The sequence below is a fragment of the Nocardioides sp. FY1077 genome, assembly GCF_058681775.1.
Map to the genome: position 1 here is coordinate 905,886 of NZ_JBZWDB010000001.1, position 112,885 is coordinate 1,018,770.

107 protein-coding genes and 1 tRNA gene (1 of these 108 running past the window's edge) are annotated in these 112,885 nt (G+C 74.6%); 67 read left to right on the forward strand and 41 right to left on the reverse strand.

All coding sequences use genetic code 11. From position 1 onward, the window contains the following. Positions 1–10: 10 nt before the first annotated feature. Positions 11–1,057 (reverse strand): HpcH/HpaI aldolase/citrate lyase family protein, encoded by a 1,047-nt coding sequence (locus tag AC4OR8_RS04220; RefSeq protein ID WP_492164319.1) that lies wholly within the window; start codon positions 1,055–1,057, stop codon positions 11–13. Further along, positions 1,057–1,848: an IclR family transcriptional regulator gene (locus AC4OR8_RS04225; RefSeq protein WP_492164320.1), complete on the reverse strand. Its 792-nt coding sequence runs from the start codon at positions 1,846–1,848 to the stop codon at positions 1,057–1,059. The genes AC4OR8_RS04220 and AC4OR8_RS04225 overlap by 1 nt, the downstream gene beginning before the upstream one ends. Positions 1,849–2,079: 231 nt before the next feature. On the opposite strand from AC4OR8_RS04225, the gene AC4OR8_RS04230 reads away from it, so the two are divergent. The 10 genes from AC4OR8_RS04230 (at position 2,080) to mmuM (ending at position 11,380) form a co-directional block, all read left to right on the forward strand. Further along, positions 2,080–3,297, forward strand: a complete 1,218-nt coding sequence (locus tag AC4OR8_RS04230; protein ID WP_492164321.1) for an ABC transporter substrate-binding protein — start codon at positions 2,080–2,082, stop codon at positions 3,295–3,297. A 29-nt stretch (positions 3,298–3,326) separates the two neighbouring features. Further along, positions 3,327–4,343: a branched-chain amino acid ABC transporter permease gene (locus tag AC4OR8_RS04235; protein WP_492164322.1), complete on the forward strand. Its 1,017-nt coding sequence runs from the start codon at positions 3,327–3,329 to the stop codon at positions 4,341–4,343. Next, on the forward strand, positions 4,340–5,395 hold the full coding sequence (locus AC4OR8_RS04240; protein WP_492164323.1) for a branched-chain amino acid ABC transporter permease: 1,056 nt from the start codon (positions 4,340–4,342) through the stop codon (positions 5,393–5,395). The genes AC4OR8_RS04235 and AC4OR8_RS04240 overlap by 4 nt, the downstream gene beginning before the upstream one ends. Further along, on the forward strand, positions 5,392–6,111 hold the full coding sequence (locus AC4OR8_RS04245) for an ABC transporter ATP-binding protein (RefSeq protein WP_492164324.1): 720 nt from the start codon (positions 5,392–5,394) through the stop codon (positions 6,109–6,111). Before AC4OR8_RS04240 ends, AC4OR8_RS04245 begins: the two co-directional genes overlap by 4 nt. Further along, the gene (locus AC4OR8_RS04250; RefSeq protein ID WP_492164325.1) at positions 6,108–6,866 is read left to right on the forward strand and encodes an ABC transporter ATP-binding protein; all 759 of its coding nucleotides are present in this window, start codon (positions 6,108–6,110) and stop codon (positions 6,864–6,866) included. Before AC4OR8_RS04245 ends, AC4OR8_RS04250 begins: the two co-directional genes overlap by 4 nt. A gap of 10 nt (positions 6,867–6,876) precedes the next feature. After that, on the forward strand, positions 6,877–7,194 hold the full coding sequence (locus tag AC4OR8_RS04255) for a muconolactone Delta-isomerase (RefSeq protein ID WP_492164326.1): 318 nt from the start codon (positions 6,877–6,879) through the stop codon (positions 7,192–7,194). A 4-nt stretch (positions 7,195–7,198) separates the two neighbouring features. Next, positions 7,199–7,867, forward strand: coding sequence for a hypothetical protein (locus AC4OR8_RS04260; protein WP_492164327.1), 669 nt, complete (start codon positions 7,199–7,201; stop codon positions 7,865–7,867). Next, on the forward strand, positions 7,864–9,243 hold the full coding sequence (locus AC4OR8_RS04265; protein WP_492164328.1) for an FAD-dependent oxidoreductase: 1,380 nt from the start codon (positions 7,864–7,866) through the stop codon (positions 9,241–9,243). Before AC4OR8_RS04260 ends, AC4OR8_RS04265 begins: the two co-directional genes overlap by 4 nt. Before the next feature lie 182 nt (positions 9,244–9,425). Then, positions 9,426–10,397: a YihY/virulence factor BrkB family protein gene (locus tag AC4OR8_RS04270; RefSeq protein WP_492164329.1), complete on the forward strand. Its 972-nt coding sequence runs from the start codon at positions 9,426–9,428 to the stop codon at positions 10,395–10,397. 77 nt (positions 10,398–10,474) lie between these two features. Beyond that, positions 10,475–11,380, forward strand: a complete 906-nt coding sequence (mmuM, locus tag AC4OR8_RS04275; protein WP_492164330.1) for a homocysteine S-methyltransferase — start codon at positions 10,475–10,477, stop codon at positions 11,378–11,380. Between the two features lie 239 nt (positions 11,381–11,619). On the opposite strand, the gene AC4OR8_RS04280 is transcribed toward mmuM, so the two are convergent. From AC4OR8_RS04280 to AC4OR8_RS04295, 4 genes are read right to left on the reverse strand one after another with little or no spacing between them, the layout of a single operon-like run. Further along, on the reverse strand, positions 11,620–12,336 hold the full coding sequence (locus AC4OR8_RS04280) for an ABC transporter permease (RefSeq protein WP_492164331.1): 717 nt from the start codon (positions 12,334–12,336) through the stop codon (positions 11,620–11,622). After that, on the reverse strand, positions 12,333–13,247 hold the full coding sequence (locus AC4OR8_RS04285) for an ABC transporter ATP-binding protein (protein WP_492164332.1): 915 nt from the start codon (positions 13,245–13,247) through the stop codon (positions 12,333–12,335). Before AC4OR8_RS04285 ends, AC4OR8_RS04280 begins: the two co-directional genes overlap by 4 nt. Continuing rightward, complete coding sequence (locus AC4OR8_RS04290; RefSeq protein ID WP_492164333.1) at positions 13,244–14,146, reverse strand: ABC transporter permease; 903 nt, start codon at positions 14,144–14,146, stop codon at positions 13,244–13,246. The genes AC4OR8_RS04285 and AC4OR8_RS04290 overlap by 4 nt, the downstream gene beginning before the upstream one ends. Then, positions 14,130–15,062: an ABC transporter ATP-binding protein gene (locus AC4OR8_RS04295; protein ID WP_492164334.1), complete on the reverse strand. Its 933-nt coding sequence runs from the start codon at positions 15,060–15,062 to the stop codon at positions 14,130–14,132. Before AC4OR8_RS04295 ends, AC4OR8_RS04290 begins: the two co-directional genes overlap by 17 nt. Positions 15,063–15,201: 139 nt before the next feature. Here AC4OR8_RS04295 and AC4OR8_RS04300 point away from each other — a divergent pair, with 139 nt between their 5' ends. The 4 genes from AC4OR8_RS04300 to AC4OR8_RS04315 all read left to right on the forward strand — a co-directional run bounded on the left by AC4OR8_RS04300 (position 15,202) and on the right by AC4OR8_RS04315 (position 18,655). Further along, positions 15,202–15,450, forward strand: coding sequence for a hypothetical protein (locus tag AC4OR8_RS04300; RefSeq protein ID WP_492164335.1), 249 nt, complete (start codon positions 15,202–15,204; stop codon positions 15,448–15,450). A gap of 132 nt (positions 15,451–15,582) precedes the next feature. Further along, on the forward strand, positions 15,583–16,890 hold the full coding sequence (locus AC4OR8_RS04305; RefSeq protein WP_492164336.1) for an extracellular solute-binding protein: 1,308 nt from the start codon (positions 15,583–15,585) through the stop codon (positions 16,888–16,890). Next, on the forward strand, positions 16,890–17,852 hold the full coding sequence (locus AC4OR8_RS04310; RefSeq protein WP_492164337.1) for a carbohydrate ABC transporter permease: 963 nt from the start codon (positions 16,890–16,892) through the stop codon (positions 17,850–17,852). The genes AC4OR8_RS04305 and AC4OR8_RS04310 overlap by 1 nt, the downstream gene beginning before the upstream one ends. Then, positions 17,849–18,655 carry a carbohydrate ABC transporter permease gene (locus tag AC4OR8_RS04315; RefSeq protein ID WP_492164338.1) on the forward strand — a complete coding sequence of 269 codons (807 nt, stop codon included), beginning with the start codon at positions 17,849–17,851 and terminating at the stop codon, positions 18,653–18,655. Before AC4OR8_RS04310 ends, AC4OR8_RS04315 begins: the two co-directional genes overlap by 4 nt. Before the next feature lie 131 nt (positions 18,656–18,786). Here AC4OR8_RS04315 and pgm read toward each other — a convergent pair whose 3' ends face one another. Continuing rightward, the gene (gene pgm / locus AC4OR8_RS04320) at positions 18,787–20,427 is read right to left on the reverse strand and encodes a phosphoglucomutase (alpha-D-glucose-1,6-bisphosphate-dependent) (RefSeq protein ID WP_492164339.1); all 1,641 of its coding nucleotides are present in this window, start codon (positions 20,425–20,427) and stop codon (positions 18,787–18,789) included. A 109-nt stretch (positions 20,428–20,536) separates the two neighbouring features. Here pgm and AC4OR8_RS04325 point away from each other — a divergent pair, with 109 nt between their 5' ends. Continuing rightward, positions 20,537–22,003 carry a hypothetical protein gene (locus AC4OR8_RS04325; RefSeq protein ID WP_492164340.1) on the forward strand — a complete coding sequence of 489 codons (1,467 nt, stop codon included), beginning with the start codon at positions 20,537–20,539 and terminating at the stop codon, positions 22,001–22,003. Positions 22,004–22,319: 316 nt separating this feature from the next. Here AC4OR8_RS04325 and AC4OR8_RS04330 read toward each other — a convergent pair whose 3' ends face one another. Beyond that, complete coding sequence (locus AC4OR8_RS04330; protein WP_492164341.1) at positions 22,320–23,258, reverse strand: oxidoreductase; 939 nt, start codon at positions 23,256–23,258, stop codon at positions 22,320–22,322. Positions 23,259–23,308: 50 nt separating this feature from the next. Beyond that, positions 23,309–25,114: a GAF domain-containing SpoIIE family protein phosphatase gene (locus AC4OR8_RS04335; protein ID WP_492164342.1), complete on the reverse strand. Its 1,806-nt coding sequence runs from the start codon at positions 25,112–25,114 to the stop codon at positions 23,309–23,311. A gap of 237 nt (positions 25,115–25,351) precedes the next feature. Here AC4OR8_RS04335 and AC4OR8_RS04340 point away from each other — a divergent pair, with 237 nt between their 5' ends. Continuing rightward, entirely contained in the window at positions 25,352–26,293 is a 942-nt protein-coding gene (locus AC4OR8_RS04340; protein WP_492164343.1) for an alpha/beta hydrolase family protein, read from the forward strand. 46 nt (positions 26,294–26,339) lie between these two features. On the opposite strand, the gene AC4OR8_RS04345 is transcribed toward AC4OR8_RS04340, so the two are convergent. Continuing rightward, positions 26,340–26,924: an AAA family ATPase gene (locus AC4OR8_RS04345; protein ID WP_492164344.1), complete on the reverse strand. Its 585-nt coding sequence runs from the start codon at positions 26,922–26,924 to the stop codon at positions 26,340–26,342. A gap of 394 nt (positions 26,925–27,318) precedes the next feature. On the opposite strand from AC4OR8_RS04345, the gene AC4OR8_RS04350 reads away from it, so the two are divergent. Beyond that, a complete protein-coding gene (locus AC4OR8_RS04350) occupies positions 27,319–28,188 on the forward strand; it encodes an MOSC domain-containing protein (protein ID WP_492164345.1) in 870 nt (289 codons plus the stop codon). A gap of 17 nt (positions 28,189–28,205) precedes the next feature. Here AC4OR8_RS04350 and AC4OR8_RS04355 read toward each other — a convergent pair whose 3' ends face one another. Next, entirely contained in the window at positions 28,206–28,811 is a 606-nt protein-coding gene (locus AC4OR8_RS04355; protein WP_492164346.1) for a LysE/ArgO family amino acid transporter, read from the reverse strand. A gap of 70 nt (positions 28,812–28,881) precedes the next feature. Between AC4OR8_RS04355 and AC4OR8_RS04360 the strand changes: the two genes are divergently transcribed. Beyond that, entirely contained in the window at positions 28,882–29,769 is an 888-nt protein-coding gene (locus AC4OR8_RS04360) for a LysR family transcriptional regulator ArgP (protein ID WP_492164347.1), read from the forward strand. A 106-nt stretch (positions 29,770–29,875) separates the two neighbouring features. Here AC4OR8_RS04360 and AC4OR8_RS04365 read toward each other — a convergent pair whose 3' ends face one another. Next, complete coding sequence (locus AC4OR8_RS04365; protein WP_492164348.1) at positions 29,876–31,750, reverse strand: acyl-CoA dehydrogenase; 1,875 nt, start codon at positions 31,748–31,750, stop codon at positions 29,876–29,878. Between the two features lie 198 nt (positions 31,751–31,948). On the opposite strand from AC4OR8_RS04365, the gene AC4OR8_RS04370 reads away from it, so the two are divergent. Further along, positions 31,949–32,407, forward strand: a complete 459-nt coding sequence (locus AC4OR8_RS04370) for an RrF2 family transcriptional regulator (RefSeq protein ID WP_492164349.1) — start codon at positions 31,949–31,951, stop codon at positions 32,405–32,407. A gap of 207 nt (positions 32,408–32,614) precedes the next feature. Here the strand turns inward: AC4OR8_RS04370 and AC4OR8_RS04375 are convergent, their stop codons facing one another. The 4 genes from AC4OR8_RS04375 to AC4OR8_RS04390 form a co-directional block, all read right to left on the reverse strand. After that, entirely contained in the window at positions 32,615–33,877 is a 1,263-nt protein-coding gene (locus AC4OR8_RS04375; protein ID WP_492164350.1) for a cell division protein ZapB, read from the reverse strand. A gap of 75 nt (positions 33,878–33,952) precedes the next feature. Then, positions 33,953–34,585: a DUF2461 domain-containing protein gene (locus AC4OR8_RS04380; protein ID WP_492164351.1), complete on the reverse strand. Its 633-nt coding sequence runs from the start codon at positions 34,583–34,585 to the stop codon at positions 33,953–33,955. Positions 34,586–34,632: 47 nt separating this feature from the next. Next, positions 34,633–34,708, reverse strand: a tRNA-Gly gene (locus AC4OR8_RS04385). 44 nt (positions 34,709–34,752) lie between these two features. Then, positions 34,753–35,544 carry an SGNH/GDSL hydrolase family protein gene (locus AC4OR8_RS04390; protein WP_492164352.1) on the reverse strand — a complete coding sequence of 264 codons (792 nt, stop codon included), beginning with the start codon at positions 35,542–35,544 and terminating at the stop codon, positions 34,753–34,755. 58 nt (positions 35,545–35,602) lie between these two features. Between AC4OR8_RS04390 and dcd the strand changes: the two genes are divergently transcribed. Together dcd and AC4OR8_RS04400 are read left to right on the forward strand one after the other, a co-directional pair. After that, on the forward strand, positions 35,603–36,178 hold the full coding sequence (gene dcd, locus AC4OR8_RS04395) for a dCTP deaminase (RefSeq protein WP_492164353.1): 576 nt from the start codon (positions 35,603–35,605) through the stop codon (positions 36,176–36,178). A 74-nt stretch (positions 36,179–36,252) separates the two neighbouring features. Next, a complete protein-coding gene (locus AC4OR8_RS04400) occupies positions 36,253–37,233 on the forward strand; it encodes a siderophore-interacting protein (protein ID WP_492164354.1) in 981 nt (326 codons plus the stop codon). 20 nt (positions 37,234–37,253) lie between these two features. Here AC4OR8_RS04400 and AC4OR8_RS04405 read toward each other — a convergent pair whose 3' ends face one another. From AC4OR8_RS04405 to AC4OR8_RS04415, 3 genes are all read right to left on the reverse strand, one after another. After that, positions 37,254–37,406, reverse strand: coding sequence for a hypothetical protein (locus AC4OR8_RS04405; RefSeq protein WP_492164355.1), 153 nt, complete (start codon positions 37,404–37,406; stop codon positions 37,254–37,256). A 57-nt stretch (positions 37,407–37,463) separates the two neighbouring features. Continuing rightward, entirely contained in the window at positions 37,464–38,282 is an 819-nt protein-coding gene (locus AC4OR8_RS04410; protein ID WP_492164356.1) for a DUF4097 family beta strand repeat-containing protein, read from the reverse strand. A gap of 121 nt (positions 38,283–38,403) precedes the next feature. Beyond that, a complete protein-coding gene (locus AC4OR8_RS04415) occupies positions 38,404–38,949 on the reverse strand; it encodes a toxin-antitoxin system HicB family antitoxin (protein WP_492164357.1) in 546 nt (181 codons plus the stop codon). Between the two features lie 178 nt (positions 38,950–39,127). Between AC4OR8_RS04415 and AC4OR8_RS04420 the strand changes: the two genes are divergently transcribed. Together AC4OR8_RS04420 and AC4OR8_RS04425 are read left to right on the forward strand one after the other, a co-directional pair. After that, positions 39,128–40,855: a sodium:solute symporter family protein gene (locus AC4OR8_RS04420; protein ID WP_492164473.1), complete on the forward strand. Its 1,728-nt coding sequence runs from the start codon at positions 39,128–39,130 to the stop codon at positions 40,853–40,855. Between the two features lie 27 nt (positions 40,856–40,882). Further along, positions 40,883–41,149 carry a hypothetical protein gene (locus AC4OR8_RS04425; RefSeq protein ID WP_492164358.1) on the forward strand — a complete coding sequence of 89 codons (267 nt, stop codon included), beginning with the start codon at positions 40,883–40,885 and terminating at the stop codon, positions 41,147–41,149. Between the two features lie 388 nt (positions 41,150–41,537). On the opposite strand, the gene AC4OR8_RS04430 is transcribed toward AC4OR8_RS04425, so the two are convergent. From AC4OR8_RS04430 to AC4OR8_RS04450, 5 genes are all read right to left on the reverse strand, one after another. Continuing rightward, positions 41,538–45,347: a heterodisulfide reductase-related iron-sulfur binding cluster gene (locus tag AC4OR8_RS04430; protein ID WP_492164359.1), complete on the reverse strand. Its 3,810-nt coding sequence runs from the start codon at positions 45,345–45,347 to the stop codon at positions 41,538–41,540. A gap of 150 nt (positions 45,348–45,497) precedes the next feature. Beyond that, entirely contained in the window at positions 45,498–46,427 is a 930-nt protein-coding gene (locus AC4OR8_RS04435) for an IclR family transcriptional regulator (protein ID WP_492164360.1), read from the reverse strand. Between the two features lie 36 nt (positions 46,428–46,463). Further along, positions 46,464–46,952 (reverse strand): hypothetical protein, encoded by a 489-nt coding sequence (locus AC4OR8_RS04440; protein WP_492164361.1) that lies wholly within the window; start codon positions 46,950–46,952, stop codon positions 46,464–46,466. Between the two features lie 68 nt (positions 46,953–47,020). After that, positions 47,021–48,238, reverse strand: a complete 1,218-nt coding sequence (locus AC4OR8_RS04445) for an MFS transporter (RefSeq protein WP_492164362.1) — start codon at positions 48,236–48,238, stop codon at positions 47,021–47,023. A 124-nt stretch (positions 48,239–48,362) separates the two neighbouring features. Beyond that, on the reverse strand, positions 48,363–49,658 hold the full coding sequence (locus AC4OR8_RS04450; RefSeq protein ID WP_492164363.1) for a choice-of-anchor P family protein: 1,296 nt from the start codon (positions 49,656–49,658) through the stop codon (positions 48,363–48,365). Positions 49,659–50,002: 344 nt separating this feature from the next. On the opposite strand from AC4OR8_RS04450, the gene hutH reads away from it, so the two are divergent. Both hutH and hutU read left to right on the forward strand, forming a co-directional pair. Beyond that, on the forward strand, positions 50,003–51,598 hold the full coding sequence (hutH, locus tag AC4OR8_RS04455; protein WP_492164364.1) for a histidine ammonia-lyase: 1,596 nt from the start codon (positions 50,003–50,005) through the stop codon (positions 51,596–51,598). After that, positions 51,595–53,283 (forward strand): urocanate hydratase, encoded by a 1,689-nt coding sequence (hutU, locus tag AC4OR8_RS04460; RefSeq protein WP_492164365.1) that lies wholly within the window; start codon positions 51,595–51,597, stop codon positions 53,281–53,283. Before hutH ends, hutU begins: the two co-directional genes overlap by 4 nt. A 64-nt stretch (positions 53,284–53,347) precedes the next feature. On the opposite strand, the gene dtd is transcribed toward hutU, so the two are convergent. Beyond that, the gene (gene dtd, locus AC4OR8_RS04465) at positions 53,348–53,788 is read right to left on the reverse strand and encodes a D-aminoacyl-tRNA deacylase (protein ID WP_492164366.1); all 441 of its coding nucleotides are present in this window, start codon (positions 53,786–53,788) and stop codon (positions 53,348–53,350) included. 34 nt (positions 53,789–53,822) lie between these two features. Between dtd and AC4OR8_RS04470 the strand changes: the two genes are divergently transcribed. From AC4OR8_RS04470 to AC4OR8_RS04480, 3 genes are read left to right on the forward strand one after another with little or no spacing between them, the layout of a single operon-like run. Then, positions 53,823–54,137: a hypothetical protein gene (locus AC4OR8_RS04470; RefSeq protein ID WP_492164367.1), complete on the forward strand. Its 315-nt coding sequence runs from the start codon at positions 53,823–53,825 to the stop codon at positions 54,135–54,137. A gap of 4 nt (positions 54,138–54,141) precedes the next feature. Next, on the forward strand, positions 54,142–54,597 hold the full coding sequence (locus AC4OR8_RS04475; RefSeq protein ID WP_492164368.1) for an MmcQ/YjbR family DNA-binding protein: 456 nt from the start codon (positions 54,142–54,144) through the stop codon (positions 54,595–54,597). A gap of 30 nt (positions 54,598–54,627) precedes the next feature. Then, positions 54,628–55,473 (forward strand): patatin-like phospholipase family protein, encoded by an 846-nt coding sequence (locus tag AC4OR8_RS04480; RefSeq protein WP_492164369.1) that lies wholly within the window; start codon positions 54,628–54,630, stop codon positions 55,471–55,473. A gap of 179 nt (positions 55,474–55,652) precedes the next feature. On the opposite strand, the gene AC4OR8_RS04485 is transcribed toward AC4OR8_RS04480, so the two are convergent. The 5 genes from AC4OR8_RS04485 to AC4OR8_RS04505 form a co-directional block, all read right to left on the reverse strand. After that, positions 55,653–55,796, reverse strand: a complete 144-nt coding sequence (locus AC4OR8_RS04485; RefSeq protein ID WP_492164370.1) for a hypothetical protein — start codon at positions 55,794–55,796, stop codon at positions 55,653–55,655. Positions 55,797–55,881: 85 nt separating this feature from the next. After that, a complete protein-coding gene (locus AC4OR8_RS04490) occupies positions 55,882–56,772 on the reverse strand; it encodes an HpcH/HpaI aldolase/citrate lyase family protein (protein WP_492164371.1) in 891 nt (296 codons plus the stop codon). Positions 56,773–56,776: 4 nt separating this feature from the next. Further along, entirely contained in the window at positions 56,777–57,871 is a 1,095-nt protein-coding gene (locus AC4OR8_RS04495; protein WP_492164372.1) for an HpcH/HpaI aldolase/citrate lyase family protein, read from the reverse strand. Between the two features lie 62 nt (positions 57,872–57,933). After that, positions 57,934–58,500, reverse strand: coding sequence for a DnaJ family domain-containing protein (locus AC4OR8_RS04500; RefSeq protein WP_492164373.1), 567 nt, complete (start codon positions 58,498–58,500; stop codon positions 57,934–57,936). A gap of 175 nt (positions 58,501–58,675) precedes the next feature. Continuing rightward, on the reverse strand, positions 58,676–59,287 hold the full coding sequence (locus AC4OR8_RS04505) for a nitroreductase family protein (RefSeq protein WP_492164374.1): 612 nt from the start codon (positions 59,285–59,287) through the stop codon (positions 58,676–58,678). 10 nt (positions 59,288–59,297) lie between these two features. Here AC4OR8_RS04505 and AC4OR8_RS04510 point away from each other — a divergent pair, with 10 nt between their 5' ends. From AC4OR8_RS04510 to AC4OR8_RS04525, 4 genes are all read left to right on the forward strand, one after another. Continuing rightward, the gene (locus AC4OR8_RS04510; RefSeq protein WP_492164375.1) at positions 59,298–60,545 is read left to right on the forward strand and encodes an allantoate amidohydrolase; all 1,248 of its coding nucleotides are present in this window, start codon (positions 59,298–59,300) and stop codon (positions 60,543–60,545) included. Next, positions 60,542–62,044 (forward strand): formimidoylglutamate deiminase, encoded by a 1,503-nt coding sequence (locus AC4OR8_RS04515; protein WP_492164376.1) that lies wholly within the window; start codon positions 60,542–60,544, stop codon positions 62,042–62,044. The genes AC4OR8_RS04510 and AC4OR8_RS04515 overlap by 4 nt, the downstream gene beginning before the upstream one ends. Then, a complete protein-coding gene (gene hutI, locus AC4OR8_RS04520) occupies positions 62,041–63,249 on the forward strand; it encodes an imidazolonepropionase (RefSeq protein ID WP_492164377.1) in 1,209 nt (402 codons plus the stop codon). Before AC4OR8_RS04515 ends, hutI begins: the two co-directional genes overlap by 4 nt. Positions 63,250–63,541: 292 nt before the next feature. After that, positions 63,542–64,600, forward strand: coding sequence for a sucrase ferredoxin (locus tag AC4OR8_RS04525; protein WP_492164378.1), 1,059 nt, complete (start codon positions 63,542–63,544; stop codon positions 64,598–64,600). On the opposite strand, the gene AC4OR8_RS04530 is transcribed toward AC4OR8_RS04525, so the two are convergent. Then, the gene (locus AC4OR8_RS04530; RefSeq protein WP_492164379.1) at positions 64,597–65,055 is read right to left on the reverse strand and encodes a GNAT family N-acetyltransferase; all 459 of its coding nucleotides are present in this window, start codon (positions 65,053–65,055) and stop codon (positions 64,597–64,599) included. The genes AC4OR8_RS04525 and AC4OR8_RS04530 overlap by 4 nt on opposite strands. After that, positions 65,052–65,951, reverse strand: coding sequence for an alpha/beta hydrolase (locus tag AC4OR8_RS04535; RefSeq protein WP_492164380.1), 900 nt, complete (start codon positions 65,949–65,951; stop codon positions 65,052–65,054). The genes AC4OR8_RS04530 and AC4OR8_RS04535 overlap by 4 nt, the downstream gene beginning before the upstream one ends. Before the next feature lie 277 nt (positions 65,952–66,228). On the opposite strand from AC4OR8_RS04535, the gene AC4OR8_RS04540 reads away from it, so the two are divergent. The 5 genes from AC4OR8_RS04540 to AC4OR8_RS04560 all read left to right on the forward strand — a co-directional run bounded on the left by AC4OR8_RS04540 (position 66,229) and on the right by AC4OR8_RS04560 (position 73,355). Next, a complete protein-coding gene (locus AC4OR8_RS04540) occupies positions 66,229–67,344 on the forward strand; it encodes a thiamine ABC transporter substrate-binding protein (protein ID WP_492164381.1) in 1,116 nt (371 codons plus the stop codon). Further along, the gene (locus AC4OR8_RS04545) at positions 67,320–68,999 is read left to right on the forward strand and encodes an ABC transporter permease (RefSeq protein WP_492164382.1); all 1,680 of its coding nucleotides are present in this window, start codon (positions 67,320–67,322) and stop codon (positions 68,997–68,999) included. Before AC4OR8_RS04540 ends, AC4OR8_RS04545 begins: the two co-directional genes overlap by 25 nt. Then, a complete protein-coding gene (locus AC4OR8_RS04550; RefSeq protein ID WP_492164383.1) occupies positions 68,999–70,045 on the forward strand; it encodes an ABC transporter ATP-binding protein in 1,047 nt (348 codons plus the stop codon). The genes AC4OR8_RS04545 and AC4OR8_RS04550 overlap by 1 nt, the downstream gene beginning before the upstream one ends. A 35-nt stretch (positions 70,046–70,080) precedes the next feature. Next, complete coding sequence (locus AC4OR8_RS04555; RefSeq protein WP_492164384.1) at positions 70,081–71,127, forward strand: phosphatase PAP2 family protein; 1,047 nt, start codon at positions 70,081–70,083, stop codon at positions 71,125–71,127. 92 nt (positions 71,128–71,219) lie between these two features. Further along, positions 71,220–73,355: an acyl-CoA dehydrogenase family protein gene (locus AC4OR8_RS04560; protein ID WP_492164385.1), complete on the forward strand. Its 2,136-nt coding sequence runs from the start codon at positions 71,220–71,222 to the stop codon at positions 73,353–73,355. A gap of 123 nt (positions 73,356–73,478) precedes the next feature. Here the strand turns inward: AC4OR8_RS04560 and AC4OR8_RS04565 are convergent, their stop codons facing one another. Beyond that, the gene (locus tag AC4OR8_RS04565; RefSeq protein WP_492164386.1) at positions 73,479–73,973 is read right to left on the reverse strand and encodes an inorganic diphosphatase; all 495 of its coding nucleotides are present in this window, start codon (positions 73,971–73,973) and stop codon (positions 73,479–73,481) included. 133 nt (positions 73,974–74,106) lie between these two features. Here AC4OR8_RS04565 and dacB point away from each other — a divergent pair, with 133 nt between their 5' ends. From dacB to AC4OR8_RS04630, 13 genes are all read left to right on the forward strand, one after another. Next, positions 74,107–75,606, forward strand: a complete 1,500-nt coding sequence (gene dacB / locus AC4OR8_RS04570) for a D-alanyl-D-alanine carboxypeptidase/D-alanyl-D-alanine endopeptidase (protein ID WP_492164387.1) — start codon at positions 74,107–74,109, stop codon at positions 75,604–75,606. A gap of 84 nt (positions 75,607–75,690) precedes the next feature. Beyond that, on the forward strand, positions 75,691–76,740 hold the full coding sequence (locus AC4OR8_RS04575; RefSeq protein WP_492164388.1) for a zinc-dependent metalloprotease: 1,050 nt from the start codon (positions 75,691–75,693) through the stop codon (positions 76,738–76,740). Positions 76,741–76,750: 10 nt separating this feature from the next. Further along, the gene (gene tilS, locus AC4OR8_RS04580; RefSeq protein WP_492164389.1) at positions 76,751–77,740 is read left to right on the forward strand and encodes a tRNA lysidine(34) synthetase TilS; all 990 of its coding nucleotides are present in this window, start codon (positions 76,751–76,753) and stop codon (positions 77,738–77,740) included. 122 nt (positions 77,741–77,862) lie between these two features. Further along, positions 77,863–78,582: an Ig-like domain repeat protein gene (locus AC4OR8_RS04585; protein WP_492164390.1), complete on the forward strand. Its 720-nt coding sequence runs from the start codon at positions 77,863–77,865 to the stop codon at positions 78,580–78,582. A 47-nt stretch (positions 78,583–78,629) separates the two neighbouring features. Further along, positions 78,630–79,181: a hypoxanthine phosphoribosyltransferase gene (hpt, locus tag AC4OR8_RS04590; protein ID WP_492164391.1), complete on the forward strand. Its 552-nt coding sequence runs from the start codon at positions 78,630–78,632 to the stop codon at positions 79,179–79,181. 122 nt (positions 79,182–79,303) lie between these two features. Further along, entirely contained in the window at positions 79,304–81,385 is a 2,082-nt protein-coding gene (ftsH, locus tag AC4OR8_RS04595; RefSeq protein WP_492164392.1) for an ATP-dependent zinc metalloprotease FtsH, read from the forward strand. Positions 81,386–81,409: 24 nt separating this feature from the next. Continuing rightward, entirely contained in the window at positions 81,410–82,012 is a 603-nt protein-coding gene (folE, locus tag AC4OR8_RS04600) for a GTP cyclohydrolase I FolE (protein WP_492164474.1), read from the forward strand. Position 82,013: 1 nt separating this feature from the next. After that, positions 82,014–82,937: a dihydropteroate synthase gene (gene folP, locus AC4OR8_RS04605; protein WP_492164393.1), complete on the forward strand. Its 924-nt coding sequence runs from the start codon at positions 82,014–82,016 to the stop codon at positions 82,935–82,937. Further along, positions 82,930–83,301: a dihydroneopterin aldolase gene (gene folB, locus AC4OR8_RS04610; RefSeq protein ID WP_492164394.1), complete on the forward strand. Its 372-nt coding sequence runs from the start codon at positions 82,930–82,932 to the stop codon at positions 83,299–83,301. The genes folP and folB overlap by 8 nt, the downstream gene beginning before the upstream one ends. Beyond that, complete coding sequence (gene folK, locus AC4OR8_RS04615; RefSeq protein ID WP_492164395.1) at positions 83,298–83,867, forward strand: 2-amino-4-hydroxy-6-hydroxymethyldihydropteridine diphosphokinase; 570 nt, start codon at positions 83,298–83,300, stop codon at positions 83,865–83,867. Before folB ends, folK begins: the two co-directional genes overlap by 4 nt. 3 nt (positions 83,868–83,870) lie before the next feature. Beyond that, positions 83,871–84,410, forward strand: a complete 540-nt coding sequence (locus AC4OR8_RS04620) for a DUF3180 family protein (protein ID WP_492164396.1) — start codon at positions 83,871–83,873, stop codon at positions 84,408–84,410. A 9-nt stretch (positions 84,411–84,419) separates the two neighbouring features. Further along, the gene (locus tag AC4OR8_RS04625; protein WP_492164397.1) at positions 84,420–85,145 is read left to right on the forward strand and encodes a hypothetical protein; all 726 of its coding nucleotides are present in this window, start codon (positions 84,420–84,422) and stop codon (positions 85,143–85,145) included. A gap of 49 nt (positions 85,146–85,194) precedes the next feature. Continuing rightward, entirely contained in the window at positions 85,195–86,334 is a 1,140-nt protein-coding gene (locus AC4OR8_RS04630) for a GNAT family N-acetyltransferase (RefSeq protein ID WP_492164398.1), read from the forward strand. Between the two features lie 226 nt (positions 86,335–86,560). Here AC4OR8_RS04630 and AC4OR8_RS04635 read toward each other — a convergent pair whose 3' ends face one another. Then, complete coding sequence (locus AC4OR8_RS04635; RefSeq protein ID WP_492164399.1) at positions 86,561–87,553, reverse strand: ABC transporter ATP-binding protein; 993 nt, start codon at positions 87,551–87,553, stop codon at positions 86,561–86,563. A 3-nt stretch (positions 87,554–87,556) separates the two neighbouring features. On the opposite strand from AC4OR8_RS04635, the gene AC4OR8_RS04640 reads away from it, so the two are divergent. The 3 genes from AC4OR8_RS04640 (at position 87,557) to AC4OR8_RS04650 (ending at position 90,178) form a co-directional block, all read left to right on the forward strand. Beyond that, positions 87,557–88,294, forward strand: coding sequence for an ABC transporter permease (locus AC4OR8_RS04640; protein WP_492164400.1), 738 nt, complete (start codon positions 87,557–87,559; stop codon positions 88,292–88,294). Then, positions 88,291–89,079 (forward strand): ABC transporter permease, encoded by a 789-nt coding sequence (locus tag AC4OR8_RS04645; protein WP_492164401.1) that lies wholly within the window; start codon positions 88,291–88,293, stop codon positions 89,077–89,079. The genes AC4OR8_RS04640 and AC4OR8_RS04645 overlap by 4 nt, the downstream gene beginning before the upstream one ends. A gap of 85 nt (positions 89,080–89,164) precedes the next feature. Continuing rightward, positions 89,165–90,178 carry an ABC transporter substrate-binding protein gene (locus AC4OR8_RS04650; protein WP_492164402.1) on the forward strand — a complete coding sequence of 338 codons (1,014 nt, stop codon included), beginning with the start codon at positions 89,165–89,167 and terminating at the stop codon, positions 90,176–90,178. Between the two features lie 94 nt (positions 90,179–90,272). On the opposite strand, the gene AC4OR8_RS04655 is transcribed toward AC4OR8_RS04650, so the two are convergent. Beyond that, positions 90,273–91,382, reverse strand: a complete 1,110-nt coding sequence (locus AC4OR8_RS04655) for a glycosyltransferase family 2 protein (protein ID WP_492164403.1) — start codon at positions 91,380–91,382, stop codon at positions 90,273–90,275. A 57-nt stretch (positions 91,383–91,439) separates the two neighbouring features. Here AC4OR8_RS04655 and AC4OR8_RS04660 point away from each other — a divergent pair, with 57 nt between their 5' ends. The 10 genes from AC4OR8_RS04660 (at position 91,440) to AC4OR8_RS04705 (ending at position 103,017) form a co-directional block, all read left to right on the forward strand. Then, positions 91,440–92,594: a sulfotransferase family protein gene (locus AC4OR8_RS04660; protein WP_492164404.1), complete on the forward strand. Its 1,155-nt coding sequence runs from the start codon at positions 91,440–91,442 to the stop codon at positions 92,592–92,594. A gap of 10 nt (positions 92,595–92,604) precedes the next feature. Further along, positions 92,605–93,519 carry a glycosyltransferase family protein gene (locus AC4OR8_RS04665; protein ID WP_492164405.1) on the forward strand — a complete coding sequence of 305 codons (915 nt, stop codon included), beginning with the start codon at positions 92,605–92,607 and terminating at the stop codon, positions 93,517–93,519. A 197-nt stretch (positions 93,520–93,716) separates the two neighbouring features. Next, positions 93,717–94,685 carry a Rossmann-like and DUF2520 domain-containing protein gene (locus AC4OR8_RS04670; RefSeq protein ID WP_492164406.1) on the forward strand — a complete coding sequence of 323 codons (969 nt, stop codon included), beginning with the start codon at positions 93,717–93,719 and terminating at the stop codon, positions 94,683–94,685. After that, positions 94,682–95,668 (forward strand): pantoate--beta-alanine ligase, encoded by a 987-nt coding sequence (gene panC, locus AC4OR8_RS04675; protein ID WP_492164407.1) that lies wholly within the window; start codon positions 94,682–94,684, stop codon positions 95,666–95,668. The genes AC4OR8_RS04670 and panC overlap by 4 nt, the downstream gene beginning before the upstream one ends. Next, positions 95,668–96,087 carry an aspartate 1-decarboxylase gene (gene panD / locus AC4OR8_RS04680; protein ID WP_492164408.1) on the forward strand — a complete coding sequence of 140 codons (420 nt, stop codon included), beginning with the start codon at positions 95,668–95,670 and terminating at the stop codon, positions 96,085–96,087. Before panC ends, panD begins: the two co-directional genes overlap by 1 nt. A 9-nt stretch (positions 96,088–96,096) precedes the next feature. Next, the gene (locus tag AC4OR8_RS04685; protein ID WP_492164409.1) at positions 96,097–97,893 is read left to right on the forward strand and encodes an L-aspartate oxidase; all 1,797 of its coding nucleotides are present in this window, start codon (positions 96,097–96,099) and stop codon (positions 97,891–97,893) included. Beyond that, positions 97,890–98,822: a carboxylating nicotinate-nucleotide diphosphorylase gene (gene nadC / locus AC4OR8_RS04690; protein WP_492164410.1), complete on the forward strand. Its 933-nt coding sequence runs from the start codon at positions 97,890–97,892 to the stop codon at positions 98,820–98,822. Before AC4OR8_RS04685 ends, nadC begins: the two co-directional genes overlap by 4 nt. After that, positions 98,822–99,604 (forward strand): type III pantothenate kinase, encoded by a 783-nt coding sequence (locus AC4OR8_RS04695; protein ID WP_492164411.1) that lies wholly within the window; start codon positions 98,822–98,824, stop codon positions 99,602–99,604. The genes nadC and AC4OR8_RS04695 overlap by 1 nt, the downstream gene beginning before the upstream one ends. 264 nt (positions 99,605–99,868) lie before the next feature. Beyond that, positions 99,869–100,222, forward strand: coding sequence for a histone-like nucleoid-structuring protein Lsr2 (locus AC4OR8_RS04700; RefSeq protein ID WP_492164412.1), 354 nt, complete (start codon positions 99,869–99,871; stop codon positions 100,220–100,222). A gap of 200 nt (positions 100,223–100,422) precedes the next feature. After that, the gene (locus AC4OR8_RS04705) at positions 100,423–103,017 is read left to right on the forward strand and encodes an ATP-dependent Clp protease ATP-binding subunit (RefSeq protein WP_492164413.1); all 2,595 of its coding nucleotides are present in this window, start codon (positions 100,423–100,425) and stop codon (positions 103,015–103,017) included. Positions 103,018–103,143: 126 nt separating this feature from the next. Here the strand turns inward: AC4OR8_RS04705 and AC4OR8_RS04710 are convergent, their stop codons facing one another. Then, on the reverse strand, positions 103,144–104,010 hold the full coding sequence (locus AC4OR8_RS04710) for an HhH-GPD family protein (RefSeq protein WP_492164414.1): 867 nt from the start codon (positions 104,008–104,010) through the stop codon (positions 103,144–103,146). 80 nt (positions 104,011–104,090) lie between these two features. Here AC4OR8_RS04710 and AC4OR8_RS04715 point away from each other — a divergent pair, with 80 nt between their 5' ends. Continuing rightward, positions 104,091–104,954: a hypothetical protein gene (locus AC4OR8_RS04715; protein ID WP_492164415.1), complete on the forward strand. Its 864-nt coding sequence runs from the start codon at positions 104,091–104,093 to the stop codon at positions 104,952–104,954. Between the two features lie 30 nt (positions 104,955–104,984). Here the strand turns inward: AC4OR8_RS04715 and disA are convergent, their stop codons facing one another. Together disA and radA are read right to left on the reverse strand one after the other, a co-directional pair. Continuing rightward, positions 104,985–106,070, reverse strand: a complete 1,086-nt coding sequence (gene disA, locus AC4OR8_RS04720) for a DNA integrity scanning diadenylate cyclase DisA (RefSeq protein WP_492164416.1) — start codon at positions 106,068–106,070, stop codon at positions 104,985–104,987. A 145-nt stretch (positions 106,071–106,215) separates the two neighbouring features. Beyond that, positions 106,216–107,649 carry a DNA repair protein RadA gene (radA, locus tag AC4OR8_RS04725; RefSeq protein WP_492164417.1) on the reverse strand — a complete coding sequence of 478 codons (1,434 nt, stop codon included), beginning with the start codon at positions 107,647–107,649 and terminating at the stop codon, positions 106,216–106,218. 183 nt (positions 107,650–107,832) lie between these two features. Between radA and AC4OR8_RS04730 the strand changes: the two genes are divergently transcribed. Further along, on the forward strand, positions 107,833–108,864 hold the full coding sequence (locus AC4OR8_RS04730; RefSeq protein WP_492164418.1) for a LacI family DNA-binding transcriptional regulator: 1,032 nt from the start codon (positions 107,833–107,835) through the stop codon (positions 108,862–108,864). Positions 108,865–108,874: 10 nt separating this feature from the next. On the opposite strand, the gene AC4OR8_RS04735 is transcribed toward AC4OR8_RS04730, so the two are convergent. From AC4OR8_RS04735 to AC4OR8_RS04745, 3 genes are all read right to left on the reverse strand, one after another. After that, positions 108,875–109,465 (reverse strand): class I SAM-dependent methyltransferase, encoded by a 591-nt coding sequence (locus AC4OR8_RS04735; RefSeq protein WP_492164419.1) that lies wholly within the window; start codon positions 109,463–109,465, stop codon positions 108,875–108,877. Positions 109,466–109,572: 107 nt separating this feature from the next. After that, positions 109,573–110,211, reverse strand: a complete 639-nt coding sequence (locus AC4OR8_RS04740; protein WP_492164420.1) for a VOC family protein — start codon at positions 110,209–110,211, stop codon at positions 109,573–109,575. Between the two features lie 70 nt (positions 110,212–110,281). After that, positions 110,282–111,109 carry a DUF3109 family protein gene (locus tag AC4OR8_RS04745; protein ID WP_492164421.1) on the reverse strand — a complete coding sequence of 276 codons (828 nt, stop codon included), beginning with the start codon at positions 111,107–111,109 and terminating at the stop codon, positions 110,282–110,284. Between the two features lie 78 nt (positions 111,110–111,187). Here AC4OR8_RS04745 and AC4OR8_RS04750 point away from each other — a divergent pair, with 78 nt between their 5' ends. Then, entirely contained in the window at positions 111,188–112,123 is a 936-nt protein-coding gene (locus AC4OR8_RS04750) for a Ppx/GppA family phosphatase (protein ID WP_492164422.1), read from the forward strand. A 50-nt stretch (positions 112,124–112,173) separates the two neighbouring features. Beyond that, positions 112,174–112,885 carry the 5' portion of a sugar phosphate isomerase/epimerase family protein gene (locus tag AC4OR8_RS04755; RefSeq protein ID WP_492164423.1) on the forward strand. Its footprint extends 68 nt past the window's final position, so 712 of the gene's 780 nt are visible here — the first part of the coding sequence; it begins with the start codon at positions 112,174–112,176; its stop codon lies beyond the right edge, outside the window.

Here is a 112,885-nt window from a genome sequence, read left to right on the forward strand (position 1 = left end):
TTTCCCCCGCCTATGCCGCAGCTCGGGCGAGCGTCTCCCGGGCGCCGCGCACGACTGCGGCGTCGATAAACCGTCCGAAGGCGTCCACAGCCACACCGCTCCCAGCCGCCTCGTAGCGCTCAACAATGTCGCGGGCGGCGGCGACGTCGTCGTCCGACGGGGTCAGCACGGCGTGGATGACCGGCACCTGGCCGGGGTGGATCGCGGTGCGGGAGCGGAAGCCGAGGTCGAGGGCGAGGCGGGTGCTCTCGGCGAACGCATCGAGGTCGCGGAAGTCGGTCGAGGTCGGGGCCACCGGGGCCGCCAGACCAGCGGCGGCGCTGTGCACCACGATCTGCGTGCGCAGGGCGGCCACCACGGCTTCCGTGCGGTGGGTGCGGGCCACGCGGAGGTCGCCCAGCAGGTCGACCTCGCCGACGCCGAAGGCGGTGAGGGCCGGGTGGGCGGCCATCTCCGCCAGGGCGAGCAGGCCTGCGGCGCTCTCGACGAGGCCGACCACCAGTGGTTTCGAGACGCTCGCTGGCGCTCGCTCCTCAACCACCGAGGGGCCGCTCGCTGGCGCTCGCTCCTCAACCACCGAGGGGGCGCTCGCTGGCGCTCGCTCCTCAACCACCGAAGGGTTGCTCTCTGGCGCTTGCTCCTCGCTGCTCGACCTACGAGCGGCGTCCGGTGGTTTCGAGACGCTCGCTGGCGCTCGCTCCTCAACCACCAAGGGTTGCTGGGGCTCGTTGCTTGACCAGCGGGGGTGGGCGGTCAGGGCGTGGAGGGCGGCGGGGGTGCAGCCGGCGAGGAAGAGGCCGGAGAGGTGGGGATGGAGGACGGCGTCGAGGTCGGCGGTGAGGCCGTGGGGGTCGACGCGCACCCACACCTGCGGGCCGGGGGCGTCGGGGTCGAGGTCGTCGAGCCAGCGACGCACGGCGGCGCGGGCGTCGTCCTTGGCGGACAGCGGCACGGCGTCCTCGAGGTCGAGCACCACCGCGTCGGCGGGGCCGGCGGCGGCCTTGGCGAACAGGTCGGGCCGGTTGCCGGGCACGTAGAGGAAGGAGCGGGGGAGCATCAGGCGCTCCGCTGCCGCAGGCGCTCGGTGATCTCGTGCGCGGCCTCGACCACCGGGCGCGTCTGGTGCTCCTCGGTGCCGCCGGTGTAGCGGAAGACCGGCCCCGACGAGCTCACCGAGCCCAGCACGTTGCCGGCCACGTCGAAGAACGGCGAGGCGATCGAGGCGGCGCCGGTGTTGCGCTCGTTCAGCGACACCGTGTAGCCCCGCTCGCGGGTGAGGGCGAGGTCGGCGAGGTAGGCCTCGGCGTCGGTCTCCGGCTTGATCGCCAGCAGCTGGCGCACGGCCTCGTCGACCAAGGCCTGCGGCAGGTGGGCCAGGATCGCGCGGCTCGACGCTCCGGAGTGCAGCGGGAAGCGGGGCCCGATCTCGACGACCATCTTCACCTCCTGCGGGCTCTCGAACTGGTCGAGGTAGATGCGCTGGTCGCCCACCAGCACCGACAGCGTCGTGGTCTCCCGCGTCGTGTCGCGCAGCCGCCGCAGCACCGGCGAGGCCACCGAGCGCACGTCGAGCTGGCTCCACGCCCGCGCCGCCAGCCCGGCCGCCGCCGGGCCCAGCACGTACGCCGAGCCGCCCGGCACCGGCTGCACCAGCGAGCGCGACGACAGCGACTGCAGGATGCGGTGCACCACGGCCTTGCTCAGCGACAGCGAGCGCGCGATGCGCGAGACGCCGAGGGGGTCCTCGGAGCGGGCGAAGAGCAGCAGCACGTCGGCGACGCGGTCGGCCGCCTCCGTTCCGCCCGGTGTCTCCCGGACGACGTCGCCGCGGATCTGTTCAGCGCTCACGGGCACATCCCTCTGTCGTGGTGTTTCGCTTAGCGGAACTGTAACGCTTGCGTTTCGCGTCGGGCGACCCCTAGATATCGCCCAAGCGCTGGTGCATACTCGCTGACACGTCGGCAAAGGGCAGTTCGGGTGCCCCGCACCACTCCGCTCAGCGGAACGGCTAGTCCAGACCATCGTTCCCTCCAGGGGAACGCACACTGTGCCGCAGGCACGAAAGGTTGGTCCAGCACCATGAAGAACTCCCTCGTGGCGGCCCTCGCCGTCGGCACCCTCTCCCTGGCGGCCTGCGGGTCCGGCGGATCCTCCGGCAGCGCCGACGGCGAGATCATGATCGGCTCGGTGCACCCGGTCACCGGCGCCCTCGCCGGTGTCGGCTCTCTGATGAACAACGGCGCCCAGATGGCCATCGACGACGTCAACGCCGACGGCGGCATCAAGTCGCTCGACGGCGCCGAGCTCACCCTCGGCGAGGGCGACAGCAAGGGCGTCGCCGACAGCGGCCAGAGCGAGGCCCAGCGCCTGATCAGCGACGGCGCGGTGGCCCTGGTCGGCACCTACCAGAGCGACGTCACCGCGAACGTCTCCGCCGTCGCCGAGCGCGCCGGCGTCCCGCTGGTCATCGACGTGGCCGTCGACGACACGATCCTCCAGCAGGGCTACCAGAACACCTTCCGCATCCAGCCCGACGCCACGAGCATGGGCACCGACGGCGCCCAGGCGCTCATCGAGCTGGCCGAGGCCAACGGCGAGCCGGTCGAGTCGGTCTCCTACATCCACATCGAGGGCGCCTTCGGCCAGAGCGTGTTCGACGCGTTCGCCGCCGAGGCCGAGGCCAACGGCGTGGAGGTGCTCGAGGAGGTCACCTACCCCGGCACCAACTTCACCGACGCCACCACGCAGGTGCGCGAGGCGGTCGCCGCCGACCCCGACGTCATCGTGGTCACCGGCTACTACCCCGACAGCCTGCTTATCGCCCAGGCCATCGAGGCGCTGGGCCCCGACGTCGACGCCGTCTACGGCGTGGCCAACGGTGCCTTCGACGACGGCGCGTTCCCCGGTGACGCCGGCCCGGCCGGCTCGCAGGTGCTGAGCGCCAACTACCACTACGCCGCCACCGACGACCGGGTCGCCGAGATCCGCACCCGCTTCGAGGAGGAGTACGGCAAGCCGATGGAGACCGCCTCGATGCTGTCGTACCAGGCCGTCATGGTGATCGCCCAGGCGCTCGAGGAGGCCGGCTCCGACGACCCGGAGGCCGTGCGCGACGCGATCGCCGACATCGAGGTCGAGGACCCGCTGCTGGCCTTCGACGGCCCCATCACCTTCGACGAGACCGGGCAGAACGAGAACGCCACCGTGATCGTCATGCAGGTGCAGGACGACAAGGTCGAGCAGGTCTTCCCGGCCGACTTCACCACCAGCGACCCGGTCTACCCGACCGAGCGCTGAGCCTCCGCCCCCGTCGAGAACGGACGCCCATGACCGACACCACCACCGAGCCCGGGCCGGGCGCCGCCACCGCGGTGCCCGGCCAGGGCCGCCGGACCCACCGGCTCCCCACCGTGCCCCTCGTCGTGCTCGGCACCGTCGTGCTCGCGCTGGTGCTCGTCTACACCGTGGGCAACCGCGAGTCGGGCCTGGTCACCCAGTCGGTGGCCACCGGCCTGCTGCTCGGCGGCGTCTACGCGCTGGTCTCGGTCGGGCTCACCCTGATCTTCGGCGTGCTCGGCATCGTCAACTTCGCCCAGGGCGCGATGCTCACCATGGCGATGTTCCTGGTCTACGAGATGTCGACCTCCGGCGGCATCCCCGTGTACGTCGCCACGCTGCTGGCGGTGCCGGTCATGTTCCTCTTCGGCGTGCTCGTGCAGGCCACCCTGCTCAACAAGCTGACGATGGCCGGCAACGAGGAGGGACCGCTGCTGATCACGCTCGGCCTCTCGCTGCTCATCGTCAACGTGCTGCTGATGATCTTCGGCGGCCGTCCGCTGCGGGTGCCGAGCTCGGTGACCGGCTCGGTCACGGTGCTCGACGCGATCGTGTCCTACGAGCGGCTGATCGCCTTCGGGGGCGCGCTGCTGGTGGCCGGAGCGCTCACGCTCCTGCTGCGCGGCACGTCGTTCGGGCTGTCCATCCGTGCGGTCTCGGCCAACACCCAGGGCGCCTCGCTGGTCGGCGTCGACGTGCGCCGCGTCTACGCCCTCACCTTCGGCATCGGCTCGGCCTGCGTGGCCGTGGCCGGCGGGCTGATGGCGCCGTTCCTCAGCCTCACGCCGTCGGTGGGCGACCAGTTCACGATCCTGGCGTTCGTCATCGTGGTGCTCGGCGGGCTCGGTAGCGTCGCCGGCGCCGTCGTCGGCGGCCTGGTGATCGGGCTCGTGCAGACGGTCGGGGCGCTCTACCTGCCCGGCACCGGCTCGCTGATCCTGGTCTTCGCGGTGTTCGTGCTGGTGCTGTTCTTCCGCCCGCAGGGCATCTTCGGGGCCACCCGATGAGCACCGCGATGCAGCAGGCTCCCCAGCGCCCGAGCGTGTCGGCCGACGACCCGCGCCTGCGCGACCCCTCCACCTCGCGCACCTACGCCGCGCTCGCGGTGCTGGTGGCGCTGCTCGCCGTGCTGCCGCTGGCGCTCGACGAGCAGACCCAGTCGGTGGCCATCCGCACGCTGATCTTCGCGATCCTCGCCGTCGGGTGGAACCTGATGAGCGGGTACGGCGGCATGTTCAGCTTCGGCCACGCCGCGTTCTTCGGCATCGGGGCCTACACCGACGCCTACCTGCTGGTCGAGCACGGCGTCTCGCCGTGGATCTCGATGCTCGTCGGGGCCGCCATCTCCGCCGCGGCCGGCACGCTGATCGCGTTCCTGTGCCTGCGCTACCGGCTCGCCGGGGCGTACTTCGCGCTGGCCACGTTCGCCTTCGCGCAGGTCTTCCTGCTCGCCGTGCAGAACCTCGACTTCCTGCGCCGCACCGAGGGCTTCAACGTCCCGCTGCTGACCGAGGACTCCTGGGCGATGATGCAGTTCGAGCAGGGCAGCCGCTACTACTACTGGATCCCGCTGGCGATCCTGGCCCTCGGCCTCTTCGGCACCGTCGCCTTCGTCAACTCCCGCGCCGGGCAGTACGTGCAGGCCGTGCGCGACGACGAGGTCGCGGCCGCCTCCCTCGGCATCCGGGTGATGCGCTACCGGCTCATCACGGTCGCGCTCAGCTGCGCCTTCACCTCGCTGGCCGGCGCCTTCTACACCCAGTACTACTTCTTCGTCGGCCCCGAGCAGGCCTTCGGCTCCTCGGTCTCGGTCAACGCCATCGTGCCGGCCGTCATCGGCGGCATCGGCACCATCTGGGGCCCGCTGGTCGGCGCCCTGGTGGTCGGCCCGCTCTCGGAGTGGATCGCGCAGATCCTGCGCGACCCGCCGGAGTTCCTCGGGTTCCTCCAGGGCGTCACCGGCCTCGACGTGGCGATCTACGCCGCGCTGCTCGTCCTCATCGTGCTGTTCATGCCCAAGGGCATCTACGGCACCCTGCGCGATCGGTTCCGCTCATGACGCTGCTGCACGTGGAGTCGCTGACCAAGACCTTCGGCGGGCTCACCGCCGTGCGCGACGTCGACGTCGACGTCAGCGACGGGGAGTTCCTCGGCATCGTCGGGCCCAACGGCGCCGGCAAGACCACGCTGTTCTCGCTGCTCGCGGGCCAGCTGCAGCCGACGCGCGGACGGGTGGTCTTCGACGGCACCGACATCACCGGCTGGTCGCCGGCGCAGGTGGCCAGCACCGGGCTGGTGCGCACCTTCCAGCTGATGCGGCCCTTCGAGTCGATGAGCGTGCTCGACAACGTCGCCATCGCCGCCCACGGGCGGCACCGCTCCCGCAAGGCCGCCCGCCGCGCGGCGCTGGAGGTCATCGACCGGGTGCAGCTCGATCGCTACGTGCACTCGCCGTCGGGCAGCCTGCCCACCGCCGGGCTCAAGCGCCTCGAGCTGGCCCGGACCCTGGCGCTCGAGCCGCGGCTGCTGCTGCTCGACGAGGTGCTGGCCGGGCTGGTGCCGGCCGAGCGCGCCCCGATGATCGAGCTGCTGCGCGAGATCCACGCCGACGGCATGACGGTGATGTTCGTCGAGCACATCATGGCCGCGGTGATGGCGCTCTCCGAGCGGCTGCTGGTCATGGCCGAGGGCGCCGAGCTCGCCCTGGGCGACCCCCACGAGGTCATCGCCGACCCCCGCGTCGTCGAGGCCTACCTCGGAGAGGACTACGCATGAGCGCCGAGAAGCACGCGGGCCACGACAAGGGCCCCGACAAGGGCGCCGACGCGCTCCTGCGGCTGCGCGACCTGCACGCCGGCTACCGCCGCCTGGAGATCCTGCACGGCCTCGACCTCCACGTCGGGCGCGGCGAGATCGTCTCCCTGATCGGGGCCAACGGCGCCGGCAAGACCACCACGCTGCGCGCGGTGGCCGGCCTGGTGTCGGTGACCGGCGGCGAGATCCTGTTCGACGGCGCGGCGGTGCACAAGATGCGTCCCCACCAGGTCGTGCGGGCCGGGCTGGTGCACGTCGCCCAGGACCGCGCGCTGTTCGGCGAGCTGCAGGTCATCGAGAACCTCGAGATGGGCGCCTACACCAAGGCCCGCTCGACGGTGAAGGGCTCCCTCGACGAGGTCTTCGACCTGTTCCCGATCCTCGCGGCCCGCCGCACCCAGCGCGCCGAGACCATGTCGGGCGGCCAGCAGCAGATGCTGGCCATCGGCCGGGCGATGATGGCGCGCCCCACCTGTCTCACCCTCGACGAGCCGTCGGTGGGCCTGGCGCCCAACCTGGTCGGGCAGGTGCTGACCGCCATCCGGCGCATCCGCGACTCGGGGGTGACGGTGCTGATCGTGGAGCAGAACGCCTCGCAGGCACTCGCCATCTCCGACCGCGCCTACGTCATCGAGAGCGGCTCGATCGTGCTCGAGGGCACCGGCGCCGAGCTCGCCGACGACCCGCGGGTGCGCGAGGCGTACCTCGGGGTCTGAGGGGACCGCCGTGGAGTTCCTGGTGCACATCGAGATCGTCTGGCCCCCCGACGCGCCGCCCGAGCAGCGCGAGGAGATCTTCGCCCGCGAGCTCGAGCGCGGCCAGCAGCTGGCCGCGGCCGGCCAGCTGCGCCGGCTGTGGCGGGTGCCGGGCCGGTGGGCCAACTGGAGCCTGTACGACGTCGCCGACGCCACCGAGCTGCACGCCGCGCTCTCCTCGCTCCCGCTGTGGCCGTGGATGGACATCGAGGTCCACGCCCTGGCCGAGCACCCCAACGACCCCCGCGCGCTCGGCATCGAGCCGCCGCGCCCCGACCCGGAGGACTGAGCCCGTGAGGCTGCTCGCCATCACCCCGATCGTCGTCGACGACGCCGAGCTCGAGCGCCGTCGCCGGCGCTACGCCGACCTCGCGCCCGACGGCGTCACCGTCGTCCTCGAGCACCTGCACGCCGGGCCCGGTGACGACGCCGACCTCCCGCGCGCCCTGGACACCCCCGACGACGTGCGGGCCAGCGAGGAGGCGCTGCGGGTGCGGTACGCCGCCGTCGACCCCGCCGGGTGGGACGCGTACCTGCCCGACTGCGTGCTCGACCCGCTCGCCGACGCCGGCCACGGCTCCGAGGAGGGCCTGGCGCGGCCGGTGCTCGGCCTGGGCCGGCTCACCGCGGCGTTCGCCGCCGGCCAGGGCGCCCGGCTCGGCGCGGTCGCCCGCAACCCCGCGATCGCCGCCGAGCTCGACCGCCGCCTCGCGCAGTACGGCGTCACCACGGTGGCGCCCACCGCCGTGCTCGACCTGTCGGTCGACGACATCGCCGACGACGCCGCCTGGGCGGCCGCGGTCGAGCGCACCGTCGCCGAGCTCGACTGCGACTTCGTGCTCAACGCCTGCTCGGCCGTCGACGTCGGCGCGCAGCCCGACCCGCCGTACCTGCTCGACCCCGCGGCCACCGCGCTGGCGCTGCTCGCCGTGCGCGCCCGGGTGACGGGGGAGGACCGATGAGCGGCCACTCCGACGAGACCGACGGCCCCGACCTGGTGGTCGCCGGCGCCGGTGGGGGGCTGGTGGCCGCGCTGCGGGCCGCCTCGCTGGGCCTGAGCGTGCTGGTCGTGGAGCGCAACGAGCACTTCGCGCGCGGCAACAACACCGCGATGTCCACGGCGATGGTGCCCGGCGCCGGCACCCGCTGGCAGCGCGAGGCCGGCGTCGACGACTCCCCGGAGGCGTTCGTCGCCGACGTGCTGGCCAAGACCGGCGGCGAGGCCGACCGGCGCCTGGCCGGCGCGCTGGCCGGGGTCTCCGCGCGCCTCGTGGAGTGGCTGGCCGACGAGGCCGGGCTGCCGCTGTCGCTGGTCACCGACTTCTCCTACCCCGGCCACTCCCGGCTGCGCTGCCACACCGTGCCGGGCCGCGCCGGGCAGGCCATGCTCGGCGACCTGCTGCGTGCGGTGCGTCGCAGCGACCTCGTCGACCTGATGGTGCCGGCACGGCTGCTTGACGTGGTCGTCGACGACGCCGGCGCGGTCTGCGCGGTGGTCGTGGAGACCCCCAACGGCGAGGAGCGGGTGCCGACCCGGGCCGTGCTGCTGGCCACCAACGGCTTCGGGGCCGACACCGCGCTGGTGCGCGAGCACCTCCCCGAGATCGCCGGCGCGACCTACCACGGCAGCGAGGGCTCCACCGGTGACGCGTTGCGCATCGGCGCCCGCCTCGGCGCCGCCACCGCCTACCTCGACTCCTACCAGGGCCACGCCGCGCTCACCCCGGCCGCGACGCTGGCCGGCTGGGCCACCGTGATGCACGGCGGCGTGGTGGTCGACCTGCGCGGTGAGCGCTTCGGCGACGAGACCACCGGCTACTCCGAGTACGCCGCCCGCCTCGGCGCGCAGGAGGGCGGGCGCGGCTGGATCGTGCTCGACGAGCGCATCCACCTGGCGTGCCTGGCCTTCGACGACTACCGCGCCACCCTCGAGTCGGGCGTCGACCGCGCCGCCGACGACGTCGCCGGCCTGGCCGCCGCGACCGGCCTGCCCGCCGAGGCCCTGGCCGCCACGCTGGCCGCGGCGCACGAGGCGGCCGTCGGCGAGGCCGCCGACGCGTTCGGCCGCACCCACTGGGAGGCGCCGCTCGCGGGGCCCTACCGCGCGGTGCCGGTCACCCCGGCGCTCTTCCACACCCAGGGCGGGCTCGTGGTCGACGAGCACGCGCGGGTGCTGCGCGACGAGCAGCCGATCGTGGGGCTGTACGCCGCGGGCGGCGCGGCCGCGGGCATCTCCGGGCACGGCGCCGCGGGCTACCTCGCCGGCAACGGGCTGCTGCCCGCGCTGGGGCTGTCGTTCCTCGCCGCCGAGCACGTCGCGGGGCACGTCCCCGCCTGAGGGCTGGCCCGTCGCCTCAAAGCTCGGTACGCACCCGGCTGCGCTCGTCGTCGACCCGACGCTCCTCAGGACGTCCGGCCAGGCGAGCCGAGTGCGTTGCCGGTGGTGCGGCGCCTCCGCCTTTGCTCGTGTCGGTGGTAGCTGGCATCGACACCCGCGCCACTGGCGCCAATGATGAGCCGGTGACGCGACGCGTGGACGACCGCACGGGCGGCGGGGCGGAGGATGCCTACGCGCCCTCCCAGCTGTCGGTGCGGAGCTGGCGACAGCTGCTGCGGCGAGCCGCGCGGCACGTGGTGGAGGCTCGGCTGCCCTTCCTCAGCGCCGGGGTCGCCTTCTTCGCAGTCTTGTCGGTCGCGCCCGTGCTGGTGACCGCCCTCTCGGTCTACGGCGTCCTGAACACGCCTGCCCAGGCGATGAGCCAGCTCGCTCAGGGCGCGGAGGTGCTGCCGCCGCAGGTCGAGCTGCTCGTCACCGACCAGCTGACCAGCATCACCACTGCCTCGACGGAGGTGCTGACGGTGCGCGGCTTGGCCGGGCTCGCGCTGGCGCTCTGGACCGCCACGACCGCGATGGTGGCGCTCATCGACGCGTTGACCGTGGCCTACCACGAGACCGAGACGAGGAGCTTCCTGCGCCGGACCTCCCTCGGTCTGCTGTTCGTCCTCGGCGGGGCGCTCCTGCTGGGCGCGGTCATCGCCCTCGCCGGCGTGGTCTCCCGGACCCTCGAGGACTCTCCCGGCTACGTGCGCGGGGCGGCCGCGATCGCGGCCTGGCCGATGCTGGCAGTGGGGATGGGCACGGTGCTCGCTGTCCTCTACCGGTTCGCCCCGGACCGCAAGAATCCCCAGTGGCGGTGGACGACGTGGGGAGCAGTCGGTGCCACCGTGCTGTGGGCAGCCACCTCCGTGGCGCTGTTCACCTACGTGCAGAACCTCGGCACCTACGGGACCACCTACGGCTCGCTCGCCGGCGTGGCGATCAGCATGTTCTGGCTGTGGCTCACCGTCCTGCTGATCGTGCTCGGAGCGGCTGTCAACGGTGAGTCGGAGAGGCAGACCGGGTACGACTCCACCACCGGTCCCGAGCGCCCGCTGGGCCGACGCGGAGCGGTGGTCGCCGACAGCACGCCGTCCCACCTCGACGAGCGCTGAGCCCGACCTGCGTCCGTCCGCCGCCTTCGGGCGCGGTCTCCAGTCGGTCCACGGACCACGTGCTGCACACTTGACCCGTGCCGGTGCTCGACGAGGTCCTCGAGGACAGGGTCGTCATCCTCGACGGCGGGATGTCGAACGCCCTGGAGGACCGAGGTCGCGATCTCTCCGACGACCTGTGGACCGCACGGCTGCTCCGCGACGATCCCGCTGAGATCGTCGCGGTGCACCGTGCGTACTTCGAGGCGGGCGCCGACGTCGCGACGACGGCGAGCTACCAGGCCAGCGTCCCCGGCCTGGTCCGGGCCGGACTCTCCGAGGAGGCCGCAGCCGCACTGGTGCGGAGCAGCGTCCACCGTGCCCGGGAGGCGGCGGACGCCGTCGCCGCGTCGACCGGGCGGGAGCTCCTGGTCGCTGCGTCGGTCGGGCCCTACGGCGCCGCGTTGGCCGACGGCTCCGAGTACCGCGGCAGGTACGGCGTCTCCGCGGCCACCCTCCGCGACTTCCACGCGCCACGGCTCGAGCTCCTCGCCTCCGCGGCTCCGGACCTCCTGGCGGTCGAGACCGTCCCGGACCTCGACGAGGCCGAGGTCCTGGTGCCGCTGCTGGACGCCCTCGGCGTGCCGGCGTGGTTCTGCTACTCCGTCAGCGGCGGCGAGACGCGGGCGGGCCAGCCGCTGCGCGCGGCCTACCAGGTCCTGGCCGAGAGCACGGCGGTGATCGCCGCCGGGGTCAACTGCTCCGCGCCCGCCGACGTCCTGCACGCCGTCGAGACGGCGGTCTCGGTCACGGGGAAGCCAGGTGTCGCCTACCCCAACCGCGGCGAGGCGTGGGACGCCCGGTCGAACACCTGGGCGGGGGAGGGGTCGTTCGACCTCGCGCTCGCCGCCGACTGGGTCGACGCCGGGGCACGCCTGATCGGCGGTTGCTGCCGGGTCGGACCCGCGGACATCGCGCAGCTGGCGTCGACGCTCCGGCGTTGATGTAGCGAGGGGGCGGCTCGTCGCGCGCGTCCCGTGGTCTCGATACACCTCGTCGCTGGCGCTCCTCGGCACTCGACCACCGATGACCGTGCGTCATCCGGCATCCGGGCGTCCCGTGGTCTCGATACACCTCGTCGCTGGCGCTCCTCGGCACTCGACCACCGATGACCGTGCGAGCGCCACTCGACCACCGAAACCGATTCGACCACGGAGACCGGGACCATTCGCGACCCGAGCGGCTACTCGTCGCCGGTGAGGTTGAAGCCGCGCAGCCGGCGACCGGTGGCCCACACGCCGACGCCGACGACGACCAGCGTGGCGATCGCGGCGTACGCCAGGGGCAGGTCGTCGGAGAGGTCGACGTCGGCGATCGCGTCGACCACCTCGGCCGACCAGCGGGTGATGCTGACCCAGCGGATGCCGTCGAGGAGGCCGCCGAGCAGGCCCTCCCAGATGAGCAGGTAGATCAGCCCGACGACCACCGCGTGGCGGGTGACGACCGACAGGTAGCCGAACAGCGCGCAGTAGGCGAGGCCGCCGGTGAGCGCGGCCACCGCGAAGCCGACGGCCAGCGACGGCGACGTCGGAAGCAGCACGAACCCGGCGACCAGCAGCGGGACCGCGGCGAAGACCGCCACGCACAGCGCCGCGACCAGCAGCTTGCTCACCACGATCACGTGGCGCGAGATGGGCTTGGCCAGCAGGTAGGAGATCGACCCGTCGTCGATCTCGGGCGCGAGCACCCCGGAGGTGGCCAGCAGCGCCACCAGCGGGACGACCACCGCCAGGCCCAGCCCGTAGAGGGTGTCCTGCGCCGCGTCGGCGTCCTCGCCGACCAGCACCCGCACCAGCACGGCCAGGGCCAGCACCACCACGGGCAGCACGAACAGCAGCACCCCGCGCCAGCGTCCGAAGACGCTGCGCAGCGCCAGGCGCACGATCGTCGGGGAGATCACGACGACACCAGGTAGGCGAAGACGCTCTCGAGCGACTCGTCGGTCGGGGTGACCTCGAGCAGGCGCACCCCGTGGGTGCGGGCCAGGCGGGGGAGCACCTCGCTGAACCGGCCGAAGTCGCCGGCCTCCACCTCCATGCCGCCCTCGGCGCGCAGCCGCACCCCCCGCACCGAGGCGTCCGCCAGCAGCGCCGAGGCGAGCAGCCGGTCGTCGCCGGTGCGGAGCACGAAGCGGTTGGGACGGTCGGTCATCAGCCGGCGGATGGCGCCGAAGTCGCCGGACGCGGCGTGCCGACCGGCCACCACCACCTCGATCTGGCGGGCCACCTGCTCCACCTCCTCCAGGATGTGGGAGCTGAACAGCACGGTGCGCCCCTGGGCGCCCATCGTGCGCAGCAGCTCCATCAGGTGCATCCGCTGGCGCGGGTCCATGCCGTTGAACGGCTCGTCGAGCAGCAGCACCGACGGGTCGTGCACGAGCGCGGAGGCCATCTTGATGCGCTGGCGCATGCCCTTCGAGTACGTCGAGATCGCACGGTCCTGCGCGTCGGTCATCTCCACCAGCGCCACCGCCCGCTGCGCCGCGGCGCCGGGGTCGGGCAGGCCGTGCAGCTCGGCGTTGGCCACCACGAACGCCCGCCCGGTGAGCTGGTCGAAGAGCGCCTCGCGCTCCGGCACCAGCCCGAGGTGGCGGTAGACCTCCTGGTTGCGCCACAGCGGCGCGCCGTCGAGGGTCACCGTGCCGGTCGACGGCGCCAGGAAGCCCGACATGAGCGCGATCAGCGTCGTCTTGCCGGCGCCGTTGGGCCCGAGCAGACCGGTGACGCCGGGGCCGATCGTCATGGAGATGTCGTTGACGGCCACGACGTTGCGGTACCACCGCGACACGTGGTCGAGCAGGATCTCGCTCATGCCCCGACCTTCCGGTAGCGCAGCAGCAGGGCGCCGACCGCCCCGAGCGCGGTCAGCACCGCGGCGACCAGGTAGAGCAGCCCCATCGCGGTGCCCTCGGGCGGGGTGGGGGTCGCGGCGGGGGAGTCGAAGAGGAACACCTGCACGCCGTTGACCAGCGTGTAGGGCGAGAACAGCCCGGCCACCTCGCCGACGCGGTCGTTGTCGGTCTCAGACGAGATGCCCTGCACGGTGGTGACCACGGTGTAGCTGACGACCAGCACCACCACGACCGCCGCCACCGCCAGCCCGCGGCGCACGGTCAGCGCGGCGACCACCGCGGCCAGCCCGGCCAGCAGCACCGCCAGCAGCGCCGCGCCGGCGAGTCCGCCGAGGAACCGCCCGGTCTCGCGGCCCACCGGCAGGTCGGCCAGCAGGCCGCCGACGTACATCAGCAGGAGCGGGGAGCCGATCAGCACGAACGTGGCGACCGCCAGCGAGGCGAACCGCACCAGCACGTACGTCGAGCGCCGCATCGGCCGCGCCAGGTAGAGCGTGAGCGTGCGGAAGCGCAGGTCGCGCGAGATCAGCGCCGGCGCCTGGGCGGCCACGAACACCGAGACCAGCAGCTGGGTGGTCAGCGGGTAGGTGGAGTAGGCCACGATCTGGCTGTCGAGGCCGAGCAGGCCGCGGGCCTGCACCAGCACCCCGACCAGGATCAGCGCCGGCAGCAGCATCAGCCCCAGCAGGATCATCGGCAGCACCTTCGAGCGCGCCGAGCGGCCCAGGCCGTAGGTGTTGCGCAGGCCGGTGACGAAGAACGCCCACGCCACGGCGCGCTCGCCGAGCCGCGGCCCGCCGTACGGGCGGTAGCCGAGGTCGTGGATGACCCCGCGCGGGGCCTCAGACGGGCTGGACACGGCCGGCTCCTCCCTCGCGGAAGACGTCCTCGATGCGGTGGTGGCGCTCCTGCATCCGCACCAGCCCGAGGCCGAGGTCGACGACCAGGTCACGCACGACGTCGCGGGTGTGCTCGTCGCGCACGTCGACCTCGACCAGGCCGGGACCCGCGGGACGCGCGGTGTGGCCGCCGTCGAGCAGCGCCTGGCCGAGCAGCCGGTCGGCGTCGGCGCGGCCCTGCACCTCCACCAGCAGGCTGCCGGTGGCGTGCAGGAAGTCCTGGGTCGCCGACGACTGCAGCAGCCGGCCGCCGTCGAGCACGACGACGTGGTCGCACACGCGCTCCAGCTCGCCGAGCAGGTGGGAGGTGACCAGCACCGCGATGCCGAACTCGGTGCCGATGCGGCGCACCAGCGCCAGCATGTCGTCGCGCGCGGAGGGGTCGAGGCCGTTGGTGGGCTCGTCGAGCAGCACCAGCCGCGGGTCGTGCACCAGCGCCTGGGCGAGCTTGGCGCGCTGCTTCATGCCGGTGGAGTAGCCGCCGATGGGGCGGTAGCGCTCCTCAGCGAGTCCGACGTGGCGCAGCACGTCGGAGGCCCGCTCGCGCGCGGCGGCGTACGGCAGGCCCGACATCTGGCCCAGGTGCACCACCAGGTCGCTGGCCGACACGTCGGCGGGCAGGCAGTCGTGCTCGGGCATGTAGCCCACCAGGCCGCGGATAGTGGCGCCCTCGGTGGCGACGTCGTGGCCCAGCACGCGGGCGCCGCCGCTGGTGGCCGGCACCAGCCCCAGCAGGATCTTGATCAGCGTCGACTTGCCCGCGCCGTTGGCGCCCACGAGGCCGGTGACGCCCTCGTCGACGCGGACGTCGAGACGGTCGAGCGCGGTGACGCGCGGATAGGCCTTGGTCAGCCCCGCGGTCTCGATGACGGCCACGGCGACACCGTAGCGTCCCGGCACCCCCGTCGGCCCGCCGCCGCGCGTTCACCCCCAGGGGTGGGCGTAGACCGGCGTCGGGGCGGGCACGGTCGCTGCACTCGGTGCACACCCGTGCGCCCAAGCGAGAGGTTCCTCCATGGCCGGCCACACCCCCGTCACCTCCGGCACGAAGCCGGGTCGCACCCTGTCGATCGTGGGCGCCGTCCTCGGTGTGCTGGCGCTCATCGTCCTGCCGATCGTGCTCGGACCGATCGGCGCCGTGCTGGGCTTCGTCGGCTACTCGAAGGGCGACAAGCCGTTCGGGTTGTACGTCGGCATCGGCTGCATCGTCGCCACGGTCGTCGGCCTGCTGCTCGGCGTCGCGATCCTCGCCGGGATGAGCTGACCCCACGCAGCACTGCTCCCGCCGGGGCTCGGCAGGGCCCGCACCGGGCGTCGAGCCGGGCCCCGCGGGGTGAGGTAGCGGCCTGCGGGGCTCCACATACTGGGGCCCCGCCCGCGCCCCAGGAGGACCACCATGCCGCTGAACCGACGTACGTTCCTGTCCGGTGCGGGCGGCCTCGCCGCCACCGCGGTCCTCGGCGGCTGCGCCGGGCTGACCGGGTCGGGCTCCGGGAGCGGCGAGAGCAAGGCCGGCACGCTGCGCTTCATGACGTGGGGCAGCGACGCGGAGGCCGCGGCGTTCACCCGTCTCGCGAAGGCCTTCGAGAGCGGCCGCAGCGGCGTGTCGGTGGACCTGCAGGTGGTGCCGTACGGCGAGATGTTCACCGGCATCGACGCCCAGCTGCAGTCGGGCACCGCGCCCGACATCTTCCGCGTCGACTACGGCAACCTCGGCGTCTACAGCAGCCGCGGCGTGCTGGCCGACCTCACCTCGTCGCTCGACTCCTCCCTCACCGACGACCTCATCCCGGCGCTGCTGCAGGCCGTGAGCTTCGAGGACAAGGTGTTCGGCGTCCCGCAGCAGACCGACACCACCGCGGTGCTCTACCGCCCCGACCTGCTCGACGCCGCCGGCGTCAGCGGCATCCCGACCTCGCTCGACGCGGCCTGGACGTGGGACCAGTTCAGCGACGTCAACGACCGCCTGCTCGGCTCGCTGCCCGGCGACGTGAAGCCGTTCTGCTACGACTGGCAGGAGCTCGGCGCCTTCCGCTGGCTGACCTGGCTCTTCGAGGCCGGCGGCCGGCTGCTCGAGGACGACCTGACCACGCCGGCGCTGGTCAGCGACGCCGGCCTCAAGGCCCTGGAGTTCACCACCAGCTTCTTCGAGAAGGGCTGGGTGCCGCAGAACACCTCGGTCAAGGCCGCCACCTACCCCGACGCGGCGTTCATCTCCGGGCAGGTCGCGATGGCCTTCGCCGGCAACTTCCTGCTGCCCGCCATCGAGGAGGGCATCGGCGGGAAGTTCGAGTACGAGGTGACCTACCAGCCGCGCGACGTGCGCGCCTCCTCCGACCTCGGCGGCAACGCGCTGGTCGCGACCGCCGACTCCGCCAACCAGGACCTCGCCGCGGAGTTCCTGGCGTTCATGGTGGAGCCCGAGAACATGAAGAGCTTCTGCGAGGAGACCCTCGAGCTGCCGACGCGCCAGTCGCTGGCCGAGGAGACCCTCGACTTCGCCGTGCGCCCCGACCTGATGCCGGTCTACGTCGACCAGTCGACGACGCTGACCGCCGAGGACGTCGCCCAGGTGACCGTGCCGTACTTCGGCCAGGTCAACACCCTGCTGCAGGACCAGCTCGAGCTGGCCTTCCGTGGTCGCCAGGACGCCGAGGAGACCCTGCAGAACATCGCGGACGGCATCACGGCGGCCTCGGACTGATGGCCACGGCTCACCCGGTGGGTCCGGCAGCGGGCCCGGCCCCGGGCTCGGGGCGTACGACGCCCGCCGCACCCGGCCGCCCGCGGCGGCGCTGGGCCGACCAGGTCACCGGCTGGGCGTTCGTCGCGCCCAACCTGGTGCTGCTGGTCCTGTTCCTGTTCGTGCCGCTGGGCTGGGCGTTCGTGCTGTCGTTCCAAGAGGTCGGCTCGTTCGGGCCGGCCACCTGGGTGGGCCTGGGCAACTACCGCACGCTGGTCGCCGACCCGGTCTTCTGGCGCACGCTGCTCAACACCGTGGTCTTCACCGCCGTCACCGTGCCGACCAGCGTGGCGATCGGCCTGGGCCTGGCCGTGCTGCTCGACAAGGCGCTGCCGGGGCGTGGGCTGTTCCGCACGATCATCGTGCTGCCGATCGTGATCAGCGGCCTGGTGACCTCGCTGATCGGCCTGCTGATGTTCGGCGAGGGCGTCGGCATCGCCAACGGCGTGCTGCGCTCGGTCGGCCTCGGCGACCTGCCGTGGCAGACCAACGGGACGCTGGCGATGGCCTCGCTGGTGCTGATGACGCTGTGGACCCGCGTCGGCTTCGCGATGGTCGTCTACCTCGCGGCCCTGCAGGACGTGCCGGGCGAGCTGCACGAGGCCGCCGCCCTCGACGGCGCCGGGCCCTGGCAGCGCTTCACGCAGGTCACCGTGCCGACGGTGCGGCCCACGACGTTCTTCCTGCTGGTGGTCAACGTGATCTGGTCGTTCCAGATCTTCGACGTCGTCTACGTGATGACCAACGGCGGCCCGGGCTACGACACCTCGATGCTGGTGACCTACGCCTACGACCGCGGCTTCGGCCCGGCCAACCTCTACGGCTACGGCTCCACCCTCGGCGTCGTGCTGTTCGTGCTGACCCTGCTGCTCACCCTGCTGCAGCTGAGGCTGCGCCGCGACGACGTGCAGGGCCCGGCGTGAGCCGGCCGGTGCGGGTGCTGGTGTGCACCCTGGTCGCGCTGGTGATGGTGTTCCCCGTCTACTGCATGGTGGTCGTGGCGTTCACGCCGCGCTCGGAGCTCTTCTCCTCCGGCACCCACCTGTGGCCGCAGGACCCGACGGTCGTGAACTTCACCGACCTCTTCGACCGTTTCCCGATCGGGCTGTGGTTCACCAACTCCCTCACGGTCGCGGGCATCACCACCGTGCTGTCGGTGACGGTCAACCTGTTCACCGGCTACGCGTTGGCCAAGGTGCGCTTCGCCGGCCGCTCGCTGCTGTTCCTGCTGGTCCTCAGCACGCTGATGATCCCGGCGCAGGCGATCATGATCCCGCAGTTCCGGGTGGTCTCCGGCCTGGGCCTGTACGGCACGTTCTGGGCGGTGATCCTGCCCTCGGCGTCCACCGCGCTCGGCATCTTCCTGGCCCGCCAGTTCATGCTGTCGATCCCCGACGAGCTGCTCGAGGCCGCGCGCATCGACGGCGCCGGCAACCTGCGCATCTTCGCCAGCATCGTGCTGCCGCTCTCGCGCCCGCTGATCGCGGTGATGGTGCTGCTGGCGTTCATGGGCCAGTGGAACGAGTTCCTGTGGCCGCTGATCACGCTGAAGAACCCCGACCTCTACACGCTGCCGGTGGCCCTGCGCTTCCTGCAGGGCCAGTTCGACCAGAACTACGGCGGGCTGATGGCGATGGCGCTGCTGGCCAGCCTGCCGCTCGTCGTGCTGTTCCTGTTCCTGCAGCGCTCGTTCGTGGAGGGCCTGACCAGAAGCGGGATCAAGTAGCCCGCTGCGGGTCGCACCTGTCGCGGCGGCGGCGGCGTCGTACTGGGAGGCGAAAACTGCCACATGGTGCCTGAAATTTCGGCCACCATGTGCCGGTTTCCCCGGCCGGCCGGGGAAACCGCCCGCCCCCCTCAGCCCAGCGCAGCGGCGACCACGTCGCGGGCCTCGGCCTGCACCTGCGCGAGGTGGTCGGGGCCCTGGAACGACTCGGCGTAGATCTTGTAGACGTCCTCGGTGCCGGACGGGCGGGCGGCGAACCACGCCGACTCCGTGGTCACCTTGAGCCCGCCGATCGCGGCGCCGTTGCCCGGGGCCTCGGTGAGCCGGGCGGTGATCGGCTCGCCGGCCAGGGTCGTGGCGGTGACGGCGTCGGGGGTGAGCGCGGCCAGCGCGGCCTTCTCCTCGCGGGTGGCCGGGGCGTCCACGCGGGCGTACGCCGGGTCGCCGTGCTCGGCGACCAGCGCGGCGTAGCGCTGCGAGGGGGTCTCGCCGGTGACGGCCAGGATCTCCGCGCCGAGCAGGCAGAGCAGCAGTCCGTCCTTGTCGGTGGTCCAGGGCGAGCCGTCGCGACGCAGGAACGACGCGCCGGCCGACTCCTCGCCGCCGAAGCCGAACGACCCGTCGAGCAGGCCCGGCACGAACCACTTGAACCCGACCGGCACCTCCACCAGCGGGGCGCCGATCGAGGCGGCGACCCGGTCGATCATCGACGACGACACCAGCGTCTTGCCGATGCGCGCCGCTGCGGGCCAGTCCGGGCGGGCACCGTCGAAGAGGTGGCCGATCGCGACGGCGAGGAAGTGGTTGGGGTTCATCAGCCCGGCGTCGGGGGTGACGATGCCGTGCCGGTCGGCGTCGGCGTCGTTGCCGGTGGCGATGTCGAACTCCGCGGCCCGGGCGACCAGGGAGGCCATCGCCGACGGCGAGGAGCAGTCCATCCGGATCTTGCCGTCCCAGTCGAGGGTCATGAAGCGCCACGTCGGGTCGACCAGCGGGTTGACCACCGTGAGGTCGAGGCCGTGGCGCTCGGCGATCTCGCCCCAGTAGTGCACCGCGGCGCCACCGAGCGGGTCGGCGCCGATGCGCACCCCGGCCGCGCGCACGGCGTCGAGGTCGACCACCTGGGGCAGGTCGTCGACGTAGCTGCCGAGGAAGTCGTACGGCGCGGCCGCGGCCCGCGCGCGGGCGAACGGGATCCGCCGCACTTCCGCGAGGCCGCCGGCGATCAGCGCGTTCGCCCGCGCGGCGATGGCCTTGGTGGCGTCGGAGTCGGCCGGGCCGCCGTGGGGCGGGTTGTACTTGAAGCCGCCGTCGGCCGGCGGGTTGTGCGACGGGGTCACCACGATGCCGTCGGCCAGCCCGGGACCGGTCGTGCGGCCGCCGTTGGCCCGCAGGATCGCGTGGGACACCGCGGGCGTGGGGGTGTAGCCGTCGCGGTCGTCGACGAGCACGGTGACGTCGTTGGCGGCGAGCACCTCGAGCGCGGTGGCCCAGGCCGGCTCGGAGAGGCCGTGGGTGTCGCGGCCGACGAACAGCGGGCCGTCGTAGCCCTGCTCGCGGCGGTGGTCGCAGATGGCCTGGGTGGTGGCCAGGATGTGGGTCTCGTTGAACGACGTGCGCAGCGACGAGCCGCGGTGGCCGCTGGTGCCGAAGGCGACCTGCTGGTCGACGTCGTCGGGATCGGGCACCCCGGTGTAGTACGCCGTGACGAGGTGGGCGACGTCGACGAGGTCGGCGGGCTCGGCGGGCTGTCCGGCACGGGGGTGGCTCATGGGCGACATCATGGCGGGCAAAGCGCAGCGGCGGTACCGCGACCGGCCTACGATTACGACATGCGTCACTCCAGTCACACGGGCCCCACGCCCGCAGGCTGCTGACCCCGTGCCTCACGCCCGCCCCGCCGCGCTCCTCGCGCTCGCCGTGGCCTGCTTCGCGCTCGGCCCGTGGGTGCTGCTGCTGGCCCTGGCCTCGCTGGCCCACCCGCGCGTGCGGGCGTGGTGGCGACCCACCCGGCAGGGCGTCGTGGTGACGGCGGCGGGCGCCCTGGCCCTGGCCGGGGTGCTCGTGGTGGTGCCCGACGGGTGGCTGCCGGTGCCGCCGGGCCCCGGTGCGCTGGTCACCCCGGGCTACGTCGGGCGCCCCGTCAGCGCCGAGCCGCTGCCCGGGCTCGCCGGCCGACCGGGCCCGCGCGGGGAGTCGCCGTCGGTCGAGTCGTCGTGGTTCGGGCGCTGCTGGGGCGTGCAGGCCGCGGGCGACGGGGTGCTCGCGCGCTGCGGCACCACGCTGCGGCTGCTCGACGCCGGCTCGCTGCGCTCCCGCAACACCCTCGACCTCGGCGAGCCGGTCGCCGACGGCGGGTGGGCCTGCGCGTCGGCGTACGGCGTGAGCGGCGACCGCGCGGTGGTGCCGACGCCCGGGCGGCGGGTGCTCGACGTGGCGGTGGTCGGCGACGCGCTGGAGGTGACGCGGGCGGTGGACGTGTCGGGACAGGTGCCCGAGGGCGACTGCCTGGTGGCCGCGGCCGCCCAGGGCGCGCGGCTGTGGTTCGTGACCCGCGACGGACGGGTGGGCGTCGTCGCCGTCGACGGAGCCGTGCGCACCCTCGACCTCGGCGAGACCGTCGGCCAGGCGCCGCTGGTGGACGGCCGCGACGTGTACGTCGTCTCGACCGCCGCGGCCTACCGCGTGGTGCTGCGCCGCGGCCGCCCCGTGGTGGAGTGGCGCGCGGCCTACGACCGCGGCGAAGCGACCAAGTCGGGCCAGCCCGACCAGGGCAGCGGCACCCCGCCGGTGCTGCTCGACGGCGGGCTGCTCGCCCTCACCGACAACGCCGAGCCGCGCGCCCACCTCGTCGTGCTCGACGCCGCGCGCGGGCGCGAGGTCTGCACCGCGGCGCTCTTCGCCGACGGCGCCAGCGCCACCCGCGGACCGCTGGCCTCGGTGGGCCGCGGCGTGGTCGTCGCCAACACCGCGGGCTCGGCCGGGTGGGCGCCCACGCTGCTGGGCCGCGCCCCCGCCGGCGGGGTGGTGCGCGTCGACGTCGACGGCGGCGAGTGCGTGGAGCGCTGGTCGAGCGACCTGGTCGCGCCGTCGGGCGGGGTCACCGTCTCGCCGGTCACCGGGCTGGTCTACGCCGCCACCAAGCGGCGCAGCCCTTGGGGCGCCGACGGCTGGTACCTCACCGCCCTCGACGCCGCCACCGGCCGCACCGCGTTCGGCGTGCGTCTGGGGCTCGGCCCGCTGGCCGACCCCGCCGACCCCACCGGCTCCCCGGTCGCCCTCGACCCCGCCGGCGCGGCGTACGTCGGCACCCGCGGCGGCGTCGTGCGCGTGCGCGACGGCGACTGAGCGTCCCGTCGGTCGAGCAGGGAGGAGCGCCGGCTCGAGCCCCGGTGTGTCCGCCCGTCGGTCGAGCAGGGAGGAGCGGCCGGCTCGAGCCCCGGTGTGTCCGCCCGTCGGTCGAGCAGGGAGGAGCGGCCGGCTCGAGCCCCGGTGTGTCCGCCCGTCGGTCGAGCAGGGAGGAGCGCCAGCGACGAGCGTCGTCGAGACCTCCGCAGCCGACGCTGGTGCGTCGTGCGAGGCGTCGACCCGGAGGCGGCTCGCGGGGGTCTCGATGACGCTCGGGCCTCCGGCCCTCGCTGCTCGACCTCCGGTGCCGCTGGACCTAGGGGTAGCTGATCCCGGTGACGTCCTGGCTGAGCTCCCAGAGCCGGCGCTGGGCGTCGGGGTCGTGGGAGAGGGCGTTGCTGGTGACCACCTGGGGGGCGCCGGAGACCTCGCCGAGGCCGCTGGGACCGCAGTACGTCGAGCCCGGCAGGTCGGCGGTGGCGGCCATCAGGGTGGGCCAGGCGCCGGCGGCCGCGCTCTGGGTCACCGCGCGGGTGGCGCCGCCGAGCACGGAGGCCACCAGGTTGCTCGAGCGGCCCACGGTGCCGTTGGCGACCAGGTGGGTGCCGGCGACCCCCGGGTGGGCCGCCATCGCCCGCACCGGCACCTCCGCCTCACGGGCGCGCCGGTCGAGCTCGTGGGTGAACAGCAGGTTGGCCAGCTTGGTCTCGCCGTACACGCGCCAGCGGCTGTAGCGGCCCTGCTGCGTGCGGGGGTCGCCGAGCGGGGCGCGGCGCGCCATCCGGTGACCGAGCGAGGAGACCGCCACGACCCGGGCGTCGCCGGACGCGACCAGCTGCGGCAGCAGCAGGCCGGTGAGCAGGAACGGGCCGAAGTGGTTGGTGGCCATCTGCAGCTCGAGGCCCTCGGCGGTGCGGGTGTGGGGCGGGGCCATCACGCCGGCGTTGTTGACCAGCACGTGCACGGGCCCCAGCCCCTGGGCCTCGGCGGCCGCCCGGCGCACCGAGGAGAGGTCGGAGACGTCGACCACGAGCCGCTCGAGCGCGGGCGCGGTGACCTCCGCGCGGATCGCCCGCTCGGTCTCGGCCAGCTTCGACTCCGTGCGCCCGGCCAGCACGACCCGGGCGCCGCGGCGGGCGAGCTCGAGGGCGGTGTGGTGGCCCAGGCCGCCGAGGCTGGTGCCGGTGACCACGACGGTGCGCCCGGCCTGGTCGGGCACGTCGGCGAGGCGCCAGGTGTCGACGGGGGCGGTCACGACGCCGCTCGGGTCGGTCGGAGGGTGTCGTCGGCGGTCATGCCCCGAGCCTAGAGGGCGGGCCCGACCGGGGGTGCGGTGGCGAAGCGCACCGCCAGCATGGCGACGTCGTCGTCGAGCGCGCTGGCCGCGGTGTCGTCGAGCACGGCGTCGACGAACTGCCCGACCGGCAGCCGGTGGTGGCGCCGCGCCGCGGCGACCAGCCGCTCGAGCCCGACGTCGAGGTGCTCGTCGCGCCGCTCCACGAGGCCGTCGGTGTAGAGCAGCAGCAGCGACCCGTCGGCGACGGGGGTGCGGTACTCGTTGCGGGGCGCCGTGGGGTCGACACCGACCATCAGGTCGGCGAGGTCGCCGTGCAGCAGGCGGCAGCCGCCGTCGGGGTCGACCAGCAGCGGCGGCACGTGGCCGGCGTTGGTCCAGCGCAGGTGCTGGCTGGCGCCGTCGTCCCCGTCGCCGTAGACGCTGGGCTCGACCCAGGCGTAGACCAGGCTGGCCATCGCGTCGATGTCGAGGTCGCGCATCGCGGCGTCGAGGCGGGTGACGTTCTGCGAGGGCGCGTCGTCCACCGACCAGGCGAAGGCCCGCAGCATCGTGCGCAGCTGGCCCATCGTGGCGGCGGCCTCCACGTCGTGGCCCACCACGTCGCCCACCATCAGGCTGACCGAGCCGGTGGGCAGGACGACGGCGTCGTACCAGTCGCCGCCCACCTGGTCGCGCTCGGTGGCGGGCCGGTAGCGCGCGGCCATGTCGAGCAGGTCGGTGGCGGGCAGGGCCGGCAGCAGGGCGCTCTGCAGCACGACCAGCGCGTCGACCTGGGCCTGGGTGAGCAGCGCCCGCTTGATCGCCTGCGCGGTGTAGGACGCCAGCGCGCCGAGCGTGAGGTGGTCGTCGTCGCTGAGGCGGCGGGGCTCCTCCCACACCAGCGCCATCGCGCCGAGCACCTCGCCGCGGTCGGCGAGCGGCCAGCAGGCCCGGCCCTGGCCCACCTGGTCGCGGTAGTCGACGTCGGGGTACTCCTCGTGCTGGGTGGCGACGTCCTCGAAGGCCAGCGGGCGCATCGTGACCACACAGTGCCCCACGGGGTTGCCGGCGTCGACGGCGAGCTCGCGGTTGAGCTGCGCCGAGCGCCAGCTGTCGCCCTCCGGGCTGACGTAGCGCAGCAGCCCGCCCACGCCGCGGGCCACCGCGGGCAGGTCGGCGGAGCGGCTCGGGTCGTGGGCGTCGGTCACCCACACCCCCGCCCGCACGCAGCCGAGCTGCTCCACGGCCACCCGCTGCAGGGCGCCTGCCACGTCGGCCAGGGTGCGGGTCGCCGACAGCGCCTCGCTCAGCGCGAGCAGCACCCGGCTGCGGTGGGCCAGGTCGTTGGCCAGCTGCGCCGAGGCGGCCGCCACCTCGCGCAGCGCGCTCTCCGCCACGGCCGCCGAGCATGCGGCGGCGAGGTCGGCGAGCACGGCGAGCTCCTGGTCCTCCCAGGTGTGCGGCTCGCTGTCGATCGCGCACAGGGAGCCGACGACGCGGCCGTCGTGGTCGACCAGCGGCCACCCGGCGTACGCCACGACGTCGAGGTCGGGGATGGCCAGGTTGTCGCGCAGCCGGTCGTCCTCGCGGGCGTCGCTGATCACCAGCGGGGCGCCGTCGGCCACGACGTGCTGGCAGAAGGAGTGGGTGAGGGGGGTCTCCCGGGCCGAGGCCCACGGCTCGGCCAGGCCGACCATGCCGGGGAACCACTGCCGGTCGGGCTCGACCAGGGTCACCAGCGCCACCGGGCAGCCGAGCAGCCGCTGCACCATCCGGGCGTAGGCGTCGTACGGCGTGGGGTCGACGGGCCCGGCGCTCTGGGCTCGGCTGCTCATGGGTGGACCCTTCGTGGTGGCGTCGTCGCCGGTGTCCTGCCATGGTCGCCCGCGCCCGGTGAGGCGACGAATCCCGGCCCGCCGGCGGCGGGCGCACGTCGGGGCGGGGCCGGGCCGGGCGGGGTCACCGGGTGGTTCCGCCGAGTTCACCGAGGTGGTGCCCGTGCAGGGCTGGGCGTGGCCCCGGTGGGCGCCTAGCCTCGGCAGGGTCAGCGTCACTTCATCTCGGGAGCGATCATGATCACGTCCAGCACAGCCCTGCCCAGCCCGGGCGTCACCCCGACCACCACCCCGGTCACCACCCCGGCCGCCGGCGCCGTCGCCCGCGCGGGCGCCGTCCTCGCCCTGCTGCTCGCCGTCCTGGTGGCCGGCCCGCAGCCCGCCGGTGCCGCGCCGGCCGACACCGCCAACCCCTACGACCGCGGCCCCGACCCCACGGCGGCCGGTCTCGCCGCCACCGGGCCTTACACGACCTCCTCCACCACCGTGTCGCGCACCGCCGCCAGCGGCTTCGGCGGCGGCACCATCTACTACCCGACCACCACCGCCGACGGCACCTTCGGCGGCGTCGCGGTCTCGCCGGGCTACACCGCGTCGCAGTCGTCGGTCGCGTGGCTCGGCCCGCGGCTGGCCTCTCACGGCTTCGTCGTCTTCGTCATCGACACGAACTCGCGCTACGACCAGCCCTCCTCCCGCGGCGACCAGCTGCTCGCCGCGCTCGACCACCTCACCCAGCGCAGCACCGTGCGGACGCGGGTCGACGCCTCCCGCCTGGCCGTGATGGGCCACTCGATGGGCGGCGGCGGGGCGCTCGAGGCCGCCAAGGACCGGCCCTCGCTGCAGGCCGCCGTGCCGCTCACGGCGTACAACACCGACAAGACCTGGCCCGAGGTCACCACGCCGACGATGATCATCGGCGCCGAGGACGACACCGTGGCCTCGGTGTCGCGCCACTCCGAGCCCTTCTACGCCGGGCTGCACGCCACGACGCCCAAGGCGTACGCCGAGCTCGCCGGCGCCAGCCACTACGCGCCCAACACCACGAACCCCTCGATCAGCCGCCTCTCCATCGCCTGGCTGAAGCGGTTCGTCGACGACGACCTGCGCTACCAGCAGTTCCTGTGCCCGGCGCCGGTCGACAGCCGGCTCTCGGAGTACCGCGCGACCTGCACCTGGTGACCTGCGCCGGCCTCGGCCGGCACCCCACCAGCGACCCCGGTGCCCGTCAGGGCGCCTGCGCCTGCGCCTGCGCCTGCGCCGCCGAGGCCGCCGCCACGGCCGCCGTCACGTCGCGGTAGGTGCCGTCGAGGTCGCCCTCGGCGGCGGTCACCACGTGCGTGCCGGGGGTGGCGGCGACCAGGGCCGTGAGGCGGTCGTGCACGTCGCCCAGGGCGGCGTCACCGCCGTCGTCGGCGACCACGCGACGCACGGCGTCGTGGTGGGGGTCGTCGGCAGGGCGGCGGTGGAAGCGGGCGACGGCGTCCGCGCGCGTGGTCGTCAGCACGACGTGCACGTGCACCGCGCCCCCCGCGGTCGCCGCACCCCGGAACCGCGCGAGCTCCTCCGCGCGGGCGATCAGCTGCGGCAGCACGACGTCGTGGCCCTCGGCGAGGTAGGCGGTGATCATCGCCAGCGCCGCCGGCCGCACCAGCTCGCCGGCCCCGCCGAAGTCGTCGCGCCAGCCGCCGATCATCGTGCGCAGCACGTCGATGTCGCAGGCGAGCGTGCCGGGGTGCTCCTCGGCCCAGCGGGCCGCCACCGTGCTCTTGCCGATGCCCGGGGGGCCGTTGAGGTGGATCAGCCGGCTCACGCCGCGACCCTACGACGCCCGCCGGCCCGGCGCCCGGCGTCCTGGCGGGTGGGTGTGGTCGGCGGCTCGGTGGGCGGGACGTCATGCGAATGGTGGGTGCGACTCCACGGAACGTATGACGCTCGGGCGGCCGCGGGGGGTGCGCGGCGGGTCGGTGGGCGGGACGTCATACGGATGGTGGGTGCGACTCCACGGAACGTATGACGCTCGGGCGGCCCCGGGGCTCGGCGGGCGGGACGTCATACGAATGGTGGGTGCGACTCCACGGAACGTATGACGCTCGGGCGGCCCCGGGGTGCGCGGCGGCTCGGCGGGCAGGACGTCATACGAACGGTGGGTGCGACCCCACGGAACGTATGACGCTCCACCCGACCACCCCACCTACGATGGCGCGGTGTCCGCCCGCCTCGCCTCGATGCACCGGTTCCCGGTGAAGTCGTGCCGGGGGGAGGACGTCGGCCAGGCGGTGGTGGAGCCCTGGGGGCTGGCCGGTGACCGGCGGTGGATGGTGGTCGACGAGACGGGCCGGGCGGTGACGGCGCGCCAGGCCCACGGGCTGCTGCTGGTCGACCCCGCGCTCACCCCCGACGGGCTGCTCCTGCGCGCCGTCGGCCGCGAGCCGCTGGCGGTGGCCGTGCCCGACCCGGCCCGGCAGGTGCCGGTGTCGCTGTGGAGCTCCGAGCTCACCACCGCGGCGGCCGGGGTCGAGGCGGACGCGTGGTTCAGCGACGTGCTCGAGCGCAGCGTGCGGCTGGTGCACCTCGACGATCCCATGCGCCGCGCCACCAGCCCCGCCTTCAGCCGCGCCGACGACCGGGTGTCGCTGGCCGACGGCTACCCCCTCCTCGTGGCCAGCGAGCAGTCGCTGGCCGCGCTCAACGACGTGGTCGTGGAGCGCAGCGAGGGCGCCCACGACCCGCTGTCGATGACCCGCTTCCGCCCCAACGTGGTGGTGTCCGGCACGGCTGCGTGGGTGGAGGACGACTGGCGCGTGCTGCGCATCGGCGGCGCGGTGTTCCGCGCGGTGAAGGGCTGCGCCCGCTGCGTGATCACCACCCTCGACCCCGACACCGCCGAGGGCGGGCGCGAGCCGATCGCGTCGCTGGCGCGCCTGCGCCGCTGGGACGGCGCCACCTGGTTCGGCGTCAACCTGGTGCCGGACGTCGAGCCCGGCGCCGCGCCGGTCACCCTCCGCGTCGGCGACGAGGTCGAGGTGCTGGAGGCGGCCGAGCCCGGTGGCGGCCCGCTGCGACCCGCGGTCTGAGCGCCGCGGGAGCACGATCAGCCCAGCGCGAGCCGCAGCGCGATGGCGAGCATCACCACGCCGATCACCACGTCGAGCACCTGCCAGGCGCGGGGCCGGGCGAACAGGCCCGAGGCGAGGCGTGCGCCGTACCCGAGGGCGGTGAACCACAGCAGCGACGCCGCGCACGCCCCGCCGGCGAACCACCAGCGGCCCTCGTCGCCGTGCGTGCTCGCCACCGAGCCGAGAAGCAGGACGGTGTCGAGGTAGACGTGCGGGTTGAGCCAGGTGAGCGCCACCGCGGTGGCCACCGCCATCCTCAGCGTGCCGTCGGCGCCGGACGCCGCACGCAGGGCCGAGCCGCCGGCCCGCGCGGCGAGCAGCGAGCGCACGCCGTACGCGGCCAGGAACGCCGCGCCCAGCCAGCGCACCACGTCGAGGGCGAGCGGCGCCTGCTCGACCAGGGTGCCGATGCCGGCGACGCCGGCGAGGATCAGCGCCAGGTCGGACACGGCGCACACCGCGACGACGGTGGCGACGTGGCGGCGCAGCAGCCCCTGGCGCAGCACGAACGCGTTCTGCGCGCCGATGGCCACGATGAGGGAGAGCCCGGTGAGCAGGCCGGCGCCGAGGTCGAGGATCACGCGGTCGACGCTAGGCGCTCACCGGCGTGAAGCCCAGCGAAAGAAACTCGGGGTCGGTTAGCGTCGCTTCATGGACCTGCAGCCCGCCCAGCTCGCCGCGCTCGTGGCGATCGCCGACCACGGCACGTTCGAGGCGGCCGCCCGCGCGCTGCACGTCACGCCGAGCGCGGTGAGCCAGCGCATTCGGGCGCTGGAGACCCTGGCCGGGCAGGTGCTGCTGCGGCGCACGACGCCGTGCACCCCGACGCCGGCCGGTGAGCGGCTGGTGCGCCTGGGCCGCGAGACCAGCCTGCTGTGGGCCGAGGCCCGCGAGGAGCTGGCGGCCAGCGGGGTGGTGGTCGAGCTGCGGGTGGCGGTCAACGCCGACTCGCTGGCGACCTGGTTCGGCGGTGTGCTCGGCGCCGTCGGGGCGTGGGACGGCGTGGCCCTGCGCCTCGACGTGGAGGACCAGGCCACCTCCACCGACCTGCTGCGCCGCGGCGAGGCGCTGGCGGCGATCACCAGCGACCCGGTGGCCGTGCAGGGCTGCACCGTCGAGCCGCTCGGGGTGCTGCGCTACCGCCCGGCGGCCTCCCCGGGCTTCGTGCAGCGGTGGGTGCGCGGCGGGCGCGCCGACTGGGCGCGGATGCCGGTGGTGGTGTTCAACGAGAAGGACGCCCTGCAGGACGACCTGCTCGCCGAGCGAGGCCTGGGTCGCCCCCCGGTCGTGCACCGCGTGCCGACGTCCGCGGACTTCCACGAGGCCGTGCGCCACGGCCTCGGTTGGGGCCTGCTGCCCGAGCCGCAGCTCGACCCCGACCTCGAGGCCGGGCGGCTGGTGCTGCTGGCCGCGCGCGCCCGGGTGGACGTCGCGCTCTCCTGGCAGCGCTGGCGCCTCGACTCCCCGCTGCTGGCCCGGCTCACCGACGTCGTACGCCGGGAGGCCGCGGCCGTGCTGCGCCCCGCCCCGCCCTTGTGACGCGGTGTCCAGGATCCGGTGCGGTGCCGCAGCACCGCACCAGGACCGTGGACACCGCGTGACAAGGGGAGCGGCGGCCCGGTGGGGCAGGGGGGTCAGCCGGGGGTCAGAAGGACGCCTCGTCGAGGTCCATCAGGTCGAGCTGGGTGGCCTCGGCGATGGCGCGCTCGGCGCTGATCTTGGGCAGGTTGTACTGGGCGAAGAACTGCGCCGCAGCGACCTTGCCCTCGTAGAACGCCTTGTCCTTGGCGCTCGGCTCGCCGCCGAGCTTCTCCAGGGCGACCTCGGCCTGGCGCAGCAGCAGCCAGCCGCAGACGACGTCGCCGAGGGCCATCAGCAGGCGGCTGGTGTTGAGGCCGACCTTGTAGATGTTGCGGATCTCGTCCTGGGCGCTCATCAGGTCGTTGATCATGTGGCCGACGATGGCGTTGGCGTCGTCGAGGGCGGTGGCGAGCAGCTGGCGTTCGTTCTTCAGCCGTCCGTTGCCGGCCTCGGAGTCGATGAACCCCTGGATCTGGGCGGCGAGGTGGCCCAGTGCCTTGCCCTGGTCCTTGACGATCTTGCGGAAGAAGAAGTCCTGGCCCTGGATCGCGGTGGTGCCCTCGTAGAGGGTGTCGATCTTCGCGTCGCGCACGTACTGCTCGACGGGGTACTCCTGCAGGAAGCCCGAGCCGCCGAAGGTCTGCAGCGACTCGGTGCCGAGCAGCACCCAGGAGCGCTCCGAGCCGTAGCCCTTCACGATCGGCAGGAGCAGGTCGTTGACGGCCGCGGCGAGCTTGTTCTCCTCGGAGTCGGCCGTGCCGCCGTGCTCGGCGAGCATGACCTGGTCCTGCCAGGTGGCGGTGTAGAGCACCAGGGCGCGCATGGCCTCGGAGAACGACTTCTGCACCATCAGCGAGCGGCGCACGTCGGGGTGGTGGGTGATCGGGACGCGCGGGGCGGTCTTGTCGCCGGAGCGGGTGAGGTCGGCGCCCTGCTGGCGGGTCTTGGCGTAGTCGAGGGCGTTGAGGTAGCCGGTGGAGAGGGTGGCGATGGCCTTCGTGCCGACCATCATCCGGGCGTTCTCGATGACCTGGAACATCTGGGCGATGCCGTTGTGCACCTCGCCGAGGAGCCAGCCCTTCGCGGGCTCGCCGCCGCCGACGGAGGCGTCGCCGAAGGTGACCTCGCAGGTGTTGGACACCTTGATGCCCATCTTGTGCTCGACGTTGGTGACGTAGACGCCGTTGCGCTCGCCGGTGAGCTCGCCGGTCTGGTGGTCGAAGTGGGTCTTGGGCAGCAGGAAGAGCGAGAGGCCCTTGGTGCCGGGCCCGCCGACGCCCTCGACGCCCACGGGACGGGCGAGCACGAGGTGCATGATGTTCTCGCTCATGTCGTGCTCGGCGGAGGTGATGAACCGCTTGACGCCCTCGATGTTCCAGGAGCCGTCGTCGTTCGGGGTGGCCTTGGCGCGGCCGGCGCCGACGTCGGAGCCGGCGTCGGGCTCGGTGAGCACCATCGTGGCGCCCCACTGCCGCTCCACCATGATCTCGGCGATGCGCTTGTCGCGGTCGTTGCCGTTGCGGTGCACGATCGCGGCGAACGGCGCGCCCGCGCCGTACATCCACACGGGGGCGTTGGCGCCGAGCACCAGCTCGCCGAGGGCCCAGACCAGGGACGACGGGGCGGGGGTGCCGCCGAGCTCCTCGCTGATCTGCAGGCGCCAGTACTCGGAGTCCATCCAGGCCTGGTAGCTCTTCTTGAACGACTCCGGGACCGGCGCGGTGTGCGTGGTGGGGTCGAAGACCGGCGGGTTGCGGTCGCTGTCCTCGTAGGAGGCGGCCAGGTCCTCGCGGGACAGGCGGTCGACCTCGGCGAGGATCTCGCGCGCGGTCTCGGCGTCGACCTCGGCGAACGGGCCGGAGCCGAGGACGGCGTCGCGACCGAGCACCTCGAAGAGGTTGAACTCGATGTCGCGCAGGTTGCTCTTGTAGTGGCTCACTGGTGCACACCTTCTGCTGGTGGTCGCGGCCGGGCGGCTGGTCGAGCCGCCTCGTTACCCGTCGGTCTACTGATCGGTAACAATGGTAGGAGGGGGCGCCCCGGCGCGCAACCGAACCCCCGGAGCGGGGGGCGACCCCTGTGACGGCGGTCTCCGCTGGCGCGCCGGGGGAGGGCGGGCGTCTGCCAGACTGGCGCCATGCGCGTCTCTGCCAAGTCCGACTACGCCCTGCGCGCCCTGATCGAGATGGCGTCGCGGGCCGACGGGCGTGCGGTGAGCGCGGAGGAGCTCGGACGCCTGCAGGACATCCCCCACGGCTTCCTCCAGGCCATCCTCGCCGACCTGCGCCGCGCCGGCGTGGTGATGTCGCAGCGCGGCCAGTCGGGCGGCTGGCGGATGGGGCGCCCGGCCAGCGACGTGTCGGTGGCCGACGTCATCCGCGCCGTCGACGGGCCCCTGGTGTCGGTCTACGGCCTGCGCCCGGAGGCGGTCAGCTACAACGAGTCGGCCGGCGACCTGCAGCGGGTGTGGATCGCCGCGCGGCACGCCCTGCGCGACGTCTTCGAGCAGGTCTCGATCCAGCAGCTCGCCGACCGCGACCTTCCCACCTCGGTCACCGAGCGCACCTCCGACGAGGACGCCTGGCAGCCGCACTGACCGCGGCCGCGTCGGCGTACATGGGTGGTTTCGAGACGGTCGCTGGCGCTCCCTCCGCAACCACCGACTGACCGCGGCCGCTCCGGCGTACGTCGGTGGTGTCGAGACGGTCGCTGGCGCTCCCTCCCGACCACGGTCGGTGGTTGAGGAGCGAGGAGCGCCAGCGACGAGCGTCTCGAAACCACCGGCGCGGCGGCCCGAGCGGCCTCAGTCGCGGGTGGTGCCGCCCGCGCGGGAGGTCGTCGCGGCGAGGCGGGTCTTGAGCTTGGTGCGCTTGCGCTCCAGCTTGGCGTTGCGCCGCTCGAGCGACTCGTTGGCCTCGCGTAGCCGCGCGACCTCCACCAGCAGGTCGGCCACGGCGTCGGTGGCCGAGGCGAGCCGCTGCTCGAGGGTCACGCCGTCGGGGTCGCCGGCGTACGACGGGCGCCGCGGCACCAGGTCGGCGGTGTCGCCGTGCACGTCCCACCCCGCGCCGGCCAGCACCTTGCCCCAGTGCTCGGCCAGCTCGCGCAGCTCGTCGTGCAGCTCCGGCGGCAGGGTGGCGGGCCGCGCGCCGGACCCGTCGGTGGGGCCGGCGCCGGAACCGGTGTCGGCGCCGGTCGCGAAGCGGTGGCCGGCGGCATCGGCCGGCTCGGCGAGGCCGGGGGTGGCCCGGGGCAGCAGCGCCGCCGCGGCCCGGCCGTCGAGGGCCTCGGCGACGTCGTCGAGGACGGCCAGGTCGGCCGGGTCGACCCCGCCGGAGAGGTCGTCGAGGTCGGCCGGTGCGGCAGGGTCGAGACCGGGAGCGCCGAGCGCCGCCACCACGACGTCGTCCAGCGGCAGGGCGGCGGCGTCGAAGCCGGCCAGCTCGCCGAGGCGCCGCCAGGTGTGGGCGCCGGCGTCGCCGCCGGGGGGCACCACGACCACGTGCACGCGGTCGGGGCGGCGCAGCGCGTCGGCCCACCGCCCGACCACGGCGTCCACGTCCTGGTCGGCCCAGAAGGCGCGGGCCTCGGGGCGGCTGCGCTCGGGCTCCAGCACGCGGCGCGACCAGCGCCGCAGGGTGGTGGGGCTGCCGGCGCGCACCGCCGCCGACCACGACGCGAGCAGCTGGGAGGCGGGGTCGGCGACGACCACGACCACGTGCACCTCGAAGCCGGCCACGCCGTCGAGCAGCAGGGCGACCTGGTCGGCGTCGGCGCCGGCGAGGTGCTCCTCGCTCAGCACGACCGTGTCGCGCTTGCCGCCGGTGGTGCGCGCCCGCTGGCACAGCGCGGCCCAGGCGCCCTCGACCTCGCGACGCCGGTAGCCCCACGCCTTGTGGTCGCGGCGCACCTCGACGGCGGCGCGGAACGTCTCCTCCGAGGAGCGGGCCGGGCACACGACGCCGACCTCGGCGAGGTGCGCGGCGTGGCGGACCAGCGCGGGTGCCACCACGGCGCCTCCGGCGTGGGCGAGCCCGACGTGCAGGAACAGCTTGCGCTTGGCCATGTCGCGCACGGTGGCACCGGCGGGCAGCCGCCCGGTGAACGGCGGTCGGCCGGACCCGGATCGTCCCGTGACGCCTCAGTCCTGCGCGTGGCGGCGGCACCACTCCACCAGCGGGCGCAGCGCCCGCCAGTCGTCGCGCACCAGGTCGAGCGCGGCGGGGGTGTGCACGGCCGGGTCGAAGCCGTGGGCGCGCGCCACGGTGAGCGAGCGGTGGCGCAGCAGCGCGATGCGGGGGTGGTCGGCCGACCAGCCGCGCGGGGAGGTCTTCAGCCGGTCACCGCCCACCTCGAAGCCGTCGCGCACCAGGTGGGCGAGCAGCTCCTCCAGCTCGGCGCCGTACAGGTCGTGGGCGACGGCGTCGCGGTACGCCGCGAGCCGCGGGCCGGCGGCGTCGTAGAACCCGGCGCCCGTGCGCAGCCCGCGCGGCGACAGCTCGACGTACCACCCGGTGGCGGGGCCGGCGGCGGCGAAGGCGCCCTGGTGGGTCTTGTACGGCGTCTTGTCCTTGGCGAAGCGGACGTCGCGGTAGGGCCGGAACACCTTGACCGCGCCGAACTCGGGCGCCAGCACCTCGGCCAGCGCGGCGAACGGCGCCTTGACCGACTCGTCGTAGACGCCGCGGTGCTTCTCCCAGAACGACTTGGTGTTGTCGACCTCGAGGTCGTCGTAGAAGTCGAGGGCCGCGACGGGGAAACCGGTGAACTCCACCCGCCGAGCCTAGGCGGGCGGCCGGTGGGCGGCCGGTGGGAGGAGTGTGGAGCGGACGACGAGACTCGAACTCGCGACATCGACCTTGGGAAGGTCGCGCTCTACCAACTGAGCTACGTCCGCAGCATCGCCGGGGGCTGCCCGGTCGACGGCGCCATGCTAGACGATCAGGACGGCGTCGGCGCAGCCCGGGTGCCGGTGAGGTCGCGGGTGAGCGCGGGGTGCTTGACCGCGAGGCCGTCGCCCGAGGAGCGGCCGGTGAGGCGGCGGTGCACCCACGGCGCCGCGCACTCGCGCAGCCAGGTGGCGTCGCGGACGAGCTGCTCCCGGCGCGTCGGGCTGGGCCCGTCGTGCAGCACCGGCGGGCGCAGGTCGTGCTCGACGCCGAGCACGTCGAGCACCTCGATCGCCATCCGCTGGTGGCCGGCGGGGCCGAGGTGCATGCGGTCGTCGTCCCAGTAGCGCCAGTCGCGGTAGTCGCGCATGCGCCAGAAGTCGACCACGTCGGCGCCGTGGCGGTCGGCGGCCTCGCGCACCAGCTCGTTGTAGAGGGCGAACCGGGTGCGGACCGGCCGGTAGATCGCGGAGCCGCCGGGGTCGAAGGCGGTGAACACCAGCACCCGGGCACCGGCGGCGACCAGCCGGCCCAGCGCGGTGTCGTAGCGCCCGACGAGGGCGTCGAGGTCGACCGAGGGGCGCAGCACGTCGTTGCCGCCGGCGTAGACCGTGACCAGGTCGGGGCGCAGGGCCAGCGCCGGGTCGACCTGCTCGGCGAGGATGCCGTCGAGCTTGCGCCCGCGGATGGCGAGGTTGGCGTAGCCGAAGTCGGGCGAGGCCGCGGCGAGCACCTCGGCGACGCGGTCGGCCCACCCGCGCAGGCCGTTGGGCCGGGCCGGGTCGGGGTCGCCGACGCCCTCGGTGAAGGAGTCGCCGAGGGCGACGTAGCGCTGGGGGGTCACCGCCCCATTCTGCCGACGCGGCCCCCGTGCGGCGCCGCCGGGCCGGTAGGTTGACCGCGTGCTGCTCAGCGACCGCGACATCCGGGCCGAGATCGACGCCGGCCGGGTGGCCCTCGAGCCGTGGGAGCCGGCGATGCTCCAGCCGTCGTCGGTCGACGTGCGCCTCGACCGGTTCTTCCGGGTCTTCGAGAACCACAAGTACCCGCACATCGACCCCGCGGCCGACCAGTCCGACCTCACCCGCATCGTGGAGCCGGACGCCGACGAGCCGTTCATCCTGCACCCCGGGGAGTTCGTGCTCGGCTCGACGTACGAGGTGGTGAGCCTGCCCGACGACATCGCCGCCCGCGTGGAGGGCAAGTCGTCGCTGGGCCGCCTCGGCCTGCTCACCCACGCCACCGCGGGGTTCGTCGACCCGGGCTTCTCCGGGCACGTCACCCTCGAGCTGGCCAACGTGGCGACGCTGCCGATCAAGCTCTACCCCGGCATGAAGATCGGCCAGTTCTGCTTCTTCCGGCTCTCCTCGCCCTCCGAGCACCCCTACGGCTCGGAGAAGTACGGCTCCCGCTACCAGGGCCAGCGGGGGCCGACGCCGTCGCGCTCGTTCCAGGGGTTCCACCGCACCGTCATCTGACCGGGTCGCGGTTCAGGTAAGGTATGCCTTACCTGACCTGAGCGACCTGGCCTGATCGACCGACGGAGTCACCCATGACCGCCACCGCGTCCCACTCCCTGCCGATGCTGCTGGAGGTGGTGACCGTGCGGCGCGCCGAGCGGCTCTCCCCGAGCTTCGTGCGCCTCGAGCTCGGGTCGCCGGCGCTGGCCGACTTCGGGGTCGACGGCCCGCTGCTCGACCAGCGCTTCAAGCTGGTCTTCCCCGACGGCGACCACCCGCTGCCGTCGATCGAGGGCGCCGACGAGTCGTGGTTCGCCACCTGGCTCGAGCGCCCGCTCGCCGAGCGCGGCCACATGCGCACCTACACCGTGCGCGACGTCGTCGGGCACGGCGCCGACACCCGGGTGGTGGTCGACATCGTGCTGCACGACGACGACGGCGAGCACGCCGCGGGGCCCGGGTCGACCTGGGCGGCGCGGGCCCGCGAGGGCGACGAGGTGGTCGTCCTCGGGCCGCGTCGCAGCGTGCCGTACGGCGGCATCGAGTTCGCGCCCGCCCCCGGGGCCCGGCTGCTGCTGGTCGGCGACGAGACCGCGCTGCCCGCCGTCGCCGGCATCCTCGCCGGCCTCGACGCCGATGCCCGGGGCTGCGCCTTCGTGGAGGTGCCGACGGCCGCCGACGTGCAGGAGCTCGCCGGCCCTGCCGGCGTCGAGGTGGTGTGGCTGCCGCGCGAGGGCCGGCCCCGCGGGGTCGAGCTCCAGCACGAGGTGCTGGCCCACCTGCGGGCGCCGTTCGTGCCCGAGGGGGTCGTGGAGGTCGACGAGGTCGACCCCGACCTGTGGGAGACCCCGACGTACTCCTCCTCGGGCGAGGAGGTGGCCCAGCCAGCAGGTCAGTCGGCAGGTCAGTCGACGGGTCAGGCGGCCGACTGCGGCGACGTGTACGCCTGGATCGCGGGGGAGTCGAAGGTGGTCACCGGGCTGCGCCGGGTGATGGTGCGCGACCTCGGCATGGACCGCCGGCGGGTCGCGTTCATGGGTTACTGGCGCGAGGGCGTCGCGATGCGCTCCTGACCCCTCCCGGGAGGGCGGGGTCAGAGGTCGAGACCGCCGGTGACGTCGCGCCGGCGGCGGGACAGGCCGCGGCGGCGGGTCGTGGCGGGCATCCGGCGCTCGCTGGCGCGGGCGATGCGGTCGGCGACGACCTGGCGGGCGTCGTCGCGGTTGATGCTGGGCGGGTAGCTCATGGGTTCCTCCGGTGGGGCTCTGGTGTGGGCTGTCTGGCTCGGTCTGGTCAGTGGTGGTCAGTGGTGGTGCAGCTGGATGTCACCGCTGACGGTGGTCGCCCGCACGACGAGGTGGTCCTGGCCGGGCGCGGGCTCACCGAGCGGCTCGAGGGTCGAGCGGAGGTCGCCGCTGACGGTGGTGACGTCGGTGAAGGTCGGCACGCCGGCCGCCACCCCCACCCGCACGTCGCCCGAGGCGCTGCGCGCCGACACCGCACCGCGCTCGGCCACCTCGACGCGCAGGTCGCCGCTGGCGGTGCTGAAGGTCAGCGACGACACCAGGTGCTGCACCACGACGTCGCCCGAGCCGGTCTTGACCTGGAGGTCGCTCTCGCAGCGGTGCAGCGCGACGTCGCCCGAACCGGTGGAGACCTGCACGGCGCCGGTCACCTCGCCGAGCCGGACGTCGCCGGAGCCCGACTGCACCCGCAGCGCGCCGGCACCGTCGACGACGACGTCGCCCGAGCCGGTCTGCACCCGGGAGTCGTCCTCCAGCGCGGCGAGGTGCACGTCGCCCGAGCCCGCCTCGACCACGGCGTCCGCGAGGAGGCCGGTGGTGGCGAGGTCGGCGGAGCCGAGCCGGGCGTGCAGGGAGGTCTGCGCGGGCACGGTGACGGCGATGGCGTAGGAGGCCTCGGCGCCCCCGCCGGAGGGGGCCAGCACGGCCACGCGGGCGCCGTCGTGCTCCACGACGACGTCGTGGGCCTCGCGTCCGGTGACCGTGACGTCGACCCACGTGGTGTCGGTGGCGGTCACGGTGACCGTGCCGCGGGAGTTGCGCACGAACACCTCGGCGGGGCCGTCGGTGTCGAGGTGGTGCTCGCGGGTGCTGCTCATGCTGGCTCCTGGCGGGTGAGGGTCGGGCCGGTCGAGGGTGTGCGGGACCGCGGCGCCGGCCTGGGGCCGGCTCCGTGGGACGGGCGGTGCTGCTGTCTGCAGGTGGGGGGCTGCCGGGTGGTCAGGCCCAGCCGGTCATCCGGCGGGCGCCGGGGCTGCGGGTGAAGTGGGGACTGGGGACCTGCCGGCTCGACAGGTCGAGGCCCGCGTCGTCGGGCCGGTCCTGGGTGGCGCGGCGCACGGCGTGCACGAGCCAGGTGTTGAGCGACTGGCCGGCCTCGGCGGCGAGCTCCTCGGCGCGGGCCTTGACCGGCTCCGGCAGCCGCAGGGTCACCCGCGACACCGCGCCGTCGTCCTCGGCCTCGGGCGGGGCCGCCGGCGGTGTCGGGGGAGTGGGCGGGGTGGGCGGCGGCGGGGGAGCGGCCGGGCTGGTGTCGACGACGAACGCGAGGTCGCGGCCGTCGAGGCGGACGTCGACGCCGCCGGCGGGCATCTCCGCGGTGATCTCGGCCGCGGCGTGGGAGACCGCCTCCATCAGCGCCAGCCGTGCGGCGGGGTCGAGGGCCAGGCCGAGCCGCCCGGCGAGGTCGCGGGCCTGCTCGCCCGAGGCGTCGGCCGCCGCGGCCAGGTCGCGGCGCAGGCCGTCGACGTACGGGGTGAGGTCCATGTGCACCATCGTGACACCATCTTGACGTCATGACAAGGGTTCTGTGACGTCAACCTGGCGGCGCGCCACGCCGTGACCCCGGGGCGGTGGCGGAACGGGCCCCGGGGAGGACTACGGTCAGCAGGTTTTCGCGCAGCCCTCGGAAAGGACCCCTATGTCCGTCTCGCTCCCCACGGCGATGGCCGGTGACACGCTGATCTCGGCGCACTTCGTCGACTACCTGCTGATCGGCATCTACTTCGCCTTCGTCCTCGGCATCGGCGTCATCGCCCGGCGCAACGTCTCGGACTCGGTGGACTTCTTCCTCTCCGGCCGCTCGCTACCGGCCTGGGTGACGGGCCTGGCGTTCATCTCGGCCAACCTCGGCGCGGTCGAGATCATGGGCATGTCGGCCAACGGCGCGGAGTTCGGACTGCCGGCGGTGCACTACTTCTGGGTCGGCGCGATCCCGGCCATGCTGTTCCTCGGCGTGGTGATGATGCCGTTCTACTACGGCTCGAAGGTGCGCTCGGTCCCCGAGTTCATGTTCCGCCGCTTCGGCACCGGGGCCCACCTGGTCAACGCGATCTCGTTCGCCATCGCCCAGCTGCTCATCGCGGGCATCAACCTCTACCTGCTCGGCAGCATCATCCAGGCGCTGCTCGGCTGGGACCTCTGGATCGCGCTGGTCGTGGCCGCCGTGGTGGTGCTGTCCTACATCACCCTCGGCGGGCTGAGCGCGGCGATCTACAACGAGGTGCTGCAGTTCTTCGTCATCGTCGCGGCCCTGCTGCCCCTGACGCTGATCGGCCTCAACCGGGTCGGCGGCTGGGACGGGCTCAAGTCGGGCATCGGCGAGGCCGCGGCCGACAACCCCGACACCATCGCGCCGGCGTCGCAGCAGCTGAACTCCTGGCCCGGCACCGCCCTCACCGGCTTCGACTCCGAGCTGCTGTCGGTCATCGGCATCGTGTTCGGCCTCGGCTTCGTGCTGTCGTTCGGCTACTGGACGACGAACTTCGTCGAGGTGCAGCGCGCGATGGCCACCAACTCGATCTCCGCGGCCCGCAAGACGCCGATCATCGGCGCCTTCCCCAAGATCTTCATCCCGTTCATCACCATCCTGCCCGGCATGATCGCCGCCGTCCTGGTCTCCGACATCGCCCGCACCAAGGCCGGGGAGACCGTGGCAGGTGGTGCCGACGGCACGGTCAGCTACAACGACTCGCTGATCCTGCTGATGCGCGACGTGCTGCCCAACGGCCTGCTCGGCGTGGCCATCGCGGGCCTGCTCGCGGCGTTCATGGCCGGCATGGCGGCCAACATCTCGGCGTTCAACACCGTCTTCAGCTTCGACCTGTGGCAGCGCTACGCCGTGAAGGACCGCGACGACGACTACTACCTGAAGGTCGGCCGCCTGGCCACGGTGGGCGCCACCGCCATCGCCATCTTCACCGCTCAGCTCGCCTCGAACTTCTCGAACATCATGGACTACCTGCAGACCCTGTTCGGGTTCTTCAACGCCCCGCTGTTCGCGACCTTCATCCTCGGCATGTTCTGGAAGCGGATGACGCCCACTGCCGGCTGGGTCGGCCTCGTCGCCGGCACGCTGTCGGCGGTCACGGTGGCGTTCCTCTCCGAGGACGCCTTCGGCTCCGTCAGCCTCGGCGTGATCCCGCTCGACGGCCAGGGCGCGTCGTTCGTCGCCGCCGGCGCGGCGTTCGTGGTCGACATCGTGCTGAGCATCGTGGTCACCATGTTCACGAAGCCCAAGCCGTACGCCGAGCTCAAGGGCCTCGTCTACTCCGAGACCCCCCGCGAGGACCTCGTCGACCCCGACGAGGCGGGCCGCCCCTGGTACCAGCGCACGCTGCCCCTGGCCGGCGTCGCCCTCGGCCTCGTCGTCGTCCTCAACGCCGTCTTCTGACCACCCCGACCGATCGGACCCTGAGCCATGGCCCAGAACCAGCACACCGCGGGTGCCTTCGACATCCGCAACATCATCGGAGCGCTGCTCGCCGTCTACGGCGTCATCCTGACCCTGATGGGTCTCTTCGCCGACCCCGAGACCGAGAAGACCGGCGGCTGGAACGCCAACCTCTGGTCCGGCCTCGCCATGCTCGCCGTCGGCCTGGCGTTCCTGGTCTGGGCCCGGGTGCGCCCCGTCGTCGTCCCCGCCCCCACCTCCGACGTCGAGCCGGTCGACGGCAGCTCGCACTGAGCCTGCGCTGCGCCGCGGTGGGCCGCGGCGCTGCGGGCGAGGCTTGCGTCATACGAACCGTGGAGTCGCATCCACGGTTCGTATGACGTCCCCAGCGACCGCGGGGTCGGGGTGTCGAGGCTGCCGGGGCGGGGGGCTTGCGTCATACGGATGGTGGGGTCGCATCCACGGTTCGTATGACGTCCGGGCCGTGTCGGGCGGGGCGGGGGCCTGACGTCATACGGATGGTGGAGTCGCATCCACGGTTCGTATGACGCACCACCGCAGCCCAGGCAGCCCAGGCAGCCCAGGCGGCCCAGGCGGCAGCGCGGTGTCGAGGGCATGACGACGACGGCCCGCGTCGACCAGGTCGACGCGGGCCGTGCTGCGCCCGGGTGGGCGCCCTCGCTCAGAGGTCGAACAGCGAGCCGGAGCCCGTGATCTCGACGTCGGTGCGCGGGGTGTGACCGGTGCCGTTGCCGGACGGCGCCTGCTCGGGCTCAGCCTGGTCGGCCTCCACCGGCTCGGGCTCGGTCTGCGGCGACGCGACCTGGGCGGGCTCGTCGACCGCGGCGGCGTCCTCGGCCTCGGCCAGCTCGGCCTCCGCCTCGTCGGCCGGCGCGGGGTCGGCGTCTCCCCCGTCCAGCACCGTCTCCTCCACCAGGCCCGTCGCCTCGGGCTGCGCCGGGGCGTCGTCCTCGTCGGTGGCCGCCTGGGTGGCGGCCGCGCTGAGGGCGGCACCGCCCGCGGCGGCCGTCGTCGCGGGGGTGGCGGTCGGCTCCGGGGTGCTGGCCGGCACGACCGGTTCCGGGCCGGCCGCTGACGCGACCGGCTCCGGCGCGGGGATGTCGAACAGCGACCCGCCCTCAGGGATGCCGGCCTGCGGCGTCACCGAGGTGGTCGGCGCTGCCGGGGGAGCAGTCGGCGCCTGGGGCGCGACCGGCGCCGCTGCCACAGGCTCCGGCTCGGCCTGGGCCACGGGCTGGGCCTCAGGCTGGGCCTCGGCCGGGGCCGGCTGCTCGGCGACCGCCGCACCGGCGGACGCCGGGGGCGCGGCGATGTCGAACAGCGAGCGGCTCGAGGGACGGGCGGCCACCGGGGCCACCACCGGGGCGGCCGGCGCCGGGGACGGCGTGGCCTCCGGCTCGGCCTCTGCCGAGACCGCAGCCGGGGGCGGGGTCGGCTCGGGCTCCGGGGCCGTCTCCGCCGCGGGGTCCGGCTGCGCAGCCGGCTCGGCGACGGGTGCCGCTGCCGCGACGGGTGCCGCCGGCGCAGGGGTGGCCGCCGGTGCGGGCGCCTGGATGTCGAACAGCGACCCACCGGAGCCGAGGTCGGCGGCGGGTGCCGCCGCGGGCTCGGGCTCCTCCTGCGGCTCGGCGTCGCCGGCGGGCTCCGCGGTGTCGACGTCCTCGACGTCCGACGTCTCGACCGGCGCTGCCGGCTCGGCCTGGATGTCGAACAGCGACCCACCGGACGTCGGCGCCGCCGGAGCGGGAGCCGACGCAGCCGACGCAGCCGACGCAGCCGGTGCAGCCGGCGTGGGCTCGGGAGCCTGCAGGTCGAACAGCGACGACCCGGCCCCCGCGGCAGGCGCGGCAGGCGCTGCGGGCGCTGCAGGCGCCGGCGCCGTCGCGGACGACGTGTCGTCGCCCCCGAGGTCGAACATCGACCCGCCCGACGACGCGGGCTTCGCGGCCTTGGCCTCCGCAGCGACCGACTTGCCGCCGTCGGCCGTGGCGGGGGTGTCGAACAGCGAGCCACCGGTGGTCGCGCTCGCCGGCTTGTCGTCGCCGGCCGCGGCCTCGGGGCTGTCGAAGAGCGACGTGCCCCCGCTGGCCTTGGCCAGGGGGCCGGCGTCCTGGGTCTCGGTGATGGTGTTCTCGGTGATGGTCGGGTCGCCGGCCTCGGGCTCGGCCTTGGTCTCGACCGGACGCTCGAGCGTGGTGGTGCCCCCACCGGAACCTGCGGAGCCGGCAGCAGCGGCAGCGGCCGCCGCACCGGCGCCCGGGGCCAGCTTGGTCGCCTGCTCGCCCTTCACCGACGCCAGCAGCATCTGCGCGACGTCGAGGACCTCGACCTCCTCGCGGGCCTCGCCCTTCGACTGCTTCATGGTGAGGCCGTCGGAGAGCATGACGCGGCAGAAGGGGCAGCCCACGGCGATCTGGTCGGCGCCGGTGGCGACGGCCTCGTTGGTGCGGTTCATGTTGATCCGCTCGCCGATGTTCTCCTCCATCCACATGCGCGCGCCGCCGGCGCCGCAGCAGAACGACCGCTCGGAGTTGCGCTCCATCTCCACGACCTCGGCGCCGGGCAGGATCTGCAGCAGCTCGCGCGGGGGCGTGTAGACGCCGTTGTGGCGACCGATGTAGCAGGGGTCGTGGTAGGTGATGGAGCGCTTCTGCGCGCCCGCGCCGTCCTTGACCGGGGTCAGCCGGCCCTCGCGCACGAGGCGGTTGAGCAGCTGGGTGTGGTGGACGACCTCGAGCTCGACGCCGAACTCGGAGTACTCGTTCTTCAGGGTGTTGAAGCAGTGGGCGCAGGTCGAGACGACCTTCTTGACCTTGTGCTCCTTGAGCGTCTCGGCGTTCTGCTGGGCCAGGCCCTGGAAGACGAACTCGTTGCCGGCACGGCGGGCCGGGTCACCGGTGCAGGTCTCGCCGTTGCCGAGGACGCCGAAGGACACGTCGGCGATGTTGAGCAGCTCGGCCACCGCACGGGTGGTCTTCTTCGCACGGTCCTCGTAGGCGCCGGCGCAGCCGACCCAGAACAGCCACTCGACCTCGTCGAGCGACTCGATGGTCTCGCCGACCACCTTGACCTCGAAGTCGAGGCCCTTGGCCCAGTCCATGCGCGCGTTCGGCGACATGTTCCAGGGGTTGCCCTTGTTCTCCAGGCCCTTGAAGAGCCCGTTGAGCTCGGCGGGGAAGTTCGACTCGACCAGCACCTGGTAGCGGCGCATGTCGATGATGTGGTCGACGTGCTCGATGTCGACGGGGCACTGCTGCACGCACGCGCCGCACGACGTGCAGTTCCACAGCACCTCGGGGTCGATCACGGCGACGCCGGAGTCGGGGTTGTAGAACCAGTCGTCGCCGGTGTCGCCCACCAGCGGCCGCTCCACCTCGAGGGCCAGGGCGCCGTCGTTCTCGACCATCGCGGCGCGCTCGTCCTCGGAGGCCTTCAGGTACGGCGCCTTCGCGTAGGTGTGGTCGCGCAGCGCGGTGATCAGCAGCTTGGGCGACAGCGGCTTCTCGGTGTTCCAGGCCGGGCACTGGCTCTGGCAGCGACCGCACTCGGTGCAGGTCGTGAAGTCGAGGATGCCCTTCCAGCTGAAGTCCTCGATGCTGCCGACGCCCAGCGTGGCGTCGTCGTCGAGGTCCTCGATGTCGTCGAGGCTGACGCGCTGGCCGGCGTTGGTGAGCGGCTTCACCGCGCCCAGCGCGGTGCGCCCGGAGCCCTCGCGCTTGAACCAGATGTTGGGCCAGGCGGTGAAGCGGTGCCACGCCACGCCCATCGTGAGGTTGCGGGAGATGACGATGAGCCAGATCATCGCGAGCACGATCTTGAACATCGCGATGAAGAAGATGATGTTCTCCAGCGCCCCGATCGAGCTGGGGTAGAGCGCGTCGCCGACGAACGAGCTGATCGGGAAGTGCGCCCGACCGCCCTTGTCGCTGCCCTCGAGCTCGAGCAGGTTGTACTCCGCGCCGCGGATGAAGAGGATCGCGCCGCCCTCGAGGAGCGCCATCGCCTCCACGAAGTAGGCCTGCCACATCGTCGAGCCGAAGAAGCGGCTGCGGCGGCCCTGGGAGCGCGGGTGGTTCCGCTGGCGCACGAGGACCAGGTACAGGATGCCGATGGTGCTGAGCAGGCCGAGCAGCTCGGCGGTCCACTCGTAGACGTACCAGTGCCCGATGACGGGGAGGGCGAACTCGGGGTCGAAGAGCTGGAAGTAGCCGGTCAGCACCGCGGAGCTGAGGAAGATGAAGGCCGCGTAGACGAACCAGTGCATGATCCCGATCGCGGTCCACTGGAGCATCCGCGTGTGGAGGAACGTCTCCTTGAACATCGTCAGCGACCGGCGCAGCGGCTGGTCGGTGCGGCCGTGCACCGGCTGCCCGATGCGCATGGTGCCGACCATCGACCTCACGGCGATGGTGGTCATCACCAGTGCGACGGCGGTGAAGGCCAACGAGACAACGATGGCGAAGATCTGCATGGAACCGGTGGCCCTTCGTCGGGGGAGGCACGTCCCGGGGCGGCCGCGACGTGCCGCGAGCCTAGGCCCGGGCGGACGCAGCCGCAGGGCCTCCGGGGAGTGAGCCCGATCCTACCGGTAGGTAACTTGGGGTGTCGCAGAGGTGACGGGTCACACGTCGCCGGGGTCGGCGCACGAGTGGTCGGGGTGGTTCTCCGGGGGCTGGTCGCGACCGCCGAGGCGGCGGCTCAGCAGCGCGGCGGTGCGCCCGACCTCCCGGGCCACGGCCCCCACCCGGCGGTCACCGACCACGGCGTCCGCGGGGTAGGTGACGGCCAGGCCGGCCACCGGGAAGCCGTTGTGGTCGTGCACCGCCGCCGCGATGCTGGCGGTGCCGGGGGTGACCTCGCCGTCCTCGGTGGCCCACCCCCGGGCACGGGTCTCCTGCAGCACCCGGCGCAGGTCGGACGGCGTGCGCGGTCCCGCGCCGTGGCGGTCGACGAACTCCTGCGCCGAGGGGTAGAGCGCGCGCACCTGCGCGGCCGGCAGCCCGGCCAGCACCGCCCGTCCGCTGGCCGTCAGGTGCGCGGGCAGGCGCACGCCGACGTCGGTGACCAGCGGCGGCCGGCCGGGGGCGCGCTCCTCCACGACGTAGAGGACGTCGCGACCGTGCAGCACCGCGAGGTGGGCGGTGTGGCCCACGCGGTCGACCAGCGCGGCGAGGGCGCGCCGCGAGAGCCGCTGCAGCGGCTCCTGGCGCGAGTAGCCGCTGCCGACCTCGAACGCGGCGACCCCGAGGCCGTAGCGGTGCTCGTCGGCGAGGTGGGTCACGAAGCCCTCGGCGATCATCGCGCCGAGCAGGTGGTAGGCGGTGCTGCGGGGCAGGTCGCAGGCCCGGGCGATGCGCTCCAGCGGCACCGGGTCGGGCTGGGTGGCCAGGAAGCGCAGCACCCGCAGGGCCCGGGTCGCCGCCGGCACCTGACGCGCCGCCGTACGACGGGGCGCCTCAGCCGCAGGCGCCGGCCTCGACGGGTCGGTCGACTCCAGGGTCGACTCCTGGGTCGACTCCTGGGTCGGCGGCGGGACCGGTCGCTGCTCCACGGGGCAGAGCCTGGCAGACCGGCCGCCGCGACCGGGTCACTCCGAGCGGTGGCGGCCCGAGGCGGGCGGGGTGCTGCCGGTGGCCGGGGGTGCCGCCGGCGGCGGCGTGGTGGGAAGCGGCGTCGTCGGCTGCGACGTGGGGTGCGAGGTCGGCGCCGGGTGCGTCGTGGGCTGCGACTCGGGGACGGCCTGGCGGTCGGGGTCGAGCTCGTCGGCCTGGTGCAGCGTGTGCTCGCGGTGGGCCTCGGTGACCGTGGCCTCCTGGCGAGCCGCACGGGCCTGCTCCTCGGCGCGCTCGGCCTTGAGGCGGGCCAGGCGGGCCCGCTCCTCGGCGCTCTCGGCGTGGCGGCGGGTCTCGACGACGGTGCCGGTCTGGTCGCGGGCGGTCTCGCGCAGGCTGCCGGCCTGGGCCAGGCGGGCCTCCTTGAGGCGCTTGGCGCGTGCGCTGACGAAGAGCACGGCCGCCACGACGGCGAGGAGCAGCACGACGGCTGCGACGATGAGCACGATGGTGGTGGTCGTCATGAGGAGCCTCCTAGGGTCGCCGACAGACTGTCCTCCCGTGCCGGGCCCGGGCGGCTCACCCGCTCGGGTCAGTGCAGCGGCTGCTCGGCGGCCACCGGCACCAGCGCGACGGCGGCCAGCGGGGCCAGCGCGGCCAGGGCGAACGCCGCGGCGTACCCGAGGTCGGCGACGAGCAGGCCCGCGACCGGCGGCACGGCGGAGGCGGCGAGGTACTGCGCGGTGTTCTGCGTGCCGAGGGCCCGGCCCGACCACGACGGCCCGGCCCGCTCGGCGACGGCGGTGAACGCCAGGCCGTTGTCGGCGACGGTGACCACGGTGGCCACCACGAGCAGCGGGACGGCCACGGCGAGGTCGAGCCCGGCGGCGAGGCCCAGCAGCGCCATCACCGCGGCCGCGGCGACGGTGACCCAGCGCAGCGGGCGCAGCCTGCTCGACACCACGTCGCTGAGCTGGCCGACGCCGACCCTGCCCAGGGCGCCCGCGACCTGGGCGCCCGCCACCAGGGCGCCGGCCGCGGCCGGTGACCAGCCGCGCTCCTGCACCAGCCACACCAGGGCGAAGGTCCACACGAGGAACTGCGGCACGACCAGGAGGACCGACACGAGGTGCACCCGGGCGAGGTAGCGGTCACCGCGGTAGGGGTTGACCGCGCCGCCGCGCGGCGTGGGCGGACGGGGTGGGTCGACCACCACCGTCACCACCACCAGCGCCGCGACGGCCGCGGCCACGACGGGCACGACCAGGGCGGCCCCCACCCCGCGGCTCTCCGCGACCACGGCGATCGAGACGGCGGCGACGCCGACCCCGACCGGCTGCGCCATCTGGCGCACCCCCATGGCCAGGCCGCGGCGGTGGGGCGGGAACCACCCCACCACGACCCGCCCGCTGGCCGAGGCGGTGCTGGCCGCGGCGGCCCCGGCCGCGACGAGCGCCAGGGCCAGGGGCACCACCCCGTCGAGGAGGCTGGCCAGGAGGCCGAGGGCGGCGGTGAGCAGGAGCCCCACCACCAGCACGACGCGCTCGCCGCGCACGTCGGTGAGCGCGCCCCAGGCGACCAGGGCGAGGGTGACGCCGAGCGTGGGTGCCGCGGCCACCAGGCCGGCCTGGGCCAGCGACAGGCCGCGGTCGTCGACGAGGGAGGGGATCAGGAACGCCGGGCCGTGCACGGTGATGCCGGCCGCGGCCTGGGCGAGGGTGGACGCCGCGAGCATCGACCAGCGCCGCGCCGGCCCGACCTCGCGCGGCCCGCCCGTGTCGAGGGTGTCGGCGGCGTCGGCAGCGGTCACGGCGCCAGTAGACCGCTGCCGCGGGGTGGTCCCGGGCCGCGTCTCGACGTACGACCGCCGGCCCGGCCCCTGCGAGCAGGGACCGGGCCGGCGGGTGGTGCGGTGGTGCAGGGGTGTCAGGTGGTCAGTCGACCGGCTGGATGCGCAGCTTGGCCGCACCGAAGTTGACCACCGAGTCGACCTCGGTGCCCTGGAGCAGCTTGAGCTGCAGGGCGATCACCTTGATGCCGCCGGCGATGCGCTGCACCTTGTTGGCCTCCAGGATGGCCAGGCCGGGGATCTCCAGGGGCTGGCCCGGGTCCGGCAGGGCCTGCTGCTCACCGTCGACGGTGATCGAGCCGATGGAGGTGCCGTTGGCGTTGCGGACGAGCTTGCCGCCGCGACGCACGACGTTGACGCGGCCGTTGATCGCCTCGATGACGAGGGCGCCGTCACCCAGGTCGACCGACGCGACGCCGGACTCCTCGAAGCCGAGCGCGCGCTTGGCGTTCTGCACGCCCCGCTGGCGGCTGTAGGCGCCGTCCACGACGAGCTGGCCGCCGAGGTCGACGGTGGCGGCGTTCTTCTCGCGCACGTCGCCGCCGGTGCCGGCGCACGGCATGATCGAGTTGATGGCCTTGCCCACCCGCACGAGCTCGCCGAGGACGTCGGCGCGCACGGGGTAGGAGTTGCCGTTGAAGATGCCGGAGACGATGCCGCGCTCGAGCTTGGCGGCGCTGCGGGCCAGCTTCACCACGGTGCCGGTGGCCGGCACGGTGATGCGCAGCGCGTTGGCGAAGGCCTTGGCGCTGTCCTTGTTCTTGCTGGTCGCGCTCGTGCCGAGGTCGATGATGGCCACGCCCGGGATCTCGATCGTGGGCGCGTCCTCGGTGGGGATCGGGATCGTCTGCGGCTCGCCGACGGGGCCCTGGAGCGTGATGCCCGCGACCTTGCTGGTGGTGAAGGTCTTGAAGCCCTTGTTCTCGCCGGACTTGGTGTAGGTCACCTTGGCCGTGGACGAGATGCCGGTCACCTGGAGGGTCCCGAGGGGGGTCTCCACGAGGTCGACGGAGGCGACGGCGTGCTTGGCCACCGAGGTCAGCGTGTTGCGGGTCTGACGGGTCTTCACGTCGGTGGAGACCCCGGAGACCTGGCCGAGGCCGGGCACGTTGGCCTCGGCCACGAAGTTCGACCGGGTCTTGCCGGCGATGTTGGTGCAGGCGATCGTGCTGAAGGCGGTCTTGCCGGAGCCGACCGGGATCTGCCCGCCGTCGGCGAACGAGCCGTAGCCGGTGGCGGTGAAGGCGAACGAGGTCTTGGAGCCCGCGGCGCGGGCGTCGGTGTCACCGGGTGCGGCCGTGACGGACGACGGCGCTGCGAGCAGCGCGGTCGACGCGGCGACGGCCAGGGCCGTGGCGACTGGGACCAGTCGACGAGACATTTGAGACTCCTAGGAGTGCAGGTCAAGGGGTGGGGGACGCCCTCCGAGCAGGGCCGACACAGCGATGTGACTTGTGGGTAACAGCGTGTCGCACCTGCATTCTGTACAGCCCGGTGCGCTTTCGTGGGCGGTTCTGCCAAATTCGTCCGGCTCGCACCCCGATCAATTGCGCGCCCGGCCGAGGCCCGCCGGCAGCCACACCCCGGCGGGTGGAGCCAGGCCGTCCCGGCCCCCACTCGGGGCCCGTTCGACCGACCCCGAGCGGGGTGGCCTCGTCTCGGATCCGAGACGGAGGGGCGTCGTGAGCAGTCGCGGCGAGCAGGCGCCGGGCCTTCACTGGAGCCATGAGCACCCTCACCACTCCCGCTGCCGGTCCGGCCACCGGCGTCACCCCCGTCGAGGTCGGCACCGGCCCGCTGAGCCCGGCCGACGTGGTCGCGGTGGCCCGCCACGGCGCGCCGGTGGTGCTGTCGGCCCAGGCCTGCGCCGCGATCGAGCGCTCCCGGGAGGTGGTCGACGCGCTCGCCGCCGCGCCGACGCCGGCGTACGGCGTCTCGACCGGCTTCGGTGCGCTGGCGACCCGGCACGTGCCGGTGGAGCTGCGGGCGCGGCTGCAGCGCTCGCTGGTGCGCTCGCACGCCGCGGGGTCGGGCCCGGAGGTGGAGGAGGAGGTCACCCGGGCGCTGATGCTGCTGCGGCTCTCCACCCTGGCGACCGGGCGCACCGGCGTACGGCTCGCCACGGCCCGGCTGCTCGCCGACCTGCTGACCCACCGCATCACGCCGGTGGTGCACGAGCACGGGTCGCTGGGCTGCTCGGGCGACCTCGCCCCCCTCTCGCACTGCGCGCTCGCGCTGCTGGGCGAGGGCAGCGTGCGCGACGCCGCGGGCCGGCTGGTGCCGGCCGCCGAGGCGCTCGCGGCCGCGGGCCTCGCGCCGGTGGAGCTGGCGGAGAAGGAGGGCCTGGCACTGATCAACGGCACCGACGGCATGCTCGGCATGCTGGTGCTGGCCGTCGACGACCTGCGTCGGCTGCTGCGCACCGCCGACGTCGCCGCGGCCATGTCGGTGGAGGGCCAGCTCGGGACCGACCGGGTCTTCGCCGCCGACCTGCAGGCCCTGCGACCCCATCCCGGCCAGGCGGCCTCGGCGGCCAACCTGGTGGACCTGCTGGCCGGCTCGGCGATCATGGACTCCCACCGCGGCCCGGAGTGCCACCGCGTGCAGGACGCCTACTCGCTGCGCTGCGCGCCCCAGGTGCACGGCGCGGCCCGCGACACCGTGGAGCACGCCGCCACCGTGGCCGGGCGCGAGCTGGCCTCGGCGATCGACAACCCGGTCGTGGTCACCGACCCCGACGGCACCTCCCGGGTGGAGTCGAACGGCAACTTCCACGGGGCACCGGTGGCCTACGTGCTCGACTTCCTCGCGGTGGTCGCCGCCGACGTCGCCTCGATCGGCGAGCGGCGCACCGACCGGTTCCTCGACCAGTCCCGCAGCCACGGCCTGCCGCCGTTCCTGGCCCACGACCCGGGCGTCGACAGCGGGCTGATGATCGCGCAGTACACCCAGGCCGCCATCGTCTCCGACCTGAAGCGGCTCGCGGTGCCGGCGTCGGTGGACTCGATCCCGAGCTCGGCGATGCAGGAGGACCACGTGTCGATGGGCTGGTCGGGCGCGCGCAAGCTGCGCCGCAGCATCGACGGGCTGACCCGCGTCGTGGCGATCGAGGTGATGACGGCGGCCCGCGCGCTCGAGCTGCGGGGCCCACTGACGCCGTCGCCGGCGCACGCCGCGGTGGTCGCCGCGCTGCGCGCGGGCGGGGTGGAGGGTCCGGGGCCCGACCGCCACCTCGCCCCGGAGATCGAGGCCGCCGTCGCCCTGGTCGCCTCCGGCGCCGTGCTCGCCGCCGCCGAGGGCGTCGTCGGGAGCCTGCGGTGAACCCCCGGCTGCCGGTGCGCGCGGCGCGCGGCACCGGCCTCACCGCCCGGTCGTGGCAGAGCGAGGCCGCGCTGCGGATGCTGATGAACAACCTCGACCCCGACGTCGCCGAGCGCCCCGAGGACCTCGTCGTGTACGGCGGCACCGGCAGGGCGGCGCGCAGCTGGGAGGCCTACGACGCGATCGTCGCCTGCCTCACCGACCTGCGTGACGACGAGACCCTGCTCGTGCAGTCGGGCAAGCCGGTCGGGGTGATGCGCACCCACACGTGGGCGCCCCGGGTGCTGATCGCCAACGCCAACCTGGTGGGCGACTGGGCGAGCTGGGAGGAGTTCCGCCGCCTGGAGGACCTCGGCCTGACGATGTACGGCCAGATGACGGCCGGCTCCTGGATCTACATCGGCACCCAGGGCATCCTCCAGGGCACCTTCGAGACCTTCGCCGCGGTCGCCGACAGCCTCGCGGCCGGCGGTCGCCACGCCCACAGCGGCGGCACCCTGGCCGGCACCATCACGCTCACCGCCGGCCTCGGCGGCATGGGCGGGGCCCAGCCGCTGGCGGTCACCATGAACGACGGCGTCGCGATCTGCGTCGACGTCGACCCCGCCCGCATCGCCCGGCGCATCGAGCACCGCTACCTCGACGTGCGCGCCGACTCCGCCGCCCACGCCGTCGCGCTGGCCGTCGAGGCCCGCGACGCCCGCCGTCCGCTCTCGATCGGCCTGCTCGGCAACGCCGCCGAGGTCGTGCCGTGGATGCTGGAGACCGGGGCGCCGATCGACGTGGTCACCGACCAGACCTCCGCGCACGACCCGCTGTCCTACCTGCCGGTGGGCGTCGCGTTCGACGACTGGCACGCCGCCGCGGCCCGCGACCCCGCGGGGTTCACCGCACAGGCGCGGGCGTCGATGGCCGCGCACGTGGCGGCCATGGTCGGCTTCCGCGACCGCGGCGCCGAGGTGTTCGACTACGGCAACTCCATCCGCGACGAGGCCCGCACCGGCGGCTGCGACCGCGCCTTCGAGGTGCCGGGCTTCGTGCCGGCCTACATCCGCCCCCAGTTCTGCGAGGGCCGCGGGCCCTTCCGCTGGGCCGCGCTCTCCGGCGACCCCGCCGACATCGAGGCCACCGACCGGGCGGTGTGCGAGCTGTTCCCCGACGACGAGCGGCTGCACCGGTGGATCCGGATGGCCGGGGAGCGGGTGGCGTTCCAGGGCCTGCCCGCCCGCATCTGCTGGCTCGGCCAGGGCCAGCGCCACCTGGCCGGCCTGCGGTTCAACGAGATGGTGGCCAGCGGCGAGCTCAGCGCGCCGGTGGTCATCGGTCGCGACCACCTCGACTGCGGCTCGGTGGCCTCGCCCTACCGCGAGACCGAGGCCATGCTCGACGGCTCCGACGCGATCGCCGACTGGGCGCTGCTCAACGCGCTGGTCACCACCGCCTCGGGCGCGAGCTGGGTGTCGATCCACCACGGGGGCGGGGTCGGGATGGGCCGCTCGATCCACGCCGGGCAGGTGTGCGTGGCCGACGGCACCGCGCTGGCCGCCGAGAAGCTGGAGCGGGTGCTGACCAACGACCCCGCGACGGGCGTGGTGCGCCACGTCGACGCCGGCTACTCCCGGGCCGCCGAGGTCGCCGCCGAGCAGGGCGTGCGGGTGCCGATGGACCAGGTTGTGCGCGACTGACCTCTGCGGGACCCCCGGGCCGCCCGTGCGGTGGTGGGCCCGGGCTCCCGGGCTGGTCGACCGGTCAGGACGACGGGCGCGGGGAGTCGAGCAGCAGCGTGACCGGACCGTCGCCGACCGAGGTGACCTGCATGTCGGCCCCGAACACCCCGCGCGAGACCCGCGCCCCCAGCCGCTCCAGCTCGGCGCAGACCGCCACGTAGAGGGGCTCGCTCACCGGCCCGGGCGCCGCGGACTGCCACGTGGGGCGCCGGCCCTTGCGCGCGTCGCCGTACAGCGTGAACTGGCTGACCACCAGCACGGGTGCGTCGACCTCGGAGGCCGAGCGCTCCTCGCGCAGCAGCCGCAGCTCCCAGATCTTGCGGGCGGTCCAGGCGACGTCGGCGGGGCCGTCGTCGTGGGTGACGCCGAGGTGCACCAGCAGCCCCGGCCCGTCGAGGGCGCCCACCACCTCGCCGGCCACCTCGACGTGCGCCGACAGGACCCGCTGCACCACTGCTCTCATGCCGCCATCCTGGCCCGGCGGGCACGATGGGGGAGTGCCCGACCCCGCCGGTCCCGACCCCGCCGACCCCGCCGACCCCGGGCCGGACGTCGACGTCGACGTCGCGGCGCTGCTCGCGCGGGTACCGCTGGGGTGGTCGCCGGTGCGCTGGGCCGGGCGCGCCTGGGGGCTGACCCGCAGCGAGCAGGTCGGCGGGCGCTCGCAGAAGGTGTGGGCCGAGGAGCTCGGCGGGCCCGGGATCGTCAGCGCCAACGTCTACCTGCCCGACGACGGCGCGCCGCGGCTGCGTCCGTGCGAGATGCCGGCCGAGGTGGTGCTGGACTTCCTGGCCGGCTGGGAGCCACGCTGACCCGGTGGCCCACCCGCCGATGTTCCGCGACGACGACCCGGCCCTGCTGCGCCTGCGCGAGGTGGCGCTGGCGCTGCCGGACGCCGCGATGAAGGTGTCCCACGGCCGGCCGGCGTTCCACGTCGCCCCCCGCCGCAAGGTGTTCACCTACTACGGCGCGTCCCGGCGCGTCGACGGGGAGTGGGTGCAGCACGAGTCGTGCGTGGTGGTGCTGCCCGATCCCGCCGAGCGCACCGCGCTGCTCGACGACCCTCGGGTGTTCGTGCCGGCCTACCTCGGACCGTCGGGCTGGCTCGGCGTCGACCTGGTCGCGCCGGGCGCCCCGGCGTGGGACGAGCAGTGGACGGAGGTCGCCGAGCTGGTCGACGCCTCCTACCGCGCCACCGCCGGCCCGCGGCGGGTGGCCGCCCTGGACGCACGAGACGCCGACGGCCGTGGGGGCGGGGGCCCGCGCGGCTGACCTGCTCGCGCCCGCAGGCAGGATGGGCGCGTGACGAGACGCGGACTGGTCCTGGGTGGCGGCGGCATCACCGGGATCGCCTGGGAGACCGGGCTGCTCGCCGGGCTGGCCGAGGCGGGGATCGACCTCACCACCGCCGACCGGGTGGTCGGGACGTCGGCGGGCTCGATCGTGGGTGCGCAGGTCACCGGCGACGTGCCGCTCGACGAGCTGTACCGCCGCCAGCTGCTGCCACCCCAGGACACCGACCCGCCGGCGCGGATCGGGGCGGGCGTGGTGGCGGCGTTCGCCCTCGCGCTGCTGCGCTCCCGGGGCGACGTGGAGCGCTTCGGCCGGCTGCTGGGCGCCCGGGCGGTGCGGGTGGCGGCCGCCGGGGGCACGCCGACGGTGGAGGAGCGCTACGCCCAGGTGCGGCTGCGCCTCACCGGCACGACCTGGCCCGAGCGCGACCTCGTGGTCACCGCGGTCGACGTCGCGACGGGTGCGCTGGTGGCCCTCGACCGCAGCGGCGACACCGGGCTCGAGGACGCCGTCAACGCCAGCTGCGCCGTGCCGTGCGTCTATCCGCCGATCCCGGTGGGGACGCGGGTGCTCATCGACGGCGGGGTGCGCTCCGGCACCAACGCCGACCTCGCCGCCGGCTGCGACCGGGTGGTCGCCCTGGCCCCGGCCGACCGGGCGGTGGGCCCGGTGCGCAGCGCCGGCCAGCAGCTCGAGGCCCTCGGCGTGCCCCACCTGGTGGTCGCCCCCGACGCCGCCTCGCGCGCCGCGATCGGCCGCAACGTGCTCGACCCCGCCGCCCGCCCCGGCTCCGCCCGGGCCGGCCACGCCCAGGCCGCTGCCTGGGCCGACCGGGTCCGCGCGGTCTGGGGCTGAGCCGGGGTGGGCGGTTTCCCCGGCCGGCCGGGGAAACCGGAACTGGGTGGGCGAAATTTCAGCCACCGAGTGGCAGTTTCCGCCTCCCAGTTCCCGGTGCGACCGTGGAGGGGCCCCGGACGCACGAGACCCCCGGCCGGTCGGCCGGGGGTCGTCGTGAGCGAATCGCCGTCGCGGGGTCAATAGACCCGGCGGCGGGTGCCTCCGATCGGCACCAGGTTGAGGATCACGCCGATGACGATCAGCGCGATGCCCAGGTAGATGAGCACCTGCATCGACACGACGAGGCCGATGACCAGCAGGATCAGTCCGAGCAGGACCATGTGAGACTCCCTCCAGAGATGGAGCCCCCAGGTCTAGTGGGCCGGGGCGAGCGGCGCACTCACCTCTGGGGGTGACCGGGGCCGCTCAGCCCTGCAGGGCCACCACGGCGTCGTGGATGGCGAGGGCACGTCGCGCCGACTCCACGTGGAGGTGCTCGACCATCTTCCCCTGGTAGGTGACGACGCCGCTGCCGCGGCCGGCCTCCCACGCCTCCAGGACGCCGCGCGCGTCCTCCACCGCCTGCGCCGACGGGGCGAACTGCTCGTTGGCCGGAGCGACCTGGCCGGGGTGCACCAGCGTCTTGCCGTCGAAGCCCAGCTGTCGGCCCTGCTCGCACTCCGCGAGGAAGCCGGCCTCGTCGCGCACGTCGTTGTAGACCCCGTCGAGGATCGCGACGCCGGCGGCGCGGGCCGCCAGCAGCGAGAGCGACAGCGAGGTCAGCAGCGGCGCGCGTCCGGGCACGTGCTCGGCGTACAGCTCCTTGACCAGGTCGTTGGTGCCCATGACCAGCACGGCGAGGCGCTCGGAGGCGCCGGCGATCTCGCGCACGTCGAGCACGGCCTGCGGCGTCTCGACCATCGCCCACAGCCGGGTGTGGTCCGGCGCGCCGGCCTTCTCCAACGCGGCCACCAGCGCGCGCACCTCGTCGGCGCTGCCCACCTTCGGCACCACCACGCCCGCGGGGCCCGCCTGCGCCGCGGCCGCCAGGTCGTCGTCGTGCCATTCGGTGCCGATGCCGTTGACCCGGATCGTCACGGTGCGGCGTCCGTAGTCGCCCGAGGCCACCGCGGCGACCGCCGCCTCGCGGGCGGCGGGCTTGGCGTCCGGGGCGACGGCGTCCTCGAGGTCGAGGATGAGGCCGTCGCAGGGGATCGTCCGTGCCTTCTCCAGCGCGCGCTGGTTGGAGGCGGGCATGTAGAGCACCGAGCGCAGGGGCGTGTGCTGGGTCGACTGCTGGGTCGTCGGCGGGGTCATCGGCTCAGGCCTCCGTGGCGATCGCGTCGTACTGCTGCTTCAGCTCGGGGTCGACGGCGGCGAGGCGCTCGGCGAGCTCGACCATGACCAGGCACTGCTTGAGCGAGGCGTCGTCCTCCATCTTCCCGTCGAGCATCACCGCGCCGGTGCCGTCGCCCATGGCCGCGACCACGCGGCGGGCGTGGGCGACGTCCTCGACGCTGGGGCTGAAGACGCGGTGCGCGATCTGCACCTGCTTCGGGTGCAGGCTCCAGGTGCCGACGCAGCCCAGGAGGAACGCGTTGCGGAACTGGTCCTCGCAGGCCACCACGTCGGCGATGTCGCCGAAGGGGCCGTAGTAGGGGTAGATGCCGTGCATCGCGCAGGCGTCGACCATGCGGGCGATCGTGTAGTGCCACAGGTCCTGCTGGTACGTCGTGCGCTCGGCGTCGATCTCGGCGATCCCGAGCTCGTTGCGCGGGGGGTCCTGGCGCACGAGGTAGCCGGGGTGGCCGCCGCCGACCCGGGTGGTCTTCATGCGGCGGTCGGCGGCGAGGTCGGCGGGGCCGAGGGAGAGGCCCTGCATCCGCGGGCTGGCGCCGCAGATCTCCTCGATGTTGGCCACGCCGCGGGCCGTCTCCAGGATGGCGTGCACCAGGATCGGCCGGGTCAGCCCGGCCTTGGCCTCGAGCTGGGCGAGCAGCCGGTCGACGTAGTGGATGTCCTCGGCGCCCTGCACCTTCGGCACCATCACCACGTCGAGCCGCTCGCCGATGCCCGGCACCAGCGTGGTGAGGTCGTCGAGGGCCCACGGGCTGTCGAGGGAGTTGATCCGGGTCCACAGCTGGGTGGGGCTGTCGGGGCCGCCGAGGCCCTCGTTCTCCTGGCTGATCCGCACCAGGCCCTCGCGCGCGGCCACCTTGTTGTCGGCCTTGACGGCGTCCTCGAGGTTGCCGAGCAGGACGTCGACGGTGCCGACCATCTGCGGCACCTTCGCGGCCATCTTCGCGTTGCTGGGATCGAAGAAATGGATCGCGCGGCTGGGCCGGGCCGGGATCTCGGTCGGCGGCGCGGGGGCGCCCACCGCGAGCGGGCGGAAGAAGTCCTTGGCGGGTCGCATGCGCCGGAACGTAGCAGCGGGTGGTTACCGGCCGGTATGACCCATCTCTCGCCCGTCTCCGCTCAGCCGCGGCGCCGGCGCCACCAGCCGCGGCGGGCCGCCGCGGGCGGGGTGGCCGCAGTCGACTCGGCGAGCGCCCGTCGCTGCGCCTCGCGCCGCTCCTCCCGGCGGGCCCGCCACGCCGCGACGGTCTGCTCGACGTCGCGCGGCATGGTGATCAGGGGTGGCCCGCCGGTGGGCGTGTAGCGGGCCCGCAGCACGCGCGCGTTGAAGTCCTCCACCGCGTCCCGCGCCTCCTTCTCGGCGACCAGCCGGTCGAGGCGGGCGTCGAGCTCGGCGTCGTCCTTGCGCAGGGCCAGCGCGGGCGGGAGCACCCCGGTGACCTGCTCGCGCTCGACGAGGCGCTTGACCCACCAGTCGGGGTCGTGGTCGGTGGTGGTGAGCCCCTCGATGGGCTTGCCGGCACCGGGCAGGTCGTCGAAGTCGCCGCGGGCCATCGCGACGCGCAGCTGCTCGTCGACCCAGGTGGCCTGGTTCTCGATACGTGCGGCCGCGGCACTGCGTCCGCTGCGCTTGCGCCGCTCGCGCTCGTCGGCGCCGCCGCCGTCGCGCCCGGTCCTGTCGGTCATCGACCCCACCTCCGCGCCGCCCAGCCTACGGACCGGGCGGTGGCCGTCTGGAGGACCGACGCCTGCCGGGTCTCGGATCCGAGACCGCGGCCGGGCGGGGGACGTTGACCGGGCCTCGGCGCCTCGCTGGACTGGCGGGGTGCCCCCGCCCCCGACGCAGCCGTCCGCTCCCGGCTCAGCCGCCCCAGCGCCCGCGGTGCACCACGTCGTCGAGGGCGCGGCGCGGGCGCCGCGACGGCGACCCCGCGGCGCCGGCGTCGTCGGGGTCGCGGTGGCCCATCGTGACGACACCGATGGGGTCGACGTCGGCGGGCAGCGCGAACTCCGCGCGCACCGCGGCCTCCCGACCCGGCGGGACGCCGAAGAAGCAGGCGCCCAGGCCCTCGTCGACGGCGGTCTGCAGGATCAACAGGCTCGCCATGGCGGCGTCCATGTGCCAGTAGGGCATCGACCAGCGGGCCTCCGCGCGGTCGCGCCAGCCCTTGTCGGGCTGGGCGTAGCGCTCGAGGTAGGCGGCCTTGCTGCTGCACGGCACGATCACCACCGGCGCGCGCATCATGCCGGTCAGCCACGGGTCGGGGTCGTCGACCGAGTCGGACGTCGTCGTCCACCAGCGTCGTACGTCGTCGGGCCGGTCGAGCACCAGGAAGCCCCAGCCCTGGGTGAAGCCGGCGCTGGGCGCCCGCACGGCGTTGGCCAGGGCCCGGTCGACCACGGCGGGGTCGACCGGCCGCTCGGCGTAGCGGCGGACCATCCTCCGGCGGCGCACGACGTCCTGGAACTCCACGGAGGTCACTGTGCCTGACGACTTCGAGGCCATGTGGGCCGACCTCGCGCCGCTCGGCCGCTCGGCGCGCACCGGCGGCTACCGACGCCGCCCGTGGGAGGCGGCCGAGCGGGAGCTGCGGGCGTGGTTCCTCGCGGCGTGCGCCACGCGGGGTCTCGACCTGCGCACCGACGGCGTCGGCAACGTGGTGGCGTGGTGGCACCCGGCGGGCGACGGTGTCGTGGACGGGCGCGGGGTGGTCGACGGGGTGGTCACCGGCTCCCACCTCGACTCGGTGGACGAGGGCGGGGCCTTCGACGGCCCCCTGGGCGTGGTCTCCGCGCTGGCGGCCCTCGACCGCCTCCGCGAGCGGGGGGTCGTGCCGACCCGGCCGGTGGGGGTCGCCGTGCTCGCCGAGGAGGAGGGCTCCCGCTTCGGGCGCGCCTGCCTCGGCTCCCGGCTGGCCACCGGCGCCCTGGCCTGGCGCGAGGCCCGCGAGCTGGTGGACGCCGCCGGCGTGCGTCTGCCCGACGCGCTGGAGGCCGCCGGGCTGCCCGGGCTCGACGGGGCCGGGCACCGGGGGGCGGGCACCGGGGTGCTCGACGGCGTCGGCGCGTTCGTCGAGCTGCACGTCGAGCAGGGCCGCGCGCTGGTCGACCTCGACGCCGCGGTGGGCGTGGCCTCCGGCATCTGGCCCCACGGGCGCTGGCGCGTCGACCTCCACGGCCGCGCCGACCACGCCGGCACGACGCGGATGGACGACCGCGCCGACCCGGTGGTGACCTTCGCCGGGCTGGTCCTGGCGGCGGCCGGGGAGGCCCGGTCGGCCGGGGCGCGGGCGACCGTGGGGCGGGTGGAGGTGACCCCCGGCGGCACCAACGCGATCGCCTCGCGGGTCACCGCCTGGCTCGACGCCCGCGCCGCCACCGACGCCGACCTCGACGCGCTCGTGGAGGCGGTGGTGGCCCGGGTCGAGGAGCGGGCGGTCGCCGACGGCACCCGCGTGGAGGTGGCTCCCGAGTCGGTGTCGGGGTCGGTGTCGTTCGACCCCGCGCTGGTGGGGGCGGGTACCGGCGGGGCCCGGTCGTGGCCGGTGCTGCCCACGCAGGCCGGCCACGACGCCGGCGTGCTGGCCGCGGCCGGCGTGCCGACGGCGATGCTGTTCGTGCGCAACCCCACCGGGGTCTCCCACTCGCCGGCCGAGCACGCCGAGACCGCCGACTGCCTGCGCGGCGTCGAGGCGCTGGCCGACGTGCTCGAGGGGCTGGCCGTCCCGTGAGCCCGGCGAGCCCGGTGAGCCCGGCGAGCCCGGTGAGCCCGGTGAGCCCGGTGAGCCCGGTGGGTGCCGTGCTGCTGGAGCGGGCGTGGCTGGGCGACCGGCTGGCGCGCGACGTGCTGGTGGAGGTGGCCGGCGGCCGGTTCACCCGGGTCGATGCAGGCACCCCGCCGGAGCGCTGCCCCGGGGTGGAGCGGGTGGGCGGGCTGGTCGTGCCGGGCCTGGCCAACGCCCACAGCCACGCCTTCCACCGCGCGCTGCGGGGGCGCACCCAGCGCGGTCGCGGCACGTTCTGGACCTGGCGCGAGCAGATGTACGCCGTCGCCGCGCGCCTCGATCCCGACCGCTACCACCGCCTCGCGCGGGCGGTGTTCCGCGAGATGGTCGCCGGCGGCACCACCACCGTGGGGGAGTTCCACTACCTCCACCACCGCCCCGACGGCTCGCCGTACGCCCCGCCGCACGCCCCGGCCGGTGCGATGGAGCTGGCGCTGGTGGAGGCCGCGCGCGACGCCGGGCTGCGGCTGTCGCTGCTCGACACCTGCTACCTCAGCAGCGGCTTCGGTGCCCCGACCGAGGGGGTGCAGCGCCGCTACGACGACGGGTCGGTGGAGGCGTGGGCGCGCCGGGTGGCGGCGCTGCGCGAGCGGCTGGCCGACCGCGGCGATCTCGTGGTGGGGGTGGCGGTGCACTCGGTGCGGGCGGTGCCGCGCGAGGCCGTGCCGCGGGTGGTGGAGGCGGCCGGCGGCGGACCGCTGCACGTGCACCTCTCGGAGCAGCCGGCCGAGAACGACGCCTGCCTCGCCGCCCACGGCGTCACCCCCACCCGGCTGCTCCACGACGCCGGTGCCCTGGGGTCGGCGACCACGGCAGTGCACGCCACCCACCTCACCGACGACGACGTCGCCCTGCTCGGCGCCACCGGCACCCGCGTCTGCTTCTGCCCCACCACCGAGCGCGACCTCGGCGACGGCGTCGGCCCCGGACGCCGGCTGGTGGAGGCCGGCGCGGTGATGACGCTGGGCAGCGACAGCCACGCGGTGGTCGACCCCTGGGAGGAGATGCGCGCCCTCGAGCTCGACGAGCGGCTCGCGCGCCGCACCCGGGGCCACTGGAGCGCCGCCGAGCTGCTCGCCGCCGGCACCGACCACGCCGGGCTCGGCCTGCCCGACGCCGGGGCGATCGCGGTGGGCGCCCGTGCCGACCTCGTCGTGCTCGACACGTCTTCGCCGCGCACCGCCGGCACCGGCGCCGACGAGCAGACGGCGGTGTTCGCGGCCACCGCCGCCGACGTGCTGCGGGTGATGGTCGACGGGCGCTGGGTCGTGGGGCGCGCCGACCACGCCGCGATCGGTCGCGAGCTCGCCGCTGCCGTGGCCGAGGTGACCGAGGTGACCGAGGTGACCGAGGTGGCCGAGGTGGCCGAGCCGGTTGCGTCGCTGGGCGGCGGCTCCTCGCCCGGTGCGGGCCGCGGTCGGCGTCCTGGAAGGGTGGGGTCGTGAGCAGCACCCTCCTCGACGGCATCGGCGAGCTGGCGACCAACGACCCCGACGGGCACGACGGGCGGGCCGGACACGGTGGGGCCGGCCCCCGCGGCCACGGCGCGCTGGCCACCCTCGAGCGGGCCGCGCTGGTCGTGGAGGACGGTCTGGTGGTGTGGGTGGGCGCGGCCCAGGACGCCCCGGCCGCCGACACGCGCGTCGACGCCGGCGGGCGCGCGGTGCTGCCCGGCTTCGTCGACGCGCACTCCCACCTCGTGCACGCCGGTGACCGCGCCGGGGAGTTCGCCGCCCGGATGGCGGGCGAGCGGTACGCCGCCGGCGGCATCCGCACCACCGTGGCCGCCACCCGCGCCGCCACCGACGAGCAGCTGACCGCGACCGTCGCCCGCCTGGTGGCCGAGATGCGCCGCCAGGGCACCACCACGGTGGAGGTCAAGAGCGGCTACGGCCTCACGGTGCACGACGAGGCGCGCAGCCTCGCCGTGGCGCGGCAGTTCACCGAGGAGACGACGTTCCTCGGCGCCCACGTCGTGCCGCCCGAGCACGTCGACGACCCGGCGGCGTACGTCGACCTGGTCACCGGTCCGATGCTGGCCGCCGCGGCGCCCCACGCACGGTGGGTCGACGCCTTCTGCGAGGTCGGCGCCTTCGACGCCGACCAGGCCCGGGCGGTGCTGCTGGCTGGTGCGGCGGCCGGGCTGCGCGGGCGGCTGCACGCCAACCAGCTGGGTCCGGGACCCGGGGTGTCGCTCGCCGCCGAGCTCGGGCTCGTGGCGGTCGACCACTGCACCCACCTCACCGACGTCGACGTCGACGCGCTGCGCGACGCCGGCACTGTGGCGACCCTGCTGCCCGGGGTGGAGTTCTCCACCCGGCAGCCCTACCCCGACGCCCGCCGCCTCCTCGACGCCGGCGTCACGGTGGCGCTGGCCAGCGACTGCAACCCCGGCTCGAGCTACACCAGCAGCCTGCCGTTCTGCATCGCCCTCGCCGTGCGCGAGATGGGGCTGACCCCGGCCGAGGCCGTGCACGCCGCCACCGCCGGCGGGGCCGCCGCCCTCGACCGCGACGACGTCGGCCGGCTCGCCCCCGGCTCCCGCGCCGACCTGGTGCTGCTCGACGCCCCCAGCCACCTCCACCTCGCCTACCGCCCCGGCGTGCCCCTGGTCGCCGGCGTGTGGCTCGGCGGCCGGCCGGTGGTCTGATGCGTCCCGTCCGTCTCGGGCAGGGGTGGTGCGTCATACGGATGGTGGGTGCGACTCCACGGTTCGTATGACGCTGGTGCCTGGGGCCGGCGACGGCAGGGCCTGCGGGGTGGGACGTCATACGGATGGTGGGTGCGACTGCACGGTTCGTATGACGCAAGCCCCGGGGCCGGCGACGGCAGGGCCTGCGGGGTGGGACGTCATACGAATCGTGGGTGCGACTCCACGGTTCGTATGACGCAAGCCCCGACGCCCGCCGGACCCAGCGGGGGGCGCGTGGTCGAATGACGGGGTGCCCCTCCGCTGCTCGGCCGCCAGCCTCGACAGCCACGAGCCAATCGACGGCACCGCCCCCGACGAGCGCCGCTGGGTGTTCGTGGAGCAGCCCGGTCCGTGGGGGCGCAAGGCGCTGAAGGAGTCGCGGCTGCCCGAGGCGCTGCGCGCCCACCTCGCGGGGCTGCGCGGCGTGCGGGTGCAGCTGGTACGCCGGCCGGGGTCGCGCGACGAGCCGGGGCTGCTGCGCCGGGTGGTGGTGGTGGCCCACCTCGAGCCCGGGCAGCCGCCGCGCACGTGGGTCGGCGACCTCGCCGTCGGCCCCCACCCCGACGCCACCGACAACCACGCCGTCGGCCCCCACCCCGACGCCACCGACAGCCACGCCGACGACAGCCACGCCGCCAGCCACCTCGGCGACACCCCCGCGGCCCACGACCTGCTCCACCTCGACCCGCACGACCCGGAGGCCAGCGGCCTGACCCTGCTGGGGCCGCAGGACGACCCGCTGTGGCTGGTGTGCACCAACGGCTCCCGCGACGTGTGCTGCGCCGAGGTGGGCCGGCCGGTCGCGGCCGCGCTCGCCGCCCGCTGGCCCGACGGCACGTGGGAGACCACCCACCTCGGCGGCCACCGCTTCGCCGCCACCGCCCTGGCCCTGCCGACCGGGCTCGTGCTCGGCCGGGTCACCGCCGACGACGCCGTGGCGGTGGCCGCGCAGGTCGCGGCCGGTGACCTGCCCGACGAGCGGGTGCGCGGGCGTGCCGGGCTGCCGGCCGCCGCGCAGGCCGCCGACCTGCACGTACGTCGTGCGCTCGGGCTGGGCAGCCGACCGGTGCTGACCGTCGAGCTGGCGGAGGCCGACGAGCAGGGCGCGACGGCCGGCCTGCGCGCCAGGGTCACGGGCGACGGCGCAGACGGCGCAGACGGCGCGGACGGCGTCGACGAGGCCGTCGTGCTGGAGCGGGTCGGGTCGGTGCAGCTGGGCTCCTGCGCCGACGAGCGGCCCAAGCCGGTCACGTCGTGGCGCGTGGCGGGCACCGGCGGGCAGCCGCCCGTGCGGGAGCCGAGGGCCTAGCGCGGACGGCGCATCGGCAGGTGCGGGATGCCGTCCTCGAGGAACTCCGGTCCGTCGACGGCGAACCCGTGGCCGGCGTACCACCCGGCCAGCGGCGACTGGGCGTCGAGCACCACCTCGCGCCCGGCGCAGCACGCCAGGCCGGCGGTCATCAGCACGTCGGCCAGCCCGCGACCGCGGGCCGCGCGGGCCAGCACGACGCGCCCGATGCGCCACACCTCGGTGTCGTCGAGCACCCGCAGGTAGCCCTCCACCGGCCCGCCGGGGCGGGTGGTGAGCAGGACGTGGCGGGTGCCGGGCTCGACGTCGCGGCCGTCGAGGTCGGGGTAGGGGCAGTCCTGCTCGACCACGAACACGTCCTGGCGCAGGCGCCACGCGTCGTGGGCGGTGCGCACGTCGAGGTCGGCGAACGCCAGGGTGCGCACCTCGACGCCGTCGCCGGGCACCCCGCTCACGCGAGGAACGCCACGGTCGTGCGCCACGCCCGGCGCGCCTCGGGGATGCCGGGCAGCAGCGGGTAGACGTGGATCAGGCCGGGCTCCTCGACGTAGGTGAGAGACCAGCCGGCCTCCTCGGCACGACGCGCCAGCAGCCGGCAGCCCGGCACCAGCAGGTCGCGGGTGCCGCACAGCGCGAGGGCCGGGGGCAGGCCGGTGAGGTCGCCGAGGGCGGGGGAGACCTCGGGGCGGGCGAGGTCGTCGGGCGAGCCGGCCCACCAGGCGGCGTACGCCCGCAGCTTGCCCTCGAACAGCCAGGGGTCGCGCGCCGCGAACCACCCGGTGGCGGGCGTGGAGGTGGTCAGGTCGACCCACGGCGAGACCAGCAGCAGCCGCTCGACGCCGGGGACCCCGCGGTCGCGCAGCGAGGCGGCCACGGCCAGCGCGATGCCGCCGCCGGCCGAGTCGCCACCGAGCAGCACCGGCCCGTGGGCGGCGGTGCGGGTGACCACCTCGACCAGCGCCTCGTGGGAGTCGGCCCACGTCGCGGTGGGGGCCAGCGGGTAGTCGGGCAGCACGACCCGCACCCGCAGGCGGGCCGCCAGCCGCGCCAGCCAGCGCACGTGGAAGGGGTCGATCCCGGCGATGTAGGCGCCGCCGTGCACCCACACCAGCGTGCGCTCCGGCTCGGGCCCGCGCGGCGTGATCACGTGCACCGGGAAGCCGACGGAGGTGTCGGTGAGCAGCGCGAAGCGGCCGGAGAACCGCGGCACGAGACCCGTGGGCAGCAGGTCGTCGCGGCCGGCCTGGCGCTGCAGCACCCGCGCGCGCTCGTGCGCCACGTCCTGCAGCTCGCCGGCCCGGCGCAGGCGGGGCACGGCGGCGGCGAGGAGCTGGTGGCGGAGGCTCGGCACCGCCGCAGCCTCTCAGACCGCTGGGCACGCCGTCCGGGCGGACCGGGCCCCGGACACCGCCCCGACCCAGCCCCGGACACCGCCCCGACCCAGCCCAGGAGACCGCCCCGACACCGCCCGGCGCACCGGCCGCGCACCGTCGTCCTAGACTGGCCGCACACGACAGGGGAGCACGGCCGGCGACGTCCGGGGCGTGCTGAGAGTGCGGACGACGACACGCGTCGGACCAGCAGACCCTACGAACCTGCTCCGGTTAGCACCGGCGAAGGGAGTCCACATGAGGCGTACCCGCGCGCTCGCACTGCTCACCACGGTGGTCCTCGCGACCACCCCGGCCTGCTCGCTGGTCGGCTCCGGCGACGACGACCCCGCCGGCGCGACCGACGGCGCCGGCTCGCCGGGCTCGTCGGCGTCCAGCGACCCCGGCGCCCCGGGCGACGGCAGCGAGGTCGTCCTGGTCACCCACGAGTCGTTCTTCCTGCCGGGCCGGGTCGAGAAGGCCTTCGAGCGGCAGTCGGGCTACGACCTGGTGGTGCGCGCCTCCGGCGACGCCGGCAGCCTCACCAACCGGCTGGTGCTCACCCAGGACGACCCCATCGGCGACGCCGCCTTCGGCGTCGACACCACCTTCGCCTCCCGCGCGCTGGAGGAGGACGTGTTCGCGCCGTACGCCTTCGACGCCCCGCCCGGCGTCGTCGAGCACGCGCTGCCCGGCGACGACGAGCAGCGGCTGACCGCCGTGGACGACGGCAACGTGTGCGTCAACGTCGACACCACCTGGTTCGCCGAGCGCGACCTGGAGCCGCCGGCCACCCTCGACGACCTCCTCGACCCCGCCTACCGCGACCTGCTGGTGGTGCCGGGTGCGACCACCAGCTCGCCGGGCCTGGCGTTCCTGCTGGCGACCATCGCGGAGTACGGCGGCGACTGGCCCGACTACTGGGCCGCGCTGATGGACAACGGCGCCGCGCTCGTCGACGGCTGGTCGGAGGCCTACCAGACCGACTTCACCCAGGGCGGCGGCTCCGGCGACCGGCCGGTGGTGGTGTCGTACGACTCCTCGCCGGCGTTCACGCTCGCCGACGACGGCTCCTCGACCACCCGGGCGCTGCTCGACACCTGCGTCCAGCAGACCGAGTACGTCGGGGTGCTGGAGGGCGCCGACAACGTGGCCGGCGCGGAGGCGCTGGTGCGGTTCATGACCGGCCCGGAGGTGCAGGCGGCGCTGCCCGAGTCGATGTACGTGTTCCCGGTCGTCGACGGCACCGAGCTGCCGGCCGACTGGGCCACCCACGCCGAGCGGCCCACCGACCCCTACGAGGTCGACCCGGCGCTGATCGCCACGGAGCGGGCCGCCTGGCTCCAGGAGTGGACGGACGTCGTCACCCGGTGACCCGGTCGGCGCCGGCGGGCTCGCGACGCGCGCTGGGGCTGCTCGGCCTGGCGGCGCTGCCGGTCGCGGTGCTCGGGGTGTTCTTCGTGCTGCCGGTCAGCGGCATGCTGGCGCGGGGGTTCTTCCCCGAGGGCGCGCCCGACCCCGGGGCCGTGCTGGCGGTGCTGGCGCGCGAGCGGGTGCACCGGGTGCTGTGGTTCACGGTGTGGTCGTCGACGGTGGCCACCGTGCTGGCGGTGCTGCTGGGACTGCCGGCGGCGCACGCCCTGCACCGCCTCGACTTCCCGCTGCGCCGGGTGGTGCGTGCGGCGCTGCTGGTGCCGTTCGTGCTGCCCACCGTGGTCGTCGGCATCGCGTTCCGCGAGCTGCTGGGGGAGGCCGGCCCGCTGGCGTTCCTGGGCCTCGACGGCAGCCCGGTGGCGATCGTGGCCGGGCTGGTGTTCTTCAACGTCGCGGTGGTCGTGCGCGGGGTCGGGGCGGCGTGGGAGTCCCTCGACCCCCGCCCCGCGCAGGCCGCGGCCGCGCTGGGCGCGGGCCCGCTGCACGTGCTGCGCACGGTGACCCTGCCGGCCCTGCGCCCGGCGATCGTGTCGTCGGCCAGCGTGGTGTTCCTGTTCTGCGCCACGGCCTTCGGCGTGGTGCTGGTGCTCGGCGGGCTGCGCTACTCCTCGGTGGAGACCGAGATCTACCTGCTGACCACCAACCTGCTCGACCTGCAGGCCGCCGCGGCGCTCTCGGTGCTCCAGCTGGTGGCGGTGGTGGTGCTGCTCGCGGTGGCGGCGCGGCTGCGCGCCGTCCCCGACCCGACCACCGCGCGGGTGGTGCCCCGCCCGCGCCGGCCCGGCCGGGCCGACGCGCCGCAGCTGCTCGCCACCGGCCTGCTGCTCGTGCTGGTGGCCGGGCCGGTGCTCGTGCTCGTGCTCGGCTCCCTGCAGGTCGACGACGCCTGGGGGCTGGGCAACTACCGCGCGCTCACCACCACCGGTGACGGCGGGGCGCTGCTGGTGCCGGTGACCGAGGCCCTCGCCACGTCGCTGCGCACGGCCGTCGACGCCACGTGGATGTCGCTGCTGCTGGGGCTGCTGGTGGCCGTCGTGGTCACCCGGGCCTCGCGCTCGAGCACCGAGCGGCGGCTGCGCTCGGTGCTCGACGGCTTCTTCATGCTGCCGCTGGGGGTCTCGGCGGTGACGCTCGGCTTCGGGTTCCTGATCACCCTCGACGAGCCGCCGCTCGACCTGCGCGACTCCCCGCTGCTGGTGCCGGTGGCGCAGGCGCTGGTGGCGCTGCCGCTGGTGGTCCGCACCCTCGCACCGGTGCTGGCCGGTGTCGACGACCGCCAGCGCCAGGCCGCGGCGTCGCTGGGCGCGGGCCCGCTGCGCGCCGTGCTGACCGTCGACCTGCCGGTGGTGTGGCGCCCGCTGCTGGCCGCGGCCGGCTTCGCCTTCGCGGTGTCGCTGGGGGAGTTCGGCGCCACGTCGTTCCTCGCCCGCGACGAGCACCCCACGCTGCCGGTGGTGATCTTCCGCCTGATCGGCAGTCCGGGCGAGCAGAACTACGGCATGGCGCTGGCCGCCTCCGTCGTGCTCGCCACCGCCACCGCCGGCGTGATGCTGGCCGTCGAGCGCCTGCGGGTGCCGTCCCTGGGAGCCCTCTGATGCTGCACCTGACCGACGTCTCGGTGGCCTACGACGGCGTGCCCGCGGTGCGCGACGTCGACCTGCACCTGCCCGACGGCGAGGTGCTGGCCGTGCTCGGCCCGTCGGGGTGCGGCAAGTCCACGCTGCTGCGCGCCGTGGCGGGCCTGGAGCGGGCCACCGGCCGGGTGGCCTGGGACGACGACGACGTCTCCGGCGTGCCGACCCACCGGCGCGGCTTCGCGCTGATGTTCCAGGACGGCCAGCTCTTCGGTCACCTCACCGTCGCCCGCAACGTCGGCTACGCCCTGCGGCTGCCGGGGCGGGGGCGGGTGTCGCGGCGCGTCGAGGCCGAGCGGGTGGCCGAGCTGCTCGACCTGGTCGGCCTCGCCGGGTACGGCGACCGGCTGCCCGGCACCTTGTCGGGCGGGGAGCGCCAGCGGGTGGCGCTGGCCCGCTCGCTGGCCGTCGAGCCGCGGCTGCTGCTGCTCGACGAGCCGCTGTCGGCCCTCGACGCCGGCCTGCGCGAGCGGCTGGCCGTCGAGCTGCGCGACATCCTGGTGCGGGCGGGCACCACTGCGCTGATGGTGACCCACGACCACGAGGAGGCGTTCACCGTGGCCGACCGGCTCGCGGTGATGCGCGCGGGCCGGCTGGTGCAGGAGGGCCCGATCACCGACGTGTGGCGCCACCCCGTCGACGACGCCACGGCGCTGTTCCTCGGCTACGCGCGGGTGCTCACCGGCGCGGCCGGGCGCCGGGTGCTGGCCGCGGCGGGCGGGCCGGCCCAGGAGTCTGCCCAGGAGTCGACGCAGGGGTCGGCGGGCGGGGGTGACGCGGTGGCCGTGCGCCGCTCCGCGCTGCGGCTGTCGGCGCAGGGCCCGCTGTGCGGCACGGTCCGCACCCTGCGCGGCACCCCCGACCAGCTGCGCCTCGTCGTGGACGTCGAGGGGGTGGGCGAGGTCGACGCGGTGGCCGGCCTCGACCACCGGGTGACCCCCGGCGACGACGTCCGGCTGGTGGTCGACGCCACACGCCTCGCGGTGCTCGACGCGGCCCGCGGATGAGACGGGGGGTAGGCGCAGTCCTTACACTCTCCTCCGTGTACCGCCGCGCCTACGTCCTCCTCGTGGTCACCGCGGTGGGGATGGGCCTCTGGGCGGTCATCACCGCCGCGGTGCTCGACGTGCGTCTGGTCGACCCCGAGGGCGCCTTCCTCGGCCCCTCGTGGCTGCGCCTGCCGCTGCTGCTCTTCGGGGCCCTGCTGCTGGACATGCTGCCGCGCACGCTGTGGTACTCCCAGGGCCGCCCGGCCCGGATGCCGGCGATCGTGCGCGAGCGGCTGCGCACCCACTGGAACCGGGAGCGGCTCACCCTGGTCGCGCTCGGCATCATCTGCTTCTACGTCGTCTACGTCTGCTACCGCAACGTGAAGTCGTTCCTGCCGTTGGTCACGACCAACACCTTCGACCGCGAGCTGCACCTGCTCGACCGGGCGCTGTTCTTCGGCAACGACCCGGCGGTGTTCCTGCACGACATGCTCGGCACCACGGTCGCGGCCCACCTGCTCAGCTACATCTACCTGTGGTTCCTGCCGCTGGTGCCGCTGGCGGTGACGGCCTGGCTGGTGTGGTCGCGCAACATGTCCTACGGCTACTGGTTCGTCACCTCGCAGTGCGTGGCCTGGACCCTCGGCACGCTGTCGTACTACGCGCTGCCCACCCTCGGCCCCGGCCTCGAGTACGTCGCGATCTACGAGCCGCTGGCCAACACGCCCACGACCGCACTGATGGAGTCGCTGGTCTACACCCGGCAGAGCTACATGATCCCCGGCCTCGAGGGCCAGGTGCAGTCGGTCGCGGGCTTCGCCAGCCTGCACACCGCGATCACGCTGCTGGTGGCGCTGATGGTGCAGTTCACCCTGCAGAGCCGGGTGCTGAAGATCGTGTTCTGGGTCAACTTCGTCATCACCGTCGTCGCCACCCTGTACTTCGGCTGGCACTACATCGCCGACGACATCGCCGGCGTGATGATCGCGCTGGTGGCCTTCTACGTCGGCGGCCTGGCCAGCGGGCAGAAGTTCGACCGCTACCCGCTGCGCTCCCACCCCACGACGACGACGTCCAAGGTGCCGGTCTCCCGCGACTGAGCCGCCGTCCGGGTCGCCGTCGTTCCCACCCCGGCGGGCGGGACCGGCCGCGAACCCCTGGCGCGCGACCTACGCGCGAGTAACATCGGGTCATGGCCAGCGACACCGTGACCCCGTCCACCGCCGCGCAGGTTCCCGACCCCACCCCGGGCAGCGGCCCGAACCCCGGCGAGGCGGCTGACCGCCGCGTCGAGCACGAGGAGCGCCCCGGCAAGGGCTACCGGCAGCCCGAGGTCGACGTCGAGGCGCTCACCCGCCTGCTCGACGGCCGCTACGTCGAGGTGCGGCGCATGGTGCGCGAGAGCCTCGTCGAGCACGTCGACGTGCTGCGCGACGCCGAGACGATGAGCGCCGACGACTTCCGCGACCGCGTGCGCGACGTCGTCGTCGAGATCGCCGCCACCGGGCAGAGCGGTCTCGGCTTCCCCGAGGAGCACGGCGGCGGCGGCGACGTCGGCGCCTCCGTGGCGGCGTTCGAGACGCTCGCCTTCGGCGACCTGTCGGTGCTGGTGAAGAGCGGGGTGCAGTTCGGCCTGTTCGGCGGCGCGATCCTGCAGCTCGGCACCCAGGAGCACCACGACCGCTACCTGCCCGACCTGATCAGCGGCCGCCTCCTCGGCTGCTTCGCGATGACCGAGACCGGGCACGGGTCCAACGTGCAGGCGCTCGGCACCGTGGCGACCTTCGACGTGGCCACCCAGGAGTTCGAGATCACCACGACCACCGAGGAGGCCGGCAAGGACTACATCGGCAACGCCGCCGCCCACGGCGAGGTCGCGGTGGTCTTCGCCCAGCTCGAGATCGGCGGGGAGTCGCAGGGCGTGCACGCGTTCGTCGTGCCGATCCGCGTCGACGGCGAGGCCGCGCCCGGCGTCCGCATCGAGGACGACGGCCCGAAGATGGGCCTGCCCGGTGTGGACAACGGCCGGCTGTGGTTCGACCACGTGCGGGTGCCGCGCACGGCGCTGCTCAACCGCTTCGCCGACGTGACGCCGGCGGGGGTCTACGAGAGCGCCATCGAGAGCCCCAACCGCCGCTTCTTCACGATGCTCGGCACGCTCGTGCAGGGCCGGGTGTGCGTCGGCGGCGCCGGCATCAACGCCGCGAAGGTCGCCCTCGCGATCGCGGTGCGCTACGGCGACCGCCGCCGCCAGTTCGAGGCCTCCGACCCCGAGCAGGAGGAGCTGCTGCTCGACTACGGCATGCACCAGCGCCGCCTGCTGCCGCTGCTGGCCCGCACCTACGCGCTGCACTTCGCCCAGGAGGTCGTCGCCGAGCAGCTGCACGAGGTCGCCTCGGGCGCCCGTGACGACGACCAGGCCAAGCGCGAGCTGGAGTCGCGCGCCGCCGGGACCAAGGCGCTCGGCACCTGGCACGCCACCCGCACGATCCAGGAGTGCCGCGAGGCCTGCGGCGGCGCGGGCTACCTCGCCGAGAACCGCTTCGCCGCGCTGAAGGCCGACACCGACGTCTTCACCACCTTCGAGGGCGACAACCACGTGCTGCTGCAGCTGGTGGCCAAGGGCCTGCTCACCGGCTACGCCAGCGAGTTCGAGGACATGGACCAGTTCGGCATGGTCAAGTTCGTGACCGGGCTGGCCGTGGAGACGGTGGTCGAGAAGACCTCGGTGCACAAGATCGCCCAGCGCCTGCGCGACGTGCTGCCCGGCGGCGACCAGTGGGACCAGGAGGCCGGGCTGCTCGACCCGGAGTACCAGCTGGCGATGCTCCGCTTCCGCGAGGAGCACATGATCAGCGGGGTCGCCCGCCGGCTCAAGCGCGGCATCGACGGCGGGATGAACGCCGGCGCGGTGTTCTCCCGCGTGCAGGACCACGTGATCGGCGCGGCGCGCGCCCACATGGAGCGCCTGGTGCTCGAGGCGTTCGTGGAGAAGATCCGCACCGTGCCCGACGGTGACCTCAAGGTGGCGCTGAACCTGCTGTGCGACCTGCACGCGCTGTCGGTCATCGAGGCCGACCGGGCGTGGTTCATGGAGCACGGCCGGCTGTCGGTGCAGCGCTCGAAGGCCATCAGCCGCGAGGTCTCCGCGCTGTGCCGCAAGGTGCGCCCGCTGGCCGTCGACCTCGCCGACGCGCTCGGCGTGCCCGAGGAGATGCTGCGCTCGCCCGCCCTGGTCGGTGCCCCCGGCACCCCGCGGGAGTCGTCGGTGCGGGCCGCGGCGGCCCGCGGTGAGGCCGCCGCCTCCACCCAGGAGCCCGTGGGCTGACGCCCACGGGCGGCGGGGGTGGTCTCGAGACGCTCGCTGGCGCTCGCTCCTCGACAACCGGGCCTCGGTGGGGGTCTCGAGACCACCCCGCCGCAGCAGCACTGCGGCGGGGTGGAGGGGGGCTCAGTGCCCGCCGGTGTCCTTGAACCGCTTGTAGGACGCGTGCACCTCGGCCTCGGCCTCGGTGCGGCCGGTCCACTCGGCGCCCTCGACGGACTTGCCGGGCTCGAGGTCCTTGTAGACCTCGAAGAAGTGCTGGATCTCGAGGCGGTCGAACTTCGAGACGTGGCTGATGTCGCGCAGGTGCTCCTGGCGCGGGTCGGTGGCCGGCACGCACAGCACCTTGTCGTCGCCGCCGGCCTCGTCGGTCATCCGGAACATGCCGATCGCGCGGCACTTGATGAGGCAGCCGGGGAAGGTCGGCTCCTGGAGGATGACCAGCGCGTCGAGCGGGTCGCCGTCCATGCCGAGGGTGTTCTCGATGAACCCGTAGTCGGCGGGATACTGCGTGGAGGTGAAGAGGGTCCGGTCGAGCCGGATGCGGCCCGACTCGTGGTCGACCTCGTACTTGTTGCGCTGACCCTTGGGGATCTCCACGAGAACGTCGAACTCGAGCACAGTCAGCCTCCGCAGGTGTCGGCCGCGTGTCGGGCCGGGATGTCAGGTGTGGATCCGGTCGTTGGGCCCGGCGCGGGCCCGGCCGTGATTCTCGCGCACAATGGGCCGAAACACTGCAGCGGGAGGGGATTCGGTGTCCGGACGTGACGTACGCCACCCCTCCGCGCGGCGCGGCGGGCGGGCGCGGACCGGCCTGGTCGTGCTGGTGGTGCTGGCGCTGGTGGGCGCCGGCGGCGTGGCCTGGCGCACCGGCGGTCTCGACGACCTCGCCGACCGGCTGGGGGTCCTCGGCGGTCCGGACGCCCCGGAGGGCGACCCCGCCCGCCCCGGGAGCGTCGCGCCACCCCCGGGCCTCGACCTGCCGGCGCTGCGTCGCCCGGCCCCGGTGGCCCGCGAGGCCGCCGCGGCGGGTCTCGACCGTGCCGCGGTACGACGGGCGCTGGCGGCGCGTCTCGACGACCGCGACCTCGGTCGGCACGTGGTGGCCGCGGTGGCCGGCCTCACCGGCGACGACGCGTCGGGCTCGGTGGCGTTCCGCCGGGGCAGCGGTGCGGCGGTGCCGGCCTCGACCACCAAGCTGCTCACCGCGGTCGCCGCGCTCGACCTGCTCGACCCCGCCACGACCTTCGACACCCGCGTGGTGCGCCGCGGATCGACGCTGACCCTGGTCGGCGGCGGCGACCCGTTCCTCACCCGCGCCCCGGCCGCGGCCGGCGAGGGGGGCTACCCGCGCCGCGCCGACCTCACCACGCTGGCCCGGCGCACCGCCGCGGCGCTGCGCGGCGGCGGTGGGACGCGCGCCGACGGCCCGCTGCGCGTCGCCTACGACGACACCCTGTTCTCCGGCCCCGCGGTCAACCCCACCTGGCCGGCCGACTACGTGCCCGACGCCGTGGTGTCGCCCATCGGCGCGCTCTGGGTCGACCAGGGCCGTCCCGCCAGTGGCGTCGGCCGGGTCGCCGACCCCGCCCGCGACGCCGCCGACGTCTTCGTGGCCGCCCTGCGCACGGCCGGGGTGCCGGTGCGGGCCGTGCCGGTGGCCGCGGCCGCCCCGCGCCGCGCCGAGCCGGTCGCAGCGGTGTCGGGCGCCCCCGTCGCCGAGGTCGTGGAGCAGGCGCTGCTGGTCAGCGACAACGAGGCCACCGAGGTGCTGCTGCGCCACGTCGGCCTCGCCGCCGGCGACGACGGCAGCTCGGCGGGCGGCGTCCGCGGCGTGCGCGAGGTGCTCGCGCGGCTCGGCGTCCCCGGGCCGGCGCGCCTGTACGACGGGAGCGGGCTGTCGCGGGAGAACCGGATCGGCCCCGAGACGCTGGTCGGCGTGCTCCGGGCGGTGGCGACCTCGCCCGACGACTCGCCGCTGCGCGCCCTGCTCGCCGGCCTGCCGGTGGCGGGGTTCACCGGGTCGCTGGCCTACCGGTTCGTCGACTCCCCGCCCGCCGCCGTCGGCGACGTGCGCGCCAAGACCGGCACGCTCACCGGCGTGACCAGCCTGGCCGGCGTGGCCGTCGACCGCACCGGCACCCCGATGGTCTTCGCGCTGATGGCCGACCGGGTGCGGGTGGTCGACACCCTCGACGCCCGCGCCGCCCTCGACCGCGCCGCGGCCGCGCTCGCCGACTGCGCCTGCTCCTGACGCCTGCTCCTGACGCCTGCCCCGACGCCCGCGCGGACCCTCCCGCGGCCCGCGCCGGGTGGGGCCGCTGGATAGGTTCGGTGCATGACGCCCCCCACGCCCGAGATGATCGACTGGGACCTCGCGGTCTCCCTGGGCTCGCGGCTGGCCGGCGAGGGTCCCGTCGTCGGGCGCGGCGAGGCCACCGAGGTGGTCGAGGAGCTGCGCGCCGGGGCCGCCCGCTCCACCGGTCTCGTGCGCGGGTTCACCGGGCTCGACGCCCCCGACGACACCGCCCCGGTGCTGGTCGTCGACCGCGCCGGCTGGGTGCAGGCCAGCGCCGACGGGTTCCGCACCGTGCTCGCGCCGGTGGTGGCCAAGCTGGTGGAGAAGAAGCCGCCGTCGGGGCTGTCGCTGGCCCTCGGCTCGCGGATCACCGGCCTCGAGGTGGGCGGCCTGCTCGGCTTCCTCGGCGGCAAGGTGCTCGGCCAGTTCGACCCGTTCTTCGCCCCGGCCGGCCGGCTGCTGCTGGTGGCGCCCAACATCGTGCACGTCGAGCGCGAGCTCGGCGCCGACCCCCACGACTTCCGGCTCTGGGTCTGCCTGCACGAGGAGACCCACCGCGTGCAGTTCACCGCGGTGCCGTGGATGCGCGACCACCTCTTCTCCCTGGTCGGCCAGGTCGCCGACACGATGGACACCTCCCGGCTCTTCGACGACGGCCTGAAGCGGCTGGGCGAGAGCCTGCGCCACCGCTCCTCCGACGGCTCCGGCTCCGGCTCGCTGGTCGAGCTCGTCGGCTCCCCGGAGCAGAAGGCCCTGCTCGACCAGGTCACCGGCGTGATGAGCCTGCTCGAGGGTCACGCCGACGTCGTGATGGACGGCGTGGGTCCCTCGGTGATCCCCAGCGTCGACGCCATCCGCACCCGCTTCGACGAGCGCCGCAAGGGCGCCGGGTCGATCGACCGGCTGCTGCGCCGCCTGCTCGGCCTCGACGCCAAGATGGCGCAGTACCGCGACGGCGCGGCGTTCGTGCGCGGCGTGGTCGACCGCGTCGGCATGGACGACTTCAACGCCGTGTGGGCCGGGCCGGAGAACCTGCCGTCGAAGGCGGAGATCGCCGACCCCGCGGCCTGGGTCGCGCGCGTCCTCTAGGCGCCTCGCCGTGAGCCTGCACCCCTCGGTCGCCGCGGTGCGGGTCGCCGTGCGCCGCTGCCTGGCCGACCTGCCCCCCGACGCCGTGGTGGCGGTGGCCTGCTCCGGGGGAGCCGACTCGCTGGCGCTGCTCGCGGCCACCGTGCACGAGGAGCGCCGCAGCGCGCGCCGCGTCGTGGGTGTCACCGTCGACCACGGCCTGCAGGAGGGCTCCGCCGCCCACGCCGCCCGCGTGGTGGCGCAGATGGCCGACCTCGGCGTCGACGAGACCCTGGGCGCGCGGGTGCAGGTGGAGCCCGGCGGCACCGGGCCCGAGGACGCCGCCCGCCGGGCCCGCTACGCCGTGCTCGGCCAGGTGGCCGAGCACCTCGGTGCTGCCGCCGTGCTGCTCGGCCACACCCGCGACGACCAGGCCGAGACCGTGCTGCTCGGGCTCGCCCGCGGCTCGGGAGGGCGCTCCCTGGCCGGCATGCGGCGCGCCTTCGACGTCTACCGCCGTCCGCTCCTCGACGTCTCGCGCGACGACACCGTCACCGCGTGCGCGGTGGAGGGCCTCGAGGTGTGGGACGACCCGCACAACCACGACCGCGGCTTCGCACGGGTGCGGGTGCGCCGCGACGTGCTGCCGGTGCTCGAGGAGCACCTCGGGCCCGGGGTGGCCGCGACCCTGGCCCGCACCGCCGAGCAGGTGCGCGCCGACGTCGACCTGCTCGACGACCTCGCCGAGGCCGACCACGCCGACCTGCGGGCTCCCGACGGCGCCCTGGCCGTCGACGACCTCGCCCGCCGCCCCGACGCCGTACGCCGGCGCGTGCTGCGGCTGGCCGCGCTGGCCGCCGGCGCGCCGGCCTCCGAGCTGGCCCACGAGCACGTGGTGGCCCTCGACGCGCTGGTCACCGCGTGGCGCGGGCAGCGCTGGGTCGACCTGCCCGGCCACCTGCGCGGGGTGCGGGCCGACGGGCTGCTGCGCGTCGTGCGGGCGCCCGCCGACCCCCGCTGAGCGCGCCGGCGGAAATTTCTCGACGGAGGTCGCGGAAATTCCTCAGGCCCCGGCGGGGACGGCCGATCGGAGCAGTCCCGCCGCCCACCCAGCGGCACCCGTCACGCCCCTCGGAGCCCCCCATGCGCATGCTCACCTCGACGACCCTCGCCGCCGCCGCCCTCGTCGCCACCGCCCTGACCGCCCCGGGCCCGGCCGCCACCGCGACGTCGACGTCCGGCGCGTGGGGCACCGCCCCCCTCGTCGAGGGCACCGGCGGCGCCCTCGTGCAGGGCGTGGTCGTCGACCAGCTCGGCCGCGCCGTCGACGACGTCACCGTGACCGCCGAGACCCTCGACGGGGAGGTCGTCGCCAGCGACCTGTCGTACGCCTCGCCGGACAACGACAACCCCCACGGCTACTTCGCGCTGCGCGTCACCCGCGGCACCTACGTCGTCACCTTCAGCAAGCCCGGCTACACCACCGCCGCCACCACCGTGGAGCGCGCCCGCCGCGAGCGCGCCGGCCTCGGTCGCCTCGAGCTCGTCAAGCAGCCGGTGCTCTCGAAGGTCGCCGTCGAGGCCCCGCGCCGGGTGCGCACCACCGAGCCGGTCGTGGTGGGCGTGCGGGTCACCAGCACCCGCGACGCCGCCCGTCCCACCGGCGCGGTCGTGGTCTCCGAGGGCCGCCGGGTGCTGGGGCGCACCGTGCTCGACGAGCGCGACCGCGGGCGGGCGACCCTGCGCGTGGGTCGGCTGGCCCGCGGCAGCCACACCCTCACCGTCGCCTACCGCGGCAACGCCGTGCTGAAGGCCTCGCAGGGCTCGTCCACGGTCGTGGTCACCCAGGCCGGTCGCGGGTGACCGGGCCCGGGGGGCGTGCCGGCGCCGCGTCGTCCTAGGCTCTGCGCATGGACTCTGCCCACGTGGAGAACGACCTCGTCAACGTGCTGTTCACCGAGGCCCAGATCCAGGAGCGGCTGCGCGAGCTGGCCGCCCAGATCGAGGACGACTACGCCGGCAAGGACCTGCTGATCGTCGGCATCCTGCGCGGCGCGGTCATGGTGATGGCCGACATGGCCCGCAGCTTCAGCCGCCACCTCGAGATGGACTGGATGGCGGTGACGTCGTACGGCTCGGGCACCAAGTCCAGCGGCGTGGTGCGGATCCTCAAGGACCTCGACACCGACATCTCGGGGCGCCACGTGATCATCGTCGACGAGATCATCGACACCGGCCTCACGCTGTCGTGGCTGACGTCCAACCTGAGCAGCCGCAGCCCGGCGAGCGTCGAGATCTGCACGCTGCTGCGCAAGCCCGAGGCCCTGCAGATGCCCGTCGACGTGAAGTACGTCGGCTGGGACATCCCCAACGAGTTCGTCGTCGGCTACGGCCTCGACTACCGCGAGCGCTACCGCAACCTGCGCGACATCGGCACCCTCGCGCCGCACGTCTACTCCTGACCCGCACCCCCGCGCCGCGGCGTGCGTTCTCAGGGTGCTCTCAACCGCACGCCTGAGAGACTGGCGGGAGCCTGCGACCTGTACCGTCGTGGGTTCCGACGTGCACAAGACGAGAGAAGTCCGTGAAGCGCTTTTTCAAGGGTCCCTGGGTGTGGATCGTCGTCGCGGTGGTGGGGGTGCTGCTCGCCCTGCAGTTCCTGGCGCCGAACTCCGGCGGCGACGAGGTCGACGCCTCGACGATGAACGACTACATCAGCAACGGCGAGGTCCAGGAGATCACCTTCGTCGGGGGTGACCAGCAGATCAAGGCCGTCCTCGACGACGGCGTGCGCGACGCCGGGTCCGAGGTCACGACGTACTGGATCAACGGCACGCAGCGCGACATCATCAACGCCGCCCAAGCCCAGTTCCGCGAGGGCACGATCGAGGACGTCAAGACCGAGATCTCGCGTCCCGGCATCCTCAGCTCGTTCCTCTTCTCCGTGCTGCCGATCGTCATCATCTTCATCGTGTTCCTGTGGCTGCTCAACAGCATGCAGGGCGGCGGCGGACGCGGCGTCATGCAGTTCGCCAAGTCCAAGGCCAAGTTGATCTCCAAGGACATGCCGAAGTCGACGTTCAACGACGTGGCCGGCTGCGAGGAGGCGATCGAGGAGCTCGGCGAGATCAAGGAGTTCCTCCAGGAGCCCGCCAAGTTCCAGGCCGTCGGTGCCAAGATCCCCAAGGGCGTGCTGCTCTACGGCCCTCCCGGCACCGGCAAGACCCTGCTCGCGCGCGCCGTCGCCGGCGAGGCCGGCGTGCCGTTCTACTCCATCTCCGGCTCCGACTTCGTCGAGATGTTCGTCGGTGTCGGCGCCTCCCGCGTGCGCGACCTGTTCGAGCAGGCCAAGGAGAACGCCCCGGCGATCGTCTTCATCGACGAGATCGACGCCGTGGGTCGTCACCGCGGCGCCGGCATGGGCGGCGGGCACGACGAGCGCGAGCAGACCCTCAACCAGCTGCTGGTCGAGATGGACGGCTTCGACGTGCGCGGCGGCGTCATCCTGATCGCCGCCACCAACCGCCCCGACGTGCTCGACCCCGCGCTGCTGCGCCCGGGCCGCTTCGACCGCCAGATCCAGGTCGACGCCCCCGACCTCGCCGGGCGCCACCAGATCCTGCAGGTGCACTCGCGCGGCAAGCCGATCGCCTCCGACATCGACCTGCTGTCGGTGGCGCGCCGCACGCCGGGCTTCACCGGCGCCGACCTGGCCAACGTGCTCAACGAGGCCGCGCTGCTCACCGCGCGCAACAGCGACAAGCTGATCACCGACGCCGCGCTCGACGAGGCGATCGACCGCGTCATCGCCGGCCCGCAGCGGCGCACCCGCTTGATGAGCGAGAAGGAGAAGCTCATCACGGCCTACCACGAGGGCGGCCACGCCCTCGTCGCCGCGGCGCTGCCCGGCACCGACCCGGTGCACAAGATCACGATCCTGCCGCGCGGGCGGGCGCTGGGCTACACGATGGTGCTGCCCGACGAGGACAAGTACTCCCAGACCCGCTCGGAGATGCTCGACAAGCTGGCCTACATGCTCGGAGGCCGCGCCGCGGAGGAGATGATCTTCCACGACCCCACCACCGGCGCCGGCAACGACATCGAGAAGGCCACCAACCTGGCTCGCGCGATGGTCACCCAGTACGGCATGACCGACCGGCTGGGTGCGATCAAGCTGGGCGAGACCCAGGGCGAGCCGTTCCTGGGCCGCGACATGGGCCACTCGCGCAACTACTCCGAGGACGTCGCCGCGATCGTCGACGAGGAGACCAAGAACTTCCTCGCCGTCGCCCACCAGGAGGCCTTCGACATCCTGGAGGAGAACCGCGACGTGCTCGACGCGCTGGTGCTCGAGCTGCTCGACAAGGAGACCCTCGACAAGGCCCAGGTGGCCCGGGTCTTCGAGCCGCTGCGCCGCCGTGCCGAGCGTCCGGCCTGGACCGGCTCGCCCCACCGCCGGCCCTCCGACATCCCCGCGGTCGAGATCCCGCAGGCCATCCGCGACCGCGTGCGCTCCAACGGGTACGCCGGCCAGGGCGCCGGTGTGGTGCTCACCCCGCCCGGCGCGGGCGGTGACGTGCACGGCGACCCCGGCTACGGGTCCACCCCCACGGCCACCCCGCCCGCCCCGGGCGCCGGTCCCGGCACGCCGAACCAGCAGGGCTGAGCGGTGAGCGATGCCGTGCAGCCCGTGCGCGCGCCCGACCGCGCGCCGCAGGACGTCCCGCCGTTCGACCACCCGCGCGCCGAGGCCGCGGTGCGCGAGCTGCTCGCCGCGATCGGGGAGGACCCCGACCGCGAGGGCCTGCGCGACACCCCGGCCCGGGTGGCCCGCGCGTACGCCGAGCTGACCGCCGGGCTGCGGATGACCCCGCAGGAGGTGCTCGCCACCACCTTCGACCTCGGTCACGACGAGATGGTGCTGGTGCGCGACATCGAGCTGTGGTCGATGTGCGAGCACCACCTGGTGCCGTTCACCGGCGTGGCCCACGTCGGCTACATCCCGGCCGCGTCGGGCAAGATCACCGGCCTGTCGAAGCTGGCGCGCCTGGTGGACGTCTACGCCAAGCGCCCGCAGGTGCAGGAGCGGCTGACCACGCAGGTCGCCGACGCGCTGATGGAGATCCTCGAGGCGCGCGGCGTGATCGTGGTGATCGAGGCCGAGCACCTGTGCATGACGATGCGCGGGGTCAAGAAGCACGGCGCGCGCACCATCACCTCCGCGGTGCGCGGGATGATGCACAACGGGCCCACCCGCGCCGAGGCCATGGCGCTGATCCGCGGCACGCACTGACGTGGCCGGCGCCTCGCACCCCGGCGCCGCCGCGGCCCTCCTGGTGCCGCTGGGCCGCCCGCGCGTCATGGGGGTCGTCAACGTCACCCCCGACTCGTTCTCCGACGGCGGGCGCTACGTCGAGCCGGCCGCCGCGGTGGCCCACGGCCGGGCGCTGCTCGCCGACGGCGCCGACCTGCTCGACATCGGCGGGGAGTCCACCCGCCCCGGCGCCACCCGCCCGCTGGTCGCCGAGGAGGTCGCCCGCGTCGTGCCGGTGATCGCCGAGCTGGCCGCCGAGGGTGCGGTGGTCTCGGTCGACACCATGCGCGCCGAGGTCGCCGCCGCCGCGCTGGAGGCCGGGGCCGTCGTGGTCAACGACGTCTCCGGAGGGCTGGCCGACCCCGAGATCCTGGCGGTGACGGCGGCCGCGGGCGCGACGTACGTCGCGATGCACTGGCGTGCCCACGCCGACCGGATGGCCGACTTCGCCAGCTACGACGCGCCCGGGGGCGTGGTGGCCGCGGTCTGCGAGGAGCTCGAGGAGCGGGTGGAGGCCATCCGCGCCGCAGGCGTCGCCGACGACCGCATCGTGCTCGACCCCGGCCTGGGCTTCGCCAAGCGCGGCGAGCACAACTGGGAGCTGCTGCGCGACCTCGACCCCGTGCTGGCGCTGGGCCACCGGGTGCTGGTCGGGGCGAGCCGCAAGTCGTTCCTCGGCAGCCTGCTGGCGGGCGCCGACGGCGCGCCGCGACCGGTCGACGGTCGCGAGCACGCCCACAGCGCGCTGCTGACCCACCTCTCCGGGGCCGGTGTGTGGGGGGTCCGCGTGCACGACGTACGGTCGGCGCGCGACGCGCTGGCGGTGGCCGGGATGCTCCGGACGCCCGGCGCGGCAGGCGTGGCAGGCGGCGGACCCGACGAGGCAGGGGTGGACCATGGCTGACGAGCTGGCGGTGCTCGGCGTCGAGTGCTGGGGCCACCACGGGGTCTTCGACCACGAGCGACGCGAGGGCCAGACGTTCGTCGTCGACCTCGTGCTGGGCCTCGACACCGCCCCCGCGGCCGCCTCGGACGACTTGCACGACACCGTCGACTACGGAAGTCTCGTGGCCGACGTGAGGGCCGCGGTGGAGCGCGACCCCGTCGACCTGATCGAGACGCTCGCCCAGCGGATCGCCGACGTGTGCGTTGCGGATCGTCGTGTTGACTGGGCTCGCGTCACGATCCACAAGCCGGATGCCCCCATCGAGGCGACGTTCGCCGACGTCGCGCTGACGATCACCCGAACCCGCGAGGACGCCACGTGACCGAGACCCCCAACCCGCACATCATCGACGCGGACACCCTGACCGGTGAGATGCGGCCGATCCGGCGCGCGGTGCTGGCCATCGGGTCCAACCTCGGTGAGCGCCTCGCTGCCCTGCAGGGCGCGGTCAACGCCATCGCCGACACCCCGGAGGTGTGGGTCACCGGCGTGTCCCCGGTCTACGAGACCGAGCCGGTCGGCTGCCCGCCGGGCTCCGAGCCGTTCCTCAACGCCGTCGTGCTCGTCGACACCACGCTGGCCGCCACCCGGCTAATGGACCGTGCCCTGGCCATCGAGGACGCCTTCGACCGCGAGCGCACCGACGTCCCGAACTCCCCGCGCACCCTCGACGTCGACCTGATCGTCGTCGGCGACCGCCGCAGCGACGAGCCGTCGCTGCGCCTGCCGCACCCGCGGGCCAAGGAGCGCCCGTTCGTGCTGAAGCCGTGGTTCGACCTCGAGCCCGACGCCTCGCTGCCCGACGACGGCCCCATCGCCGAGCTGCTGGCCGCCGCCGGCATGGACGGCGTCGCGCTGCGCGACGACCTCCACCTCGAGGTCGAGTGACGCGTGGCCGACGGGCGCGGTGACCGCCGGCCCGGTGACCCGGGGGGCGCGGGTGGCTCCGGCCGCCCGGGAGGCCCCGGCGACGACGGGCGTCGCCTGGTCCCCGCCTCGCCGCGCGGCCTGACGGTGGCCACCGTGGTGGCGCTGGTCGTCGGCTGGGCGGTGCGCCCGCTGGCCGAGCTGGCCGGGGCGGTGCCGCCGGTGGTGTCGTGGTCGCAGCCGGTCACCCTGCTGCTGGTGGCCGCCCTGCTGGGCGCCACCGCCGGCTACACCTGGCGCGCCCTGCAGGTGCGTGGGGAGCGGATGGCGCCCCACGCCGCGGTCAACCGGCTCGCGATGGGCCGTGCCTCGGCGTACGTCGGTGCGCTGGTCGCCGGGTTCTACGGCGGCTACGCCGTCAGCTGGGTGGGCCAGCCCGCCGAGCTGGCCGACGAGCGGGCGGTGCGCGGCGCGGTGGCGGCCGTCGCGGGCCTGCTGGTGCTCGCCGCGGGGCTCGTGCTGGAGCGTGCGTGTCGCGTCCGGGACGACGACGCGGCGTCCTAGTCTGACGCCATGACTTCCCCAGCGGCCACTCCCGTCACATCCGCGTCGGAGCAGCCGCAGGGTTCCCCCGTCGACGGGTCCTCGCAGGCGTCGTCCCAGGTGTCGTCCCAGGCGTCGTCGCAGTCGCGCCGCCGCCAGCGCAGCACCCGGCTGACCGTGGCCACGCTGCTGCTGGTGCTCGCCGCCGTCGTGGTGCTGGGCGCCGCGCTGTCGGGCTCGTGGGTCGCCGGCGTGGTGGCCGGTGTGGTCGCGGTGGTGCTGGGCGCCGCCGCCACCCGGATCACCCACGCCGAGCTGCTGCAGTCGCGCCGCGACGCCGCCCGCGACCGCGCCGAGCAGGCCCAGGCCTACCGGCGGATGGCGCAGGAGCGCTCCCGCGAGCACGCCGCCCACGTCGAGCGCGAGGTCGGCGGCGTCCGTGCCGTGCTGGGGGCGCAGGTGCAGGAGCGCGAGACCGCGCTGGGCGAGCTCGAGGCCGAGCTGGCCAAGCTGCAGCGCCAGGGCGCCGAGACCACCCGCCGGCTGCTCGCCGAGACCCGGCGCGCCCAGGAGCTGGAGACCGAGGGCCGCTCCGTGGCCCGCAGCCTCGACGCCGCCGAGGAGCGCGCGGCCGAGGCGATCGTGCGCTGCGCCGAGCTCGAGGCCGAGATCGACGCGCTGCGCGCCGAGCTCGACACCGTGACCGTCGCGTGGCGCGCCGCCGAGGCGGAGACCACCCGCCGCCGCCGCGCCTGAGCGACCGCACCGGCGCCCACGTGCCCGGCGTACGGCATGATCGGTCCTCGTGATCCCCGAGGAGTCCCGGTTCGAAGACGACCCCGTCGAGCTCGTGCCCGAGGACCCCGGCCTGCCCGCCGACTGGACGGTCGACTCGCCCGACCCCGGTGACCCGGCCGACGTGGAGCAGCTGACCGCACTCCTGCGCGCCCACGAGCGCCACGGCCGCGGCTGGGCGGGCTCCGGTGTCGACGACGTGCTGGTGGAGGTCTCCGAGCCGGGTCTGCGCACCCGGCAGAACGTCGTGGTGCGGGACGGCGCCGGCGCCGTGCGGGCCTGGGGCAGCGTGCACGACCGCGCCGGCGGGCGGATGCTCTTCGTGCACGTGGTGGCCCGCGACCTGCCCGACCGCACCGCCGACGCTTGCTCCGAGGTGCTCGTGGAGTGGGCCGTGGGGCAGGCCCGCGCGGTCGGCGAGGCCCGTGGTCTCGAGGTGCAGCAGATCGACACCGGCGCCTACCAGGGCGACGTCCGCCAGGCCCGGTGGCTCGGCGACGCCGGCTTCGACAAGGTCCGCACGTGGTGGCAGATGAGCCGACCGGTGGGTGCCGACGAGACCGACCTGGTGCCCGACCCCATGCGGTGGGAGCGCAAGGGCGTGCGGTTCCGGCAGGTGCGCCGCACCGACGGCGGCATGCCCGACGAGGACGACCTGCGCGACGTGCACAACGTGCTCGAGGAGGCGTTCCTCGACCACTTCAACTCGTGGGAGGAGACCTTCGACGAGTTCCTCCACCGGCTGCGCGAGGACCCCGGCCACCGCTGGGACCAGTGGTGGCTCGCCGAGCTCCTCGACGGCGCCGACGGGGCCGAGGGGCCGCAGGCGGTGGGCGCGCTGGTCGGCACGGTCTCGGAGTCCGGCGACGGGCCCGACGGCTCGTACGTGTCCTACATCGGCGTGCGCGAGGCCGCCCGCGGGCGCGGTGTCGCCAAGGGCCTGCTGCGCACGATCATCGCCGACGCCGCCGGCCGGGGGCGCGACCGCGTCGGCCTCGAGGTCGACGCCGACTCCTCCACCGGCGCCGACGGCCTGTACACCTCGCTGGGGTGGCAGACCTCCTACGTCACCGAGTCGTGGCACCGGGATGTGCCCGTCACCCCGGGGGCGAGGGACGAGCCCGCGGGGTCGACGGGCCAGGTCGAGTAAGCCGCCCGGGCGAGCCTGCGAGCCCGGGACCGGCGCATCGAGACCACCGCAGCCCGCGCTGGGAGCCGGGGGCGACCGACGAGCCCGCACGGTGTACGGGCCAGGTCGAGTGAGCCGCCCGGGCGAGCCTGCGAGCCCGGGACCGGCGCATCGAGACCACCGCAGCCCGCGCTGGGAGCCGGGGGCGACCGACGAGCCCGCGCTGGGGCCCGCGCCGGGGGCCGCGTCAGGCCAGCGACGCCCGCAGGGCGCGGTGGACGCCGTTGGGGGTGAGCACGCCGACGAACCGCACGCCGTCCTTCACCCCGACCATGCCGCGGTCGTCGCGCAGCAGCACGGCGAGGGCCTCCTCGAGGGTGGCGGTGACGTCGACGGTCGCGCCGAGCTGACCGGCGCTGACGCCGTCGAGCGGCTCGAGGTGAGCGGGGTCGATCGGGGTGACGCTGAGGCGTCGCAGCCCGCGGGTGGAGCCCACGAAGTCGGCCACGTCGTCGTCGGCGGGCCGCCCGAGGAGCTCCAGCGGCGTGGCGTGCTGCGCGAGGCGTCCGCCGGCGGCGAAGACCGCCACCCGGTCGCCCATCCGCACCGCCTCGTCGATGTCGTGGGTGACCAGCACGACGGTCTTGCCCAGGTCGCGCTGCAGTCGCAGGAACTCGTCCTGCAGCCGCACCCGCACCACGGGGTCGACCGCACCGAACGGCTCGTCCATCAGCAGCACCGGCGGGTCGGCGGCCAGCGCCCGGGCCACGCCGACGCGCTGGCGCTGCCCGCCGGAGAGCTGGTGGGGGTAGCGCCCGCCGTACGTCGCGGGGTCGAGGCCGACGAGCTCCATCAACTCCTCGGCGCGGCGGCGGGCGGTGGCCTTCGACTCGCCGTACAGCAGCGGCACGGTCATCACGTTGGTGACGATCTTCTGGTGGGGGAACAGCCCGACCTGCTGGATGACGTAGCCGATGCCGCGGCGCAGCTCGACCGGGTCGACGTCGGTGACGTCGGCGCCGTCGATCTCGATGCGCCCGGTGGTGGGCTCGATCAGCCGGTTGACCATCTTCAGCGTCGTGGACTTGCCGCAGCCCGAGGGCCCCACGAGGCACAGCAGCTCGCCGCGGGCGACGTCGAGGTCGAGCTCCTGCACGGCCACCGTGCCGTCGTCGTAGGTCTTCCCGACACCCCGCAGCCGGATCATCGGTCGGCCCTCGGGGGAGCCGGTAGGTTCCATGCGGTGACCCTACTGGTGGCGGCGGCAGCGCCGGGCGCGCTCGCCGACGGGCCCAGCTGCTACAGCCGGCTGACCAACGAGTGGTTCTGCTGGCAGTACGTCGCCGACCGCCGCAGCGAGATCGTCGACGCCGGCGTCGAGCACCTCGCCATCACCGTGGCGGCGGTGCTGCTCGGGCTCGCGATCTCGTTCCCGCTCGCCGTGCTGGCCCGGCGGCTGCCCCGCCTGGAGTCGGCGATCCTGGCCGCGGCCACCGGTGTCTACACCGTGCCGTCGCTGGCCCTGCTGCCCCTGCTGGTGCCGTTCACCGGGCTGTCGCCGACGACGGTGGTGATCGGGCTGGCGCTCTACGCGCTGACCATCCTGGTGCGGGCCTTCCTCGAGGGGCTGCGCTCGGTGCCCGACGACGTGCGCGAGTCGGCCGTCGGCCTGGGCTACGGCCGTGGGCGGCTGCTGCTGCGCGTCGAGCTGCCCCTGGCGCTGCCGGTGGTGGTGGCGGGCCTTCGAGTGGCCACGGTGTCCACGGTCGCGCTGACCACGGTCGGCTCGCTGGTGTCGTACGGCGGGCTCGGTGACCTGATCAAGGACGGGGTTCTCACGAACTTCCGGGCCGAGCTGCTCACCGCCGCGGTGCTCTGCGTGCTCCTCGCGCTGGTGCTCGACGTCGTGCTGGTGCTGCTGCAGCGCGTGCTGACGCCGTGGGCCCAGGGGCCGCGCGGCACCCGGGGGGCAGCGGCATGACGGTGCTGCGCGACGCGTGGGCCTACCTGACGGCCGCCGGCAGCTGGACCGGTGACGGCGGCATGCTCGAGCTGCTGGTGCAGCAGCTGCTGCTGACGGTGAGCGCGCTGGGCCTGGCGGTGCTGGTCGGGCTGCCGCTGGCGCTGTGGCTGGGCCACCTGGGCCGCGGCGGGTTCCTCGCGATCAACGTGTCCAACATCGGTCGCGCGGTGCCGACGTTCGCGCTGCTCGCGCTGTTCGTCACCGCCGACCCGTGGGGCTGGACCGGGGGCTGGTTCCCCGGGGTGCGCGAGGCCGGGCCGTACGGCCGCGCCGGCCTGGCCACGCTGGTCGCGCTCACCCTGTTCGCGCTACCGCCGATCATCACCAACGCCTACGTCGCGGTGCGCGAGGTGCCGGCCGACGTGCGGCAGGCCGCCGACGGCATGGGGATGACCGGGTGGCAGAAGTTCACCCGCGTCGAGCTGCCGCTGGCGGTGCCGCTGGTGTGCTCAGGGCTGCGCCTGGCGCTGGTGCAGGTGTGGGCCACCGCCACCATCGCGGCGCTGGTGGCGGGACCCGGCCTGGGCCGGGTGATCACCGACGGCTTCGTGCGCAACCAGTACGGCCAGGGCCTCGCCGGAGCAGCGGTGGTGGCCGTGGTGGCCCTCCTGCTGGAGCTCGTCGCCGCGCTCGGGCAGCGCCTGGTCGACCCCACCCGGGCCGCGGCGCCGCGCCGCGCCGCGAAGGACCGCCGTACCGGGGGAGGCGGGGCCGTGGTGGACGTGCCTACAGTCTCCTCGTAGCCGACGCCGTCGGCCGCCCGACGCGGGCCAGCCCCGCAGACCGGACACGCGCGACACCGCTCGCGGGACACAGAAGGTGCACCTCATGACGTTGCGACGCTCCCTTGCCGCGGTCCTCACCGCCGGCACCCTCCTCGCCACCGGTGCCTGCGCCGGCGACGAGCTGAACAGCGACGAGGCCGCCACCTCCGAGACCGAGGTCGCCTCGCCGGCTCCGGAGTCCGGGTCGGCCTCGGGCTCCGCCTCCGGCGAGGCCACGGGCGAGGCGCCGGTGGGCGGGCCCGTCACGATCGCCAGCCAGAACTTCCCCGAGGCCGCCCTGGTGGCCTCGATGTACGAGCAGCTGCTCACCGAGGCCGGCTACCAGCCCGAGGTCAACCTCGTCGACGCCCGCGACGCCTACCTCGGCACGTTCCCCGGCCAGGTCGACATCGTGCCGGAGTACGTCGGCGGCATCGTCAACGCGCTCAACGCCCGCGAGAACGGCGACGACGCCGACCCGTTCGAGGCCGGCGACGGCGAGCAGCTCGCCGAGGACGGCCAGGAGCTGCTCGACGCCGCAGGCATCACGCTGCTCGACGTCTCCCCGGCCACCGACACCAACGCGTTCTTCGTGACCCAGGAGTACGCCGAGCAGAACGACGTCGACGAGCTCTCCGACCTCGAGGGCGAGTCGGTCACCCTCGCCGCCGCCCCCGACTGCGAGGGACGCCTCGACTGCGAGGGCGGGCTGAGCGAGGAGTACGGCATCGACGTCACCGAGGTCCTGCCGCTGGGCTACGCCAGCGACCAGACCTACCAGTCGGTGCTCGACGGCGAGTCGGAGCTCGGCGAGACCAGCACCACCGACGGCACCCTGGAGTCGCTCGGCCTCGTCGTCCTCGAGGACGACCAGGCGATCCAGCCCGCGCAGAACCTCGTGCCGGCCGTGTCGACCGAGCTGCTCGAGGCCGACCCCGGAATCGCCGAGGTGCTCAACCCGCTGATGGCCGCCCTGACCACCGAGAAGCTCACCGAGCTCAACGGCCGGATCTCCGTCGACCGCGAGAAGACCGAGGACGTCGCCGCCGACTTCCTCACCTCCGAGGGCCTGCTGTAGCCGCGGGTTCCACCGGCTGACCGGTGACACCCGCACCTGTCGGCCCACGCGACGGCCGACAGGTGCGGGTTGCGCCAGCCGGCTGGTGAAACCCTCAGACCTCGTGCGCCCGCACGGCGAGCGCAGCGGGGTCGACGGTGGCGGGGTCGAGGAACGGCAGCGCGAGGCGTACGCCGCCGTCGGGGGTGCGCTCGCGGGGGGCGGGGCCGGGGTGCTCGGCGACCCAGGTCATCACCGCGGCGGCGTCGTCGCGGCGCCCCTGCTCGACCAGCCAGCCGGTGAGCCGGTGCACCGGGGGCAGCCCCGACCCGGTCAGTGACGTGTCGCCGCCGAGCTCGAGCACCCCGGTGCGCAGCAGGTCCCACCACGCGTCGGAGCAGCCGGGCACCTCGGTGAAGTAGCGGTGCAGGTCGCCGGGCAGGACCTGGGTGCGGAAGACCCGGGTGACCTCGGGCGACCCGTGGGCCTGCACGCTGGCCAGCGCCATCCTCTTGGTGGCCCAGCGGTCGACGAGGTCGGCCGGTGACGAGCGCTGCTGGGTGATCGACGAGCCGTCGCCGCGGATGCGCCAGTGGTAGACGACCTCGGGCAGCACGGTGAACCGGCCGGCCCGCAGGTAGGCCTCGGTGGTGGTGGGCTGGTCCTCGTACCGCACGCCCTCGGGCCAGGAGAGGTCCGCGGTGTCGTAGAACCCGCGGGCGAACAGCTTGTTCCACGCGAACACGTCGCCGAGGATCTCGGGCAGGTCCTCGACCACCAGCGTGCGGCGCTCGCGGTGCAGGCGCCGCATCCAGGGCGGCTCGACGAGCCGGTCGCCGCCCTCCCACCGCACGACCGAGCCGGTGACCAGGTCGGAGCGGGTGCGGCGCAGCGCGTCGACCATGGTGGCGTACGCGCCCGGCGGCACCACGTCGTCGGAGTCGGCGAAGGCCAGCAGGTCGCCGGACGCCGCCGCGACGCCGGTGTTGCGGGCCGCGCCGAGGCCGTGGTTGGCGGTGTGCAGCACCCGCACCCGCGGGTCCCGCGCGGCGTAGGAGTCGGCCACGTCGCCGGTGGCGTCGGTGGCGCCGTCGTCGACCACCACCACCTCGAGGTGGCGGTGGCTCTGGGCCAGCACGCTGTCGAGGCAGGCGGGCAGGTAGTCGGCGACGTCGTAGGCCGGCACCACCACGCTGACCAGGGGACCTCGGCGGCGCAGCGGCATGGGCACACCGTATGCGGGTCCGGCAGCGCGGCCCCGCCGGCAGTAGGGTCGGGTCCCGTGACCGCCCTGCCTGACGCCACCGTGCCCGCCGACCCGGACCCCGCCGCCTACCCGCGCAAGGTGCTGTTCGTGGCCGGGGCCGGCCGCAGCGGCACCAGCACGATGGCCGGGCTGATGCAGATCCTCGGGCTGCACGTGCCGCGCCCGGAGGTCGTGCCCGACGAGTCCAACCCCAAGGGCTTCGCCGAGCCGGCCTGGGCCGTCGAGCACCACACCCGCCTGCTGCGCGAGGCCGTGGTGCAGGTCAGCGACTCCCGGCCCGACGCGTGGTTCGAGACCGGGCGCATCTCCACCCGCGAGCCCGAGCGGATCACCACCGCGGCCTGGCTGGAGTCGCACTTCGAGGTCGCCCCCGAGCTGGTCGTCAAGGACCCCCGGCTCAGCTGGTTCCTGTCGCTGTGGCGCGTCGCCGCGCTGCGCAGCGGCGCCACCCCCGTCTTCGCCACCATGCTGCGCCCGCCGGCGGAGGTGGTGGGCAGCAAGCAGAAGTACTACGCCAACCGTCTCGGCTCGGCCCACCTCACCGCCTCGTGGCTGAACATGCTGCTGCACACCGAGCGGGCCACCCGCGAGTCGGTCGCCGACGGCGGGCGCGTGTTCGTGCGCTACTCCGACCTGCTCGACGACTGGACCCGCGAGACCATGCGGGTCGGCGAGCAGCTGCAGCTGCAGCACGTGCTGCACGCCCGCAGCGAGCAGATCCGTGACGGCCACCGGTTCGTCGACCCCGGCCTGCGCCGGGTCACCCAGAGCCTCGACGACCTCGCGCTGCCCCCGCGGCTGCACGAGCTGACCGCCGAGACCTGGTCGGAGCTCAACAAGCTCGCCGACGCCGGCGGCGACACCCCCGCGGTGCACGAGGCCCTCGACCAGCTGCGCGAGGCCTACTCCGACCTGTACGCCGAGGCCGAGGCGATCAGCCGCTCCTCGGTGGTCGCCACCGAGCACCGGCTGCGCCGTCCCGGCGGCGGCCCCCGGCCTCAGGGCGGCCCCGGCGCCGCGGCAGGCCGCGGCCCGGGGGCCCCCGTGGCAGCGGAGCCGGCCGCCGCGGGCCCGTCGCACGCCGCCGACCGGCTGCCCCACGGCCTGCGCGCGATGGTGCCGCCGTCGGTGCGTCGTGGCCTGCGCAAGGTCGCCGGGCGCGAGCGCTGAGGGGCGGGTCGTGAACGCCATCCGCAACCCCGACGGCCTGCGCAACCTCGAGGGCCACACCGACTTCGACATCACCTGGCCCTGGACCCGCCCCGGCGGGCTGCGCCCGGGCAGCACCGCGGTGCTCCGGGTCAAGGACGAGGCCCGTGCGCTGCCGTTCGTGCTGCCGCCGCTGCTGCGCGCCTGCGACCACGTGCTGGTCGTCGACAACGGCTCGACCGACGGCTCGCCCGAGGTGGTGCGCCGTACGGCGGAGCAGGCCGGCCTCGGGCACAGGCTCAGCCAGGCGACGTACCCGTTCTCGGTCGCCCGTGCCGGCGCCGAGCACCTCGCCCAGCACGAGCTGTCGGTGCACTCGCTGTCGTACTTCTACAACTGGTGCTTCGCCCAGGTCGGCACCCGCTACTCCTGGAAGTGGGACGGCGACATGGTGCTGACCACCGAGGGCGAGGTGTCGCTGGGCGACCTCACCTGGCAGGTCGGCGACGTGCAGTCGATCGTGCGGGTGCCGCGCCACGGGCTCTACCTCGACAGCGACTCCCACGCCTACCTCGACCTCGGGCTGCGCAACGCCGAGGAGTGGGGCTACCCCGTGGGTCCCGACTTCGTGTTCACCAAGGCCTTCGAGTGGGAGATCCGCTCGACGCCCGAGGGCTGCCGCTCGATCGGGCTGCCCCACGGGCTGTGCGTCGAGCTGAAGTTCCTCGACGGCGACGAGTTCGCCCACTGGACCGACCCCGCGTCGTTCGCGACCAGCTACCGCAACAAGCGCAAGCGCCGCGAGTGGGCGGTGTTCCACGCGCTGCGCGAGGGCGTGGTGCCCGACGGCGTCCACGAGATCACCGCCCCCGAGGGCGTGCACGTCGTCGACCACGTCACCCGCACCTGGCTGCCGCGCGCCCCGCGCCCGCTGCAGGTCGGCTGACCCGGCCCGACCCGCCCCCACGCGGCTGTCGGCGGCTGTCGGCCAGGTCACAGGCCCGCGCGCTGTCGGCCCGCCCACCACCGGCGTAGATTCACCGGTGCATCTGACGACACACCGTTCGGTACCCACCCCGGCCTCCCGGCGCACCCGCGCCGACCAGGAGGTGGTCGGAGGGACTGAAACGAAAGGTCCCGGTCATGGTCGACGCCCTGCCCACCCCTGCCCTCATCGGCTCCGCCCCTGACGGCCCCGCCCCCGTGCTGCGCCTCGGCGTCGTGGGGGCCGGTCGCGTGGGCGCCGTGCTGGCGGCCCGCCTGCGCGCGGCCGGCCACGAGGTGGTGGCCGCCGCCGGCGACTCCGCCGCCTCGCTGGAGCGCATCGCGACCCTGCTGCCGGGGGTGCCGAACGCCAAGCCGAGCGCCGTCGCCCGGGCCTGCGACGTGCTGCTGCTCACCGTGCCCGACGACATGCTCGCGAACGTCGTGGGCGTGCTGGCCGCGAGCGGCGCGCTGCACGAGGGCCAGACGGTGGTGCACACCTCCGGGCGCCACGGCCTCGCCGTGCTCGCGCCGGCCGAGCGGGTGGGCGCCCGCACGCTCGCCCTGCACCCCGCGATGACCTTCACCGGCACCGCCGTCGACCTCGAGCGCCTCGACGGCTGCGTGCTCGGGGTCACCGCGCGCCCGGCCGACCGCCGGCTCGCCGACGTGCTCGCCGCGGGCCTCGGGGGCCGGCTGATGCCGGTGGCCGAGGAGATGCGCACGCTGTACCACGCAGGTCTCGCCCACGGCGCCAACCACCTGGTCACGCTGGTGGCCGAGGCGATGGAGGTGCTGGTGGCCGCCGGCGCCGACGACCCCGCCGGCACGCTGCGCCCGCTGCTCACCGCCGCCCTCGACAACGCGCTCGCCGCCGGCGACGCCGCCCTCACCGGCCCGATCGTGCGCGGCGACGTCGGCACGGTGGAGGCCCACCTGGCCGACCTGGCCGCGAACGCGCCCCACACGCTCGCGTCGTACGTCGCGATGGCCCGCGCCACCCGCGACCGCGCCGTGGCCGACGGCCGACTGCCGCTGCTGCGCGCGCAGGCCGTCACCGCGGTCCTCGACGCAGCGGACCCGACCGGCACGACGGGCCCGGCCCGGCCCGCGCCGGCACGCCCGTGACCACCGGCCCCCTCCTCGCCCGCGACCGCACCGAGCTCGCCGCGGCCCTGGCGCCCGCGCGCGGTGCCGGCGCCCGGGTGGCGTTCGTGCCGACGATGGGCGCGCTGCACGAGGGCCACGCCTCGCTGCTGCGCACGGCGCGCCACCACGCCGGGGACGGCCCGGTCGTGGCGTCGGTGTTCGTCAACCCGCTGCAGTTCGCCCCGGGGGAGGACCTCGACCGCTACCCGCGCACCCTCGAGGCCGACCTCGAGGTGTGCGCCCGCGAGGGCGTCGACGTGGTGCTCGCCCCGGCCGTCGAGGAGGTGTACCCGGGCTGGCCCGCCGTGCGCGAGCCACAGGTCAGCGTCGAGCCCGGCCCGCTGGGCTCGGTGCTCGAGGGCCGCACCCGCCCCGGCCACTTCCGCGGGGTGCTCACCGTCGTCGCCAAGCTGCTCGGTCTCGTGCGGCCCGACACGGTCGTGCTGGGGGAGAAGGACTACCAGCAGCTGGTGCTCGTGCGGCGGATGGTCGCCGACCTGTGCCTCGGGGTCGAGGTCGTGGGCGCCGAGACGGTGCGCGAGCCCGACGGCCTCGCGCTGTCCAGCCGCAACCGCTACCTCGACGCCGACCAGCGCGCCCGCGCCGTCGTGCTGAGCCGGGCGCTGCGGGCCGCCCAGGACGCCGCCCTGACTGCCGCCCAGGACGCGGCCCGGACCGCCGGCCGGGGTGTGGGTCCCGACGCGCCGCTTGACGCCGCCCGCGCCGTGCTCGACCCCGCGCTGCGCGAGGGCGCCGTCGACCTCGACTACCTCGTCGTCACCGACGCCGCGCTGGGCGTGCTCGCGGCGCACCCGGCACCCGCCCCGGGGCGGCCCGCGCCGGCCGGCGTGCCCGGCCTGCCGGCCCGCGTGCTCGTCGCGGCCCGGGTCGGCACCACCCGCCTCATCGACAACCTGCCCCTGGCCACCACGGCCGCGGCCGCCCCCGAGGAAGACCACTGATGCTGCGCACGATGATGACCAGCAAGATCCACCGCGCCACGGTGACCCAGGCCGACCTGCACTACGTCGGCTCGGTGACCGTCGACCAGGACCTCCTCGACGCCGCCGACCTGCTGCCCGGTGAGCTCGTGCACATCGTCGACGTCACCAACGGCGCGCGCCTGGAGACCTACACGATCGCCGGCGAGCGCGGGTCGGGCGTGCTCGGCATCAACGGCGCCGCGGCCCACCTCGTGCACCCCGGCGACCTCGTCATCCTCATCGCCTACGGCCAGATGACCACCGCTGAGGCGCGCACCCATCAGCCGCACGTCGTGTTCGTGGACGCCGACAACCGGGTGGTCACCACCGGGACCGACCCCGCCGAGGCGGTGGCCGGCTCCGGGCTGCTCCGCGGCGACGTGCTGGCCGGGCGCTAGCCTTCGACGATGCCCACGCCCCCGGTCGGCTCCCCGGCCCCCCGCACCACCACCGCGGCGCGCGCCGACGAGCCCTCCGGCGAGCCCGGTCGCCTGCCCGGTCGGCTGCCGAGCCGGCTCCCCGGGCGGCTGGCCGCCCCCGAGCCCGGCTGGACCACCTCCGCCGACGTCGTGGTGATCGGCTCGGGCATCGCCGGGCTGACCGCCGCGCTGCGGCTGAAGGACGCCGACAACGGCATCGACCGCGTGCTGGTGGTCACCAAGGACGTGCTGGCCGCGGGCTCCACGCAGTGGGCGCAGGGCGGCATCGCCGCGGCGCTCGGGCCCGGGGACACCCCGGCCGAGCACGAGCTCGACACCCTGGTCGCCGGCGCCGGGGCCTGTGACGCCGCCGCGGTGCGGGTGCTGGTCACCGAGGGCCCCGAGGCCGTGCGCGAGCTCATCGCGCTGGGCGCGCAGTTCGACCACGACCCCGACGGTGAGCTGTCGCTGACCCGCGAGGGCGGCCACCACCGCGACCGCATCGCCCACGCCGGCGGCGACGCCACCGGCGCCGAGATCCAGCGCGCCCTGATCGCCGCGGTGGCCCGCGCCCCCGAGATCGAGGTGGTGGAGCACGCCCTGGCCGTCGACCTGCTGCTCGACGGGCCCCCGGGCACCGGCGGCGTCGCCGGGGTGACCCTGCACGTGATGGGGGAGGGGCAGCGCGACGGCGTCGGCGCCGTGCGCTGCCGGGCGGTGGTGCTGGCCAGCGGCGGGCTGGGCCAGGTGTTCTCCCAGACCACCAACCCCGCGGTGTCCACCGGCGACGGCCTGGCGCTGGCGCTGCGTGCGGGGGCGACGCTGCGCGACCTGGAGTTCGTGCAGTTCCACCCCACGGTGATGTACCTCGGGCCCGACTCCCGCGGCCAGCAGCCGCTGATCTCCGAGGCCGTGCGCGGCGAGGGCGCGTTCCTCGTCGACGGCCCGCCCGAGGACGGCGGCGAGCGGTTCATGACCGGCGTCCACGAGCTGGCCGACCTCGCGCCCCGCGACGTCGTCGCGAAGGCGATCACCCGGCGCATGCACGAGACCGGGCGCGCCCACATGTGGCTCGACGCCCGCCACCTCGGCGCGGAGTTCTGGGAGCGCCGCTTCCCCACGATCCTGGCCACCGCCCGGCGTCACGGCGTCGACCCCGTCACCGAGCTGCTGCCGGTCGCCCCGGCCTGCCACTACGCCTCCGGCGGCGTGCGCACCGACCTGTGGGGCCGCACCGACGTGCCCGGCCTCTACGCCACCGGCGAGGTGGCCTGCTCCGGGGTGCACGGCGCCAACCGGCTGGCCTCGAACTCGCTGCTCGAGGGGCTCGTGTTCTCCCGGCGCATCGCCACGGTGCTGCCCGACGAGCTGCGGCCCTGGGCCGACGCCGCCGTCGACGGGCGCACCCCGGGCCTCGTGCCGGGCCGGGTGCGCCGCGACCTGCAGGAGACGATGACCGCCCGCGCCGGGGTGCTGCGCAGCGCCGAGGGCCTCGACGACGCGGCCGCCGTGCTCGCGGACCTGGCCGCGCAGCCCGCCGAGGTCGTCGACGTCGACGCCTGGGAGACGACCAACCTGGTGCTGATCAGCACCGCCCTCGCCGCGGCCGCCACGCTGCGCGAGGAGACCCGCGGCTCCCACTGGCGCGAGGACCACCCGCAGCGCGACGACGAGCGCTGGGCCGGCCACCTCGACGTCACCAGCGCCGACGGGATCCTCGCGGTGGCGCACGTGCCCGGCACCGCCACCGGCCCCGCGCCGACGGCCCCCGGAGCGACCCGGTGAGCGCGCCGCGCACCCTGCCGGGCCTCACGCCGTACGCCGCGCTGCCCGCGGCCCTGCTCGACGAGCTGGCCGCGGCGGGGCTCGACCCCGTCGCGGTGCACGACGACGTGGTCGCCGCCCTGGCCGAGGACCTGCCCGGCGGGGTCGCGACCGGTGACGTGACCTCGGTGGCCACCATCGACGCCACGGCCCACGGCGCCGGTGACTTCGCCTCGCGCGACGCGGGCGTGGTGGCCGGCCTCGGCCTCGCGGCCCTGGTGTTCCACCTGGTGCTGGGCGACGACGTGACGGTGAGCGACCGGCTGCCCGACGGCGCCCGGGTGGTCCCCGGCGACGTCGTCATGCGCGTCGCCGGCCCCACCCGCGGCCTGCTCACCGCCGAGCGGGTGGCGCTGAACTACGCCAGCCACCTCTCCGCGGTCGCCACCGCCACCGCCGCCTGGGTCGACGCCCTCGCCGGCACCCGCGCCCGCGTGCTCGACACCCGCAAGACGCTGCCGGGCTACCGCGCGCTGCAGAAGTACGCCGTGCGCTGCGGTGGCGGGGTCAACCACCGGTTCTCGCTGAGCGACATGGCGATGGTGAAGGACAACCACGTCGTCGCCGCCGGCGGCGTCGTGCCGGCCTACCGCGCCGTGCGCGCGGCCCACCCCGACCTGCGCGTGGAGGTGGAGGTCACCGACCTCGACCAGCTGCGCGAGCTGCTCGACGCCGGCTGCACCGAGGTGCTGCTCGACAACATGGACGACGCGCAGATGGCCGAGGCGGTGCGCACCACCGCAGGCCGGGCCACCCTTGAGGCCTCGGGCGGGCTGACCCTCGAGCGCGCCCGGGCGGTGGCCGCCACCGGCGTCGACTTCATCTCGGTCGGGGCGCTCACCCACTCCGTGCGGGTCTTCGACCTGGGCCTGGACCTGCGGGAGGCCTGATGGTCCTGCTGGCCGTCGACATCCGCAACAGCCAGACCACGCTGGGGCTGCTCGACGCCGACGACGAGGTGGTGGCCGACTGGCGGGTGGCCACGGACGAGCGGCGCACCGGCGACGAGTGGGCGGTGCTGCTGCGCGGGCTGCTCGGTGCGGCGCTCGACGACGTCGACGGGGTCGCGGTGTGCGCCACCGTGCCGGTCGTGCTGCTGACCTGGCGCACGATGCTGGCGCGCCACCTGCCCGGCGTGCCCCACGTGGTGGTCGAGCCGGGCGTGCGCACCGGCGTGCCGGTGCTCACCGACAACCCCCGCGAGGTCGGCGCCGACCGCATCGTCAACGCGCTCGCCGCTGCCACGGCGTACGGCGGGCCGGCGGTGGTGGTCGACGTCGGCGGCACCGCCACCACCTTCGACGTCCTCAACGCCGCGGGGCAGTACGTCGGCGGCGCGATCGCTCCCGGCCTCGAGCTGTCGCTGGAGGCCCTCGGGCGCCGCGGGGCGCAGCTGCGGCAGGTCGAGCTGGCGCGTCCGCGCCAGGTGGTGGCCCGCAACACCGTGGAGGCGCTGCAGTCGGGCATGGTGCTCGGCGTCGCGTCCCTGGTCGAGGGGATGGTCGCGCGCATCGTGGCCGAGACCGGCGCCGACGCCGACGAGGTGAGCGTGGTGGCCACCGGCCACCTCGCGCCGCTGGTGCTCGACGAGTGCGGCTGCTTCACCCACCACGACCCGCACCTCGCGCTGCGCGGGCTCGCGCTGGTGTTCGCGCGCAATTCCCCGCGATAGCACCACCGCTCGCGACGAATTGACGCAGCGATTATCGGCGGGTCGCGCCGTCGCGGCGCGGGAGGTATTCCGGCCCGCCCTGCGACCACCATTACGGGGATTTCCGCCGGGGCGGCCGGCCGGTCGAAAAGAATTAACTCGCGAATTGCACCACGCGCTCCGCCGAGAATGCGCGCAACCGATTAACCGTGCGATGATCGGGAAAGCACTCGAATCCGTGCCGCCGGCACCCAGAGGTGTCGGTCACTCGCTGAAAGGTGAACCATGGCGCAGAAGATCCACATCGTCCTCGAGGACGACCTCGACGGCACCGAGGCCACCGAGACGGTGTCGTTCGGCCTCGACGGCACCTCCTACGAGATCGACCTGAACGACGAGCACGCCGCGGCGCTGCGCGACGCGCTGTCGACCTACGTCGGCCACGGTCGCAAGGTCGGCAACGCCCCCCGGCGCGGCCGCAAGGCCTCCGGTGGCTCGAGCGGCACAGGGGCGTCGACCGCCACCGACGGCGCCAGCGCCAAGGAGATCCGCGACTGGGCCCGCAGCAACGGCTACGAGGTGCCCGACCGCGGTCGCGTCTCCGCCGAGGTGCGCGAGGCCTACGACTCCGCTCACTGAGCAGCAGCACGACCGGCACGCCGGTCGTCCGCACGCCCGTCCCGGCCCGCCCCACGCGGTGCCGCGGCGGGCGTGTTCGCTGTCAGCGGACGCACCCGTGGTGCTGGGGGGGAACGCGTAGGCTGTCAGCGGGGTTGGACATTCCGTACCCTCCCTCCACCCAGGAGCGGACGGCCCCCCACCTGCACGAGGAGAAGCGCATGTTCGAGCGGTTCACAGACCGAGCCCGCCGGGTGGTCGTGCTGGCCCAGGAAGAGGCCCGCATGCTCTCCCACAACTACATCGGGACCGAGCACATCCTGCTCGGGCTCATCCACGAGGGAGAGGGCGTCGCGGCGAAGGCGCTGGAGAGCCTCGACATCTCCCTGGAGGCCGTGCGCGCCCAGGTCGAGGAGATCATCGGCCAGGGCCAGCAGGCCCCCAGCGGCCACATCCCGTTCACCCCGCGCGCCAAGAAGGTGCTCGAGCTGTCCCTGCGCGAGGCGCTGCAGCTCGGCCACTCCTACATCGGCACCGAGCACATCCTGCTCGGGCTGATCCGCGAGGGCGAGGGCGTCGCTGCCCAGGTGCTGCAGAAGCTCGGCGCCGACCTCAACCGCGTGCGCCAGCAGGTCATCCAGCTGCTGTCGGGCTTCCAGGGCAAGGAGTCGTCGCAGTCCGCGGCCGCCGCCACCGGCGCCGGCGGCGAGGCGCCGTCGTCCTCGCTGGTCCTCGACCAGTTCGGGCGCAACCTCACCCAGGACGCCCGCGACGGCAAGCTCGACCCCGTCATCGGGCGCGAGCAGGAGATCGAGCGGGTCATGCAGATCCTCTCGCGGCGCACGAAGAACAACCCCGTGCTGATCGGCGAGCCCGGCGTCGGCAAGACCACCGTCGTCGAGGGCCTGGCCCAGGACATCGTCAAGGGCAACGTGCCGGAGACGCTGAAGGACAAGCAGATCTACACCCTCGACCTGGGGGCCCTGGTCGCCGGCTCGCGCTACCGCGGTGACTTCGAGGAGCGCCTGAAGAAGGTGCTCAAGGAGATCCGCACCCGCGGCGACATCGTGCTGTTCATCGACGAGATCCACACCCTCGTCGGGGCCGGTGCGGCCGAGGGCGCGATCGACGCCGCCAGCATCCTCAAGCCGATGCTGGCCCGCGGTGAGCTGCAGACCATCGGTGCGACCACGCTCGACGAGTACCGCAAGCACCTCGAGAAGGACGCCGCCCTGGAGCGTCGTTTCCAGCCGATCCAGGTCGCCGAGCCGTCGATCGCCCACACGATCGAGATGCTCAAGGGGCTGCGCGACCGCTACGAGGCCCACCACCGCGTCACGATCACCGACGAGGCGCTGGTCTCGGCCGCCACCCTGGCCGACCGCTACATCTCCGACCGCTTCCTGCCCGACAAGGCCATCGACCTCATCGACGAGGCGGGCTCGCGCCTGCGCATCCGTCGGATGACGGCGCCGGCCGACCTGCGCGAGTACGACGACAAGATCGGCGAGGTCCGCCAGCGCAAGGAGGCCGCGATCGACGGCCAGGACTTCGAGGCCGCCGCGCGCCTGCGCGACGAGGAGAAGCAGCTCATGCTCAAGAAGTCCGAGCGTGAGAAGGCGTGGCGTGCCGGCGACATGGACGAGGTCGCCGAGGTCGACGAGGAGCTCATCGCCGAGGTGCTCGCCGTGGCGACCGGCATCCCGATCGTGAAGCTGTCGGAGGAGGAGTCCACGCGGCTGCTCAACATGGAGGACGAGCTCCACAAGCGGGTCATCGGCCAGGACGAGGCCGTCAAGGCGATCTCGCGGGCCATCCGCCGCACGCGTGCGGGTCTGAAGGACCCCAAGCGCCCCGGTGGGTCGTTCATCTTCGCCGGGCCCTCGGGCGTCGGCAAGACGTGGCTGTCGAAGACGCTGGCCGACTTCCTGTTCGGCGACGAGGACTCCCTCATCCAGCTCGACATGTCGGAGTTCAGCGAGAAGCACACCGTCTCGCGGCTCTTCGGCTCGCCTCCCGGCTACGTCGGCTACGAGGAGGGCGGCCAGCTCACCGAGAAGGTGCGGCGCAAGCCGTTCTCGGTGGTGCTGTTCGACGAGGTCGAGAAGGCCCACCCCGACATCTTCAACAGCCTGCTGCAGATCCTCGAGGAAGGTCGCCTGACCGACTCGCAGGGCCGGGTCGTGGACTTCAAGAACACCGTCATCATCATGACGACCAACCTCGGTACCCGCGACATCAACAAGTCGATCCACCTCGGCTTCAACCAGAGCGGGGACGCCGCCGGCTCCTACGAGCGGATGAAGGCGAAGGTGCAGGACGAGCTGAAGCAGCACTTCCGTCCGGAGTTCCTCAACCGCGTCGACGAGATCGTCGTCTTCCCGCCGCTGAACCGCGAGCAGATCGTCACGATGGTCGACAACATGATCGCCTCGGTCGAGCTGCGCATGCGCGACCGCGACATGCAGCTCGAGCTCACCCAGGCGGCGAAGAACCTGCTGGCCGAGCGGGGCTTCGACCCCGTGCTGGGTGCGCGCCCGCTGCGGCGCACCGTGCAGCGCGAGGTCGAGGACGTGCTGGCCGAGAAGATGCTGTTCGGCGAGATCGGCCCGGGCCAGATCGTGCTGGTCGACGTGGAGGGTGAGGGCCCCACGGCCCAGTTCACCTTCGAGGGCCAGAAGGTCGCGCAGCTGCCCGACGTGCCGCCCTTCGAGCCGGCCGGTGTCGAGCTCGGCGAGGCGCTCACCGAGGGCCTGAACGACGACGAGCCCGGCCCCAAGGACGTGCCGCGCGCGTCCGAGGGCGAGACGCCCTGACCGACCGGGCCTGACCGCCCGACCGCACGACAGCGACGCCCCGGACCTGCTGGTCCGGGGCGTCGCTGCGTCGTTGCGTCCGCTGCTGTGCCTGCACCCGCGTCGACGCGGCGAGCAGGGCGTGGGTCAGGGGAGGGCGTAGGTGTCCGGGCCGACCTGGGCGACCAGGGCGTCGGCCACCAGCCCGGCCAGGGCCCGTTCCCGCTGGCCCGGCTCCGACCACGCGGCCTCCAGGGTGGTGCGGTGCACCGGCCCGTCGCTGTCGCGCAGCACCGCGAGCAGCCGACCGCGGCACTGCCGGTCGGTGCCGGCCCAGGCCTGCGCCCGCCGCGGCGGCCCGTCGTACGCCGGCGACCCGGCCAGCCGCCAGGCGCACAGGTCGGCGACCGGGCAGTCCGCGCAGCGCGGCGCCCGCGCGGTGCAGACCAGGGCGCCGAGCTCCATGGTGGCCACCGCCCAGGTGGCGGCGGTGGCGTCGTCGTCGGGCAGCAGGGCCGTGGCCAGGTCGCGCTCGGCGCGGGTGGGGGCCGGGGTGGGCAGCTCGACGCCGCCGACGGCGCGGGCCAGCACCCGGCGCACGTTGGTGTCGAGCACGACGTGGCGCCGGCCGTGGGCGAACGACGCGATGGCCGCCGCGGTGTAGTCGCCGACGCCGGGCAGGGCCAGCAGGTCGGCGTAGCGGTCGGGCACCTGCCCGCCGTGTCGCTCGACCACCTCGGTGGCGGCGGCGTGCAGCCGCAGCGCGCGCCGGGGGTAGCCCAGGCGCCCCCAGGCCCGCACGGCCTCACCGGTCGGCTCGGCGGCGAGGTCGGCGGGGGTGGGCCAGCGCTCCAGCCACTGCGCGTGCACGGGCAGCACCCGCGCCACCGGCGTCTGCTGCAGCATGAACTCCGAGACCATCACCGACCACGCGGAGGCCTGCGGCCCACGCCACGGCAGGTCGCGGGCGTGGACGTCGTACCAGTCCAGGACCGGGGCGTGCAGCTGGCTCATCACCGCCATCCTCTCCCCGGTCGCCTCGCCTGCGGAGTGGCACCCCCACCTGCGCCCCGCCGGTGGCTACGGTGACCCGCATGGCGACGCTGACCCGGGGACCCCTGCCGGCCCGCGTGTACTGGCTGCGACGCGGCATCGTCCTCCTGCTCGCGCTGGTGCTGGTGCTGGGCATCGCCCGGCTGCTCGGTGCCTTCGGCGGCGGTGACGAGCCGACCGCCGCGCAGGTGGCCACCGACACGACCGCCGCCGACGCCGCTGCCGGTGCCACCGCCGACGCCAGCGCCACCACCGAGACCGACCCCACCCCGGCGCCCGACGAGCCCACCCAGGGCCCCACGGCGCCGGTGGCCCCCGGCGCCGGCGCGAGCGAGCCGACCCCCGAGGTCGGGGAGGTCGAGGCCGTGCCGGCGCTGCCCGACGGTCCGTGCTCCGACGGCGAGGTGGCGGTGACCCCGGTCGTCGACGAGGCCGTCGCGGGCCCCGACGGCGACGTCGTGGTGCGCCTGCAACTGCGCTCCCTCGACTCCGCGGCCTGCACCTGGTCGATCACGCCGCGCCAGCTCACGCTCAAGATCACCTCGGGCTCCGACGACATCTGGTCCACCCGTCAGTGCCCGCGCGCCGTGCCGACCCAGGAGGTCGTGGTGCGCAGCGCCGAGGCCAGCGTGGTCGAGGTCGAGTGGGGCGGTCGCCGCTCCGACGACGGGTGCTCCGCCGCCGCGGCCTGGGCGCTGCCCGGCACCTACCACGTCGCCGCCGCCGCGCTGGGTGGCGAGCCCGCCGACGAGAGCTTCCTGCTCACCGCACCGAGCGTCGAGGAGCCGGCCGCCGCCGACGAGCGCGACCGGTCGCGGGAGCGCGACGAGAAGGCCGACGAGCAGGCCGACGAGCAGGCCGACGCCGAGGCCGGCACGACGCCGAGCGAGCGCGCCGACGGCTGAGGCCCGGGGCCCGCACGCCGGGCTCGAGGCTCAGACGTAGCGCTCGAGGATCGTCGACTCCGCCAGTCGGGAGAGCCCCTCGCGGACGCTGCGGGCGCGCAGCTCACCGACGCCCTCGACGGCCTGCAGGTCGTCGATGCCGGCCGACAGCAGCTTCTGCAGCGTGCCGAAGTGCTCGACGAGCCGGTCGACCACCGAGCTGGGCAGCCGCGGCACCTTCGCCAGCAGCCGGTAGCCGCGGGGCGCCACGGCGCCGTCGAGGTGCTCGCCGTTGCCCAGGCCCAGCACCCGCGCGGTGGCGGCGGGGTCGACCAGCTCGGTGGGGCTGAGCGCCTCGAGGCGGCTGAGCAGCTCCTCGGGGCTCTTGGTGCGCCGCCCCGAGGGCAGGTAGTCGCGCACGACCAGCTGGCGCTCGGCGTCGACGCCGGTGACGAGCTCCTCGAGCTGCAGCGACAGCAGCCGGCCGTCGGTGCCGAGCTCGAGCACGTAGTCCTCGATCTCGCGGGCGATGCGGATGACCATCTCGAGGCGCTGGGCCACCACCGCGACGTCGCGCACCGTGACCAGGTCCTCGACCTCGAGGGCCGAGAGCGTGCTCGACACCTCGTCGAGGCGCAGCTTGTAGCGCTCCAGGGTGGCCAGGGCCTGGTTGGCGCGCGACAGGATCTTGCCGGAGTCCTCGAGCACGTGGCGGGTGGCGCCGACGTAGGCCGCGATGATCTGCATCGACTGCGACACCGAGATCACCGGGAAGCCGGTCTGCTTGGCGACGCGGTCGGCGGTGCGGTGGCGGGTGCCGGTCTCCTCCGACGGGATCGTGTGGTCGGGCATCAGGTGCACCGCCGCACGGTGGATGCGGGTGATGTCCTTGTCGACGATGATCGCGCCGTCCATCTTGGCCAGCTCGCGCAGGCCCGTGGCGGTGAACGGGACGTCGAGGGTGAAGCCGCCGGTGGCGATGGACTCCACGGTGCGGTCGTGGCCCAGCACGATCAGCGCACCGGTGCGCCCGCGCAGGATGCGCTCGAGGCCGTCGCGCAGCGACGTGCCGGGGGCGATCGAGGCGAGGGTGGCGCGCAGACGCAGCGTCTCGTCCGAGCTGTCGACGGCGGGCACGGGGTTCCTCCAGGATGCGGGGTGCGGCGCTCCGGCAGGCCGCTCTGCGGAGTCTAGGCGGCGCAGCCCCGCCCCGCCCGCAGATTGCCGGACCGTTCTTTACCCTGACGCGACCGGGCCGGCCCCCGTGGCGGCCGCGACCGGCTCAGGACTCCGCGGCCGGACGCAGCCGGGGCGCGCCGGCACCGTCGCGACCCACGAGCCGCAGCAGCCGTAGCGCGGAGGCGACGTCGGGCACGTCGAGCACCTTCATGCCGTCGACCACCCACGACTCGGGGGCGCGGGCCGTGCGGCCCGGCTCGGAGGGCACCACCGCCACCCGGAAGCCGAGGCGGGCGGCCTCCGCGATGCGCTGGGGCAGGTCGCGCACCCGGCGCAGCTCGCCGGCCAGGCCGATCTCGCCCATCGCCACGACGCCGGTGGGCGGGGCGACGCCGTGGCTGGCCGAGACCAGCGCCACGGCCAGGGCGAGGTCGCTGGCGGGCTCGTGCAGGCGGGCGCCGCCGACGGTGGAGGCGAAGACGTCGTGGGCGTGCAGGCGCACCCCGCAGTGCTGCTGCAGCACCGCGAGCACCATCGCCACCCGGGAGGAGTCGAGGCCCGAGGTGGTGCGCCGCGGGCGCTCCAGGGCCGAGGGCGTCACCAGCGCCTGCACCTCGGCCAGCAGCGGTCGCCGGCCCTCCATGGTGACCGCCACGCACGTGCCGGCGACCTGGCCGTGGTGCTGCTCGACGAACAGCCCGGTGGGGTCGGTGACCGCGGTGATGCCCTCGGCCGACAGGTCGAAGCAGCCGACCTCGTCGACGGGGCCGAACCGGTTCTTCATCGCGCGCACCATGCGGAAGCGCGAGTTGCGGTCGCCCTCGAAGTGGAGCACGACGTCGACGAGGTGCTCGAGCACACGAGGCCCGGCGATCGAGCCGTCCTTGGTGACGTGGCCGACGAGCACGGTGGTGATGTTGCGGGTCTTCGCCACCCGGATCAGCGCGGCGGCGACCTCCTTGACCTGGGTGACCCCACCGGGCACGCCGTCGATGCCGGAGGCGCCGATCGTCTGCACGGAGTCGACCACCAGCAGCGTGGGCCGGGTCTGCTCGATGTGGGTGAGCACGGCGCCCAGGTCGGTCTCCGCGGCGAGGTAGAGCTCGGGCTGCACCCCACCGGTGCGGTCGGCGCGCAGGCGCACCTGCGAGGCCGACTCCTCGCCGGTGACGTAGAGGGTGCGGTGGCGCAGGCGGGCGGTCTGCGCGGCCACCTCGAGCAGCAGGGTGCTCTTGCCGACACCGGGCTCGCCGGCCAGGAGGATGGCGGCGCCGGGCACCAGCCCGCCGCCCAGCACCCGGTCGAGCTCGGGCACGCCGCTGGTGCGGAACGACGACTCCGCCACCGACACCTCGCCGATGGGCACTGCCGGCGTGGTCACCGGCGCGGCGGCCGCGCGGTGCACGGGAGCGGAGGTCTCGGCCACCGAGCCCCACGCCTGGCACTCGCCGCAGCGGCCCACCCACTTGCCGGTCTCCCAGCCGCACTCGGTGCAGCGGTAGCCGGGTCGGGCCGCGCGGGGGGTCGTCTTCGCCATGGCGCCACGCTAGGCCAAGCCACCGACGGCCACCGACGGCCACCGACGCCCACCGGCACCGCGCGACCTCACCCGGGGGAAGGGGGGACGGCCGTCGCCACCGTGCTTATGCTGTCGTTTGGATCGATCAAGACCGTCGGGCACCGACGGGTGGCGAGCGGAGACGACGTGGGGGTCAGGGGCGTGCCTCGGGGCACCATCCGGGTGCCGGCCAGCCCGCCCACCCTGGCCGACGTCGCCGAGCGGGCCGGGGTGTCGCGCCAGACGGTGTCGAACGCCGTGAACAACCCCGACCTGCTGCGCGCCGACACCCTGCTGCGCGTGCAGGAGGCGATCGACGAGCTCGGCTACCTGCCCAACCGCGCCGCCCGCAACCTGCGCACGCGCGCCTCCCACCTCATCGGCCTGCGGATCACCGCGGCCCAGGAGGGCACGGCCAACGCCACGATGGACCGGTTCGTGCACTCCCTGGTGGAGACCTCCCACGCCGCCGGCTACCACGTGCTGCTGTTCGCCGGGGAGCCCGACGACCCGCTGTCGGGCTACGACGACCTGCTGCGCTCCACCGCGGTCGACGCGTTCGTGGTCACCGACACCTACCTCGGCAACCCGCAGGCCGGGTGGCTCGGGGCGCGCCGGGCACCGTTCGTGGCCTTCGGGCGCCCCTGGGACCACCCCACCTCCACCCACCCCTGGGTCGACGTCGACGGCGCCGCCGGCTGCGAGCTGGCCACCCGGCACCTCCTCGACCGCGGCCACGAGCGCATCGCCTGGATCGGCTGGCGCAAGGACTCCTGGATCGGCGAGGACCGCCGTGCCGGGTGGCACCGCGCGCTGCGCGAGCACGGCCTGCCGACAGCCGGCCTGGCCTCGCGGGTGGAGGACACCGTGGCCAGCGGCCGCGAGGCCGGCGCGGTGCTGCTCGACGAGGCGGCGCCGACGGCGTTCGTCTGCGCCTCCGACACCCTCGCGATGGGCGTGCTGCACACCCTGGCCGACCGCGGCCTGCAGCCCGGGCGCGACGTCGCGGTGGTGGGCTTCGACGACTCCCAGGTCGCGCAGGTGGTGCCGCCCGGGCTCACCTCCGTGCGCCAGCCGCTGGAGCAGGTGGCCAGCGAGGTGGTCGCCGCCCTCGAGGGGCTGGTGGGCCAGCCGTCGCGTCCCGGGGAGGGCGTGCTGCTGACCCCGACGCTGGCCGTCCGCGGCTCCAGCTGACCCGGCGCGGTCAGAACCGCTTCCACCACAGGTTGACGGCGTAGTCGACCTGGAGGCCCTCGTGGGTCGCCAGCGCCTCCTCGGCGACGGGTGCGGGCAGCTCCACGCGCACCACCGCCTCGAGGTCGGCGCGCGAGCCGAACGACCAGCCGACGTCGAGCGGCACCCGCGTCCACCCGCGGGTCGACCAGAAGCGCTCCACGACCTCGGGCGGGTCGAGGTGCGGGTAGCCGCGGCGGAACCACCCGCCGAACGTCGAGCGGGTGGGGTCGTTGTCGACGACGAACGCCGTGCCGCCGCGGGCCACGACCCGGTCGAGCTCGGCCAGGCCGGGCTCGCAGCCGGGACCGAAGAAGTAGGCCCAGCGCGCGTGCACGACGTCCACGCCGCCGTCGGGCAGCGGCACGGCCTGGGCGGTGCCGCGGCGGACGTCGACGTGCGCGAGCCGCCGGGTGCGGCGCGCGGCCAGGGCCAGCAGGTCGGGGTGGGGCTCGACGCCCACCACGGTGCGCGCGGTGCGGGCCCAGCGCGGCAGGTGGTAGCCGGTGCCGCAGCCGAGGTCGAGCACCCGCAGGCCGGCCCAGTCGTGCACCTCGGCCATCGCGGCCTCGATGCGACCCCCGGGATCGACGGCGCGGTTCTCGACCTCGTAGGTCTCGGTGTGGTGCCAGATGTTGGGGCTGGCGACCGTGCCGGGGAGGTGGGCGCTCAGAGGCGGACGAGCCCGGCGGGCGTCTGCAGCTGCACCGCGATGATGCCCGGCGCGCCGTGGGGGGCGACCCACTCCACCTTGATGTCCTCCAGCGGGGCCTCGACGGTCTCGCCGAGCCACTCGCTCACCCGCTGCGGGTCACCGGCGATCTCGAGGCAGGCCAGGGAGAACGCGCCGTCGGCGTCGTGGCTGGGGTGCAGGTCGGCCGGCACCTCCCACTGCAGGAAGAACGGGAGCTGGGGGTCGGCGATGAGCCCGTTGATGCCGATCTGCTTCCAGCGCAGCTCGGTGCCGTCGGGGCGGTGCCGGCTGCCCTTCGCGGCGGTGCGGCCCAGGCGCTGCTCGGCGACGGCGATGTCGTCGACGGCGACCGCCCAGCCCAGCCAGCCGCCGCCCAGGGCGGAGCGGGCGCGCACGGCCTGGCCGAACGGGGCCTTGTCGGAGGCGGGGTGGTCGAGGACCTCGACGATCTCGAGGTAGGTGCCCCCCGACATCGCGAGCGTCATGTTGCGGGTGCCGAAGCGGGGGTGCACCCCGCCGTCGACGAACTCGCGACCCAGCAGGCCCCCGATGCGCTGGGCGGTGCTGGCGAGGCCGTCGGGTCCGGCGGCGTAGGAGAGGTGGTCCAGGCGCATGTCAGGAATTGTGGACACCCCGCCACCGGTGCTTGACACCGGGGTCCCGGTCTCTCGATGTCGAGAGGCTTTACCCGCCCGGACGGGGGTCGGCGGGGTGCAGGGCCAGCAGGCTGCGCGAGCGCACGTGCGCCTCGCAGTGCCGCACGAGCTCGGCGTAGGCGCCCTCGCCCATCAGCGCGACGAGCTCGGGGCGGTTGGTCACGTAGAGCGGCTCGGGGGCCACGTGGGCCTCGGTGTTGCCCGAGCAGTACCAGTCCAGGTCGTGCCCGCCGGGACCCCACCCGCGCCGGTCGTACTCGCCGATCGACACCTCGGTGTACGTCGTGCCGTCGGCCTGCTCGACGTCGCGGAACGTGCGGCGCAGCGGCAGCTGCCAGCACACGTCGGGCTTGGTCTCGAGAGGGTCGCGACCCTCCTGCAGCGCCAGCGCGTGCAGCGCGCAGCCGGCGCCGCCCGCCGCGGCCGGGCTGCCCGGGGTGCCCGGGTCGGCGAGCGGGGTGAAGCCGGGGCGGTTCTGGAACACGCAGGCCGACTGCCCGTCGACCTCGGTGACCCGGGTCTTGCGCGCGCCCTCGTCGTCGGTCTCCACCCAGTGCGCGGCGGTGACCTCGGCGTCCTCCCCGAGGACGGCGGAGCGCTGCTGCCACAGCCGGTCGTCGAGCCGGGCGACCTCGGCGGCCACCCGGGCCTCGTCGGCCTCGTCGGAGAAGTGCGCCCCGAGGGTGCAGCAGCCGACGTCGGGGGCGTCGGCGTAGATGCCGGCGCAGCCGCTGCCGAAGATGCAGGTCCAGCTCGAGGTGAGCCAGGTGAGGTCGCAGCGCATCACCTCGTCGGCGTCGTCGGGGTTGGCGAACTCCACCCACGCACGCGGGAACACCAGGTCGACCTCGGGCACCCGCGCAGCCTACGGGCCGGCGCCCGAGGCGCGGGCGGGGCGACGGGGGGCGGGCCCCGCGCGGAGTACCTTGGTCCCATGCGTCTGGGCGTCCTCGACATCGGCTCGAACACGGGCCACCTCCTCGTCGTCGACGCCCACGGCGGCGCCGCGCCGCTCCCGGCGTACTCCTACAAGGAGCCGTTGCGCCTCGCCGAGGTGCTGGACGACGACGGCGCGGTCTCGCCCGCCGGCGTCGAGGCGCTCACGGCGTTCACCGCGCAGGCCCTGGTGGTGGCCGAGGACAAGGGCTGCGAGGAGATGGTGGGGTTCGCCACCTCCGCGGTGCGCGACGCCACCAACGCCGACGCCGTGCTCGACCACGTCGCCGAGCGCACCGGTGTGCGCATCGAGGTGCTCTCCGGCGAGGACGAGGCGCGGCTGACCTTCCTCGCCGTGCGGCGCTGGTTCGGCTGGTCGGCCGGGCGGCTCACCGTCTTCGACATCGGCGGCGGCTCGCTCGAGATCGCCGGCGGCGCCGACGAGGCCCCCGACGTGGCGTGGTCGCTGCCGCTCGGCGCGGCCCGGCTGGCGCGGGAGTGGTTCGGCGGCGGAGCCCCCGACGACGACGCAGTGAAGGCGCTGCGCAAGCAGGTGCGCGCCGAGGTGGCCCGCGACGCCGGCACGCTCCTGCGCGCCGGGACGCCCGACCGCGCCGCCGCGACGTCCAAGACCTTCCGCTCGCTGGCCCGCATCTGCGGCGCCGCGGCGTCGGGGGAGGGCCCGCTGGTGCCGCGGCTGCTCCCGCTCGACGAGCTGTGCGCCTGGATCCCGAAGCTGGTGGCGATGAGCCACGAGGAGCTCTCGGCCCTGCCCGGCGTCTCGCCCAGCCGCGCCCACCAGATCGTGGCCGGGGCGCTGGTGGCCGAGGCGTGCATGGACCTCTTCGACCTGTCCGCGCTCGAGATCTGCCCCTGGGCGCTGCGCGAGGGCGTCATCCTCGAGCGGCTCGACGCCCTCAGCGTGCTCGGCTGACCCCCGCCGGCCGACCGGCCGGCGTGCCCCACCGGCGATCCAGGACCCCCATGACCCGCATCGGCCTGTCCACCTCCTCGGTCTACCCCGACTCGGTCGCCCACGCGTTCGCCGACGCCGTGCGGCTGGGCTACGACGCGGTGGAGGTGATGGTGGCCCTCGACCGGGTGAGCCAGCAGCCCACCGCCGTGCGCCAGCTCTCCGAGCACCACGAGATGCCGGTCTGCTCCGTGCACGCGCCGTGCCTGCTGTTCACCCAACGGGTGTGGGGCACCGAGCCGTGGGAGAAGCTGCAGCGCTCCGCCGACATGGCCCACGAGGTCGGCGCCGAGGTGGTCGTGGTGCACCCGCCGTTCCGCTGGCAGAAGGACTACGCCCGCGGGTTCGTCGACGGCATCGCGGCCCTCGAGGAGTCCACCGGCATCCGGTTCGCGGTCGAGAACATGTACCCGTGGCGGGCGACGTCGACGCGCGGGGTCGAGATGTACGTGCCGGGCTGGGACCCCTCCACCGAGCCGTACGCCAACACCACCATCGACCTCTCCCACGCCGCGATCGCGGGCTCCGACGTGGTCGAGATGGCCGAGCGGATGGGCCCGGCGCTGCGCCACGTGCACCTCACCGACGGCAGCGGCTCGGCCAAGGACGAGCACCTCGTGCCGGGGCGGGGCGTGATGGGCGCCGACCGGTTCCTGCGCCACCTCGCGGGCTCCGGGTTCGGGGGCGACATCGTGCTGGAGATCAACACCCGGCGCGCGTCGG

Bases quoted from the DNA above. Each gene is read 5' to 3' on its own strand.
- AC4OR8_RS04265 (WP_492164328.1), top strand. From the start codon at position 7,864: ATGAGCGGCCACTCCGACGAGACCGACGGCCCCGACCTGGTGGTCGCC.
- AC4OR8_RS04575 (WP_492164388.1), top strand. From the start codon at position 75,691: ATGACGCCCCCCACGCCCGAGATGATCGACTGGGACCTCGCGGTCTCC.
- AC4OR8_RS04340 (WP_492164343.1), top strand. From the start codon at position 25,352: ATGATCACGTCCAGCACAGCCCTGCCCAGCCCGGGCGTCACCCCGACC.
- hutH (WP_492164364.1), top strand. From the start codon at position 50,003: ATGAGCACCCTCACCACTCCCGCTGCCGGTCCGGCCACCGGCGTCACC.
- AC4OR8_RS04375 (WP_492164350.1), bottom strand. From the start codon at position 33,877: ATGGCCAAGCGCAAGCTGTTCCTGCACGTCGGGCTCGCCCACGCCGGA.
- AC4OR8_RS04410 (WP_492164356.1), bottom strand. From the start codon at position 38,282: ATGAGCAGCACCCGCGAGCACCACCTCGACACCGACGGCCCCGCCGAG.
- AC4OR8_RS04500 (WP_492164373.1), bottom strand. From the start codon at position 58,500: ATGACCGACAGGACCGGGCGCGACGGCGGCGGCGCCGACGAGCGCGAG.
- hpt (WP_492164391.1), top strand. From the start codon at position 78,630: ATGGACTCTGCCCACGTGGAGAACGACCTCGTCAACGTGCTGTTCACC.
- radA (WP_492164417.1), bottom strand. From the start codon at position 107,649: ATGGCGAAGACGACCCCCCGCGCGGCCCGACCCGGCTACCGCTGCACC.
- AC4OR8_RS04335 (WP_492164342.1), bottom strand. From the start codon at position 25,114: ATGAGCAGCCGAGCCCAGAGCGCCGGGCCCGTCGACCCCACGCCGTAC.
- AC4OR8_RS04740 (WP_492164420.1), bottom strand. From the start codon at position 110,211: ATGCGCCTGGACCACCTCTCCTACGCCGCCGGACCCGACGGCCTCGCC.
- AC4OR8_RS04695 (WP_492164411.1), top strand. From the start codon at position 98,822: ATGGTCCTGCTGGCCGTCGACATCCGCAACAGCCAGACCACGCTGGGG.
- AC4OR8_RS04540 (WP_492164381.1), top strand. From the start codon at position 66,229: ATGAGGCGTACCCGCGCGCTCGCACTGCTCACCACGGTGGTCCTCGCG.
- AC4OR8_RS04495 (WP_492164372.1), bottom strand. From the start codon at position 57,871: ATGCGACCCGCCAAGGACTTCTTCCGCCCGCTCGCGGTGGGCGCCCCC.
- AC4OR8_RS04285 (WP_492164332.1), bottom strand. From the start codon at position 13,247: ATGAGCGAGATCCTGCTCGACCACGTGTCGCGGTGGTACCGCAACGTC.
- AC4OR8_RS04655 (WP_492164403.1), bottom strand. From the start codon at position 91,382: ATGCCGCTGCGCCGCCGAGGTCCCCTGGTCAGCGTGGTGGTGCCGGCC.
- AC4OR8_RS04245 (WP_492164324.1), top strand. From the start codon at position 5,392: ATGACGCTGCTGCACGTGGAGTCGCTGACCAAGACCTTCGGCGGGCTC.
- AC4OR8_RS04430 (WP_492164359.1), bottom strand. From the start codon at position 45,347: ATGCAGATCTTCGCCATCGTTGTCTCGTTGGCCTTCACCGCCGTCGCA.
- folB (WP_492164394.1), top strand. From the start codon at position 82,930: ATGGCTGACGAGCTGGCGGTGCTCGGCGTCGAGTGCTGGGGCCACCAC.
- AC4OR8_RS04550 (WP_492164383.1), top strand. From the start codon at position 68,999: ATGCTGCACCTGACCGACGTCTCGGTGGCCTACGACGGCGTGCCCGCG.
- AC4OR8_RS04635 (WP_492164399.1), bottom strand. From the start codon at position 87,553: ATGGAACCTACCGGCTCCCCCGAGGGCCGACCGATGATCCGGCTGCGG.
- AC4OR8_RS04715 (WP_492164415.1), top strand. From the start codon at position 104,091: ATGGCGACGCTGACCCGGGGACCCCTGCCGGCCCGCGTGTACTGGCTG.
- AC4OR8_RS04625 (WP_492164397.1), top strand. From the start codon at position 84,420: ATGACTTCCCCAGCGGCCACTCCCGTCACATCCGCGTCGGAGCAGCCG.
- AC4OR8_RS04560 (WP_492164385.1), top strand. From the start codon at position 71,220: ATGGCCAGCGACACCGTGACCCCGTCCACCGCCGCGCAGGTTCCCGAC.
- AC4OR8_RS04685 (WP_492164409.1), top strand. From the start codon at position 96,097: ATGCCCACGCCCCCGGTCGGCTCCCCGGCCCCCCGCACCACCACCGCG.
- AC4OR8_RS04750 (WP_492164422.1), top strand. From the start codon at position 111,188: ATGCGTCTGGGCGTCCTCGACATCGGCTCGAACACGGGCCACCTCCTC.
- AC4OR8_RS04370 (WP_492164349.1), top strand. From the start codon at position 31,949: ATGCGCGTCTCTGCCAAGTCCGACTACGCCCTGCGCGCCCTGATCGAG.
- AC4OR8_RS04415 (WP_492164357.1), bottom strand. From the start codon at position 38,949: ATGGACCTCACCCCGTACGTCGACGGCCTGCGCCGCGACCTGGCCGCG.
- panD (WP_492164408.1), top strand. From the start codon at position 95,668: ATGCTGCGCACGATGATGACCAGCAAGATCCACCGCGCCACGGTGACC.
- AC4OR8_RS04310 (WP_492164337.1), top strand. From the start codon at position 16,890: ATGGCCACGGCTCACCCGGTGGGTCCGGCAGCGGGCCCGGCCCCGGGC.
- AC4OR8_RS04700 (WP_492164412.1), top strand. From the start codon at position 99,869: ATGGCGCAGAAGATCCACATCGTCCTCGAGGACGACCTCGACGGCACC.
- AC4OR8_RS04360 (WP_492164347.1), top strand. From the start codon at position 28,882: ATGGACCTGCAGCCCGCCCAGCTCGCCGCGCTCGTGGCGATCGCCGAC.
- AC4OR8_RS04235 (WP_492164322.1), top strand. From the start codon at position 3,327: ATGACCGACACCACCACCGAGCCCGGGCCGGGCGCCGCCACCGCGGTG.
- AC4OR8_RS04450 (WP_492164363.1), bottom strand. From the start codon at position 49,658: ATGTCTCGTCGACTGGTCCCAGTCGCCACGGCCCTGGCCGTCGCCGCG.
- AC4OR8_RS04645 (WP_492164401.1), top strand. From the start codon at position 88,291: ATGACGGTGCTGCGCGACGCGTGGGCCTACCTGACGGCCGCCGGCAGC.
- AC4OR8_RS04735 (WP_492164419.1), bottom strand. From the start codon at position 109,465: ATGGCCGAGGTGCACGACTGGGCCGGCCTGCGGGTGCTCGACCTCGGC.
- AC4OR8_RS04670 (WP_492164406.1), top strand. From the start codon at position 93,717: ATGGTCGACGCCCTGCCCACCCCTGCCCTCATCGGCTCCGCCCCTGAC.
- AC4OR8_RS04250 (WP_492164325.1), top strand. From the start codon at position 6,108: ATGAGCGCCGAGAAGCACGCGGGCCACGACAAGGGCCCCGACAAGGGC.
- AC4OR8_RS04585 (WP_492164390.1), top strand. From the start codon at position 77,863: ATGCGCATGCTCACCTCGACGACCCTCGCCGCCGCCGCCCTCGTCGCC.
- AC4OR8_RS04420 (WP_492164473.1), top strand. From the start codon at position 39,128: ATGGCCGGTGACACGCTGATCTCGGCGCACTTCGTCGACTACCTGCTG.
- pgm (WP_492164339.1), bottom strand. From the start codon at position 20,427: ATGAGCCACCCCCGTGCCGGACAGCCCGCCGAGCCCGCCGACCTCGTC.
- AC4OR8_RS04485 (WP_492164370.1), bottom strand. From the start codon at position 55,796: ATGGTCCTGCTCGGACTGATCCTGCTGGTCATCGGCCTCGTCGTGTCG.
- AC4OR8_RS04400 (WP_492164354.1), top strand. From the start codon at position 36,253: ATGACCGCCACCGCGTCCCACTCCCTGCCGATGCTGCTGGAGGTGGTG.
- AC4OR8_RS04305 (WP_492164336.1), top strand. From the start codon at position 15,583: ATGCCGCTGAACCGACGTACGTTCCTGTCCGGTGCGGGCGGCCTCGCC.
- AC4OR8_RS04220 (WP_492164319.1), bottom strand. From the start codon at position 1,057: ATGCTCCCCCGCTCCTTCCTCTACGTGCCCGGCAACCGGCCCGACCTG.
- AC4OR8_RS04230 (WP_492164321.1), top strand. From the start codon at position 2,080: ATGAAGAACTCCCTCGTGGCGGCCCTCGCCGTCGGCACCCTCTCCCTG.
- AC4OR8_RS04300 (WP_492164335.1), top strand. From the start codon at position 15,202: ATGGCCGGCCACACCCCCGTCACCTCCGGCACGAAGCCGGGTCGCACC.
- AC4OR8_RS04405 (WP_492164355.1), bottom strand. From the start codon at position 37,406: ATGAGCTACCCGCCCAGCATCAACCGCGACGACGCCCGCCAGGTCGTC.
- AC4OR8_RS04650 (WP_492164402.1), top strand. From the start codon at position 89,165: ATGACGTTGCGACGCTCCCTTGCCGCGGTCCTCACCGCCGGCACCCTC.
- AC4OR8_RS04425 (WP_492164358.1), top strand. From the start codon at position 40,883: ATGGCCCAGAACCAGCACACCGCGGGTGCCTTCGACATCCGCAACATC.
- dtd (WP_492164366.1), bottom strand. From the start codon at position 53,788: ATGAGAGCAGTGGTGCAGCGGGTCCTGTCGGCGCACGTCGAGGTGGCC.
- AC4OR8_RS04705 (WP_492164413.1), top strand. From the start codon at position 100,423: ATGTTCGAGCGGTTCACAGACCGAGCCCGCCGGGTGGTCGTGCTGGCC.
- AC4OR8_RS04490 (WP_492164371.1), bottom strand. From the start codon at position 56,772: ATGACCCCGCCGACGACCCAGCAGTCGACCCAGCACACGCCCCTGCGC.
- AC4OR8_RS04440 (WP_492164361.1), bottom strand. From the start codon at position 46,952: ATGACGACCACCACCATCGTGCTCATCGTCGCAGCCGTCGTGCTGCTC.
- AC4OR8_RS04710 (WP_492164414.1), bottom strand. From the start codon at position 104,010: ATGAGCCAGCTGCACGCCCCGGTCCTGGACTGGTACGACGTCCACGCC.
- AC4OR8_RS04240 (WP_492164323.1), top strand. From the start codon at position 4,340: ATGAGCACCGCGATGCAGCAGGCTCCCCAGCGCCCGAGCGTGTCGGCC.